This is a genomic window from Vallicoccus soli, assembly GCF_003594885.1.
GTDB lineage: Bacteria > Actinomycetota > Actinomycetes > Motilibacterales > Motilibacteraceae > Vallicoccus > Vallicoccus soli.
Window position 1 is genome coordinate 114,085 of sequence record NZ_QZEZ01000007.1, and the last position, 115,024, is coordinate 229,108.

Consider the following 115,024-nt stretch of genomic DNA (forward strand, 5'->3'; position numbering starts at 1 on the left):
CGACTACCAGCGCCAGCTGTTCCTCATCGACCACGCCGGGCTGCCCCTGAAGACCGTCCTCGAGCAGATGGACCTGCTCGGCGAGGAGGTCGTCCCGGTCCTGCGGCGCGAGTTCGCCGCGCTCAAGCCGGCCCACGTGCCGGAGGCACCCACCCACGCGAGCCTGCTCGCGGCCGCCCGCCGCGAGGGCGCGCCCGGTACGGAGGAGGCGCTCGCCTCGTGAGCACCCGCACCCTGGTCGTCGTCTCCGGCGGCCTCGGGCAGCCGAGCTCGACCCGGCTGCTCGCCGACCGGCTCACCGCCGCGACCGTCGACGCCCTGCGCGAGCGGGGCGTCGCGGCCGAGGTGGAGGTCGTGGAGCTGCGCGACGTGGCCCACGAGCTCACCGACCACCTGCTCACCGGCTTCGCCCGCGGCGACCTGCGCGCCGCGCTCGACGCCGTCGGGCGCGCCGACGGGCTCGTGGCCGTGACCCCGGTCTTCAGCGCGTCCTACAGCGGGCTGTTCAAGACGTTCTTCGACGTCCTGGAGCCCGGCGCCCTCGACGGCCTGCCGGTGCTGCTCGGCGCCACCGCCGGCACCGCCCGCCACTCGCTGGTCCTGGACCACGCGCTGCGCCCCCTCATGGCGTACCTGCGCGCCGCGCCCGTCGCCACCGGCGTCTTCGCCGCGTCCGAGGACTGGGCGGGCTCCGACGGCACCACCGGTGAGCTGTCCGCCCGCGTCGAGCGCGCCGGGCGCGAGCTCGCCGCCGCCGTCGCCGCCCGGGAGCCCGCCGCCGGCCCCGCCGACCCGTTCGAGCTCACCACGGACTTCTCGGCGCTGCTGCGGGGCTGAGGGGTCCGGGCGCCGCTCCCGACCGCGCACGCCTGCGGGGTCGGGAGTGGCGTGGCGTCCGCCGGCTGTCCGGTTCGCGCACACGACGTGTCGCCGGGAGCGGCGTGGCGTCCGCCGGGTGTCCGGTTCGCGCACACGACGTGTCGCCGGGAGCGGCGTGTCCCGGTCGAAGGACCGGGACACGCCGTGCGCTGTGTGCGCGAACCGGACACCCGGCTCGTGCGCACCGCCCGGGCCCGCCGTCGGACCCCGTACGGCGGACCCCGCGGACCCCGCGGACCCCGCGGACCAGGCGGAGGTCCGGCGGCCGGCCCCGCGTCCGGTACGCGCAGCACGTGCGCCGAGCGGGCGTGGCTCCGCGGTCGCCCGGTTCGCGCACCCCTAGGGCTGCCGGGAGCGGCGTGTCCCGACCGATGGCCTGGGACACGCCGAGTGCTGCGTGCGCGAAGGGGTCACGGGGCGAGCGCACCCCCCGCCGTGCGCGCATGATCGCCGCAGGGACGGGTGGCGCCGCCGCTCCGCCAGCGTCCGCCATGCGCGCATGATCGCCGCGGGGAGGTGGCGCCGCCGCTCCGCCAGCCCCCGCCATCCGCGCATGGTCGCCGCGGGGACCGATGGCCCGGTCCCCCGCCAGGCGCGCATGATCGCCGCGGGAGCACGCGCCCCGCACGCCCAGCGCGCGGCGCCCCTACTTCAGCCCGGTGCGGGCGACGCCCTCGACGAGGTACCGCTGGAACACGAGGAACACGACGAGCACCGGCACCGAGGTGAGCAGCGCCATGCCGGTGAGGCCGGCGTAGTCGGTGCCGTTCTGGCCCTGGAGGAACGACAGGCCGACGGGGAGCGTGTAGAGGGCCTGCTCGCGCAGCACGATGAGCGGCCAGGCGAACTCGTTCCAGCGGAACATGAAGGTGAAGACGACGAGCACCGCGACGAGGGGCTTGCACAGCGGCAGCACGACGCTGACGAAGGTGCGCAGGTTGCCGGCGCCGTCCACGCGGGCGGCCTCGAGCAGCTCGTCGGGGATGCCGAGCATGAACTGGCGGGCCAGGAAGATGCCGAAGGCCTCGGCGGCGCGGGGGATGATCACGGCCCAGTACGAGTTGAGCCAGCCGAGCTCGGCGACGATCCGGAACTGCGGGATCATGACGACCTGGATCGGGATCATGAGCGTCGAGACGATGACGAGGAAGATCGCCCCGCGCCCGGCGAAGCGGTACTTCGCCAGCACGAACCCCGCGGCGAGGTTGAGCGTCACCGACAGCACGCACGCCACGACCGCGATGGACAGCGAGTTCACGAGCCACTGGCTGAACGGCAGCGACTGCCACGTCTCCGACAGGTTGGACAGGCGCACCTCGTTGGGGAACGCGGGCGGGCGGCCACCCGCGAGGTCCTCGCGCGGGGTCACCGCGGTGACCGCCAGCCAGTAGACCGGGAAGAGCATGAAGACGGCGGCGGCGGCGAGGCCGAGGAAGCGCCCCGCCGTACGGGCCCGCGGGCGCGTGCTCACGCCTCGGCCTCCTGGTCCTTGCGGGCCCGCCACCACAGCACGGTGCCGGCGAGCACGAGGACGTACATGACCATGCCGATGGCGGCGCCGAGGCCCTGCTGGCGGGCGCCGAAGCCGACGGCGTAGGCGTACGTGGGCAGGAACTGGGTCGCGTTGCCGGGCCCGCCGCCGGTCATGACGTAGACCAGGTCGAAGACCTGGAAGCACTCGATGACCATCATGACGACGAGGAAGAAGGTCGTGGGGCGCAGCAGCGGCCAGGTGACGTGGCGGAAGCGCTGCCAGCCCGAGGCGCCGTCGAGCGAGGCCGCCTCGTGCAGCTCGCGGGGCACGCCCTGCAGGCCGGCGAGGTAGACGACCATGCAGAACCCGAGCCGCCCCCACGTGATCATCACGGCGACCGACACGAAGGCGGGGACGGCGCCGGACTGCCAGGCGACGCGCTCGAGGCCGACCGCCTCGAGCACCCGGTTCACCACGCCGATGTTCTCGTTGAAGATCCACCGCCCGGCGATCGCGACGACGACGCCGGAGAGGACGTACGGCAGGTAGAAGACGGTGCGGAAGACCGCCCGGCCGCGGACCGGCTTGTCGAGCAGGACGGCGAGGAGCAGGCCGAGGGCGAGGCTCGCCGGGACGGTGAGGAGCACGAGCACGGCGGTGTTGACCACCGAGCGCCAGAACACGGCGTCGCCCGCGAGCTGCTCGTAGTTGCCGAGCCCGACCCACTCGGTGGGCCCGACGCCGGTCGTGCGCGCGAGGCTGAGCACGAGCGCGGCGCCGAGGGGCAGCAGGAAGAACAGGGCGAAGAGCGCGAGGTTCGGGGCGAGGAGCAGGTACGCCGTCGCGGCGCGCGTGCGCACCCCCGTCTGCGGCGCCGCCTCGGCCGAGCGCCGCCGCCGGCGCCGCGGCCCGGGGGTGCGGGCGGCGGCGGCCTCGCCGGCGGCGGGCGCTGTCGCGGTGCTCACCGGCGCCTCACGAGCCGAGGGCGGTCTCGATGTCGCCGCTGAGCCCGGCGAGCACCTCCGAGGTGTCGGCGCCGCCGACGAACGCGGACTCCAGCCGCTCGACGAGCGCGTTGTTGATGGCGCTGAACTGCGGCACGGTCACCTGCGCCACGAGGTCCTCGGGGATCTGCGTGGCCTGCTGCACGTAGAGCTCCATGAGGTCCGGGCGCAGCCGGTAGCCGAGGTCGCGGTTCGTCAGCGAGGTGCGGGTCGGCAGCACGGTCGTCGCCGTGCAGAAGGCCTGCATCTGCTCCTCCGACGCGAGGAACTGCAGGAACCGCGACGCGGCCTGCGTGTTCGACCCCTCGCGGGTCGCCACGACCGCGTTGCCGCCGAGCTCGGCGGCCGCGCGCTGGTCGCGCGGCAGGAACGTCCCGGAGTACTCGAAGCCCTGGACGGTCTCCTCGAACGTGGGCAGCAGGAAGTCGCCGGCGTAGACCATGGCGACGGTCTGCGGCGGGAAGAGCTCGTCGACGTAGGTGCCCTTGGCGGACGTGCTCGGCGGCACCCACCGGTTCGTGAAGAACGAGCGGGTGAATTCCAGCGCCCGGCGCCCCTCGGGGCTGTCCACGGCCGGCCCGGACAGGTCGTCGGTGAGCAGCCGGCCGCCGGCCTGGTGCAGGAACCCCAGCCACCGGTACGCGCCCCCGAGCTGCCAGTTGACCCCGACCGGGAACCTGTCCTCCGGCAGGGCGGCGCGCAGCCGGTCGCAGGCGTCGGCGAACTGCTCCCACGTCCACGCCTGGTCCAGCGCCGTCGGCAGCGGGCCGACGCCGGCCGCCTCGAGCGCGGCGGTGTCCACGAGCACCATCGAGGTGTCGGTGTGGTGCGGGACGCCGAGCACCTGCCCGTCGGGGCCCTGCACCGCGCGCCACAGCGAGGGGACGAACGCGTCGGCGTACCCCTCCGGCAGGTCGTCGGTGACGTCGAGCAGGACGTCGGCGCCGCTGTAGACGCCGAGGTCGGTGTAGGTGATGCGGAACAGGTCGGGCGGGCTGCCGCTCTGCAGCCCGGTGTCGATGGTGGTGAGGACCTCGCCGAAGGGGGTCGGCTGCAGGCGGACCTGCACGCCCTCCTGCTCCTCGAAGGCGTCGGCGACCGCCTGGAAGGCCGCGACCTCCGCGTCGGAGCCCCAGAGCACGAAGTCCAGCGCGCCGCCGCCCCCGCCGCCGCCGTCCCCGCCGCCGCCGTCGTCGCCGCCGGTCGAGAAGCCGCCGCAGCCCGCGAGGGCCGCACCCGCCCCGGCCGCGCCGGAGAGCTGGAGGAAACGCCTGCGGTCGAGCGCCACGCCGCACCTCGTCCCGTCGGGCCCGGCGGGAGCGGGCCGTGTGGGGGGACGCTACGGCGCGATCACTGCGCGCGCACCCCGGTCGGCGGACGTGTCGAGCAGGCGGTGCTCGCCCGTGTACGCGTTGAGGCGCCCGTCCCGCACGAACCCGACGAGGGTCATGCCGAGCTCCTCGGCCAGGTCGACGGCCAGGCTCGACGGCGCCGAGACCGCGGACAGCACGGGCACCCCCGCGACCGCCGCCTTCTGCACGAGCTCGAAGGAGAGCCGCCCCGAGACCTGCAGGACGGTGCCGGCGAGCGGCAGGCGCCCCTGGCGCACCGCCCAGCCGACGACCTTGTCGACCGCGTTGTGCCGCCCGACGTCCTCGCGCAGGCACAGCAGCTCGCCGTCGGGGGTGAACAGGCCCGCGGCGTGCAGGCCGCCGGTGCGGTCGAAGACGCGCTGCTGCTCGCGCAGGCGGTCCGGCAGCGAGGCGAGCACGGCGGGGTCGACGGCGACCGGGTCGGCGGCGAGGTCGTGGGCGACGGCGACCCGTACCGCGTCCAGGCTCGCCTTGCCGCACACCCCGCACGAGCTCGTCGTGTAGAAGGCGCGCTCGACCGAGGGGTCCGGCGCCGGGGTGCCGGGGGCGAGGTCGGCGTCGACGACGTTGTACGTCCCCCCGCCCGGCGAGCCGGGCGCGGCGCCGCCGCAGTAGCGCAGGCCGGCCAGGTCGTCGGCCGTGCGCAGCACGCCCTCGGTGGCGAGGAAGCCCGCGACGAGGTCGAAGTCGTCGCCCGGGGTGCGCATCGTCACCGCCAGCGCGCGCCCGTCGACGCGCACCTCGAGCGGCTCCTCCACGACGAGGGTGTCCGGGCGCCGGGTGCGCACCCCGTCGACGACCCGGACGACCGGGCGGCGGGCGGTCACGCGTCCCATGCGGGCTCCTCGCGGGGTGTTTGGGCTGCCTGGTGTGTGGCATTGTGCGCCCATGGGCGTCCGGACGTGGATCGAGGCCTGGCCGGTCTACCGGCAGCTGACGGGGGACGACCCGCTCGGCCGGGGCGCCGCCGCGCAGTCCGGGAGGACCAGGCGCCTCGAGCCGCGCACCGCCACCGCCGACCGCGTGGCCAGGTCCGTGTGCCCCTACTGCGCCGTCGGCTGCGGGCAGCGGGTGTACGTCAAGGACGAGAAGGTCGTGCAGATCGAGGGCGACCCGGACAGCCCGGTCAGCCGCGGCCGGCTCTGCCCCAAGGGCTCCGCGAGCGAGCAGCTCGTCAACAACCCGCTGCGCCAGCAGCACGTGCTCTACCGGCGCCCCTACGGCACCGACTGGGAGCGCCTCGACCTCGAGACCGCGATGGACATGGTCGTGGACCGGGTCATCGAGGCGCGCCGGCGCGGGTGGGAGGACGAGGACGCCGAGGGCCGGCCGCTGCGCCGCACGCGCGGCATCGCCAGCCTCGGCGGGGCGACGCTGGACAACGAGGAGAACTACCTCATCAAGAAGCTGTTCACGGCCATGGGCGCGATCCAGGTCGAGAACCAGGCCCGCATTTGACACTCCGCCACGGTCCCCGGTCTGGGGGCCTCGTTCGGGCGCGGCGGCGCCACGGGTCCCCAGCAGGACCTGGCCAACGCGGACTGCATCGTCATCCAGGGCTCGAACATGGCCGAGTGCCACCCGGTCGGGTTCCAGTGGGTCATGGAGGCGAAGGCGCGCGGGGCCAAGGTCATCCACGTCGACCCGCGCTTCACGCGGACGAGCGCGCTCGCGGACACCTACGTCCCGGTGCGCTCGGGCACCGACATCGTGCTGATGGGCGCGCTCATCAACCACGTGATGACGAACGAGCTGCACTTCCACGACTACGTCGTCAACTACACCAACGCGGCGTCGATCGTGTCCGAGGACTTCGAGGACACCGAGGAGCTCGACGGGCTCTTCTCCGGCTTCGACGACGACACGCGCTCGTACGACACCACCTCCTGGCAGTACCAGGGGCACGCCGCCGGCGGTGACGCGGACGAGGAGACCGACGAGGACCGCGAGTCCGAGGAGGGCCAGCAGCTCGGGGCCGGCGGTGCCGCGCTCGACCACCACCAGGTGGAGCGGGACGAGACCCTGCAGCACCCGCGCTGCGTGTGGCAGGTCGTGAAGCGCCACTACGCGCGCTACACCCCGCAGATGGTCGAGGAGGTGTGCGGCGTCCCGCAGGACGTCTTCGCCGAGCTCGCCGACGCGTGGACCTCCAACTCGGGCCGCGAGCGCACGACCGCGCTGGTCTACAGCGTGGGCTGGACGCAGCGCAGCACCGGCGCGCAGTACATCCGGGCTGGCGCGATCCTGCAGCTGCTGCTGGGCAACATGGGCCGCCCCGGCGGCGGCATCCTCGCGCTGCGCGGGCACGCGAGCATCCAGGGGTCCACGGACATCCCCACGCTCTACAACCTGCTGCCCGGCTACCTGCCGATGCCGCACGCGGAGAAGCACGGGGACCTCGCGACCTACGTGCACGAGATCCGCGGCGACCGGCAGAAGGGGTTCTGGGGGAACGCCGACGCCTACACGGTGAGCCTGCTCAAGGCGTACTGGGGCGAGCACGCCACCGCCGAGAACGACTTCGCCTTCGACTTCCTGCCGCGCATCGACGGCGACCACGGCACGTACAGCCAGGTCATGGACATGATCGAGGGCGGCAAGATCTTCGGCTACTTCATCCTGGGGCAGAACCCCGCGGTGGGGTCGGCGAACGGCCGCGCCCAGCGCCTGGGCATGGCCAACCTCGACTGGGTCGTCGTGCGCGACCTCGTGCTCATCGAGAGCGCGACGTTCTGGAAGGACTCCCCGGAGATCGAGACCGGCGAGATCGTGCCGGAGGAGTGCCGCACCGAGGTGTTCTTCATGCCCGCCGCCACGCACGTGGAGAAGGAGGGCACCTTCACGCAGACGCAGCGCATGCTCCAGTGGCGCGAGAAGGCCGTCGACTCCCCGGGCGACTGCACCAGCGAGCTGTGGTTCTTCTACCACCTGGGCCGGCGGATGCGGGAGAAGCTCGCGGGCTCGGACGACCCGCGGGACCGGCCCCTGCTCGACCTCACCTGGGACTACCCGGTGCACGGCGAGGAGCAGGAGCCGGACGCCGAGACGGTGCTCAAGGAGATCAACGGGTTCGACGTGGCGACGGGCGCGCCCGTCGACGGCTACCTCGACCTGCGCGCGGACGGCTCCACGGCCAGCGGCTGCTGGATCTACTCCGGCGTCTACAAGGACGGGGTGAACCAGGCCGCCCGGCGCAAGCCCGGCCGCGAGCAGGACGAGTACGCCCACGAGTGGGGCTGGGCCTGGCCGCTGGACCGCCGGGTCCTCTACAACCGGGCGTCGGCCGACCCCGACGGCAGGCCGTGGAGCGAGCGCAAGGCGCTCGTGTGGTGGGACGAGGAGCAGGGCCGCTGGACCGGCAAGGACGTGCCGGACTTCCAGGCGACCAAGCACCCGTCGTTCCGCGCCGGGCCCGACGCTGTCGGCCCGGACGCGCTCGACGGCGTCGACCCCTTCGTGATGCAGGCCGACGGCAAGGGCTGGCTCTACGCGCCGAAGGGCCTGGTCGACGGCCCGCTGCCGACGCACTACGAGCCGGCGGAGTCCCCGTTCCGCAGCGCCCTCTACACCCAGCAGCAGAACCCGTCGCGCCAGGTGCTGACCCACCGGGTGAACACGCTCAACCCGAGCCCGCCCGAGGGCGGCAGCGGGGTCTTCCCGTACGTGTGGATGACCGCCCGCCTCACCGAGCACCACACCGCCGGCGGCATGAGCCGCTTCCTGCCCTACCTGTCGGAGCTGCAGCCGGCGCTGTTCGTGGAGGTGAGCCCCGAGCTCGCCGCCGAGCGCGGGCTCACGCACCTCGACTGGGCCCACGTGGTCACCTCGCGGGCCGTCGTCGAGGCGCGCGTCCTCGTCACCGACCGGCTCACCCCGCTGCGCGTGCAGGGCCGGACGGTGCACCAGGTGTGGCTCCCGTACCACTGGGGCTCGAGCGGCCTCACCACCGGGGACGTCGTCAACGACCTGCCGAGCCTGACGCTCGACCCCAACGTGCACATCCAGGAGTGCAAGGCCGGCACGTGCGACGTCCTGCCGGGCCGCCGTCCCCGCGGGGAGGCCATGCTCGACCTCCTCGACGCGTACCGGCTGCGGGCGCACGTCACCCGGACCACGGGGACCGTGGCGCGCACGGCGGAGGCGCTCGGCGAGGAGGGGCGCTCGCGCGAGGAGCAGAGCCGGCAGGGGCAGACGCACATCGCCCGCGACGCGCCCGGCGCCGACCGGGACGACGTGGTGTCCGCCGAGCACCCCGTCGCGGGCCCCGGCCGCGGCGACGGTCCCGTCACGGGCCAGGACGGGCCGTCCGACGAGCGACAGGAGCACTGAGTGGTCTCCCCGACCAGCTTCTTCGGCCCCCTCGACCCGGCGCCCGACGCCGGGTGGACCGAGCAGCCGCAGCCGCGCAAGGGCTTCTTCACCGACACGTCGGTCTGCATCGGCTGCAAGGCCTGCGAGGTGGCCTGCAAGGAGTGGAACGCGGTCCCCGAGGACGGGCTGGACCTGCTCGGGATGTCGTACGACAACACGGGGATGCTCGGCGCCGACAGCTGGCGGCACGTGGCGTTCATCGAGCAGCCGCGGCCCCTCGGGCGCGGGTCGGCCCCGTTCGCCGGCACCCCGACGGGCCCCTCGGGCACGGACGTCGCCGACGCGGTGACCGCGGCCGGCGTCGACGCGCTGGCCGACGCGAGCCGGATCGGCAGCGCGCAGCCGGGCGGGTTCCCCGTCGTCGACCGCGCCGCGGAGCGGGTGCGCGAGGCCGGGGGGCAGCAGTTCCTCGGGATGCCGGGCACCGAGCTGCCCGGGCGCTCCGCCGAGGGCGTGGGCCGCAGCGACGTCCGCTGGCTCATGGCCAGCGACGTCTGCAAGCACTGCACGCACGCGGCCTGCCTCGACGTCTGCCCGACCGGTGCGCTGTTCCGGACGGAGTTCGGGACCGTCGTGGTGCAGGAGGACGTCTGCAACGGCTGCGGCTACTGCGTCTCGGCGTGCCCCTACGGCGTCATCGACAAGCGCGAGGGCGACGGCCGGGCGTGGAAGTGCACGCTCTGCTACGACCGCATCGGCGACGGCGGCACCCCGGCCTGCGCCAAGGCGTGCCCCACCGAGTCGATCCAGTACGGCGACGTCGACGAGCTGCGCGAGCGCGCGGCCCGGCGGGTGGAGCAGCTGCACGCCGCCGGCGTGGAGGAGGCGCGGCTCTACGGCCACGACCCGCACGACGGCGTCGGCGGCGACGGGGCGTTCTTCCTGCTGCTCGACGAGCCCGAGGTGTACGGCCTGCCGCCGGACCCGGTCGTCACCACCCGCGACCTCGGGTCCATGTGGAAGCACGCCGGCATGGCCGCCGTCGGCATGCTCGGCGTGGCCCTCGCGGTCTTCGCCGGGGGTGGCTCGTGAGCATGGCGCCGGACGACGCCGGGCAGGGCACGCCCGGCACCCTGCGCGGCACGTCGGCGCGCGAGGCGCGGGTGCACGACCAGGGCCGGGGCGGGGCCCGGCGCGGCAGTGGCGGGGGCGGCGGCGGGCTCGTCGGCGGCGGCGGCCCGCAGGTCCCCGAGGCGGACTTCCGCTCCTACTACGGCCGGCCGATCCTCAAGGCCCCGGTGTGGGAGTGGGACATCCCCGCGTACCTCTTCACCGGCGGCCTGGCCGGCGGCTCGTCGCTGCTGGCGGCCGGGGCGTCGGTGACCGGGCGCGACGACCTGCGCCGGGCGACCCGCAGCGCCGCGCTCGTCGGGATCGGGGCGAGCACGTACTTCCTCATCAACGACCTCGGCCGGCCCGAGCGCTTCTACAACATGCTGCGCATCGTGCGGGTGACCTCGCCGATGTCGGTGGGCACCTGGATCCTCTCGGTGTACGGCCCCGCGGCCGGCGCCGCCGCTGCGGCCGAGCTCGCGCCGCTGCTGCCCGAGCGCGGCGTCCTGGGCCTGGCCCGGCGGCTCGCCGGGCCCGTCGGGTCGCTCGCCGGCTGGGCCGCGGCGGCGACGGCGCCGGCGCTCGCGACGTACACGGCGGTGCTGCTCGCCGACACCGCCGCCCCGGCGTGGCACGACGCCCACCGGCTGCTGCCGTTCGTCTTCGGCGGCAGCGCGCTCGCCAGCGGCGGGGGCGTCGGGATGCTCGCGGCCCCCCTCGCCCAGGCCGGGCCGGCGCGGCGGATGGCGGTCGCCGGCGCCGCCGTCGAGCTCGTCGCGGAGCGCCTCGTCGAGACCCGCCTCGGCCTGTCCAGCGAGGCCTTCCACGAGGACGCGCCGCGGCGCAAGCTGCGGGCCAGCCAGGCGCTCACGGTCGCCGGCGCCGTCGGGGCCGTGCTGGGGCGGCGCAGCCGCGTCGTGTCCGCCCTGTCCGGGCTCGCCCTGCTCTCGGGGTCCGCCCTGACCCGCTTCGGGGTGTTCGACGCCGGGGTGGCCAGCACGAAGGACCCCCGGTACGTCGTCGTGCCCCAGCGCGAGCGGGTCCGGCGGGGGGAGCCGGTCCGCGCCTGACCCGCCGGGAGGGCTCCCGCAAAGCGGTGGCAGGCCTGCCGCGCGCACCCCTACGCTCACGCGCAGCGACGCGGGGAGGCGGCCATGGCCAGCACCACGACCCAGCACGACACCGGCACGGGCGGTCCCGGCGGCCCGCGCGGACGGCGGGTGCACTGGCGCCGGGCGCTGCTGCCGGCGCTGGTGCTCGGCGTCTTCCTCCTCGTCGTCGCACCGGTGGCGGGCACCCTCTCGGGCAAGCTGACGAGCGTCACCGAGAACGACCAGGCGGCGTTCCTGCCGGACTCCGCGGAGTCGACGCGCTCGCTGGAGCTCGAGACGGCGTTCGCCGGCGACCAGGACATCCCGGCGCTGCTGGTGTGGGAGCGCCCGGGCGGGCTGGCGCCGGAGGACCTCGCCGCGGTCGAGGAGGCCCTGGCGCGCGTCGCCGCGGTCGACGGGCTCGCGGGGCCGGTCAGCCCGCCGGTGCCCAGCGAGGACGGCGAGGCGGTGCAGGCGGTCGTCCCGCTGCCCGGGGACAACTCCGCCTTCGAGACCCTGCCCGGGGTCGTCGAGGACATCGCGGCGGCGGCCGCGGTCGACGGCCTGCCGAGCTACGTGACCGGACCCGGCGGGCAGTTCGCGGACTTCGCCGCCGCCTTCGAGGGCATCGACGGCCGGCTGCTCGTCACCACGGTGAGCGTCGTGCTGGTCATCCTGCTGCTCATCTACCGCAGCCCGGTCTTCGTGCCGGTGCTGCTGTCCGCCGGGATCGCGCTCGTCGTGGCGCAGGCGGTCGTCTACCTGCTCGCCGACGCCGACGTGCTCACGGTCGACGGGCAGAGCCAGGGCATCCTCTCGGTCCTCGTCCTCGGTGCCGGCACGGACTACGCCCTGCTGCTCATCAGCCGGTTCAAGGAGGAGCTGCACCGCGAGGACTCGTGGAGCCGCGCCATGCGCACCGCGCTGCGCGGGGCGTTCCCGCCGATCCTCGCCTCCGCCGCGACCGTCATCCTCGGCCTGCTGTGCCTGCTGCTCTCCGACCTCAACAGCAACAAGTCGCTCGGCCCGGTCGGGGCCATCGGCATCGCCGCGTCGCTGCTCGCGATGACGGTCCTGCTGCCGGCGCTGCTCATGGTCGCGGGGCGCTACTGGTTCTTCCCCTTCGTGCCGCGCCACGACGAGGTCGTCGACCACGACCGCGGCTTCTGGGGCCGGGTCGCGGGGCTCGTCGGGCGCCGGGCCCGGGCCGTCGCGGCCGTGACGACCGTCGTCCTCGCCGGTGCGGCGCTGTTCACCACGCAGCTCGACGCGAGCGGCCTCACCACCGAGGAGCAGTTCACGACGGAGGTCGACTCCGTCGCCGGGCAGGAGGTGCTCGCGCGGCACTTCCCCGCCGGCACCGGCGTCCCGGTGAGCGTCATCGGGCCGCAGGAGGAGGCCGACCGGCTCGTCGACGTCGTCGCGGGCGTCCCGGGCGTCGCCCAGGCGGCGCTGCGCACGCCGTCGCCGGACGGCACCGGCGAGCCGGTGGTCGTCGACGGGCAGGTCCAGGTGCAGGCGCTGCTCGAGGACGCCTCGGACAGCCCCGCCGCCGAGGGCACCGTGCTGCGGCTGCGCTCGGCCGTGGACGAGGTGGGCACCGACGTGCTCGTCGGCGGCGGCACGGCGGTGCTCTACGACGTGCAGCAGGAGAGCGCCCGCGACACCCGCGTCATCATCCCCGCGATCCTCGTCGTGGTGTTCCTGGTGCTCACCGTGCTGCTGCGCTCGCTGCTCGCGCCGCTGCTCCTCGTGGCGACGGTGGTGCTCTCGTTCCTCGCCACGCTGGGCGTGTGCGCGCTGGTCTTCGAGCACGTCTTCGGCTTCGCCGGCGCCGACCCGTCGTTCCCGCTGTTCGCCTTCGTCTTCCTCGTGGCGCTCGGCATCGACTACAACATCTTCCTCATGACCCGTGTGCGCGAGGAGTCCCAGGTCCTCGGCACGCGGCGCGGCACCCTCGTGGGCCTCGCGGTGACCGGCGGCGTCATCACCTCCGCGGGCGTCGTGCTCGCGGCGACGTTCTCGGCGCTGGGCGTGCTGCCGCTCGTCTTCCTCGCCGAGCTCGGCTTCGCCGTCGCCTTCGGCGTCCTGCTCGACACGCTCGTGGTGCGCTCGCTGCTCGTCCCGGCGCTCGTGCACGAGCTCGGGGACCGCACGTGGTGGCCGGTGGGGCTCCGGCGCGAGCCGGCCCCCGCCGTACCGCCGCTGCCGCGTCAGGCGGGGACGGGCAGCGCGTAGTAGTCCTCGCGCGCCACCGGGCGGAAGCCCAGCGAGGTGTAGAGCCCGAGCGCCCGGTCGTTGCCCACGGCGACCTCCAGGGCCACCCGCCGGGCGCCCTCCGCGCGCAGCAGGGCGCAGGCCCGGCGCAGCGCGTCGCGCCCGATGCCCCGGCCCTGCCGCCCGGGGTCGACGGCGAACCCGTAGACCCCGCCGGTCCCCTCGTACGAGGTCAGCCGCAGCGTCCCCACCGGCGCGCCGCGGTGCTCGACGAGCAGGGTGCGCTCGGCGGGGGACGCGAGCTGCGCGGCGAGCGCCGCCTCGTCCGGGGCGCCCTCGTCGAACGCCGCCGCCAGCAGCCGCGCCACGACCGCCGCGTCGGCGGGGCCGGCCGGGCGCAGGGCCAGCGCGGGGTCGGCCGGGCCCTCGGCCGGCGGGCCGTCGAGCACGAGCGCGTGCTCGGCGTGGTGCGGCACCCCGCCGCGGCGCCGCGCCAGGGCGTGCCCGGCCGCCGACCCGCCGGGGACGACGAGCAGCACGCGCGGCCACTCCCGGACGAGCGGGGTCGCCGCGTCGAGCAGCGCCGTCGCGACCCCGCGCCGCCGGTGCCCGGGGTCCACCATCCCCGCCAGCTCCACCGACGCCCGGCCGAACGGGTAGAGCCCGAGGAACCCCACCAGCGCACCCCCCTCGTGCACGAGCAGGTCGAGCACCCGGTCCCCCGGCCGGCTCGCGAGCACGTCGTGCTCGAGCTTGAGCCGCCCGCCGTCCGCCGCGACCACCCGCCGCTCGAGCGCCGCGACCTCCTGCCGCTGCCGCTCCGCCAGCCCCTGCACCCGCTCCACGACGACCACGGGGCCAGTCCAGCACCCCCGCCGCCCGCCGCGCCCCCGGGTCCCGCCGCTGCCGGGGGACTGCATGATCACGGCCGGGGGACTGCATGATCACGGCCGGGGGACTGCATGATCGCGCCCGACCCGGCCGCGATCATGCGCCTCCCCGGCGGCGATCATGCGCCCCCCCGGCGGCGGCCGTGCGCTCGGGGCCGGGGGCGTACGGGCGGGTCCGTCCCCCGGTGGGAGGGTTGCGGACGACGTTCCGGGGGAACGCCCCTGCGACGCACCTGGCAGACCCGGAGGACCTATGGCGGCCCTGTCGTTCCTCGACCGCGAGCACTCGGTCGCGGCCCCGACCTACAACCGGTGGCTCATCCCGCCGGCCGCGCTGGCGATCCACCTGTCCATCGGCCAGGTCTACGCGTTCAGCGTCTTCAAGACGCCGCTCGTGGAGCACTTCGGCTCCTCGGAGACCGCCATCGCGGTCATCTTCAGCATCGCGATCGTCATGCTCGGCCTGTCCGCCGCCTTCGGCGGCACGTGGATGGAGCGCAACGGCCCCCGCAAGGCGATGTTCCTGTCCGCGGTGTGCTGGACGACCGGCTTCCTCGTCGCCGCCCTCGGCGTGGCGACGGACCAGCTGTGGCTCGTCTACCTCGGGTACGGCGTCATCGGCGGCATCGGCCTCGGCATCGGCTACATCTCGCCGGTGTCGACGCTCATCAAGTGGTTCCCGGACCGCCCCGGCCTCGCGACGGGCCTGGCCATCATGGGCTTCGGCGGTGGCGCGCTCATCGCCTCGCCGCTGACCAACGAGCTGCTCGGCTTCTTCGCCGACGCCCCCGAGGACGCGATCGCGCAGTCGTTCCTGACGCTCGGCATCGTCTACTTCGTCTTCATGATGTTCGGCGTCTTCACGGTGCGGGTCCCCCCGGCCGACTGGTCGCCCGCCGGGTACGACGCCTCGACGGCCCCGCGCGGCTCGATGCAGACGACCGGCAACGTCTCCGCGGCGAGCGCCATCCGCACGCCGCAGTTCTGGCTGCTGTGGACGGTCCTCTTCTGCAACGTCACCGCCGGCATCGGCATCCTCGAGCAGGCCTCGCCGATGATCCAGGACTTCTTCGGCGACGTGACGCCGGCCGCGGCGGCGGGCTTCGTGGGGCTGCTGTCGATCGCGAACATGGCGGGCCGCTTCGTCTGGTCCTCGACGTCGGACTTCATCGGCCGCAAGCCCACGTACATGCTCTACCTCGGCGTCGGCGCGGTCCTCTACTTCCTCGTGGCCACCGCGGGCTCGTCCGCCGTCTGGCTCTTCGTCCTGCTGACCGCGGTCATCCTCAGCTTCTACGGCGGCGGCTTCGCGACGATCCCCGCGTACCTGAAGGACATGTTCGGCAGCTACCAGGTCGGCGCCATCCACGGCCGCCTGCTCACCGCGTGGTCCGCTGCGGGCGTGGCCGGCCCGCTCATCGTCAACGTCATCACCGAGTCGCAGCGCGAGGGCGGCGCGGAGGGCGCCGCGGCGTACCGGCCGTCGCTGCTCGTCATGGTCGGCGTCCTCGTCGTCGGCTTCGTGGCGAACCTCCTCGTGCGCGAGGTCGACCGCCGTCACCACGAGCGCCCGGAGGTCGTCGACGCGGCCAAGGTCGGCGCGGGAGAGGGGCACTGAGGATGAGCACCAGCACGAGCACCCGGGGGACCGGCGGGTCGCCGGCGCCGCACGGCGGTGGCGGTACGGGACGCGTCGTCCTCGCGTGGGCCTTCGTCGGGATACCGCTTGCCTACGGGATCAGCCAGACGCTGAACCGGGCCAGCCAGCTCTTCACCGGCTGACGCGGTGCGGTCCCTCGACCCGGTCGCCGACGTGGCGGCCGTCGCGGAGGACTGCGCCCGGCGCGAGATCGAGCGCGAGGGCGTCCCGGTCGTCCTCGCGATGCCGGACCGGCGGGAGGCGCCCGTCCCCGTCGTCGACCCCCGCGCGCTGGCCGAGGGCGGGCGCTTCGCCGCGCTGCTCGACGCGTACGGCGAGGAGCTCGCCCCCGGCGCGGCCGACGACGACGTGGCGGCCCTCTACGCCGTCGTCGAGGTGATGGGGCGGGCCCACGTGGGACCCGGCACGGACGGCGCGTGAGCTGGCGGCGCCAGCGGGAGGCGTACGCCCAGGGCCGGGCGCTGCGGGTCGTCAACTGGCACGCGACGCCGCGCGCGGTCGAGGGCGTCCTGCGCGCGGAGCTCGCCGGGCTGCTGCGCGACCACGTGCCCGCGACGCTCGAGGACCTCGACGCCTTCCACGACACCGGGCGCTGGCCCTCGCAGGCCCCTCGGGTGCTCGTCGCGCTCTACGACGGCTACCGCGACAACGTCGAGGTCGCGGTGCCGGTGTGCGAGGAGCTCGGCGTCACCGCCTGGTTCTTCCCGCCGACCGGCTTCCTCGACGCCGCGCCCGAGGACCAGCGGGCCTTCGCGGCGGCGTACGACGTCGACCTCGTGCCGGAGCACGAGGGCGCGGACCGGATCGCGATGACGTGGGACGAGCTCGCGCGCGTCGGCGAGCGCCACGTCGTCGCCGCGCACACCGCGCGGCACAGCACCGGGCTCGACCTCGTGACGCGCGAGGACGTCGAGCGCGAGGTGCTCGGCCCCTGCCGGGCCATCGAGCGCGCCGTCGGGCGGGCGCCCGCCGCCTTCGCCTTCTACAGCGGCACGCCGTACGACCCGTCCTCGGTCGCCGGCCGGGCCCTGCTGGAGGCGGGCGTGCGCTACGCCGTCACCGCGACGACGTGGGAGCGGATCCGCTAGCGCACCACGAGGGTGCGCCCGTCGCGGGCCGGGACGAGCTCGCCCACGACGGGGTGCCCGGGCACCTCGCCGGCGACGAGCAGGCCGCCCGAGGTCTGCGCGTCGGCGAGCAGCAGCAGCTCGTCCTCGCCCACGGACGCCTCGAGGTGCGGGCGCACCCAGTCGAGGTTGCGCCGCGTCCCGCCGCTGACGAAGCCGTCGGCGAGCGCGCGCCGCGCCCCGTCGAGGTAGGGCACCGCGGCCGCGTCGACCACGGCGGTCACGCCGCTGGCCCGGGCCAGCTTGTGCAGGTGGCCGAGCAGGCCGAAGCCGGTGACGTCGGTGGCGCAGCGCAGGCCGGCGGCCACGGCGGCCTCCGAAGCGGCGCGGTTGAGGGCCGTCATCGACGCGACGGCCTCGGCGAAGACCTCGCCGGTGGCCTTGAGCCGGCTGTTGAGCACGCCGACGCCCAGCGGCTTGGTGAGGGTGAGCGGCAGCCCGGCGGCGCCCGCGTCGTTGCGCAGCAGCCGGTCGGGGTCGGCGACGCCGGTGACGGCCATGCCGTACTTGGGCTCGGGGTCGTCGACGCTGTGCCCCCCGGCGACGTGGCAGCCGGCCTGCGCCGCGACGTCGACCCCGCCGCGCAGGACCTCCGCGGCGAGCTCCATCGGCAGCACGTCGCGCGGCCAGCCGAGGAGGTTGACCGCGACGACGGGGCGCCCGCCCATGGCGTACACGTCCGACAGCGCGTTGGCCGCCGCGATGCGGCCCCAGTCGTAGGCGTCGTCGACGACGGGGGTGAAGAAGTCGGCGGTCGCGACGACCGCGAGGCCGTCGCGCACGGTGACGACGGCCGCGTCGTCGCCGTCGTCGAGGCCGACGACGAGCGGACCGGCCGGGTCCGCCGGCCCGCGGCCCACGAGGCCGGCGACGACCCCCTCGAGCTCGCCCGGCGGGATCTTGCAGGCGCACCCCCCGCCGTGCGCGTACGACGTCAGCCGCCGCCCCGCCCCGACCCGCCCGTCCCCGTCCCGCTGCGCGACCGTCACCCGGCGAGCCTCGCACCCTGTCGGAGCCGGGTGCTGCACTGGGGTCCGTGGACGAGGACCGGGACGACGGGCTGGACGGGCTGGACGGGCGCGGCGGGTACGACCCCGCCTTCCTCGGGGTCGACGTGCCCCTGCCGGTGCCGACGGACGGGGCGGGGCTCGTCGAGCTGGCGTACGAGCACTTCACCGTGCTGCTGCGCCCCGACCGGCGGCTGGCCGCGGCGACGGCGGTCGGGATCGACGGGGCCTCGCTGCGCGACGTGCCCCGCGGGGACGACTGGCGGCTCGACCCGCGGGTCCCGGCCGAGCACCAGGCCGACGACGCGCTCTACCGGCGCAACGACCTCGACCGCGGCCACCTCGTGCGCCGGCGCGACCCGGTGTGGGGCGAGGAGGCGGTGGCGCGGCGGGCGAACGCCGACACCTTCCACTTCACCAACGCCGCACCGCAGCACGCGGGCTTCAACCAGTCCAAGGAGCTGTGGGTCGGCCTCGAGGACCACCTGCTGGAGCACGCGGCGGCCTACGACCGCCGGCTCGTCGTGCTGACCGGGCCGGTGCTCGCCCCGGACGACCCGGTCCACCGGGGCGTCGGCGTGCCGCTGCGGTTCTGGAAGGTCGCGGCGGCGCTCGACGGCGAGGGCGCGCTGACCTCGACGGCGTACGTCCTCGACCAGTCGCCGCTGGTGGAGGACCTGCCGCGGGCGCTGCGGGCGGCGCAGGAGCGCGGCGACCCGCCGCCGCTCGGCCCCTTCCGCACCTTCCAGGTGCCGGTCGCGCAGGTCGCCGCGCTCACGGCCCTCGACCTCGGGCCGCTCCCCGCGGCCGACCTGCTCCCCGTGCCCGCGGGGCTGCGCGACCGGGCCGACGTGCCGTGGGTGCCGCTGGGGTCGTACGGGGACGTGGTGCTGCGGCGCTGACCGCCGCCGGCCGTGGCCTCAGCGGGGCAGGTCGAGGACCGCGCGGGCGAGCGCGTCGTCGTCGGCCGGGTCGACGGCGCGCAGGTCGAGCAGGCACTGCCCGCGCTCGGTCCGCCCGACGACGGGCACGGCGCCGGTGCGCAGCGGCCCGGCGCAGGCCTCGGGCAGGGCGACCGCCCAGCTCGCGAGCTCCACGCCGGGGGCCCCACCGCCGCCGACCCGGGCCGACGAGGGCACCGCCCGGGCGGGGAGCCCGGCGGCGGCCAGGCGCGCCGCGAGCGCCTCGGCGCGCGGGCGCAGCTCGTCGTCGGCGTGCACCGCGAGGGCGCGGGCCACCGGCGGGGCGGGCCCCCGGAGCGTCGCCTCGAGCGCGGCGAGCGTCAGCTTGTCGACGCGCACCGCCCGTGCCGCGGGGTGCCGCCGGAGCCGATCGACGAGGCCGGCCTGCCCGAGCAGCAGCCCGCACTGCGGCCCGCCGAGCAGCTTGTCGCCGCTGGCGGTGACGAGGGCCGCCCCGGCGCGCAGGGCGCTGTCCGCGTCCGGCTCGTCCGGCAGGAGCGGGTGCGGCGCCAGCAGGCCCGAGCCGATGTCGGCGACGACGGGGACGCCCAGGCCGGTGAGCGCCTCGACGGGCACCTCCGCGGTGAAGCCCTCGACCCGGTAGTTCGACGTGTGCACCTTGAGCACGAACGCGGTCGCGGGCCCCACGGCGGCCTCGTAGTCGCGCAGGTGCGTGCGGTTCGTCGTCCCGACCTCGCGCAGCCGGGCCCCCGCGCTCTCGAGGAGCTCGGGGATGCGGAACCCGTCGCCGATCTCCACCAGCTCGCCGCGGCTGACGACGACCTCGCGGCCGGGGGCGAGCGCCAGCGCGCAGAGCAGCAGCGCCGCGGCGGTGTTGTTGACCACGTGGACTCCGCCGGCGGCCGGCACGGCGGCGGCCAGCGCGGCGAGCGCGCCCCGGCCGCGCCGCGCGCGCTGCCCGGTCGCCAGGTCGAACTCGACGTCCGTGGTGCCGGCCGCGTCGGCGACGGCCCGACGGGCCGCGGCCGACAGCGGCGCCCGGCCGAGGTTGGTGTGCACGACGACGCCGGTGGCGTTGAGGACCGGGCGCAGCCCCGGCGGCGCGGCGAGCGCGGCGAGCGCGGCGTCGGCCACCCGCTCGGGGGCGACCTCGCCCGCCCGCGCGCGCTGCTGGGCGTCGAGCACCGCGGCCTTCACGGCCTCCCGCCCGCGCTCGCCGACGTACGGCGCGAGGCGCGGGTCCGCGAGGAGGGCGTCGGTGCGGGGGATGCGGCGGCGGGGGTCGTCCACGTGCGCCTCCCGCCCTCGTCGTCCGCCCGGTGCTGCCGGGGCCAGCACAGCACACGCCCGCGCCCGGGGCGCGGCGGGCCACCGGCCGCATGGGCGGCGTGGGCCGGGGCAGGCGGGGGCGGGCGGCGCGCGGGCGCCGCGCGACGGGGAGGCGACCGGTGGACGAGCAGGACCGCGCAGCGCTGCAGGAGCTGCTCCGTGCGTACGGGCCCGTCGGGCAGGAGGACGAGGTCCGCGAGGTCGCCCGGCGCCGGCTCGAGCCGTCCGTCGACCGCTGCTGGCAGGACCCCGCGGGCAACGTCGTGGGCCTCGTCCGCGGGACGGACCCTGACGCCCCGGCGGTGCGCGTCACCGCGCACCTCGACGAGCTGTCGATGCTCGTCAAGCGGGTCGAGCCGGACGGCAGCCTGCACGTCACCCCGCTCGGCACGATGTACCCGGGCAACTTCGGGCTCGGCCCCGTCGCGGTGCTCGGCGACGGTCGGCACCTGCCCGGTGTGCTCGCGCTCGGCTCCGAGCACACCACGCAGGAGACGCCACGGGTGTGGCAGACCAAGCCCGACGGGGGCGACCAGGCGCTGGACTGGACGCACGTCAGCGTCTTCACCGGCCGCTCGCCCGCGGACCTGGCGGACGCCGGCGTGGGCCCGGGGACGCGGGTGTGCGTGGACCGCAGCAAGCGCGGCCTCTTCGACGTCGGGGGCTTCGTCGGGTCGTACTTCCTCGACGACCGGGCCGCCGTCGCCGCCCTGCTCCGGGCCGCCCGCGAGCTCCGCGGCGGCACCCGGCCCCGCGCCGACACGTACCTGGTGCTCAGCGTCGCCGAGGAGATCGGCGGCGTCGGGGCCTCGTACGCCTGCCGCACCCTCCCCGGCGACCTCGTCGTCGCGCTCGAGGTCGGCCCCGCCGAGGCGGAGTACGGGACGAGCGTCCACGGCGGTCCCGTCGTGGGCTACAGCGACGCGGCGGGCGTGTACGACAAGCGCGTCGCGGACCGGCTCTGCGCCGCGGCCCGGGCCCGCGGCGTCGTCGCGCAGCCCGCCGTCCTCGGCGCCTTCGAGTCCGACGCGTCGCACGCCACGGCGGCCGGGCTCTCCGCGCGCGCCGGGCTGCTGTGCCTGCCGACCCTGAGCACCCACGGGTACGAGGTCATGCCCGCCACCGCCGTCACGGACGTCGCCGCGGTGCTCGTGGAGTTCCTGCGGCAGCCGGCGGAGCGCGAGGGGCCGGTCTGACCCCACCCTGCCGTGATCGTGCGGGGTGGTGCGGCGACCCCTCCCTGCCGCGGTCATGCCCAGCCGCGGGGGCGCTGCCCGTCCCCGGCCTGCCGTCCGCGCAGCGGGAGGAGCGCCATCCCCGCATGATCGCGGCGGGGAGGGTGGCCCCGGGGGCGCGCTGCCCGGGGGCCGGGGTAGCGTCGGCGGCTGCGGGGAGGCGTTCCCAGGCTGGTGCCTGGCGCGGTCTTCAACACCGTTGTGGCCCGGGACCCGGGTCAGGCGGGTTCGATTCCCGTCCGCCTCCGCCACCCCGCCCGCGCAGCACGCCCGCAGGAGGCCCCGATCCACGTCGTCGCGACCGCGGGGCACGTCGACCACGGCAAGTCCACGCTCGTCCGCGCGCTGACCGGCATGGAGCCGGACCGCTTCGAGGAGGAGCGCCGGCGCGGGATGACCATCGAGCTGGGGTACGCCTGGACGGACCTGCCCGGCGGCGAGCGGCTCGCGCTCGTCGACGTCCCCGGGCACGAGCGGTTCGTCCCGACGATGCTCGCCGGGGTCGGCCCGGTGCCGGCGGTGCTGCTCGTCGTGGCCGCCGACGGCGGCTGGATGCCGCAGTCGACCGAGCACCTCGAGGCCCTCGACGCGCTCGGCGTGCGCCACGGCGTCCTCGCCGTCACGCGCTGCGACCTGGCCGACCCCGGACCGGCCACGGCCGAGGCCCGCGAGCGCCTGCGCGGCACCGGGCTGGAGGGCGTCGAGGCGGTCGCGGTGAGCGGCGCGACCGGGGCCGGGCTGGACGACCTGCGCGCCGCCCTGGGCCGCCTGCTCGCGTCGCTGCCCGCGCCCGACCGCGCCGCTCCCGTCCGGCTGTGGGTCGACCGCTCCTTCTCCGTCCGCGGCAGCGGCACCGTGGTCACCGGGACGCTGCCCGCCGGCTCCGTCGGCGCGGGCGACGAGCTCCGGCTGGGCGAGCGCACCGTGCGGGTCCGCGGCGTGCAGGCCCTCGGCGCGCCGGCCGAGCGCGTCGGCGCCGTCGCCCGGGTCGCGCTCAACCTGCGGGGCGTCGAGCGCGAGGAGGTCGGCCGCGGCGACGCGCTGACGACCCCGGGGGCGTACCTCACCACCGACGTGGTCGACGTCCGCGTCCACGCCGACGCGGCGGGGCTGCCCGAGCGCCTCGTGCTGCACGTCGGCTCGGCGGCCCTCGCGGTGCGGGTGCGCCCGCTCGGCGCGGCCGCGGCCCGCCTCGCGCTGCCGTCGCCGCTGCCGCTGCGCGTGGGCGACCGGATGCTGCTGCGCGACCCGGGGCGGCACCGGGTGGCGGCGGGGGTGGACGTGCTGGACGTACGGCCCCCGCGCCTCGCCCGCCGCGGCGCCGCCGCCCGCCGCGCCGAGGTGCTGGCCGATCTGGGGCCGCGCCCGGACGTGGCGTCCGAGCTGCGCCGCCGGGGCCTGGCCCGCGCCGCGGACCTGCGGGCCATGGGCGTCGAGGTCGGCGGGACGCCGGTGGCCGGGGACTGGCTGGCCGACCCGGCGCACTGGGCGCGGCTGCGCGAGCGGCTCGGCGCGCTCGTCGACGAGCACGCCCGGGAGCACCCGCTGCAGCCGGCGGTGCCCGTCGACGACCTGCGCCGGCGGCTCGGCCTGCCCGACCGGTCGCTCGTCGCGGCGCTCGTCGGGCCGCCGTACGCGCTGCGCGAGGGCCGGGTCGGGCGGCCCGCCGCCGGCCCCGCGCTGCCCCCGCCGGTGCAGCGCGCGGTCGACGCCGTCCGCGCCGACCTCGCGGGCGCCCCCTTCGCGGCGCCCGACGCGGACCGGCTGGCCGCACTCGGCCTCGGCCCGCGCGAGCTGGCCGCCGCCGTGCGCGCGGGCGCGCTGCTCAAGGTCGCCGAGGGCGTGGTGCTGGCGCCCGACGCGCTCGACCGGGCCGGCGCGGTGCTGGCGGGCGTCGAGCAGCCGTTCACGCTGTCGCAGGCCCGCCAGGCGCTCGGCACGAGCCGACGGGTCGCCGTACCCCTGCTGGAGCTCCTCGACCGCCGCGGCACGACGCGGCGGCTGCCGGACGACCGGCGCACCGTGCGCTGACGGCGCGCCTGGCAGAGTGGTCGGGTGCGCACCGCCCTGCTGCAGCTGGCCACCGACCTCGACCAGCCGCTCGCGGCGCGCGTCGAGCGCGCCGCCGCGCTCGTGCGCGAGCAGCGCGGGGCCGACCTCGTCGTCCTGCCGGAGCTGTGGCCGGTGGGCGCGTTCGGGTACGACGGCTGGGCCGACGCCGCGGAGCCGCTCGACGGCCCCACCGTGCGGGCGATGGCGGACGCGGCGCGCGACACCGGCGCGCACGTGCACATGGGCTCCTTCGTCGAGCGCGACGGCGACCGGCTGCACAACACCTCCGTGGTGCTGGGACCCGACGGGGAGGTCGCGGCGACGTACCGGAAGGTGCACCTGTTCGGCCTGCACTCCCCGGAGCGCGGCGAGCCGTCCCTGCTGAGCCCCGGCGAGGGGCCGGTCGTGTGGGACGCGCCGTGGGGGCCGACCGGGCTGGCGACCTGCTACGACCTGCGCTTCCCGGAGCTGTTCCGCGCGCTCGTCGACCGCGGGGCCCGCACCCTGCTGCTCGTCGCCGGCTGGCCCGAGCCGCGCATCGCGCACTGGTCGCTGCTCGTGCGCGCCCGCGCCGTCGAGGACCAGCTGCTCGTCGTGGCCTGCAACGCTGCCGGCCGGCAGGGGTCGACGGCGCTCGGCGGGCGCTCGCTCGTCGTCGACGCCTGGGGGGCGCTGCACGGCGAGGCGTCCCCCTCCGAGCAGGTCCTGGAGGTGGACGTCGACCCGGCGGCGACCGACGGGGTGCGCGAGCGGTTCCCGGTGCTCGACGACCGCGTCCTGCGGTGAGCGCGTGAGGGTCCGCGCGCCGCGCCTCGCGGGCCGCGGGTGGGTGGGTGCGGAACGGCTCGACCTGCCCGACCTGCGCGGTCGGGTCGTCGTGCTGCACTTCTGGACCGCGGGGTGCGTCAACTGCCTGCACGTGCTCGACGAGCTCCGGCCGCTGGAGGCCGCGCACCCCGACGTCGTCGTCGTGCTCGGCGTGCACTCGCCGAAGTTCCCGCACGAGGCGGACCCGGCGGCGGTCCGCGACGCCGTGTCCCGGCACGGGGTCGCCCACCCGGTCCTCGACGACGCGGACCGGGCGACCTGGGGGGCGTACGCGGTCTCGGCCTGGCCCACGCTCGTCGTCGTCGACCCGCGCGGCTACGTCGCGGCGACGTACGTCGGCGAGGGCCACGCCGCCGAGCTCGCCGGCACCGTCGAGCGGCTCCTCGACGAGCAGCGCGCGCACCTGCGCCCCGGCCCGCCGCCGGGCGTCGCCCCGCCCGGGGACCCCGGGGGGCTGCGCTTCCCCGCCGGGCTGCTGCGCCTGCCCGACGGCGGGCTGCTCGTCGCCGACACCGGCCACCACGCGCTCGTCCGGCCCGACGGCACCCGCGTCGCCGGCGACGGCACCCGCGGCCCCGGCCCGCACCGCCTGGCAGAGCCGCGGGGGCTGCTCCTGCTCCCGCCCGGCGTCGCCGCGCGGGCCGGCTACGACGTCGTCGTCGCCGACACCGGCAACCACGCCCTGCGCGGGCTCCGGCTCGCCGACGGGTCGCTGCGCACCCTGCTCGTCGTCCCGCGCTCGTCGCCCTGGGACGTCGCCTGGCACGAGGGGCGGGTGGTCGTCGCGGCGGCGGGGCTGCACCGGCTGCTCGCGTACGACCCGCTCGGCGGGACCGTCGCCGACCTCGCCGGCACCGGGCGCGAGGGGCTCGTCGACGGCGCGCTGGCGGACGCGTGGTTCGCGCAGCCGTCGGGGCTCGCGGTGGTGGGCGGGGACCTGTGGGTGGCCGACGCGGAGTCCTCGGCGCTGCGCCGGGTCCGGGGCGGGCGGGTGGCGACGGCGGTGGGCCAGGGGCTCTTCGCGCACGGTCACCGCGACGGGCCGGGCGAGGAGGCGCTGCTGCAGCACCCGCAGGGGCTCGTGGCGCTGCCGGACGGCGCGGTCGGCGTCCTCGACACGTACGACGGCGCCGTCCGCCGCTACGACCCGGCGTCGGGCCGGGTCACCACCCTCGCGACGGGGCTCGCCGAGCCGGTCGCCGCGGTCGTCGACGGCGGCGCGCTGCTCGTGGTGGAGTCCGCGGCCCACGCGCTGCGGCGGGTGCCGCTCGGGCCGGGCACGCAGGTCGGGGTGCGGCAGGAGCAGCGGCGCGCGCCGCAGCCGGTCGCGCCCGCCGCCCGCCTCGAGGTGCGCTTCGCCCCGCCCGAGGGCGAGGCGCTCGACGAGCGGTACGGCCCCGCCACCCGCCTCGCCGTCGCCGCCGCGCCCGCCGCTCTGCTGCGCGGGGGAGCGGGGCGCGCCCCGGGCCTCGTACGGGACCTCGAGCTGGACCCCGCCGTCGGCGAGGGCGTGCTGCTCGTGTCGGCGTCGGCCGCCTCCTGCGGCGCCGGTGAGGACGCCGTGTGCCGCGTCCACCAGGGGGAGTGGGAGCTGCCGGTGCGCGTCGACCCGTCCGGCGGGCCCCGCATCGTCACCGACCTGCGTCCCTGACCCCCGTTTCGCCCCGGGTCGTACGGGGGACCGCCCTCCGTGCGCGCGGGCAACGAACGCTCCGTGCCGGGTGAGAGGAGCACGGATGCTGGTCTCCGCGGAGGAGCTCCGCCTGGACGCGGTCGCCGTCGACTACGCGATCGTCGCGATCTTCTTCGTCTTCGTGCTGGGCATCGGGTTCCTCGCCCGCCGGGCCGTGTCGACGAGCCTGGACTTCTTCCTGTCGGGGCGCTCGCTGCCCGCGTGGGTGACGGGCCTGGCCTTCATCTCGGCCAACCTCGGCGCCATCGAGATCGTCGGCATGTCGGCGAACGGCGCGCAGTACGGCATGGCGACGATGCACTACTTCTGGATCGGCGCGGTCCCGGCCATGCTGTTCCTCGGCATCGTCATGATGCCCTTCTACTACGGCTCCGGGGTGCGCAGCGTCCCCGAGTTCATGCTGCGCCGCTTCGGCCCCGGCGCCCACCTCGTCAACGCGATCAGCTTCGCGCTGGCGCAGGTGCTCATCGCGGGCGTGAACCTGTTCCTGCTCGGCTCGGTCGTCGAGGTGCTGCTGGGCTGGCCGCTGTGGCTGTCGGTCGTCGTCGCCGCCGCCATCGTGCTGACGTACACCTTCCTCGGCGGGCTCTCGGCGGCCATCTACAACGAGGTCCTGCAGTTCTTCGTCATCGTCGCGGCGCTGCTGCCGCTGACCCTCGTCGGCCTGCACCGCGTCGGCGGCTGGGGCGGCCTCGTGGACGAGGTGAGCGCGAGCCCCGGCGGCGCCGAGCAGCTGTCGGCCTGGCCCGGGAACGCCCTGTCCGGCTTCGGCTCCGACGTCCTGTCGGTCATCGGCATCGTCTTCGGCCTCGGCTTCGTCCTCTCGTTCGGCTACTGGACGACGAACTTCGTCGAGGTGCAGCGCGCCATGGCGACGAAGAACATGAGCGCCGCGCGCCGCACCCCGATCATCGGGTCGTTCCCGAAGATCTTCATCCCCTTCATCGTCGTCATCCCCGGGATGATCGCCGCGGTCGAGGTCTCCGAGCTCGTGCAGTTCAAGGCCGAGGGCACCGGCAGCGTCGACTACAACGACGCGCTGCTGCTCCTCATTCGCGACCTGCTGCCCAACGGCCTGCTGGGCCTCGCGCTCACCGGCCTGCTCGCCGCGTTCATGGCGGGCATGGCGGCGAACGTCAGCTCGCTCAACACCGTCTTCAGCTACGACATCTGGCAGACGTACATCAGGAAGGACCGCCCCGACGCGTACTACCTGCGGGTCGGCCGGGTCGTGACGGTGGTCGGGACCGTCGGCGCCATCGGCACGGCGTTCGTGGCCTCGGGCTACGCGAACCTCATGGACTACCTGCAGCAGCTGTTCTCCTTCTTCAACGCGCCGCTGTTCGCCACGTTCATCCTCGGCATGTTCTGGAAGCGGATGACGCCGACGGCCGGCTGGGTCGGCCTCGTCGCCGGCACCCTCTCCGCGGTCACGGTCTTCGTGCTCTCCGAGACCGGTGTGCTAGACCTGCCCGGCCAGGGCGCGGCGTTCCTCGCGGCCGGCGTCGCGTTCGCCGTCGACATCGTGCTCAGCGTGCTCGTCACCCTGCGGACGCAGCCGAAGCCGGACTCCGAGCTGCGCGGCCTCGTCTACTCGCTGACGCCCAAGGAGCAGCGGACCGAGCAGCCCGTCGGCGAGGACGCGGTGTGGTGGCGGCGCCCCACGCTCCTCGCGGGGATCTCCTTCGCCCTCATCGTCGTCCTCAACATCGTCTTCGCCTGACCGGAGGGCACCATGGCGCACACCCCGTCCACCTCCCCCTCCTCCGGCGGCCCGTCGGGCCCGTCCTCCGGCCGGCGCGAGAAGGCCGGCGCGTTCGACGTCCGCACGGTCATCGGCGCGCTGCTCGTCGTCTACGGCGTGATCCTCACGGTCATGGGGCTGTTCTTCACCACCGAGGAGCAGCTCGCGAAGGCCGACGACCTCAACATCAACCTGTGGACCGGCCTGGGCCTGCTCGTGGTCGGCGGCCTCTTCCTGCTCTGGGTGCGGCTGCGGCCCATCCTCGTGCCCGTCGACGAGGTCGAGCAGCAGCGCGACGGCCAGGACGCGCACGGCGTCGGGGAGCCCGGGGCGTCGCGGCGCACCACGGGGACGGGCGGCGGGGAGGCCTGACGCGTCGCCCATGAGGGGCACCCCCAGGCGGACGCTGCGCCCATGAGGGGCACCCCGAGGCGGGATCTGCGCGTGAGGGGCACCCCCAGCAGAGTCGAGTCTGCTGAGGGGCACCCTCAGGGGCCGTGAGCGCCTGGGGGTGCCCCTCATGGGGACGCGTCAGGCGCTGGGGCGCAGCGCGTACGGCCCCGGGCGCGGCACCGGCACGGCCGCTGCGGCGACCGCGGGCACCGGCGCGACCGGCGCACGCTCCAGCGACCGGCGGAACTCGGCGGCGGGCACGGGCCGGCCCAGCAGGTACCCCTGGCCGACCTCGACGCCGGCCGCCAGCAGGGCGGCGCGCTGCGCCGGCTCCTCGATGCCCTCGGCGACGACCACGAGCCCCGAGCCGCGGGCGAGCTCGACGGTGGCGCGCACGACGGCCGCGTCGGTGGGGCGGCCGAGCATGCCGGCGACGAAGCGCCGGTCGATCTTCACCTCGTGCAGCGCGGTGCGGGACAGGAACGTCATGGACGACCACCCCGTGCCGAAGTCGTCGACGCTGAGGTGCACCCCGAGCGCGTGCAGGCCGCGCAGCACGCGGTCGACGACCTCGAGCTCGCTCTTGGCGACGGTCTCGGTGACCTCGAGGACGAGCGCGTCGGGGGCGAGGCCGTGGCGGGCGAGCCGGTCGGCGACCCGTACGGGCAGGTCGGCGTCGAGCAGCAGCCGCGCGGACAGGTTCACGGCGACCGGCACGTCGTGGCCCTCGCGGCGCCAGGTGGCAGCCTCGGCGAGCGCGAGGTCGAGCACGTGGAGCGTGAACTCGCCGACGAGCGAGCTGGCCTCGACCTGCGGCACGAAGGCGCCCGGCCCGAGCAGGCCCCGCTCGGGGTGCCGCCACCGCACGAGGGCCTCGGCGCCCACGACGCGCCCGGTGCGCAGGCACTCCTTGCGCTGGTAGTGCAGCACCAGCTCGCCGCGCCGCATCGCCCCGCGCAGCTCGCCGAGCACGCCGAGCGCCTGCGCGGTCGAGCCGTCGCGCGCCGGGTCGTACGCCTCCACGACCGTCCCGCCGCTCTTGGCGACGTACATGGCGACGTCGGCCCGGCGCACCAGCTCGCCGACGCCGGGGTGGTCGCCGCGGCGGGCGTACGCGACGCCGACGCTCGGCTCCACCCGCACGGCCATGCCGGCGAGGGGCAGCGGGTCCTCGAGGGCGTCGACGAGGTCGCGGACGCGCCGCTCCCCCTCCGCCTCGTCCGCGAGCCCCTGCAGCAGGACCGCGAACTCGTCGCCGCCGAGCCGGGCGACGAGCCCGTCGCCGGCGGCCGCGACGAGCCGCTCCGCCACGAGCACGAGCAGCTCGTCGCCCGCGGTGTGCCCGAGGCCGTCGTTGACCTGCTTGAAGTGGTCGAGGTCGAGCAGCGCCAGCGCCACCACGGGCGAGCCGCCCGCCGGCGCGAGGGCGTCGGCCATGGCCCGGCCGAGCAGCACGCGGTTGCCGAGGCCGGTCAGCGGGTCGTGCTCGGCCTCGTGGGCGCGGCGCCGGTGGGTGGCCGCGTTGCGGACCGCGGTGGTCAGGGCGCTGAGGTACGTCGTGAGGCTCGCCTCCTCCCGCGGCGTCAGCGCGACCGCGCCGCCGAAGTGCAGGCGCACCTCGCCGACGGTGCCCGACCCGTCCCGCAGGGGGCGCACCACCTCGGCCCGGCCGTCGCCACCTCCCGCCCGCACGGGGCCCAGGGCCGCGTCGGTCACCTCGACCACGACCTGCTCGGCGCGGAAGAGCGCCGCCAGGTCCGCCACCGCCCGCTCGGCCACGGCCTGCGGGTCGAGCACCGCGAGGCGGGACGTCGCCTCGGACAGGCCCTCCCAGGTCTCGCGCTCGAGGCGCGCGTCGAGGCGGTTCCGGTACGCGGACTGCAGCGCCAGCAGCAGCGGGGGCAGGGCGAGCAGGAGCTTGGGCTCCCACTGCAGCAGGGCTAGCACGCCGAGGGCGGCGAGGACGTTGCCGAGCGTCGTGAGGACGGTGAGACCGATCCCCTCGCGCATCAGGTCGCGGACGCGGAGGCCCTGCGAGAGCGCGACGGCGAGGGACACGACGACGTCGCTCACGACGGTGAAGACGACGGCGGCGAGGACAGCTCCCATGGCGACCAGGCCTGCGCCCGCGGAGGCCAGGGGGCCGTAGACGGCGCTGGCGAGGCCGGCGCCCACAGTGGCGCTGGCCGCGTTGACGAGCACCTTCGGACGCGGGAGTCCCTCGATGCGCTGGGCGAGGAGCATGGCGGCGCAGGCGCACAGGGTGACCCACGCGCCGGGCAGCACGAACACGGCGAGGACGATCGCGGCCTCGAGCCACGTGGTGCGGACACGGTGGCTCCCCACGCGCACATCCAGGCGCAGGAAGATCGCGCAGAGCATCGTGGTCGCGCACGCTAGGACGTCGATCGCCCTGGGCGCGGGGTGGGCCGCCGCGATGGCGATGGCGATGGCGACGGTGAGGACGACGGCCGCCGCGCATCCCGCGACCAGCAGGCGGAGCGGGTCCCGCCCACGGGTGCCGGCGTCCACGTCCCCTCCTGTCCTTCGCGTCGTCGTCCACCGGGCCCTTCGGCCCTCGTCGCCTGCACCTGAGGTCCCGGCACGACGAAGGGGCGGTGCTCGGCGCACCGCCCCTTCGTGACTCCTGGTTCGAGCTCGCGGCTCAGGCCCACATCTTGCTCATCCCGCGCACCTCCCCCGGCTCCCGCCGGGGGCCGGGGCCCGCCGCGCGCTGTGTCGTCGTCATGCACACAACGTTAGGAATCCGGGGATGTGGCGCGCGACGGCCACGCTGCGTAACTTCTCAGGGGCTGTGTGACCCGCTAGTCGCTCAGCGTGACCGATCCAGGGCTCATGGTCACTGCAGGTGAGGCGGAGGTCCCGGGCGCACCGGGCCGGAGGACCCGCAGGGCGACGAGGCAGCCGAGCGCCCCCGCGAGGGCCATGACGGTCCCCGGCGCGAGGTGCTCGGCGAGGGCCCCGGCGAGCACGAGGGCGAGGCCCTGCCCGCCGGCCATGCCGGCGCCGACGACGCCGAAGGCCGTACCGCGCAGCCGGTCGGGCACCGCGGCGACGAACGCGGCGCTGGCCGGCAGGTTGTAGGACGAGCCCAGGCCGGACAGCACGAGCAGCGCCGCGACCACCGGCCACGGCGGCGACGCCAGGCACGCCACGAGCGGCAGGCACGCGAGCAGCGCGAGCGGGCCCATGAGGCGCAGCCGGGTCGCGGCCGGCACGAGCCGGGCCAGCAGCACCGAGCCGACGACCGTGCCGAGCGGGTTCGCCGCGAGCAGGAGGCCGACGGCGACGCCGCCGGCCGCGCCCGCGTACGGGACCGCGAGGGCCTCGGGCACCACGTAGGCGGCCGACAGCCAGGCGAGCGTCGCCAGGCGGCGCAGCGCGGGGTCGCCGAGGACGAGGCGCCCGCCCTCGCGCAGCCCGCCGAGGTGCCGGGCCAGCGCGCCGGAGCCGGGGGCGCCGCCGCCCGCGGCGGGGCGGGGGGCGAGGGAGCGGAGCAGGAGCGCGGACAGCGCGTACGTCCCCGCGTTGGCCAGCAGCGCCCCCTGGGTGCCGAGGAGCAGCACGCCGAGCCCGCCGAGGAGGAAGCCGAGCACCTGCGCGGCCTCGCCGGTGACGGTGACGACGGCGGCGCCGACGACGTACCGCTCGCCGGTGAGGATCGCGGCGGTCGTCGCCGCGCGGGCGGCCGTGAAGGGGGCGTCGAGCAGCGCGACGAGGAAGAGCAGGACGAGGAGCACCGCCACCGGCACCCCCGGCAGCGCCATCGCCGCCACGAGCAGGGCGCGGGCGACGTCGCAGCCGACCATGAGCTCGCGGCGGGGCAGGGCGTCGGCGAGCCCGGCGAGGAGCGGGGCGCCGACGAGGACGGGCAGGAAGGTGACCGCGTACGTCGCCGCCGTCAGCAGCGGTGACCCGGTCCGCTCGTACACGAGCAGCGACAGCGCCACCGCCGCGAGCTGGTCGCCGAGCCGGCTCAGGAGCAGCGCCCCCCACAGCGCGCGGAACTCGCGCACGCGGAGGACCTCGCCGTACGACACCACGCGCCCGTCGCCGTCCACGGTCCTCCGCCCGCCGGGGTGCGGCGCCCCCGCGGGGGCGCCCGGTCCCTGCTCCCTCGGCAGCCGGACGGAGCGGCCTTAGCCCGGACGGGGGACCCGTACCGGTCCACAGCGGACGCACAGGGGCACGGCAGCCGCGGCACAGGGCCGGGGCCGAGCCTCTGTCCTACCGGCGCCGCAGGGGCGCCGCGGGAGAGGAGCGACCATGAGCGAGAGCACGCCCACCCCCCGGGTCCGCCGCGCGGAGGGCGCCGCCTGGTGGCGCGCGAACCTGGGCCGCCTGGGCGCGGCGACCGCCCTCAGCGCGGGCCTCGTGCTCGGCGGCTACGGCATCGCGGCGGCCACGACGTCCGACGCCGGGTCGGGGACGGGGACCAGCACGAGCGGGCGGGGGTACGTCCCGGCGGCCGCCGACGGCGCGGTGCCCCCGGCCGAGGACTGCCCCGGCGGACGGGGCGGCGGCGTGCCGCCGGAGGGCGTGGTGCCCGAGGGCACGGCGCCCGAGGCCACCGCGCCGGAGAGCGGCGCGGCGGCGTCGTACGGGACCGTCTGACCGGGCGGCCGCGCGGGCGGGGGTGCCCGCCCGCGCCCGCGGGTAGGCCCGCCCCGGAGCGGAGGCAGCGGGTCCCGAGGAGGCAGCGTGCAGATCGACCTGAGCGGGCGCACGGCCCTGGTCACCGGCTCGACGCAGGGCATCGGCCGGGCCGTCGCCGTCGGGCTCGCCCGGGCCGGTGCCACGGCGGTCGTCAACGGGCGCGACCCCGACCGCGTCGCGGCGGTCGTGCGCGAGCTCGAGCAGGAGGTGCCGGGGGGCGCGTTCCGCGGGGTCGCCGCCGACGTCGCCACGGCCGAGGGCGCGCGCACGGTCCTCGAGGCGGAGCCGGTGGTGGACGTGCTCGTCAACAACCTGGGGATCTTCGGCGCCAAGCCGGTGCTCGAGGTGGACGACGACGAGTGGCGCCGCTACTTCGAGGTCAACGTGCTGTCGGGGGTGCGGCTCGCGCGGGAGTACCTGCCCGGCATGGTCGAGCGGGGCTGGGGGCGCGTGCAGTTCGTCGCGAGCGACTCCGCGGTCGCGATCCCCGCGGAGATGGTGCACTACGGCGTCACCAAGACCGCGCTGCTCGCGGTGTCCCGCGGCTACGCCAAGGCCGTCGCCGGCACCGGCGTCACCGTCAACACGGTCATGGCCGGCCCCACGCACACCGGCGGCGTGGAGGACTTCGCCCGCTCGCTCGTCGGCGAGGACCTGCCGTGGGACGAGGCGCAGCGGCGGTTCATGCGCGAGCACCGCCCCCAGTCGCTCCTGCAGCGGCTCATCGAGCCCGAGGAGATCGCGAGCATGTGCACCTACCTCGCCTCCGACGCCGCGTCCGCCACCACCGGCGGCGCCCTGCGGGTCGACGGGGGCTACGTGGACGCGATCCTGCCGTGAGCGGCGGCTCCGCCATCTCCGCATGATCGCCGCAGGGAACGGCCGCCGCGATCATGCGGGGATGGCGGCGACGCGCGGTCAGTCGGCCTGGTCGGGCAGGACGAGGGGGGCGATGGCGTCGAAGGCGTCGCCGGGCCCGGGGTTGTCGGGGTGGGTGCGCCCGCCGAAGTGGGTCATGACGCCCCAGACGGCGTTGAGGGCGGTCTGCACGGCGCCCTCGGCCCAGCCGGCGGTCCAGGACACGTCGTCGCCGGCGAGGAACAGCCCGCGGTAGCGCTCGGGCAGGCGGTCCTGCTTGAAGTGGGTGAAGAGCCGCTCCTGGTAGCGGTAGTGGCCCGGCAGGTTGGCCTTGAACGCGCCCATGAAGTCGCGCTCGGCCTCCCACGAGATCGTCACGGGGGTGGCGATGATGTGCCGGCGCAGGTCGACCTTGGGGTAGACCTCCTTCAGCGACGCGAGCATCACCTCGAGCCGCTCCTCGGCCGAGAGCGGCAGCCACTTCAGCGAGTCGTCCGACCACGTGTACGACAGGCAGACCAGGCCCGGGCGGTCGGGCCCGTGGTCGAGGAGGTACGTCCCCCGCGTCATCCGGTCGGTGAGCGTCATCGACATGACGTCGCGGCCGGTCTCGGGGTCGGTGTCGCGCCAGAACGGGCGGTCCACGAGGGCGAAGAGCTTCGACGAGCCCATGTAGTGGGTGCGCTCGATCGCCGTCCAGTGGTCGATGGGGAACAGCGCGTCGTCGCACTGGATGCGGCTGAGCAGCATCCAGCTCTGGGCGGTGAACACGGCCGCGGGGTACGTGCGGATCTCGCCGCCCGCGTCGGTCACCGTGATGCTGCCCGGGTGCGTCCGGCGCAGGTGCGTGACCGCGGGCCGCGGCTGCCCGAGCGGGTGCAGGTCCGCGAGCGTGGTGCCGGCGGGCCAGTGGGCCATCCGCTCCGGAGAGCGCTTCCACAGGCGCAGCGGCAGCTGCTGGCTGCCGCCGACGATGCTGCGGTGCTCGTCGTCGAGGCCGGTGTAGACGACGCGCAGGATCTCGAGGATGGAGTTCGGGAAGTCCGTGTCCCAGCCGCCCGTGCCGAACCCGACCTGCCCGAAGATCTCGCGGTGCCGGAACGAGCGGAACGACGGCTGCTGCGACAGGAACCCGTAGAACGTCTGGTCGTCGAGCCGGCGCACCAGGTCGTTCCAGATCTCCTTGACGCGCGCGGCGTCGCGGTCGCGGATCGCCTCCTGCATCTCGTCGTAGCGCGCCCCGCTGACGAGGGCGGCGTGCCAGGCGTCGGCGACCTCGCGGTAGACCTTGGGCAGGTCGTCGAGGGTGCGCGCGTAGTGCGACTCGCCCTTGAGGTCGATGACGGTGCTCGGGGTGGCGATGTCGAGCGGGTTGGGGAACGGCTTCGTGGTCAGCCCGACGGCGTCGACGTAGTGCCAGAACGCCGTCGAGGACGGCGGGAAGCGCATCGCGCCCATCTCCGCGACGACGCCCGGGTGGCCCTCGAACCCGACCGAGCGCAGCCGGCCGCCGATCTGGTGCGCCTCGTAGACGACGGGCTTGAGCCCGAGCCGCATGAGCTCGTACGCCGTGACGACGCCGGCGAGCCCGCCGCCGACGACCGCGACCTCGGTGCCGACCGCGGAGGCCGGGATGGTGCCGAGGCCCGCCGGGTGGCGCAGGTAGTCGTCGTACGCGAAGGGGAAGTCCGGCCCGAAGGCGGTGAGCGGGCGGGCCGCCCGGTCGGCCCGGTCGGCGTCGTACGGCTCGTCGTGGGCGGCGACGGGGACGGCGGAGGTCACGGGCGGGCTCCTGGGGTCGTCTGGGGCGGGCGCGCGGGCCCTCGTCGGAGGATCACCTCGGGTTGCTCCTCTGTCAACCCTGGTTTCATGGTGGCGGTGGCGACTACCGTGGTCGTGCCGGGACGCTGCCCGCAGCGGCGGCCCGGGCACCCCCTGCAGAGCACCCGAGCACCACCCCGAGCAGCCCCTGGAGGCACCGTGACCGGCACCGCGACGGAGAGGGCGACGGGCGCGCCCGCGCAGGAGCGCCGGCTGGTCACCGCCCTGCCGGGCCCCCGCTCGCAGGCGCTCCTCGAGCGGCGCCGCGCCGTGGTCTCGGCCGGCGTCGGCACCACGCTGCCGGTGTTCGTCGAGCGGGCCGGGGGCGGGGTGCTCGTCGACGTCGACGGCAACTCGCTCATCGACTTCGGCGCCGGCATCGCCGTGGTCAACGTCGGCAACGCCGCGCCGCGGGTCGTCGACGCGGTGCAGGCGCAGGTCGCCGACTTCACGCACACGTGCTTCATGGTGACGCCCTACGAGGGGTACGTCGCGGTCTGCGAGCGGCTCGCCGAGGTGACCCCGGGCTCGTACGAGAAGCGCTCGGCGCTGTTCAACTCGGGGTCCGAGGCCGTCGAGAACGCCGTGAAGATCGCGCGGCACGCGACCGGGCGCCAGGCGGTCGTGGTGTTCGACCACGCGTACCACGGGCGCACCAACCTCACGATGGCGCTGACGGCGAAGAGCATGCCGTACAAGCACCGCTTCGGGCCGTTCGCCGGCGAGGTCTACCGGGTGCCGATGTCGTACCCGTTCCGCGACCCCGAGGGCATGACGGGCGCCGAGGCGGCCGAGCGCGCGCTGCGCCAGGTGGAGGTGCAGGTCGGCGCCGGGAACGTCGCCGCGGTGCTCATCGAGCCGGTGCAGGGCGAGGGCGGCTTCGTCGTGCCGGCGCCCGGCTTCCTGCCGGCGGTGTCCGCCTGGTGCCGCGAGAACGGCGCGCTCTTCGTCGCCGACGAGATCCAGACCGGCTTCTGCCGCACCGGCGACTGGTTCGCCTGCGAGGACGAGGACGTCGTGCCCGACCTCGTCACCACCGCCAAGGGCATCGCCGGCGGCCTGCCGCTCGCCGCCGTCACCGGGCGGGCCGAGGTCATGGACGCGGTGCACGCGGGCGGCCTCGGGGGGACGTACGGCGGCAACCCGCTGGCCTGCGCCGCGGCGCTCGCCAGCATCGAGACGATGCGCGAGCTCGACCTGGCCGGTGCCGCGCGCGCGATCGGCGCCGCGATGCTGCCGCGGCTGCGCGCCCTGCAGGAGCGGCACCCGGTCGTCGGCGACGTCCGCGGCCGCGGCGCGATGGTCGCCCTCGAGCTGGTCCGCCCCGGCACGCTCGAGCCGGACGCCGAGACCACGCAGCGGGTCGCCCGGGCCTGCCACGCCGAGGGGCTCGTCGTCCTCACCGCCGGGACGTACGGCAACGTGCTGCGCTTCCTGCCGCCGCTCGTCATGCCCGAGCACCTGCTCGAGGAGGGTCTCGGCATCCTCGAGGGGGCCTTCGCCGCGCTCTGAGCGCGGACCGCCACCCCCGGCCCCGTGCCGCCTGGGGGTTGACAAAGGGCCGCTGATCTGCGACCGCCCGTTTCGGGGGCGGCGGCGCGGGGAGCCTCCGTGGCGGACGCGCCGGACCGTGGCGCTGCGAACGAGGAGGGGACGCATGGCCACGAACGAGAACGGTGCGACGTCGATCGGCCGCACCGGCGGCACGACCGGCACGGGGGACGACCGCATCGAGGTGCGCCACGCCGACGGGCGGACCGAGCGCTCCGGCGGGATGCGCGACCGGCTCGACCGCGACGGCGACGGCCGCCTCGACAAGGACGACGTGCGCGGGCGCGACACCGACCACGGCACGGCCCACCAGGGCGGCGGCGTGCGCGACCGGCTCGACCGCGACGGCGACGGCCGCCTCGACAAGGACGACGTGCGCGGGCGCGACACCGACCACGGGCGCGGGGGCTACCCGCCGGCGTACCAGCGGGCCGGCTACGACCCCCGCGTCGGGGACGACGTGGAGCACCGCGTCTCGCACAAGCCCGCCAAGACGAGCGCGGCGGCGGTCTTCGCCCTCGTGTTCGGCCTCGCGGCGCTGCTGTCGGTGCTCACCGTCATCCTCAGCCCGCTCGGCCTCGTGCTCGGCATCATCGGCATCGTGCTCGGCATCGTCGGCATGAAGATGGCCGGGCGGGTCGGCGTCACCGGCAAGGGCGTGGCCATCGGGGGTCTCGTGCTGAGCATCCTCGCGGTGCTCCTGGCCGCCGTGCTCGCCGCCGGCGTCACCACGTTCCTCAACGACGAGGGCGCCGTGGACCGACTCGAGCAGCGCATCGAGAACCTGCGCGACGACCTGCCGCAGGACGTCGAGGTGCCGGAGTCCGTCACCCCCTGACCGACCCGCCCCAGGGCCCCCACCCGCACGCCGGGTGGGGGCCCTCGCGCGTCGGGGTCGCGGTGCGTGAGGGGTCCGGGGCTTCCCGTGACGGTACGGGGGGTGGTAGACCTGCCCCGCTCGTCCGGTCCCTCCCCGTCGTCGTGGAGCGTGCGCATGCGTCCCGAGCCCCCCGCCCCGCCGTCCACGCTGCGCCGCCTGCTCGGCGCCGCCGCCGCGACCGCCACCGCCGTCGCCCTGCTCGTCGCGCCGCAGGCGCAGGCCGCGCCCGACCCGGCGGGCGGCGGCGCCGGCGCGTCCGCCGCGGCCCGCGCCGGGACGACGTACGCCGGCGTCTGGGGGTCGAGCCTGCAGGGCGTGCACGGGACCGCCCCCGACGCCACCGTGCGCCAGATCGCCAAGGTCTCGGTCGACGTCACGAGCGTCCGCGTGCGCTTCGGCAACCCGCACGGCGACGCCCCGGTGCGGGTGCGCGAGGCCTGGGTCGGGCGGCCGGTCGCCGACGGCTCCGCCCGCCTGGTCCCCGGCTCGAACCACCGCCTCACCTTCGACGGCCGGCGCTCGGTGAGCATCCGGCCCGGCGGGCAGGCCTGGAGCGACCCGGTCCCGCTGCGCGTCGCGGGCGGGCGCGACGTGGCGGTGAGCGTGTACGCGCCCGGCAGCCCGGTCAACGACCACACGTTCCCGCCGTTCCCCGCGGACCCGCCCGCGTCGTACATCGGCACCGGCGGCAACACCGCCGCCGAGGAGTCCGACCGGTCCTTCCCCGCGTACCCCGTGCTGCCCGGCGACGCGCCCAGCACGGAGACCGGCTACCACCCGGGGCAGACCTGGTGGGTGGACGTGGTCGCGGGGCGCGCGGCCGCCCGCGGCGCGCTGGTCACGCTCGGCGACTCCATCACCGACGGGTACCAGGCGGTGGGCCCGCCCGGGCGCCGCTGGACCGACGTGCTGGCCGAGCGGCTGCGCGCCGTGCCCGCGCGGCACCGGCTCTCCGTCGTCAACGCCGGCATCTCCGGCAACACGGTGAGCCGCCAGCCCAACCCGTACGACCCCACCGGCCAGTGCTGCGGCGAGCCCGCGCCGGTCCGGCTCCAGCGCGACGTCCTGTCGGTGCCCGGCGTGCGCACCGTGATGCTGCTCGAGGGCACGAACGACATCGGGGGCGGCGAGAACGCCGAGCCCGCGGCGGCGCGGCAGGTCATCGGGGGGATGCAGGAGGTCGTGCGCCGCGCCGAGGCGCGGGGGCTGCGCACGGTCGGCGCGACGGTCCTGCCGATGTGCAACCCGGCCGGCAGCGCGAAGGAGCGCGTGCGCCTGGCGGTCAACCGCTGGATCCGCACCAGCGGCGCCTTCGACGCGGTCGTCGACTTCGACCGGGTCCTGCGCGACCCCGAGGACCCCACGGTCATGCGGGAGGACCTGCGCCACGACTGCTACCACCCCAACGCCGCCGGTGACGCGCTGCTCGGCGCGGCCGTCCCCCTCGCGGCGCTCGGGGTGCGCGGCGGCTGAGCGGTCCCCCGGGAACCGCAGAAGGCGCCCCTCTCGCGGACTAGCCGCCAGAAGGGCGCCTTCTGCGGTACCCCGGGTGCCGCAGCGCGGGCGGGATCAGGACGCGCCGGCGCGGGCGGGCCCCTGCGCGAGCACGGCCGCCGGGGGCATCGGGCGGGCGATGAGGAACCCCTGCGCCTCGTCGCAGCCGACCTCGCGCAGGGCGCTGAGCTGGTGGGACTCCTCGACGCCCTCGGCGACGACGCGCAGCCCGAAGGTGTGGGCGGCGCTGACGATGAGGTGCACGAGCTCGCGGTAGCGCGGCTCGGTGGAGGCGACGAAGCTCCGGTCGATCTTGAGCGTGTCGACGGGGAGCCGCTGCAGCTGGCCGATCGAGGTGTAGCCCGTGCCGAAGTCGTCGATGGCGACGGACACCCCGAGCCGGCGCAGCGCGGCGAGCCGCTCGACGGCGACGGGGTCGTCGACGACGGTCGTCTCGGTGATCTCCAGGACGAGGCGCCGCGGGTCGAGCCCCGAGGCGGCGAGCGCGTCCTGCACGTCCTCCACGACGTGCCCGCCGGCGAGGTGGTGGCCGGACACGTTGACCGCGACCGTGACGTCGTCGCCGACGAGCCCCCCGCCGGTCCACGCCACGAGCTGGCGGGTCGCCTCGGCGAGCGCGAAGCGCCCGAGGTCCGCGACGAGGCTGCTCTTCTCCGCCACCGGGATGAACGCGTCGGGGGCGACCAGGCCGTGCCCGCGTCGCTCCCAGCGCATGAGCGCCTCGAAGCCGCGCACCGCCCCGCTCGGGACGTCGACGACCGGCTGGTAGTGCAGCAGGAACTCCCCGGCCCGCAGGCCGGAGCGGATGGCGTCCTCCAGCTCCGTGCGGTGCTGCAGCTCGCTGCGCAGCGCGTCGTCGAAGAGCTCGGCGCCGCCGCGACCGCCGGCCTTGGCGCGGTACGCCGCCGCGTCGGCCTCGGCGAGCAGGCGGCTGGCGGACCCGTCGCCGTCGCGGGCCACGGCGATGCCGACGCTCGCCCCGACGGTGACGTCGCGCCCGTGGGTGCGGACCGGCGCCGAGACCGCGGCGATGGTGCGGTGGGCCAGGTCGAGCAGCGCGCGCGGGTCGTCGTCGACCCGCTCGAGCAGCACGACGAACTCGTCCCCGCCGAGCCGGCACACCACGTCTCCGGAGCGTACGACCTGCTCCATGCGGTGCGAGACCTCCTGCAGCACCTGGTCGCCGGCGGCGTGCCCCAGGCTGTCGTTGACCCGCTTGAAGTGGTCGAGGTCGACGAAGAGCAGGCCGACGGCGGTGCCGGCGCGCCGGCCGCGGTGCAGGGCCCCCTCGATGAGGCGCAGCGCCTGGGCCCGGTTCGGCAGGGAGGTGAGCTGGTCGTGCGCCGCCTGGTGGGCGAGGGTCGACTGCAGCTCCTCGCGCTGGCGGATCGCGTGGACGATGCCGAGCAGCGAGGCGTGCACGGCGGCGCCGAGGGGGCCGGGCAGCGGGCGGGAGGTGGCGACGTCGCCGAGGTCGCCGCGCGCGACGCGCCGCGCCTGCTCCTCGACCTGGCGCAGCGCCGCGACGGTGGTGCCCAGCGCGCGTGCCGCCGTGCGCACCTCGCGCGGGCCGGACTCGCCGACGTCGACCAGGCGGCCCTCGCTGACGTCGCGCGCGTCCTGGGCGAGCCGCCCGAGCGAGCGGGTGAGCCCGCGCCCCACGAGGACGACGAGGAGCAGCGCGAGCAGCGCGGTGAGGGCGCACAGGGCGACGGTGGCGAGCAGCGCCGCGTGCGCATCGGCGCGCCGCTGGGCAGCGAGCCGCACGGCCTGGTCGGTCGCGGTGCGCTGCACCGCGGCCAGCGCGCTGTCCCGGGCGCCGGACTGCAGCTGCAGCCGCAGGACCTCCGGCACGCTGAGGACGTCGGCGCCGGTGCCGGCACCGGCCGCCCGCTCGCTGAAGGCGTCGAAGGCGCGCAGCGCGGGGTCTGCTGCCGCCCGCTCCCAGGCGGCCCGGACCAGCGGGGTGCCGAGGCCGTCCGTCTGCAGCCGTGCCGACCGGTAGGCGCCCCAGTACGTCAGCCAGCGGCTGCGGTTGGCCTCGAGGCCGGTGCCGAGCGGCACCCGGGTGCTGAGGAAGAGCGGGAGCTCGGTGTTCGCCGCCTGCGTCGTCGTGCTCACCACCTGCAGGTCGGAGATCGCGCGGAGCATGAGCGGGTCGAGCCCGTTGCTCAGCGCGACCGCCACCTCGGTGCGCTCCTCGCGCGCGAGGCGGTGCACCAGCGCGTCGTAGTCGTCGTAGAGCGCGACGAGGTCCGGGTCCTCGGCGTCGCGCAGCCGCCGCAGCTCGGCGGCGACCTCCCGGACCACGGCGCCGGCGCGGGTCCCCTGGGGCACGGCGGCCAGCGCCGCGTCGGTGCCCCGACGGGTGGCCCCCAGCTGCAGGCCGGTGACCACGCTCAGCCGGGTGGCGGCCCCCGCGTCGACGCCGCTGGCGCGCGCGAGCTCGGGGTCCTCGACGATGAGCTGGGTGAACGCGGGCAGGACCTCGCGGACCACCGCCGTGCGGGCCGCGCTCAGGGCGTCCACCGAGCGCAGGGCGGCCTCGGCCCGCGCAGCTGCCTCCACGTCGGCGTGCCGGTCGGCGACGAGGCCGCCCGAGGCCGCGACGCCAGCGGTCAGCGGCAGCAGGACGAGGGCGAGCAGCCGCCGGCGCAGGGAGCCGCCGTGGGGGGCGAGGGGGCTGGGCACCTCCGCCCATCGGCAGCGGCGGCCCGGACCTGCGGGGTCCCGGGCCGCCGCTGACGTCACACGTCGATGCCGGTGAGCACGAGGACCCGCTCCTCGGTGAGGTCGAGCATCGCCGCGCGCACGCCCTCGCGGCCGACCCCGGAGTCCTTGACGCCGCCGTAGGGCATCTGGTCCGCGCGGAAGCTCGGCACGTCCCCCACGACGACGCCGCCCACCTCGAGCACGCGGCCCGCGCGGAAGGCGGTCTGCAGGTCGTGCGTGAAGACGCCGGCCTGCAGGCCGAAGTCCGAGGCGTTGACCCGGGCGAACGCCTCGTCGACGTCGTCGTACGGCCCCACGACGACGACCGGGCCGAAGACCTCCTCGCAGGCCACCTTCACGTCGTCCGGGGCGCCGGTCAGGACGGTCGGCGCGAACGAGGCCCCCTCGCGCGTCCCGCCCGTGACGACCGTGGTCCCACGGGAAACCGCCTCGGCGACCCACTCCTCGACCCGGCGCGCGGCCCGCTCGTCGACGAGCGGGCCGACGTCGGTCGCCTCGTCGCGCGGGTCCCCGGTGCCGAGGGCCTCGACCTCGGCGACGAGCCGCTCCAGGAAGGCGTCGTACGAGGAGCGGTGCACCAGCACGCGCTGCACGGCGATGCACGACTGGCCGGCCTGGTACATCGCGAAGGTGGCCGTGCGCCGCGCGGCGACGGCGAGGTCCTCCGCGGAGGACCAGTCGGGGGCGACGACCACCGCCGCGTTGCCGCCGAGCTCGAGGGTGACGTGCTTGCGCGGCGCGGCCTCCTTGATGCCCCACCCGACGGGGACCGAGCCGGTGAAGGAGACGACCGGCAGGCGCGGGTCCTGCACGAGGGCGGCGGCCGCCTCGTTCGGCATGGGCAGCACCGACCAGGCGCCCGCGGGCAGGTCGGTCTCGGCGAGCAGCTCGCCGAGCAGCAGCGCCGTGAGGGGCGTCGCGGGGGCGGGCTTGACGACGATCGGCGCGCCCGCCGCCAGCGCGGGGGAGACCTTGTGCGCCACGAGGTTGAGCGGGAAGTTGAACGGCGCGATGCCGAGCACCGGCCCGCGGGGCGCGCGGCGCACCAGCGCCATGCGCCCCGTCGCGGCCGGGTCGGTGTCGAGGCGCTGCAGCTCGCCGGACCAGCGGCGGGCCTCCTCGGCCCCCCAGCGGAACGTCGACACCGCCCGGGCCACCTCGAGGCGGGCCCACCTCAGGGGCTTGCCGTTCTCGGCGGTGATGAGCGCGGCGACCTCCTCGCGGCGCTCGTGCAGGCGGCGGGACACGTGGTCGAGGGCGGCGGCGCGCACGTGGGCGGGGGTCGCCGCGAGCTCGTGGCGCACGGCGTGGGCGGCGGCCACCGCCTCCTCCACGTGCGCCGGGGTCGCGTCCCACGTCGCGCCGGCGAGGCCGTCGTCGTACGGGTGGCGCACCTCGACGACGTCGTCGCCGGTGGCCGTCCGGCCGGCGACCCAGTACGGCTGCGGGTTCATGCGGGCTCCTCGGGGTCGTGCGGGGCAGGGGCGGGAGGACCAGGGGTGCGAGCACCAGGGGGCAGGTCCGGGGTCCGGTCGTCCGGCAGTGCCGGCGCCAGGACCCAGAGGACCCGGGTCGGGCCGTCGGGGCGCAGGGACCGGAAGCTGTGCGGCGCCGCGGGGTCGAAGGTCAGCGCGTCGCCGGGCCCGAGCGCGGTGGCGCCGTCGTCGAAGCGCACCTCGAGCGCGCCCTCGAGCACGAGGGCCAGCTCGACCTGCGCCGGGAGGGCGTACCGCTCGTCGCCGCTGCCCCCGCCCGGGGCGACCTCGCCGAGGATGGCCTGCAGCCGCCGCTCGCCGCGCGGGGTGAGGAGGCGCTCGACCATCCCGCTGCCGCCGAAGGCGATCGCGGGCGCCTCGCCCGCTCGCACCACCTGGCCCGGCGGGGCCTGCTCGAAGAGGCTGCCGACGGCGATCCCGAGCGCGTCGCAGACCCGGACCAACGCGGCGACCGACGCCGTGGCCAGGTCGCGCTCGAGGCGCGACAGGAAGCCCTTGGTGAGCCCGCTGGCCGCGGCGAGCTCGGTGAGGGTCATGCGCCGGGCGAGGCGCACCGCGCGCAGCCGGGCCCCCACCTGGGCGTCCTGCGCGACGTCCGGCACGGGACCCCCTCGAGCGGCGGGAAACTCCTCGACGCCCCCAGGAAACCACAGTTGACCGACCGCGGGGAGGCGGTGGACCCTGGGCGCATGAGCGAGCTCCCGCCCCTGCCGCGGACCACCACCGCCGCCGGCGTCGTCGGCCCCGTCGACGCGACGCAGGTCCCGCGCTACGCCGGGCCGGCGACCTTCGCCCGGCTGCCGCGCACCGACGAGGTCTCCCGCGCGGACGTGGCGGTGCTCGGCGTCCCGTTCGACAGCGGGGTGAGCTACCGCCCGGGCGCCCGGTTCGGCCCCGCGCACGTGCGCGCCGCGTCCAAGCTGCTGCGCCCGTTCAACCCGGCCAACGGCGCCCACCCGTTCGGGGACCAGCAGGTCGCCGACGCCGGCGACGTCGGCGTCAACCCGTTCGACCTGGGCGAGGCCATCGACGCCGTGGAGCGCGCCGCCACCGCGGTCCGCGCCGACGGCGCCAGGCTGCTCACCCTCGGCGGCGACCACACCATCGCGCTGCCGCTCCTGCGCTCGCTGGCCAAGGACCACGGCCCGGTCGCGGTGCTGCACTTCGACGCGCACCTGGACACGTGGGACACGTACTTCGGGGCGCCGTACACGCACGGCACGCCCTTCCGGCGGGCCGCGGAGGAGGGCCTCGTCGACCCCGAGCGCTGCCTGCACATGGGCACCCGCGGGCCGCTCTACAGCGCCCAGGACCTCGAGGACGACCGGACGCTGGGCTTCCAGGTCATCCGCTCGGACGACTACGAGGTCGACGGCGTGGCCTCGCTGGTCGAGCGGATGCGCCGCCGGCTCGGCGACGGCCCGGTCTACGTCTCCGTCGACATCGACGTGCTCGACCCGGCGCACGCCCCGGGCACCGGCACGCCCGAGGCGGGCGGCCTCACGAGCCGCGAGCTGCTGCAGACCCTGCGCGGGCTCGCCGGGCTGGACGTCGTCGGTGCCGACGTCGTCGAGGTGGCCCCGGCGTACGACCACGCCGAGATCACCGGCATCGCGGCGGCGCACGTCGCGTACGAGCTGCTCTCGGTCCTCGCCCTGCGCGGGTGAGCGGGGCGGGGCTCGCCGCGGGGGCGGCGCTGCTCGCCGTCCTCGTCGTCGCGGACCTGCTGCTGAGCCCCGGGTACGTCGCCCGGGTGCGCACCGCCGTGGCCGCCGGCGACCCGTTCGCGCGGACGCGGATGTACCGGCTCACGGTGGCCGTGTCGTGGACCGCGGCGCTCGCCGCGCTGGCCGTCCTCCTCGCCGGCGGGGCGACCTGGGCCGAGGTCGGGTTCGGCGCCCCGCGCGAGGGGTCCCTGCAGCGGTACGCCGGGGTCCTCGTCGGCCTCGCCGGCGGGCTCGTCGCCGTCCTCGTCGCGGTGCGGTCGGGCCGCGGCGCGCCGCAGCGCACCGTCGGCGACATCGACGTGCTCGTCCCCCGCACCCGCCGGGAGCGCCGCTGGTTCGCCGCGGTCGCCGTCACCGCCGGCACCACCGAGGAGGTCGTCTACCGGGCGCTGGCGCTCACCGTGCTCCTCGCGGTGCTCCCCGGCCGCCTGCTGCCCGTCGTGGTGGGGGCGGCCCTGTTCGGCCTGGCGCACCTCTACCAGGGCCGGGCGGGCGTGCTCGTCACCGCGGTGCTCGCCCTCGCGCTGGGCTGGCTGTACGTCGACACCGGCTCGCTCTGGCCGGGGATGGTGCTCCACGTGCTCCTCGACCTGCGCGTCCTGCTCCTGCCCCCGCCCGCCCCGTAGGCTGCTGCGCCGTGGTGACGGACCGGGACGTGGAGCGGCTCGAGCGGGCGGACCGCGTCGAGCTGGTGGCCCTGCTCGCCCTGCTGGGCGCGGCGGTGGTGCTCGCCGTGGCGACGCTCGCCGCGGGCGGCGGCTGGGTCGCGGCCGTGCCGGCCGCCCTCGTCCTCTGGCAGCTCGCGCTGCTGCGCCGACGGCCCACCCGCCGGGCGCGCTCGGCCGCGGCGCTGGCCCGGTGGGACGACGCGCGGGTGCGCGCGACCGTGTGCTCCGGGCAGGACGAGGTCGCCGCCGTGCGCACCGTGCGCCGGGCCGACCCCGACCTGTCGCTGCAGGACGCCGTGCGGCTCGTCCGGGCGTCGCGCTCCGCTCAGCCCTGAGCGGCCCGCCCGGCCAGCCAGCGCAGCGCCAGCAGGTAGCCGTCGGTGCCGAGCCCGGCGACGACCCCGGTGGCCACGCCCGAGACGTACGAGTGCGCCCGGAACGGCTCGCGGGCGTGCACGTTGCTGATGTGCACCTCGACGAGCGGGGCGGTGAGCGCCGCGCAGGCGTCGCGCAGGGCCACGGACGTGTGGGTCCACGCCGCCGGGTTGAGCACCACCGCCGCGCCGTCGTCGGCGGCCTCGTGCAGCCAGCCGAGCATCTCGTGCTCCGCGTCGGTCTGGCGCACCTCGACGTCGAGCCCCAGCGCGGCCCCCGTCGCCCGGCACTGCTCGGCGAGCTCGGCGTGGGTCGTGCGGCCGTACACCGCGGGCTCGCGCGTGCCGAGCCGGCCGAGGTTGGGGCCGTTGAGGACGAGGACCTTCACGCGCGGCACCGTAGCGGCCCCGCCGTGCCGCAGAAGGCGCCCTTCTCGCGCTTCTAGCGCGAGAAGGGCGCCTTCTGCGCTACCCGGAGGCGCCGGAGGGGCGCCCCCTGCGCTGACCGCGGGCCCCGCAGCCCGTCAGAACGCCGCCTCCGGCAGGTCCATCACCGCGAGGTCCGTGGCCTCGGCGACGGCCCGCTGGGCGCGCAGCGGCGGCAGCGCCTGGCGGCAGAACCACTGCGCCGCGGCGACCTTGCCCTCGTAGAAGTCCCGGTCCGCCCCGGCGTCGCCCGCGTCGAGCCGGGCGACCGCGACCTCGGCGCCGCGCAGCAGCAGCCAGGCGACGACCACGTCGCCGACGGCCAGCAGCAGGCGGGTGGTGTTGAGCCCGACCTCGTACACGCGCCGCGGGTCCTGCCGGGACGCCTGCAGCGAGGCCGCCATGGTCGCGACGATGCCCTGCACGTCCTCGAGCGCCCGCCCGAGCAGCTCGCGGTCGCGGGCGAGCCGGCCGTTGCCGACGTCGCCCTTCACCGTCTCGGCGACCCGGCCGGCGAGGTCGGCGAGCGCGCGGCCCTCGTCGCGCACCACCTTGCGGAAGAACAGGTCCTGGCCCTGGATCGCGGTCGTGCCCTCGTACAGGGTGTCGATCTTGCTGTCGCGGACGTACTGCTCCAGCGGGTGGTCCTGCAGGTACCCCGACCCGCCGAACGTCTGCAGCGCCTCGGAGCCGAGGAGGGCGTACGAGCGCTCCGAGCCGTAGCCCTTGACCACCGGCAGCAGCAGGTCGTTGAGCCGCGCCGCGGCGGACGCGTCCGTGCCCTCGGCGCGCGCCAGGGCCACCTCGTCCTGCAGGGACGCGGTGAACAGGACCAGCGCGCGCATCCCCTCGGCGTGCGCCTTCTGGGTCATGAGGCTGCGGCGCACGTCGGGGTGGTGGGTGATGGTGACGCGCGGCGCGGTGGCGTCGCCGAGGTGCGTCATGTCCGGGCCCTGCACGCGCTCCTTCGCGTACGCCAGCGCGTTGAGGTAGCCCGTCGACAGCGTCGCGATGGCCTTGGTGCCGACGAGCATCCGCGCCGACTCGATGACCCTGAACATCTGCCGGATGCCGTCGTGCACCTCGCCGACCAGCCAGCCCACTGCGGGCTCGCGCTCGCCGAACGCCATCTCGCACGTCGTCGAGACCTTCAGGCCCATCTTGTGCTCGACGTGGGTGGCGCGCACGCCGTTGCGCGCACCGAGCTCGCCGGTCTCCCAGTCCACGAGGTGCTTGGGCACGACGAAGAGCGAGAGGCCCTTGGTGCCCGGGCCGCCCGCCCCGGGGACGCCCTCGGGGCGGGCGAGGACGAGGTGGACGATGTTCTCGGTGAGGTCGTGCTCGCCGCTGGTGATGAAGCGCTTGGTCCCGACGAGGTGCCAGGAGCCGTCGGGCTGCGGGTGCGCGCGGGTGCGCCCCGCGCCGACGTCGGAGCCGGCCTCCGGCTCCGTGAGCACCATCGTCGAGGCCCAGCCGCGCTCGGCCCAGGTCCGGGCCCAGCGCCTCTGCTCCGGGGTGCCCAGCTCGTGGAAGACGTTCACCGAGCCGGCCCCGGACGCGTACATGTGCACGGCGGGGTTCGCCCCGAGGACCATCTCGGCGACCGCCCAGCGCAGCGACGGCGGCACCGCGCCGCCGCCGAGCTCGGCCGGGAGGTCGAGCTGGGACCAGCCGGAGTCGACGTACGCGCGGTAGGCGCGCTTGAAGGACGCGGGCAGGGTCACGCTCCCGGTCGCCGGGTCGAAGACCGGCGGGTGGCGGTCGGCGTCGGCGAACGGCTCGGCGAGCGGGCCCGTCGCGAGCGCCTCGACCTCGGACAGGACGGCCTGCGCGGTGCCCCGGTCGACGTCCTCGTACGGTCCGCGCCCCAGCACCTCCCCGCGCCCGAGGACCTCGAAGAGCTGGAACTCGATGTCGCGCAGGTTGCTCCGGTAGTGCCCCACGTCGCCCTCCTCGGCGCCCGCGGACCGCACCGTCCGCTGTGGTTACCCGTCAGTAGCCCCCATGGTGCTACTCGTGGGTAACCCGGCGCAACCGGTTCGCGGGACGGGGGCTCAGCCCGCCTCGGTGGCGTCCTCGGGCTGGTCCTTGAGGTACAGGTACCAGTACGTCGTGGCGACGAAGACCACCGCGCCGACGAGGTTGCCGATCCCGGCCAGGCCCCAGTTGCGCAGCACGTCGCCCCAGCCGAGGTCGGGCACGCCGGCCCAGACCGCCGCCGGCAGGAAGAACATGTTCGCCACGACGTGGTCGAAGCCCATGGCGACGAACGCCATGACCGGCAGGAACAGGCCGATGACCTTGCTGCCGACCGACTCCGCGCCGAGCGCCACCCAGACGGCCAGGCACACGAGCCAGTTCGCCCCGACCGCCCGCAGGAACACCTGGTACGCGGTCTCGTCGAGCGCCTTCGTCTCGGCGATGCCCGCCAGGCGCTCGTACGTCATCGCGGCGGACGTCCCGTCGGCGCTGCCCGGCCCGCCGATGACCCCGGTCTCGGTGGCGAGGAAGAACGCGACGAGCAGCGCCCCGGCGACGTTGCCGAGGAGCACCAGGCCCAGGTTGCGCGCGACGTCGCCCAGCCCGATGCGCCCGGACATGGCGCTCAGCGGCACCAGCAGCATGTTGCCGGTGAGCAGGCTCGACCCGGCCAGGAGGACGAGCACCAGCCCCAGCGTGAACGCGACGCCCGTGAACAGGGTCGGCAGGGTGCCCCAGACCTCCGGGTCCAGTCCGCTCGACACGACGACGGCCACGAGTCCGCCCAAGGCGATGTACGCGCCGGCCAGGAACGACGCGACGAGCGTCTTGTCCCAGGACGTGCGCGCCTTCTGCGCGCCGGTGCGCACGGCCGCGCGGGCGATCTCGTCGGGCTGCTTCGCGGACATGGGCGGGCCCCTCTCGCCGGGTCGGTGCGCGACCCGTACCCGCCGGGGAGGCGCATGATCGCCGCCGGGGAGGCGCATGATCGCCGCCGGCGAGGCGCATGATCGCCGCCGGGGAGGGGTCAGGCGGCCCGGTCCTCGCCGGTGCCGGGCCGGGCGGCGCCCTCGGGGTCGCCGGCGCCGAGCAGGCGGGGCGCGGTCACGGCCCGGTCGGAGCGGGCCCGGTCCGCGTCGGCCCGGTCGGCGTCGCGGCGCTGCGCGTCGGCCCGGTCCGCGTCGGCCCGGTCGGCGTCGCGGCGCTGCGCGTCGGCCCGGTCGGCGGTGGCCCGGGCGGCGGCTCGCTCGCCCCGGGCGAGGTCCTCGGCGCGCAGGCGGTCCGTGCGCTCGGCGCGCTCGCGGTCCTCGGACCGGCTCCGGTCGCCGGCGGCGGCCCGCTCGAGCAGGGCGGCGCGGGCGAGCGCGTCGGCCCGCTCGGCCCGGGCCGCCTCGTCGGCCCGCGCCTCGCGGCGCGCCCCGGTGCGCGCCTCCTCGGCGCGCGCGGCGTCCTGCGCCGCGCGGTCCTCGCGCGCCCCGTCCGCTCGCCGGGAGGCTGCGTCCAGGGCCGCGCCCCGGGCCGGGGCCCGGTCGGCCCCGCGCTCGGCCGCCTGCTCGACGGCCCGCTCGGCCGCCCGCTCGGCGGCCCGTCCCGCACCGGGGGAGCGCTCGAGCCGCTCGGCCTCCTCGAGGCGGCGCACCGACCGCTCGTACGCCTCGCGCGCCACGGCGACGGCGGGCGCGTCGTCGCCCGTCGCGCGGCCCGGGCCGGCGAGCCCGAGCCTGCCGGCGACGAGCTGCTCGCGCGCGGCGGCTGCGGCGCGCTCGTCGCGGGCGCCGCGGCCCTGCCCGGCCCCCTCCGCGCCCGGGCCGCCGGCGTCCGCGGCGGGGGAGCGCACCGGTGCGCTCGTGACCCGCTGCTGCGCGTCCGCGAGGGCGGCGGCCAGCGCCACGCGTCCGGCCTGCACCTGGGCGAGGGCCGCCTCGACCCGGCTCACGGCGTCGCCGTCCTCGGCCCGCCAGTCGAGCAGCTCGGCCGCCGGCGGCACGCCCGGCACCTCGACGGCCTCGGGGGCCGCCCCCGGCGGGCGGACCACGGCGAAGCCGGGGACGGGGCGCGCCGCGAGGGCCGCCCCGCCCCCCGGGCGACCGGCGACCGGACCGTCCCCGGCCCCGCCCGGCCCCCCGGCCGCGTCGAGGGCCTCGCTGCGCATCCGGCGCAGCGTCGCGGTGACGCCGTCCAGGACGCCGAGGGCGGTGGTGACGGCGACGCGCAGGTGGTCGACGGCCCGCGCCGCCTCGAGGGGGCTCGGGCGCGCGGGCCCGGCCGGCGCGGCGGCGCTCGCCCCGCCCACCGCACCGGCCGGGCCGTCCGTGGCGACGGGCAGGGGGCCCGTCGCGGGGGACGCGGCAGCCCCGGCGGGCGGGGGCGGCAGCGCCCCGCGCCCGACGGCGTCGTCGACCCGCGGCACGGGAAGGACGCGGTGCGCCCGCAGCGGCACCGCGGCCGGCGCCGGGCCGGCGGCGGCCGCGCTCACGACGGCCGCCCCGTGCCGCGCAGCGCCGCGCGGGCGGCGCCCGTGCGCCCCCCGCTCCCCGCCCCGCCGCTGCCGCACCGTCCTGGTGCCCCCGCGCACGTCCTCATGACGACCGTCCCCGACTGCTGGGCCGCGCCGTGTGCACGCCCAGGGCCAGCGTCGGTCCCCGCGCACGACCGTGCCACGCTCCGGAGCCGGAACCACCCGCCCGGCGTACGTCCGGCGGCTTGAGCCCACCCGTACGGGCGCCGATGCATCCTCCGTGGACCAGCACCTGCCGCGCACCGCCGGCACCCGGGCACGGGTGCTCCTCGCCGCGCCCGCCGGCGACGGCCGCGCCGCGCTCGAGCGCGCCCTGGTGCGCAGCTGGCTCGCCGTCGACGCCGTCGAGCACGGGGCCGCCGCGCTCGACGCGCTGCGCGGGGGCGCGTACGACGCCGCGGTCCTCGCCGCGGACCTGCCCGGCCTCAGCGGCACGGCGGTCTGCCGCTGGGTCCGCGAGCACGGCGCGGACCGGGACCTGCCGGTGCTCGTCCTCGTGGGCGACGACCCCGGCAGCGGGGCCGACGAGGCCGCCGCCGCGGGCGCGAGCGGCACGCTGCCCCTCGACGCGCGCCCGCGCCTCGTCGCGCACCGCGTCGTCGCCCTGCTGCGCCACGCGCACGTGCCCCTGCCCCGCCAGCGCGGCATCGCGCGCGCCCTGCCGTTCCTGCGCGGGGCCTGAGCCCCGAGCCGCCCCCCACCCCCACCGGCGCCCTCCGCGCATGACCGCGGTGGGGCTCCGGCGGGCGTCGTGGGTCAGGATCGCCTCGGGGTGCCCCCCTCACCAGTCCGTCGGCTTGCCCGTCCCGTACAGCCAGGTGCGGAAGAAGCCGTCGAGCTGGCGGCCCGACACCCGCTCGGCGAGGCGGGTGAAGTCGGCGGTGGAGGCGTTGGCGTCGCGGTGGTCGCGGTACCACGTGCGCACGAGCCGCCAGAACGCCCGCTCGCCGATGCGCTCGCGCAGCGCCTGCAGCGTCATCGCCGCCTTGTCGTAGACCGACCGCGAGAACAGCGTCTCCGCGCCGGGGTCGGCGACCGCGGGGGCCCACAGCGACGACGTGGCCGGCTCGGCGTAGAGCTCGTCGAACTGCTCGGCGGGGGTCGGGCCGCCGGTGTGCTCGGCCCAGAGCCACTCCGCGTACGTCGCGAACCCCTCGTTGAGCCAGAGGTCGTCCCACTGCTCCGGGCTGACGCTGTTGCCGAACCACTGGTGCGACAGCTCGTGCGCGACCGTCGACTCCGACGGCGGGCCGGAGTAGATCGGGCGGGTCTGCGTCTCCAGCGCGTAGCCCGCGTCCTCGTCGTCGTCGACGATCGCGCCGTACGCCTCGAAGGGGTACGGCCCGAACAGGCCGGTGAAGAGGTCGATCATCTCCGCGGTGCGCCGGGTGCCCTCGGCCGCGTCGTCGCCGAGGTCGCGGTCGACCGCGTCGATGACGGGCAGCCCCTGCGCCGTGCGCGCGATCGTGAGGTCGTAGTCGCCGACCGACGCGGTGGACAGGTAGCTCGCCATGGGGTCGCGGGCCTCCCAGACCCACGTCGTCCACCCGCCGCGGGTGCGCTGCGACACCAGCTGGCCGTTGGCGACCGCGGTCGTCCCCTCCGGCACGGTGACCCGGAAGCGGTACGTCGCCTTGTCCGTCGGGGTGTCGTTGACCGGGTACCAGGTCGAGGCGCCCTCGGGCTCGTTGGCGACGAACGCGCCGTCCGGGGTGGAGACCCAGCCGTAGAGCGCGCCGCCGGAGTCCGTCGGGCGGCCGGTGGTGCCGTCGTACTCCACGACGACGGTGAAGCGCTCGCCGCGCTCGAGCCCGCCCCGCGGGCGCACCCGCAGCTCCTGGCGGTCGCGGTCGAAGCGCGCCGGGCGCCCGTCGACGCGCACCGAGCGCACCGCGAAGCCGCGCAGGTCGAGGTTGAACCGCGACAGGTCCTGCGTCGCCCGCGCGCGCAGCACCGCCGTGCCGTCGAAGGCCCTGGTCGAGGGCTCGTAGCGGATCCGCAGGTCGTACTGCCCGACGTCGTAGCCGCCGTTGCCGGCGAGCGGGAAGTACGGGTCGCCGACGCCCGGCGCGCCGGCGGCGGCCGCCCCGGCGGGGGAGGTCGCGAGGCCGAGGGCGACGAGCGCGGTGACGGCGGTCGAGGTGGCGCGGCGCAGGGCGGGGCGGCTCATGGCCCGCACCGTAGACCCCGCCCGCGGGCTCCGGCAGCGGTTCGGCGCGACGACCCCGGCGCGGCGGGTCACGGAGCGTTCGCCGGACGTTCCGCGGGCCGCCGCGCCGCGCTTCCCCGCGCCGCACCCGACCCGCCGCACCGTGGCGGTGTGCGCGTCGCCGTCGTCACCGAGTCCTTCCTGCCGCAGGTCAACGGCGTCACCGGCTCCGTCCTGCGGGTCTGCGAGCACCTCGTCCGCCAGGGCCACGAGGCCCTCGTCGTCGCCCCCGGCCCGGGCCCGGACGCCTGGGGCGGGGTCCCCGTGCTGCGGGTCCCCGCCCTGCCGCTGCCCTTCTACTCCGGGCACCGCCTCGCCGCGCCCTGGCCCGACCTGGCCCCGGCGCTGCGGGCCTTCGCCCCCGACGTCGTCCACCTCGCGTCGCCCACGCTGCTCGGCGCGCAGGCCGCCGGCGTCGCCCGCCGCCTCGGCGTCCCCGGGGTCGCGGTCTACCAGACCGACCTGCCCGGGTACGCCGCCCGCTACGGCGTGCCCGCCGCCTCCCGCGCCGCGTGGCGGTGGCTCCGCCGGGTGCACGCCGCCGCCGAGCGCACCCTCGCCCCCAGCCGGCACGCCTGCGCCGCCCTGCGCGCGCACGGGGTGCCGCGGGTGGCCCGCTGGCCCCGCGGCGTGGACCTCGAGCGGTTCTCGCCGGTGCGGCGGGACGAGGGGCTGCGCGCGCGGCTCGCGCCCGGCGGCGAGGTCCTCCTCGGGTACGTCGGCCGCCTCGCCCGGGAGAAGCAGCTCGACCTGCTCGCCGCCGTGCAGGACCTGCCGGGGACCCGGCTCGTCGTCGTGGGCGAGGGCCCGCAGGGGGCGGCGCTGCGGGCCCGGCTGCCCCGGGCGGCCTTCCTCGGCCGGCTCGACGGGGACGAGCTGGGCGCGCTCGTCGCCTCGCTCGACGTCTTCGTGCACACGGGTGCGCACGAGACGTTCTGCCAGGCCGCGCAGGAGGCGCTCGCCGCGGGGGTGCCGGTCGTCGCGCCCGCCGCGGGCGGGCTGCTGGACCTCGTCGAGCCGGGTGCCACCGGCGGGCTGTTCGCGCCGGGCTCGGCCGCGGGCCTGCGCCGGTGCACCGAGGTGCTCGCCCGCGACCCGGCGCTGCGCGCGGCGCAGGGGGCGGCGGCGCGCCGCTCGGTCGCGGGCCGGGACTGGGCGTCGGTGGGCGACGAGCTGGTCGCGCACTACCGGGACGCGCTGGGGAGCGCCGCATGAGGATCGTCCAGGTCGCCACGTTCGTCGGCCCGCGCTCGGGCGGGATCCGCACCGTCCTGCGCCACCTCGCCGAGGGGTACGCGGCCGCGGGCCACGACGTCGTGCAGGTCGTGCCGGGCCCGCAGCCGGCGCTGGAGCACCGCCCCTGGGGCGCGGTCGTCACCGTCCCCGCACCGCCGGTGCCCGGCACGGGCTACCGCGTCGTCGTGCGCCCCGCCGCGGTCGAGCGGCTGCTCGAGCGGCTGGCCCCCGACCGGGTCGAGGTGCACGACCGCACGACGCTGCGCGGGCTCGGGGACTGGGCCCGCGGCCACGGCGCCCGCTCCCTGGTCGTGAGCCACGAGCGGCTCGACCGGGTGCTGCGCCAGTGGGTCCCGGCCCTGCCCGTCCCGGCCGCGGAGCGCGCCGCCGACCGGTCCAACGCGTCCCTGGCGGCCTCGTACGACCGGGTGGTCTGCACGACCCGCTGGGCGGGGGAGGAGTTCGCCCGTCTCGGCGTCCCCCCGGCCACGGTGCCGCTGGGCGTCGAGCTGGACCGCTTCCACCCGGACCGCGCCTCGCGCGAGGTGCGCGCCGTGGCGGCGCCCGCCGGGGAGGCGCTGCTGCTCACCGCGAGCCGGCTGTCCCGCGAGAAGCGGCCCGACCTGGCGGTCGACGCCGCGGCCGAGCTCGCCCGGCGCGGGCGCCCGGTGCGCCTCGTCGTCGCCGGCGACGGCGCGTGCCGGCGCGCCCTCGCCCGGCGGGCCCGGGGCCTGCCGGTGCGCCTCGTCGGCTTCCTCGACGACCGCGACGCGCTCGCGCGCCTGCTCGCGACGGCCGACGTCGTGCTCGCCCCCGGTCCGGTCGAGACCTTCGGCCTCGCCGCGCTCGAGGCGCTGGCCAGCGGCACCCCGGTCGTCGCGCACGAGGCGTCCGCCGTCGGGGAGGTGCTGGCCGCCGGGGCCGGGCTCACCGCGGCGGGCACCCCCTCCGCGCTCGCGGACGCGGTCGAGGCGGTGCTCGACGGCGCCGCCTCGGGCGCGGCGGCCCGCGCCCGTGCCGAGGCGTTCCCGTGGGAGCGGACCGTGGCCGGCTTCCTCGACCTGCACCGGGAGCACGGGCTGCCCGCCCCGGTGCCGGCACCCCGACCCGCTCCCGTGCCCGTCCGCTGACAGCGGGTCGCCGGCGGGTGCACGATGGCGGGGTGCCCGCCGGCGTGCAGCCCGTGCCGACCCTGCGGGGCGCGCCGGTGCTCGGCGCGGCCCCCGCGCTGCGCCGCGACGTGCTCGGGACCCTGGAGCGGGCGCACCGCGAGCACGGCGCCGTGGTCCGCCTCGTCGCCGGCCCGCCGGGGTGGCGCCACGTGCTGCACGGCGTCTTCAGCCCGGAGGGCGTCGAGCAGGTCCTCGTCGACGGGGCGGGGCGCACGTCCAAGCGCAGCAGCGGGTACGAGGAGCTGCGCGCGGTCCTCGGCGACGGGGTCCTGACCAGCGAGGGCGAGCGGTGGCGCCGCCAGCGCCGCGCGGTCGCCCCCGCCCTCACGCGGCGGCGGACCACCGGCCCGTACGCCGCGGCGGCCGTGGAGGAGGCGCAGCGGGTCGCGGCGGAGTGGGAGGGCCCGGCGGCCAGCGGCCGCCCGGTCGACGTGCACCGGGCGATGGTCGGCTTCACCGCGCGCTTCGTCGGCCGCGTGCTCCTCGGCGCCGACGTCGCGGACGCGGTGCCGCGGCTCATGGCGGTCGCGCCGGACTTCAACCGGGAGGTGCTGCGGCGCGGGCAGCAGCCGCACCCGGTGCCGCGCTCGTGGCCGACCCCGGCGAACCGGCGCCTCGCGGCGGCGGTCGCGGAGCAGCGGGACGTGGTCGACGGCCTGCTCGCCCAGCGGCTGGCCCGCGGCGCGGACGGCGACGGCGGCGGCGGCGAGGACCTGCTCGGCCTGCTCCTGCAGGGCCGGGCGCGCGGCGGGGAGGACCTCGACGACCGCGAGCTCGCCGACCAGGTGCTGGTCTTCCTCCTGGCCGGGCACGAGACGACGGCGACGGCGCTCGCACTGGCCCTGGTGGAGCTCGCCCGCTCGCCGCGGTGGCAGGGCGCCCTGCAGGACGAGGTCGACGCGGTGCTCGGCGACCGGCCGCCCGGCGGCGCGGACCTGCCGCGGCTCGTCCTCGCCGAGCGGGTCGTGCGCGAGGTGCTGCGGCTCTACCCGTCGGCCCCGGCGGTGCCGCGGCTCGCGCCCGAGGGCCTGCGGGTCTGCGGCCACGACCTGCCGCCGGGCGCCACCGTGGTGGTCTCGCCCTGGGTCGTGCACCGCGACCCGGCGCTGTGGCCGCACCCGCTGCGGTTCGACCCGTCGCGGTTCGAGGCGGCGCTGCCCGGCGGGCACCGCTGCGCCTGGTTCCCGTTCGGCGCGGGGCCGCGGGCGTGCGTCGGCATGCAGCTCGCCCTGGCCGAGGCGGTCCTGGCCCTCGCGACGCTGCTGCGGCGCTACCGGCTGAGCACCCACCTCGACGCGGTGCCGCTGGTCGCCGGGATCGCGCTGCGCCCCGACGGCCCGCTGCCGGTGCGGGTCCACCGGCGCTGAGGGCGCCGCGCCGGGCCGGGTCAGGCCGGGACGGCGCTGCCGCTCGAGGCCCCGAGCCACGCGGTGGCCGCGGCGGCGCCGGCGTCGACGAGCGCGGCGGTCGCGCCGAGGTCGCGCGGGCCGGCGGGCAGCCGCTCGAGCAGGCCCGCCGCCCAGGCGTCGGCCACGTGCGGCAGCACGTGCACGCGCGGGTCGCCGAGGGCCGCGGCGACGGCGGCCCGGTTCGCGACCGCCCGGGCCACGGTGAAGGAGCGCAGGACCACCTCGACGAGCCCCCGCGCGGTCTCGACCGGCGGGACGTACGCGCCGCGCGACGGCCCGAGCGGCAGGCCGCAGGCCTCCTCGGCGAGCTCGCGCGGCGTGGGGTCCGCGGCGCAGGCGCCGGGGCGGCCGGTGACGGGCGCGAGGCCGCAGTCCAGCACGAGGACCCGGTCGTCGGGGCCCGCGTCGGCGAGCGCGCGCTCGACGGGGACGCCGCACACCACCCCGCCGTCCACGTGCAGGTGCCCGTCGCCGAGGCGCACCGGGCCGAAGAGGCCGGGCAGCGCGCAGCTCGCGGCGAGGACGTCGTCGACCGGCCCCGCCGCGTGGTGCTCGGCGGCGCCGCAGTCCAGGCAGGTGGTCGTGACGACGAGCGGCACCGGCAGCGCCGCGAGGTCGCCGCCGGGCACGTGCTCGGCGACGAGCCGGCGCAGCGGGCGCGCGTCGTGCAGGGCCAGGCCCCGGGTGGTGAGCAGGGCGGTGGCGCCGCGCAGCCGGGCCCAGCCGGTCGGGGCCAGCACCGCGCGGGTGCGCGGGTCGGACCACCAGCCGGTGAGGGCGGCGGCCCGCTCCGGGGTCGGCTCGGCGGCGAGGAACGCGCCGTTGAGGGCGCCCGCGGAGCAGCCGTAGAGGGCGTCGGGCACGACCCCGGCCCGCAGCAGCGCGCGCACCGCCCCCGCCTGGTACGCCCCGAGCGCCCCCCCGCCGCCGAGGACGAGGAGGGTCCGCCCGGCGGGGCGTGCGTCGGCGGTGCTCACGGGTCCTCCTGCGGGGGTCGGACCCTCCATGGTGCCGCACCCGCGGCGCGCGGGCGGCCCGAGCGGCGGGCAGTGGTGCGTTCCGCCCCCCGCGGGGGCGGGACGCACCTACGCTGCCGCTGACCCGGTGGCGGACGACCGGTCACCGGGACGAGGGCAGGAGGCCAGGCGTGGCGACGGACGAGGGTCCCGCGGCAGCGGCGTCCGCGCCGTCCGCGCCGTCCCCGCCCCCCGCGCCCGGCGCCGCCGACCCGCAGCTGGACCGGGTCGCCGCGCTCGCCGCCCGGGTGCTCGACGCCCCGGTGGGGCTCGTCAGCCTGCTCGAGGGCGAGGTCGAGCTGCTGCCCGGCGTCGCAGGGCTGCCCGAGCCGTGGGCGACCACGCGCACCGTCGCGCGCGAGCACGCGATCTGCCGGCACGTGGTGGCCGGCGGGCGGGCGCTCGCCGTCCCCGACGCGCGCGAGCACCCGCTGATGAGCGGCAGCCGCGCGGTGCAGGCGCTCGGGCTCGTCGGCTACCTCGGGCTGCCGGTCACCGACGACCACGGACGGGTGCTCGGCGCGGTGTGCGTGGGGGACCGCCGCCGCCGGGACTGGACCCCGGAGGAGACGGCGCTGCTCGCGGACCTCACCTCGCTCGGCGCCGACCGCGTGCGCCTCGTCGCGCTGCGCACCGCGGCGGACGCGCTGCGCCGTGGCGACGCCGCGGGGCGGGTCCTGCAGCGCAGCCTGCTCACCGAGCTGCCCGCGCACCCGCTGCCCGGGGTGGCCCTCGCGGTCGACTACCGCCCGGCGCAGGGGTCGCTGCAGGTCGGCGGCGACTGGTACGACGCCTTCCCCCTGCCGGACGGGCGCCTCGCGCTGGTCGTCGGCGACGTCGTCGGGCACGACGTCGAGGCCGCGGCGGTCATGGGCCAGATGCGCAGCCTGCTGCGCGGGGCCGCGTACCACCCGCACGACCGGCCCTCGCAGGTGCTGGAGCGGCTCGACACCTCCTCGACGGGGCTGGGGCTGGACACGCTCGCGACCTGCGTGTACGCCGAGCTGGACGTGACGGGCGCGGCCCCGGAGCTGCACCTGTCCAACGCCGGGCACCCGCCGCCGCTGCTCGTGCGGTCCGACGGCAGCTGCGCCTTCCTCGCGGCCCGCGACACCGACGTGCTCCTCGGCCTGGGCCGCGGCCGGCGCCAGGACCTCGGGGTGCCGCTGGGGCCCGGCGACCGGGTGCTCCTCTACAGCGACGGGCTCGTCGAGGCCCGCGACCGCACCCTCGACGAGGGGCTGGCCCGCCTCCTGCGCGCGGCGCCGGCGGGCGCCCGCGGCCCGCTCGCCGCCTGGGTCCGCGGCGTCGCCGGGCGGCTGCTCGCGCCGCAGCCGGTCGACGACGCGGTGCTGCTGGCCGTGGGCCTGGAGCGCCCCGCCGGGGCCCGCTGAGCCCCGCGCTCAGGCGGGGTCGTCGGGCACCCGCGCGGGCACCCGGTTGGGCCCCGCGACGGCCGGCCGCGGCCGGTCCTGCGGGTAGAGCCGCACCGCCACGAGGGCCACGTCGTCGGCCCGCTCCGGCGGCAGCATCCGCGCCAGGGTCTCGTCGCACAGCGCGTCGAGGTCGAGCCCGCGCGGGGCGAGGTCCTCGAGGGTGCGCCGCAGCAGGTCCATGCCCTCGTCGAGCGACTGGCCCCGGCGCTCGACGAGCCCGTCGGTGTAGAGCAGCACGGTCGACCCGCGGGGCAGCTCGACGGCGGCCTCGTGGCGCGGGCCGTCGGGCACGACCCCGAGGAGCAGGTCGGTCACCGGCTGCGCGAGCAGCTCCACGGAGCCGTCGGGGCGCAGCACGAACGGCGGCGGGTGGCCCGCGTTGGACCACCGGACCACGCTCGTCCCCTCCTGGCGCTGGCGCGCGTCCTGCTCGACCCGCGCCACCACGGCGCTCGCGCTCGTGCCGACCTGCAGCAGGTCCATCGCGCGGTCGAGCCGGCGCAGCACGGCGGCCGGGCCCTCGCCGGTGGTGGCCGCGATGCCCCGCAGCAGCCCGCGCACCTGGCCCATCGCGGCGGCGGCCGCGGTGTCGTGGCCGATGACGTCGCCGATGACGAGCACGGTGGCGCCGTCCTCCTGCAGGAACGCGTCGTACCAGTCGCCGCCGACCTTGGCCGCCTCGGCGGCCGCGGCGTAGCGCACGACGACGTGCACGTGGTCCGGCTCCGGCGGCTTCGAGAGCAGGGAGCGCTGCAGGCCCTCGGCGAGGTCGCGCTGCTGGCGGTAGAGGCGCGCGCTGTCCAGCGCCAGGCCGGCCCGCGAGGCGACCTCCTGCAGGGTGCGCAGGTCGTCCCCGTCGACCGGCGCCCGGCCCGGTCCGCGGAAGACGGAGAGCAGCCCGGTGGTGCGCCCGCGCCCGGCGAGGGGCAGGAAGACCGCCGACGCCGGGTCGAGCGCGTCGAGCAGGTCGCGCGCCTCGCCCTCGCGCAGCACCCCGCGGATCGCCCGGGCCGCCCGCTCGCGCACCTGGACGGGGCGCCCGGCGCGCAGGGTGCGGGCGAGGAAGGACTCGTCGGTGAGGGCGCCGAGGCGCACCCGGCTGTACGCGGTGACGACCGGGCGCTGCGCGGGGTCGGCGTGCCACGCGCCGACGTCGCGCAGCCCGCGGTACGACCCGGCCGCGTGGTCGTCGTCCACGAGGGTGACGAGGCACCAGTCGCCCAGCGCCGGCGCGACGAGCCGGGCGAGCCGGCCGACCGCCTCCTCGGCGTCGAGGGTGCCGGTGAGCTCCGCGGTCACCTCGGCGAGCAGCGCCACCCGCCGCGCCGCGGCGGCGGCGGCCTCCTGGGCGCGGCGGCGCTCGGTCACGTCCAGGAAGTAGACGCTCAGCCCGTCCGGGCCCGGCCAGGCGCGGACCTCGTACCAGGCGTCGAGGGGTGCCGGGTAGTGGGCGTCGAAGGCGACCGGCTGCCCGGTCTGCGCGGCGTGCCGGTACTGCGCCTCGAAGTCCGAGCCGACGGCGGCGGGGAACAGCTCCCACACGACGCCGCCGAGCAGCTCGTCGCGCGGGCGGCCGAGCACCCGCTCGGCCTGCGGGTTGACGTAGGTGAACCGCCAGTCGTGGTCGAGGGCGTAGAAGGCCGTCGACATCGTCTCGAGCACCCGCGCGACCCGGGCCTCGCCCTCGCGGACCCCGGAGACGTCGTGGGCCGCGCCGAGCACGCGCTCCGCGGTCCCGTCCTCGCCCGCGAGGGCCCGCCCGGCCGCCGCGACCCAGCGCATCCGCCCGTCGGGCAGCACGACGCGGTACTCCGCCTCGTAGGTGCCGCAGGTGTCGATGGCCTCCTGCAGCGCCCGGGTCACCCGCGCGACGTCGTCCGGGTGGACCCGCTCGTTGAACGCCTCGATGCGCCCGCCGAAGCCGGCGCGGTCGAAGCCGAACATGCGCAGCAGCCGGTCGTCCCAGCGCAGCTCGCCGGTGCGCAGGTCCCAGTCGAAGGTGCCGACCCCGGCCGCGTCGATCGCCAGCTCCCACACCACCCGGTCGTGGTGGTACTCCGTGCTCAGCGCCGACAGCTCGAGCTCGGCCACGGCGCTCGCGGCGAGCTGCTCGAGCAGGGCGACGTCCGCGGGCGACCACGTGCGCGGGCGCCGGTCGAAGGCGCACATGGCGCCGACGAGGTCGCCCGCGCTGCTCGTGAGCGGCACGCCGAGGTACGAGCCCACCCGCCCGCTCGTCACCGGCGGCAGGTCGCGCACCCGGGCGTCGGCGACGGCGTCCGGCACGACGAGCGGGGCGCCGGACACCGCGGTCACGGTGCACAGGGACTCCTCGCGCGGGCCCTCGCTGCCCACCGCCCCGGGGGCCAGGCCGCTCCCGCCGGCGACCGTCTGCACGTCGGCGACGAGCGAGACCTGGGCCGCCGTCGTGCCCAGCAGGCGCGCGGCGAGGGCCGAGAGCCGGTCGAGCGCGGGGTTGCCGCCGGGTGCGGGGCGCAGGCGGCGGGCGGCGGCGTCCGCCGCCCGCGCGGTCCCGGAGGTCGGCGACGTCTCCATGCTGCCCATCCTCGCCGCGTGGCGCTCGGTGCTGCCGGAGCCGGCGGCGGGCTCGCCGCGGGTGCGGCGGCGATCGGGTCGGAGCGGGCGACGAGAATCGAACTCGCACTGTCAGCTTGGGAAGCTGATGTTCTGCCATTGAACTACGCCCGCCGGCGCCCTCGTCCGAGGGCGACCGCGCCAGAGCATACCTGCTCGAGCCGCTAGGGTCCGCCCCATGCTCCTCTCGGACCGCGACATCCGGGCCGCGCTGGACGACGGGCGGCTCTCCCTCGCGCCGTACGACCCGGCGATGGTGCAGCCCTCGAGCGTGGACGTGCGCCTCGACCGGCTGTTCCGGGTGTTCGAGAACCACCGCTACCCGCACATCGACCCGGCCGAGGAGCAGCCCGACCTCACGCGGGTCGTCGAGCCCGGGCCGGACGAGCCGTTCATCCTGCACCCGGGCGAGTTCGTCCTGGCCTCGACGTACGAGGTCGTGACCCTGCCCGACGACCTGGCCGCCCGGCTCGAGGGCAAGTCCTCGCTCGGCCGGCTCGGGCTGCTGACCCACTCCACCGCCGGGTTCATCGACCCGGGGTTCAGCGGGCACGTCACGCTCGAGCTGTCCAACGTGGCGACGCTGCCGATCAAGCTGTGGCCGGGCATGAAGATCGGCCAGCTCTGCATCTTCCGCCTGAGCAGCCCCGCCCAGGACCCGTACGGCTCCCAAGTCCACGGCTCGCGCTACCAGGGCCAGCGGGGGCCGACCCCGTCGCGCTCCTACCTCTCCTTCCACCGCACCGACGTCTCGTGACCCCGCCGGGCGGGCAGCGCGAGGTGCTCGACTGGGCGACGTACGGCGTGGCGGCGCGCGAGCTCGCGCGGCAGGTGGCCGACGCCGGGTACCGCCCCGACCTCGTCCTCGGCATCGCCCGCGGCGGGCTCGTGGCGGCGACCTCGGTCGCGTACGCGCTGTCGGTGAAGAACCTGTTCACGATGAACGTGGAGTTCTACACCGGCGTCGACGAGCGCCTGCCGGTGCCGATCGTGCTCCCACCGGTCCCCGACGTCGTCGACCTCGCGGGGGCGCGGGTGCTCGTGGTGGACGACGTGGCCGACACCGGGCGCACGCTCGAGCTGGTGCTGCGGTTCTGCGCGGGCCACGTCGCCGAGGCGCGCTCGGCGGCCCTCTACGAGAAGCCGGGGTCGGTGGTCCGCTGCGACTGGGTGTGGCGGCGCACGGACCGCTGGATCGAGTTCCCGTGGTCCGCGGAGGAGCCCCTCGCCTGACCTTCCTGTACGCTCGTACCAGAAATCCCGTACGAGCGTCCAAGGAGCGTGCCCGATGGCCTGGGCCTACCTGATCGTCGCCGGCTTCCTCGAGACCGCCTTCGCCGTGAGCCTCAAGGCCAGCGAGGGCTTCACCCGGCTCGTCCCGTCGGTGCTCTTCGCCGTCTTCTCCGTCAGCTCGTTCGGCCTGCTCACCCTCGCCCTGCGCGACCTGCCGGTGGGCACGGCGTACGCGGTGTGGACCGGCATCGGCGCGGCCGGCACGGCGGTCGTCGGCATGGTGTGGCTCGGCGACCCCGCCTCGGTGCTGCGCATCGTCTCGATCGTGCTCATCGTCGCGGGCGTGGTCGGGCTCAACCTCAGCAGCGCGGCGCACTGATGGCGGGCACCGCCGGCTCCACGCCCAAGGGGGAGCGGCGGCGCGAGGCGATCGCCGCCGCCGCCGCGGACCTCGCGCTCGAGGAGGGCTTCGGCGCCGTCACGCACCGCGCCGTCGCCGCGCGCTGCGGGGTGCCCCTGGGCGCCATGACGTACTACTTCCCCGACCGCCCGGCCCTCGCGCTCGCCGCGCTCGAGCGGGGCGCCGCCCTCGACGTCGAGCGGGCCCGCGCCGCGGCCGCGGGCCCCGGCGACCTCGCCGAGGTGCTCGTCGCGGTCGTCACCGGCGACCGGCCCGGCGACGCCCCCCGCCTCGCCGCGCTCTACGAGCGCGTCCTCGAGGTCGCCCGCACCCCGGCCCTCGCCGCGGCCGCCGCCCGCTGGCAGGACGAGCTGCTCGCCGCCGTCGCCGGCGCCCTCGCCCGCCACGGCGCCCCCCTGCCCCCGCGCACCGCCCTCGCCCTCGTCGACGGCAGCGCCGTGCAGGCCCTCACCGACGGGCGCCCCGACCGTGAGCACCTCGTGGGCCTCGTGCGGGCGGGGCTGGCCGCGCTGACCACGTGAGGCACCCGCACGGGGTGCCTGACGAGGATGCGAGGCCGCGCGAGGGACCCGTACGCCTGCCTCGCGCGGTCGTCGCGGGACCCCCTCAGGGCGCGAGGACCGCGTCGGCCATCGCCCGACCGACCCAGTCGGCGTACTCCTGGGGCGACCAGCCGCGCCGCTGCACGAGGTGCTCCCAGACGGCGAGGCTGTTGAGCGTCCACAGGGCGTCGCGGGCCCGCTCGACGTCCACGCCAGGGCGCAGCGCTCCGAGCTCGTCGAGCCGGGCGGCCACCCCGGCGGTGCCGACCAGGCGCTGGGCGTCCATGCGCTCGAGGAGCGCGCGCAGGTCGGGGTCGCCGGCGGCGGCGCCCGCCGTGACGACGGCGAGCAGCGGGCCGAGCCGGGTGAGCAGGACCAGGCCCAGTCCGGCGTAGCCGTGCAGCAGCGCGCGCGGGTCGGTGCGCCCCATGACCTCGACGGTCGCGGGCCGCTGCGCGAAGGGCACCGGCTCGTCGTCGCCGACGAGGGTGACGTCGAACAGCCGGGTGAGCAGGCCCGCCTTGCTGCCGAACGCGTTGTAGACGGTCTGCCCCGACACCCCGGCCTCGCGGGCCACCGCCGCCACCGTCGTCCCCGCGTAGCCGTCGCGCAGGAACAGCGTCCGGGCGGCCTCGAGCACGAGCCGCCGGGTCAGCCGGGCCTGCTCGGCCCGCACCGCGCTCGCGTACGGCCTCCGGTCGCCCACCGGAGCACCCTAACCGCTTGACTTTGACTCCAGTGTATTTAACGTGGTTCCAACGGACTCTCCGGTCCGTCCCTGCCACCTCCCCAGGAGCCCGCCGTGGCGACCTTCCTCCTCGCGAGCATCCCGGTGCCCGCGCACACCACCAACCCGCTGCCCTTCGCCGCGCGCCTCGTCGAGCGCGGGCACCGCGTCCTCTGGTACGCCGGGCGCGCCTTCCACGACCGCCTCGCCGCGGTCGGTGCCGAGCCGCTGCCGTACGCCCGCGCCGACGACTTCGGCGGCGAGGAGCTCGACGAGCACTTCCCGCAGTTCGCCGGCCGCTCGGGCGTGCGGCTCATCGCGCGCGCCTTCGACGAGGTCTTCGTCGGCCAGGCCCCGGCACGGGTCGCCGACCTGCGCCCGGTCCTCGCCGCGCACCGGGTCGACGCGATGCTCTGCGACGAGCTCATGTACGGCGTCGGCCTGCTCTCGGAGCTCACCGGGGTGCCGTGGGCCACGTTCGGCGACGGGCCGCTGCCGTTCCCGGAGCCGGACGTCCCGCCGTTCGGGCCCGGCCTGCTGCCGGTGGGAGGTCCCCTCGGCCGGCTGCGCAACCGGGTCGTCGGGCTCGCCGCCCGCCGCGTCGTGTTCCGCGCGGCGCAGCGGCGGTACGACCGCGTCCGCGCCGACCTCGCCCTGCCGCCGGCCGCCGGCGGGGTGCTCGACGCGTCGACCTCGCCCTACCTGCACCTGCACGGGGCGGTTCCCTCGTTCGAGTACCCGAGGCGCCGGCTGCCGGGGCACGTGCACTGGGTCGGCGCCCTGCGCCCGGACCCGCCGGCCGCGTGGTCGCCACCGCCCTGGTGGGACGAGGTCGTCGGGGCCCGGCGGCCCGTCGTGGCGGTGACGCAGGGGAGCATCCGCCCCGACGTCACCGAGCTGCTCCTGCCGGCGGTGCGCGCCCTGGCCGACGAGGACGTCCTCGTCGTCGTCACGACCGGGGCGGCGGCGCCGGAGGACCTCGTCGGCGCGTACGGCGGCCCGCTGCCGGCGAACGTGCGGGTCGCGCCCTTCGTCCCGTACGACCTGCTCCTGCCGCACGCCGCCGCCTTCGTCACCAACGGCGGCTACACGGGGGTGACCCTCGCCCTGGCGCACGGCGTGCCGCTGGTGCACGCCGGCTCGACGGAGGAGAAGGCGGAGATCGGCGCGCGGGTGCAGTGGTCCGGCGTCGGCGTGCGCCTCGGCACCACCTGGCCCTCGGACCGCGCGGTCCGCGAGGGGGTGCGGCGGGTGCTGCGCGACCCCGCGCACCGCGCCGCGGCCGCCCGGGTCCGCGACGAGATGGCCCGGCACGACGCGGGCACCGAGGGCGCCCTGCTGCTCGAGCGGCTCGCTGCGACGCGGGCGCCGGTGCTGCGGGGGGAGGTGCCGCTGCCGGTCCCGCGGTGACCGCACGAGGGGCCCCACGGGGCGCCCGACGGGGCCTCGCCGCCCCGCGGGGCACCCTCCCGCCTGGTGCGCGCGGTCCTCGCGGACCCGCGGGCTCAGCCCTCGCGCCCGCCCTCGGCGCCCGCGCTGGCCCCGTCGACCGCGTCGGGGTGCCCCGCGCCCACGGCGACCGGGTCGGCGGGCTGCACCGAGCGCAGCAGGACCTGCGCGACGTCGAGGACCTCGGTGCCCTCGTCGGCGTCGCGGGCGGTCACGCCGTCGCCGACCATGACGCGGCAGAACGGGCAGGCGACGGCGACGGTGTCCGGCTGCAGGGCCAGGGCCTCGTCGACCCGGTCGAGGTTGATCCGGGTGCCGATCGTCTCCTCCATCCACAGGCGCGCCCCGCCGGCGCCGCAGCAGAACGACCGCTCCCGCGAGCGCTGCAGCTCGGTCAGCTCCAGGCCGGGGACGGCGCCGAGGAGCTCGCGCGGGGGCTCGTACACCTGGTTGTGCCGGCCCAGGAAGCACGGGTCGTGGTAGGTGATCGACTGCTCGACCCGCTGCACGGGCACGAGGCGCCGCTCGCGCACGAGGCGGTTGAGCAGCTGCGTGTGGTGCACGACGGCGTAGTGGCCGCCGAGCTGCGGGTACTCCCGGCCGATCGTCGTGAAGCAGTGCGGGCAGGTGACGACGATCTTCGTGCCGGTCCCCTCCGCCGCACCCGCCGCGTCGAGCGCCTCGACGTTGGCCGCCGCGAGCATCTGGAACAGGAACTCGTTGCCCGAGCGGCGGGCCGGGTCGCCGGTGCAGCCCTCGCCGCTGCCGAGCACCGCGAAGCGCACCCCCGCGGTGTGCAGCAGCTCGGCGACGGCCCGCGTGGTGCGCTTCGCCCGGTCCTCGAAGGCGCCCGCGCAGCCCACCCAGAACAGGTAGTCGTACCCCTCCAGGGACTCCGTCGTCTCCCCGACGACGGGCACCTCGAACGGCAGCCCCTTGGCCCAGTCCATCCGCCCGGCCGCCGGCGCGCCCCACGGGTTGCCCGAGCGCTCGAGGTTGCGGAACAGCCCGCCGAGCTCGTTGGGGAACGCCGACTCCACGAGCACCTGGTAGCGGCGCATGTCCATGATGTGGTCGACGTGCTCGATGTCGACCGGGCACTGCTCGACGCAGGCGCCGCACGAGGTGCACGACCACAGGACGTCGGGGTCGATGACGCCGCCCTCGTCCCCGGGCGCGACGAGGGGGCGCTCGGCCTCGGCCCGGGCCTGCTCGGGGACGCGGGCCAGCGCCGCCGGGTCGGCGTCGTCGCCGCCCGCCAGCAGGTACGGCGCCTTGGCGTGCGCGTGGTCGCGCAGCGCGGTGACGACGAGCTTCGGCGACAGCGGCTTCTGCGTGTTCCACGCCGGGCACTGCGACTGGCAGCGCCCGCACTCGGTGCAGGTGGAGACGTCGAGCAGGCCCTTCCACGTGAGGTCCTCGACCCTGCCGACGCCGAAGACGTCGTCCTCGCCCGGGTCCTCGAAGTCGATCTCCACGCCGCGGCTGCGCATCGGCTCGAGCGGGCCGAGGGCCACGCTCGACGTGCCCTCCTCGCGCGTGGTCACCGGCGTGCGCTTGAGCCAGATGTTGGGGAACGCGGTGAAGCGGTGCCAGGCCACGCCCATCGTCGTGTGCAGCGCGATGACGACGAACCACAGCATCGACGCCACGACCTTGACCGTCGCCACGGCGAGCACGAGGTCCCGTACGGTCCCCGCCCCCAGCCCGTCGAGCGCCGGCACGAGCAGCCCCGACACCGGGTGCGCCGCGTCCCAGCCGGTCGCCCCGTCGTGCACCGCCTCGAGCGCGCGCAGGACCAGCACGCACAGCGCGATCGTGACGATCGTCCACTCGACGTAGTAGCCCTGCCACATCGTCGAGCCCGCGAAGCGCGAGCGGCGGCCGAGGCGCGAGGGCCGCTGGCGCAGCCGCGTGGCGATGAGGACGAGGACGCCGAGCAGGGTGGCGAGCGCGACGAGCTCGACGAAGGCCCCGTACGGCGCCCAGCCCCCGATCACCGGCAGCCGCCAGCCGTCGACGAACAGCTCGCCGTACGCCTGCACCAGCGTCCCCGCCAGCGCGCCGAACCCCACGAACACGAACCAGTGGGCCGCCCCGACGACCGACCACTTCAGCATCCGGGTGTGCCCGAGGGTCTCGCGGAGCATCGTCGCGGTACGCGTCGCGGGCCGGTCGGTGCGCCCGGCCACCGGCTGCCCCAGGCGCACCGTCGCGACGATGCGCGCCGCGGCCTGCGCCACGAGCGCCAGCGCGACCGCCGTCACGGCGAGCGAGACCACGATGGCCAGGACCTGCATCGGACGAGCCTCCCTGCGCAGCGCCCGGCGCCGTCGCCGGGGGGCCGGGTCATGTTACCGAGCGGTAGGCCGGGTGCGCGGCTGCGCTGCGTGACCCATGAGGGGCACCCCCAGGCGCGCGCCGCCCCTGGGGGTGCCCCTCAGCAGACTCGACTCTGCTGAGGGTGCCCCTCAGGCGTCCCGTGCGCCTGGGGGTGCCCCTCATGGGTCAGCGCAGGGGCGGCCTCCCCGCGCCCGAACCCCCGCGCGCCCGGCGGGCCGCCGTCCCTAGGCTGCGCGCGTGCTCCAGCGCCTGCGCTCCCTGCCCGCCCAGGCGGTGGGGGCGGGGGTGGTGGCGGCCGTGCTGGGCTACGCGAGCTCGGTGGCCGTGGTGGTGGCGGGGCTGACGGCGGCGGGCGCCTCGACCGCGCAGGTCGGCAGCGGCCTCGCCGCGGTGGGCGTGGCGATGGGCGTGCTGAGCATCGCGCTGAGCGTGACGACGCGCGTGCCCGTCGCGGTGGTGTGGTCGACGCCGGGGCTGGCGCTGCTGGCGGCGGTGGGGCCGGTCGCGGGCGGCTTCCCCGCGGTGCTCGGTGCGCTGGCGCTGGCCGGCGGGCTCATCGCCCTCACCGGCCTGGTGCGCCCGCTGTCCCGGCTGCTGCAGCGCCTGCCCGCCCCGGTCACCTCGGCGGTGCTCGCCGGGATCCTCCTGCCGTTCTGCCTGGCGCCGGCCCGCGCGCTCGAGCCGTTCCCCGTCCAGGCGGGGGTCGTCTGCCTCGTCTGGGTGGCGGCGCTGCGCCTCGCCCCGCGGTACGCCGCCCCGGCCGCCCTCGCCGCCCTGCTCGCGGTCGTCGCGGTCGACGGCGGCGTGGTGCTGCCCGGTGGCGGCGACGCGCTGCCCTCGCTCGTCGCGACCGCGCCGACGCTGTCGTGGCAGGCGGTGACCGCGATCGCCCTGCCGCTGTACGTCGTCACCATGGCCGCGCAGAACCTCGTCGGCGCCGCGGTGCTGTCCTCGTACGGCTACCGCACCCCCGTCGGGCGCGTCCTCGTCGGCACCGGCCTCGCCTCGGCGGCGACGGCCCCGCTGGCCGCGCCGACCGCGAACCTCGCCGCGATCACCGGGGCGCTGACCGCCGGCCCGGCCGCGCACCCGGACCCGCGCCGGCGCTGGGTGGCGGCCGCGGTGTCCGGCGTCGGGCACCTCGTGCTGGCGGCCGTCGCGCCGTTCACCGCCGCGCTCGTCGCGCAGGTCGACCCCCGGCTCGTCGCCACGGCGGCGGGCCTGGGCCTGCTCGGCGCCTTCGTCGGCGCGGCGACGGCGGCCCTCGCCGACGAGGACCTGCGCCTGCCGGCGGCGGTGACCCTGCTCGTCACGGCCTCCGGCGTCGACGTGCTGGGGCTCGGCTCGGCGCCCCTCGGCCTCGCCGCGGGGCTGGTCCTCGCCCGGCTGCTGCGGCCCGCGCGCGGCTGACGCGCCCGAGGGTGCCCCTCAGCGGTGCCCCGCTGAGGGTGCCCCTCAGCGGTGCGTGCCCCAGGGGGCCCCTCAGCGCCCGTCGAGCGCGTCCAGCTCCTCGGCGACCGCCGCGGCGAGCGGGGCGACGTTGGGCTCGTGCAGCAGCGACAGGTGCTCGCCGGGCACGCGCACCAGGCGCCACGGCCCCGTGAGGAAGCGGTCCCAGCCGCCGGCGCGGTCGACGCCGTCCTCCGGGTCGCCCACGACGACGAGCGTGCGCCCGCCCCACGGCCGGCCCCGGTAGCGGCGCAGGAGGTGGTCCCCCTGCAGCCAGAAGCGGTGGAAGTGCCCCCGGCCGCTGCCGTCCTCGCGCAGCCCGGTGAGCCACAGCTTGGCCCGGGTGCGCACCCGCCCGTGGGGGCTCGGCGGCGCCGGCGCGAGGTGCTCCGGCGCGGGGGCGTAGCCGTCGAGCGCGACGAGCAGCTCCACCTCCTCGCCGCGGTCGGCGAGCTGCTGGGCCATCTCGTACGCGACCGTGGACCCGAAGGAGAACCCGGCCAGCCGGTACGGCCCGTGCGGCTGCACGGTCCGCAGGGCCGCGAGGTGCCGGCGGGCGTGGGCGCGCACCGACCAGTCCGGCAGGCCGCCCTCCTCCAGCCCCTTGGCCTGCACGGCCCACACCGGCTGGTCCGGCCCGAGGCGGCGGGCGAGGAAGACGAAGCCCAGGGCGACGCCGCCCGCGCCGGCGACGCAGAACAGCGGGGTGCGGGTGCCCGACGGCTGCACGGGGACGAGGGTGGGGTGCCGCTCGTCGCGGGTGCTCGTCACCTGCCGGGCGAAGGCGGCGAGGGTCGGCGCGGCGACGAGGACGTCCGTCGTCACCTCGACGCCGGTCGAGGCCTGCAGCCGCTCCAGCAGCTCCTGCGTGGCCAGCGAGTCGCCGCCGAGCTCGAAGAAGTCGTCGTCGCGCCCGACCGGCCCCACCTGGAGCACCTCGGACCACAGCGCGGCGAGCACCCGCTCCCAGTCGGTGCGCGGCGCGGCGTACGCGGCGCTGGAGCCGGTCGGCACCGGCGCGAGCGCGGCGCGGTCGACCTTGCCGCGCTCGTTGCGGGGCAGCGCGTCGAGCACGGCGAAGGCCTCGGGGACCATGTGCCCGGGCAGTGTCCGGCGCAGCTGGGCGCGCAGGGCCGTGGTCCGGGCCGGCGCCGAGCGGTCCAGCACGAGGTGGGCGACGAGCCGTACGGGGCGCCCCTCGTCCTGCTGGCCGACGACGACCGCCTCGACGACACCCGGGCAGGCGAGCAGGGCGCGCTCGACCTCGGCGGGCTCGACGCGGTAGCCGCGGACCTTGACGGCGAGGTCGCCGCGGCCGAGCAGCTCGAGCGCGCCGTCGGGGAGCGTCCGGGCCAGGTCGCCGGTGCGGACGGTCACCGTGCCGTCCTCGTCCAGCGCGAAGCGCTCCGCCGTGAGCGCGGGGTCGCGCCAGTAGGCGACGGGCAGCCACCGCGACACGACGTGCACCCAGCCCGTGGCGCCCGGGGCGACCGGGACGCCGTCCTCGTCGAGCAGCCGGACCTCGCGCCCGGCCACCGGGCGCCCGGCCGGCACCGGCGCCGTGCCCCGCGCGTCCTCGGGGCGCACGGCGTGCGCGGCGTAGAGGCAGGTCTCGGAGGAGCCGACGAGGTTGAGCAGCCGGGCGCCCCGCGGGAGCCGGTCGAGGACCGCGCCGGCGAGCCGGCCCGGCAGCGCCTCGCCGGTGCTCATGACCAGGCGCAGCGGCGCGGGGAGCACCTCCCCGGCGGGCAGGTCCTCGTCGACCGCCCGCAGCAGCGACGGGGTCGCGACGAGGGCCGTCGCGGCGCGGGTGCGCAGCCAGGCGGCGAGCCCGCCCACCCCGACGGCGCGGGGGTCGTGGAAGTGCGCGGTGGCGCCGCTGAGCAGGGTGGTGAGCATGACGGCGAAGCCGCCGGCGAACGCGACGGGCAGCAGCAGCGCCACCTGGTCGCCGGGGGAGGACCACCCGGCGTCGGCGCGCAGGGCGCAGTCCTGCAGGACCGCGCGCTGGGTCTGCACGACGCCCTTGGGCGCACCGGTCGAGCCGGACGTGAAGGCGAGCAGCGCGGGGGCGCCCGCGGGCGGCGCGGCGCGCTCGGCGGCGGGCAGCGACGGCGCGTCCGGCGCGGCGAGGGCGTCCACGTCGAGCACCGGCAGCCCGAGCGCGTCGGCGTGGGCGCGGGTGCCCTCGTCGGCCAGCACCGCGCGGGCGCCGGCGGCGTCGAGCACGGCGGCGCTGCGCCCGGGCGGCGCCGCCGCGTCGAGCACGACGAGCGGGCGCCCGGTCGCGAGCACGCCGAGCACGGCGGCCGCCGCGCGCTCGTCGTGGGAGGCGAGCACGGCCAGCGGCGCGTCGCCGCCGGGCAGCCCGCGGGCGGCCGCGGCGACGGCCCCGGCCCAGCGGTCCAGCGCGGCCCGGTCCAGGGCCCGGCCGTCGGCGCGCACCAGCGCCGCGGCCGACGGGTCGGCGGCCACGACGCCCGCCCAGCGCGCCGCGACCGGCGCCTCGAGGTCCCAGCCGGGCAGGTCGCGGCCCGGCAGGTCACGGCCCGGCAGGCCCCGCGTGGGGGAGTCCGGCAGGTCCCGGCCCGCGCGGGCCTGCGCCGGGGCGCCCGCGCGCGCGGCGGGCACCGCGCCGGACGCGGTCCGCGGGTCGGGGGGCGTGCGCGGGCCGGGGGCCGGGAGCGTCACGCCCCGGCCTCGCCGTCGCCCGCGGCCACCGCCTCGTCCTGGGGTGCCCCCAGGGGCCGCGGCACCCAGCGGCGCAGCGGCGTCATGAGCTCGTACGGCGCCGGGGACGGCCAGGTGATGAGCTCGATGAGGCTGCCCCAGGGGGCCCGGCAGTAGACGAACCGGTTCCCCTCGCCGGACTCCCAGCCCGGCAGCGGGTGGGGCTCGCTGAGCGGCTCGCCCCCCGCGAGCACGAGGTCGAGCAGCGCCGCGTCGAGGTCGTCCACGTAGAGCGCGAGGTGCTGCAGGCCCACGTCGCAGGCCCGCGCGGGCGGGCGCTGGCCGTCCACGACGTACTCGAACAGCTCGATGCCCGGCCCGTCGGGCAGCCGGACCATCCGGATGGCCACCTGCACGGTGCCGGGCGGCACCCCCAGGCGCGCCTCGACGCCCGGGCCGGAGACGGGGCCGCGCCCGCGCATCTCCGTGTCGTAGATGACCTCCGCGCCGAACGCCTCCACGAAGAAGCGCGTCGCCGCGTCCAGGTCCGGGACGGTGAGCCCCACGTGGTCGATCCCCCGCGCACCAGCCGGCACGTGCCCCCTCCTCCGCGTCGTGCGAGGGGCACAGTCCAGCAGCGCGCGCGGGGGTCGCGCAGCCGGTTCGGGGGGACTCCGCGCCGTGGAGGCGCAGATCACCCCCCGGGACCACGTCGCGATGACCCGGGGTGACTACCCCGGCGTGCACCGTGCCTGCGGGCGGTCGGCGACGCGTCAGCGGGCGGTCACAGCGAGGTGAGCAGGTCCAGCACGGGGGTCAGGACGCGCGGCGCGGTGAGGACGACGAGGCCGAGCACCACGAGCGCGGCGAGCAGCCGCACCCCCAGCGAGGGGCTGCCGTCGGGACGGCGCAGGGTCCGCAGCACCGGCTCAGCGTACGGGCCGCGGCCCCGCGCCGGTGCCCGCTCAGGGGGTGACCTTCTCCATCCCGGGCGGCAGCGCCCCGGTGCTGCGCTGCCAGTAGTCGGCGACCTTGCGGGTGGCCAGCAGGCGGGCGACGCCGACGATCGCGCCGGAGGCGACCGCCCAGCCGACGGCCTCGCCGACCGAGACGTCGGGGGCCTCGGGGTTGACCGGGGGCTGGCTGCCCGTCGCGAGCTTCCACCCGGTCACCGCGACCTTGCGCGCGGCGACGCCGGCGGCGATCGCCGACCCGAGCCCCACGACCCGCCACGCCAGTGCCGCTCCCTTGCCCGCCATGCCCGCGCCTCCGCTGCGCTCGTGCCCCGGCGGCCGCGCGCGGCCGCTCCGTCGGAGCCCCCGTGCCCCCTGCGCGCGGGGTCGAACCCCCGCCGCCGGTCGGCCCCGGCGTCCCGGCGCCGGCCGTGCGGGCGGGAACAGCCGCGGCCGCCCGGTAGTTGAGCCCGTCAGACGCACGTTCGGTGACACCGTGTCGCGCAGCAGCGCGGCTGGTGCACACTTGAGCGCGCGGGACTCAACCGCAGTGCAGCCGCAGTGCAGCCGTCGTACCGGGAGGACCTCCATGTCTCGAGCCGTGGGCATCGACCTCGGCACCACCAACTCCGTCGTCGCCGTGCTCGAGGGCGGCGAGCCGACGGTCATCGCCAACGCCGAGGGCGCGCGCACCACCCCGTCCGTCGTGGCCTTCGCCAAGAACGGCGAGGTGCTCGTCGGCGAGGTCGCCAAGCGCCAGGCGGTGACGAACGTCGACCGCACCATCCGGTCCGTCAAGCGCCACATGGGCACGGACTGGAAGCAGACGATCGACGGCAAGCCGTTCACGCCGCAGCAGATCTCCGCCTTCGTCCTGCAGAAGCTCAAGCGCGACGCGGAGTCCTACCTCGGCGAGAGCGTCACCGACGCGGTCATCACCGTGCCGGCGTACTTCTCCGACGCCCAGCGCCAGGCCACCAAGGAGGCCGGCGAGATCGCGGGCCTCAACGTCCTGCGCATCGTCAACGAGCCCACCGCCGCCGCGCTGGCGTACGGGCTCGACAAGGGCGAGAAGGAGCAGACGATCCTCGTCTTCGACCTCGGCGGCGGCACGTTCGACGTGTCCCTGCTCGAGATCGGCGACGGCGTCGTCGAGGTCAAGGCCACGAGCGGCGACAACCACCTCGGCGGCGACGACTGGGACCAGCGCGTCGTCGACCACATCGTCGATAAGTTCCGCGCGCAGAACGGCATCGACCTCGCCAAGGACAAGATGGCGATGCAGCGCGTGCGCGAGGCCGCCGAGAAGGCGAAGATCGAGCTGTCGAGCTCGCAGCAGACCTCGATCAACCTGCCGTACATCACGGTCGACGCCGACCGGAACCCGCTGTTCCTCGACGAGACGCTGACCCGCGCGGAGTTCCAGCGCATCACGCAGGACCTGCTCGAGCGCACCAAGACGCCGTTCCGCAACGTCATCAAGGACGCCGGCATCAGCGTCTCGCAGATCGACCACGTGGTGCTCGTCGGCGGCTCCACCCGCATGCCGGCCGTGGCCGACGTCGTGCGCGAGCTCACCGGCGGCAAGGAGCCCAACAAGGGCGTCAACCCGGACGAGGTCGTCGCCGTCGGCGCCAGCCTGCAGGGCGGCGTGCTCAAGGGCGAGGTCAAGGACGTCCTGCTGCTCGACGTCACCCCGCTGTCCCTCGGCATCGAGACCAAGGGCGGCATCATGACCAAGCTCATCGAGCGCAACACGACGATCCCGACCAAGCGCTCGGAGATCTTCACGACCGCCGACGACAACCAGCCCTCGGTCCAGATCCAGGTCTACCAGGGCGAGCGCGAGATGGCGGCGTACAACAAGAAGCTCGGCATGTTCGAGCTGACCGGCCTGCCGCCGGCGCCGCGCGGCGTCCCGCAGATCGAGGTCTCCTTCGACATCGACGCGAACGGCATCGTCAACGTCCACGCCAAGGACCTCGGCACCGGCCGCGAGCAGAAGATGACGATCTCCGGCGGCTCGGCGCTGCCGAAGGACGACATCGAGCGCATGATGCGCGAGGCCGAGCAGTACGCCGAGGAGGACCGCCGCCGCCGCGAGGAGGTGGAGACCCGCAACCAGGGCGAGCAGCTCGTCTACCAGACGGAGAAGTTCCTCGCCGACAACGCGGACAAGGTCCCGGCCGACGCCAAGGCCGAGGTCGACGAGGCGCTCACCGAGCTGAAGAAGCAGCTCGAGGGCGCGGACTTCGCCGGCATCCGCGCGGCGACCGACCGGGTGGCGCAGTCCAGCCAGAAGCTCGGCGCGGCGATGTACGCCAACGCGCAGGGCGCGGAGGGCGCGCAGGGCGCCCCCGGCGCCGGCGCGGCCGGTGCCACGGGCGCGACCGCGGACGACGACGTGGTCGACGCCGAGATCGTCGACGAGGACAAGGACAAGTGAGCACGTCCCCGCACGGCGACCCGCTGGTCCCGGACGCCGCCACGGCGGCGCCGGGCCGGCCCGGTCGCGACGAGGAGCCCCCGGAGCAGGGCCCGGTGGTCCGCGACAAGCGGCGCATCGACCCGCGGACCGGCGCCCTGCGCGAGCCCGCCGACGGCCCCGCCGCCGGCCCGGGCGCCGACGCCGAGGGGGCCGCCGCGGGCCCGTCGGCGACCGGCGACGACGCGCAGCTGCAGCAGCAGCTCGCCGAGCGCACGGCCGACCTGCAGCGGGTGTCGGCGGAGTACGCCAACTACCGCCGCCGGGTCGACCGCGACCGCGAGGCGGTGCGCGAGCAGGCCCTCGGCGGCGTGCTCGCCGGCCTGCTGCCGGTGCTCGACGACCTCGACCGCGCCGCCGCGCACGGCGAGCTGCAGGGCGGGTTCAAGGCGGTCGCCGACTCCCTGCAGGGGGTCGTCGGCAAGCTCGGGCTCGAGCGCTTCGGCGCCGAGGGCGAGGCCTTCGACCCGACCCGGCACGAGGCGCTGATGCAGGAGGAGGCCGGCCCCGACGGCGTCGCCGTCGACGGCCCGACCGTCGTGCGGGTGCTGCAGCCGGGCTACCGGCTCGGCGAGCGCGTCCTGCGCCCCGCGCGGGTGGCCGTCGCCGGCGCCTGACCGCCGGGGCCACCAGCACCAGCACCAGCAGCACGACCAGCACGACCAGCACGAGGAGGGGAGCCAGCCGGTGAGCACCCGGGACTACCTCGAGAAGGACTACTACAAGGTCCTCGGGGTGCCCAAGGACGCGAAGCCCGACGAGATCAAGAAGGCGTACCGCAAGCTCGCCCGGGAGTCGCACCCCGACGCCAACAAGGGCGACGCCGACGCGGAGGCGCGCTTCAAGGAGGTCTCGGAGGCGTACGACGTCCTCTCCGACGCCAGCCGCCGCAAGGAGTACGACGACGCCCGCAGCCTCTTCGGCAGCGGGGGCGGGGGCTTCCGGGTCCCCGGCGGCGCAGGGCCCGGGGCCGGCGGCTTCCCCTTCGACCTCGGCGACCTCTTCGGGGGCGCCGGCGGCGCGGGGGGCGCGCCGAACGGGGCCGGCGGCCTCGGCGACGTGCTGGGCGGCATCTTCGGCCGCGCCGGCGCCGCCGGGCGCGCGCAGCAGCCGCGCCGGGGCGCGGACATCGAGTCCGAGGTCACCCTCTCCTTCACCGACGCGGTGGACGGGGCCACGGTCCCGCTGCGCATGAGCAGCGACAAGCCGTGCCCCGCCTGCCGCGGCACGGGCGGGCGCGACGGCCAGATGCCGACGACCTGCCCGACGTGCCACGGCACGGGGCAGACGAGCCGCAGCCAGGGCAGCTTCGCGCTCTCCGAGCCGTGCCGGGACTGCAAGGGCCGCGGCCTCAAGGCCGAGGACCCCTGCCCGGTCTGCCACGGCAGCGGGCGCGCCGTCGGCACGAGCGTGCTCAACGTCCGGATCCCCGCGGGCGTGCAGGACGGGCAGCGCATCCGGCTCAAGGGCAAGGGCGGCAAGGGCGAGCGCGGCGGGCCCGCGGGCGACCTCATCGTCCTCGTGCACGTGACGCCGCACGCGGTCTTCGGCCGCAGCGGCGACAACCTCACCCTCACCGTGCCGGTGACCGTGGCCGAGGCCGCGCTCGGCGCGCAGGTCGCCGTGCCGACGCTCGGCGGGGCGCCGGTGACGCTCAAGCTCGCCGCGGGCACCGCCAACGGGCGCACGCTGCGCGTGCGCGGCAAGGGAGCCACCCGCAAGGACGGCTCCCGCGGCGACCTGCTCGTCACGGTGGAGGTCGTCGTCCCGCAGAAGCTCGACGGCAAGGCGCGCGAGGCCCTGGAGGCCTTCCGCGACGCCACGGCCGGCGAGGACCCGCGGGCGGGCCTGCTCGCCGCGGCGAGGGCGGGTGAGCGGTGATGGCCGCCGGCTCGGCGGGGCACCCCGCGGGGCCCGCCGCGGTGGGGCTCGGCCCCGACGCGCCCGTGTACGTCATCTCGGTCGCGGCGGAGCTGTCGGGCCTGCACCCGCAGACGCTGCGCCAGTACGACCGCCTCGGCCTGGTGACCCCGGGGCGCACCCCCGGCGGCGGGCGGCGCTACTCCGCGCGCGACATCGAGCACCTGCGCGAGGTGCAGCGGCTCACCGCCATGGGCGTCGGCCTCGAGGCCGTCAAGCGGGTCCTCGAGCTGGAGGACCAGGTGGCGGCGCTGCGCGCCCGGGTCGCCGAGCTCGAGGACGAGCTGGCCCGCACCGCGGACCGGGTGCACGCGAGCTACCGCCGCGACCTCGTCCCGGTGCGCGGGCAGTCCTCGCTCGTCGTGTGGCGGCCCGCGCGCCGCTGAGCGTACGGTCGACGCAGGGCGGGCGCCGGAGCCCGCCGGGGCGGTCGAGGCGGGTGGTGCCCGTGCGGCAGGGGCACAGGTCCCCGCGCGCCGTCCTGCCCGCGGCCACGGTCGTCGCCGCCGTCGCGGTCGTCGCCGCAGCGGCCGCCGCGCTGGGCGGTGGCGGGCCGGGCCCGACCCCCGTCCCCCCGGACCCGGTGGTCCCCGGGGCGGTGCTCAACGTCGTCCGCACGGGCGCCGGGACGCTCTCCATCACCCCGGGCAGCGCCGGGCGGGTCGTCGCGGGCTCGGGCGGCTACCACTCGGTCACCTGGACCGCCCCGCCGGGCGGCTTCACCGGCCTGCTCACGCTGCGCGTGCCCTCCGGGTTCGGCCCCGGGCAGGCGCAGGACCCCACCGCCCCGGGCTACTGGTACTCCGCCGGCAGCACGTGCGCCACCGGGCGCCCCGAGGCGCGCGCGCCGCGGGCGGGCGCCGCGACGGTCTCGGTCCGCGCCCGCTGCGGCCCGGAGGAGACGGTGCGCCTCGACGTCAACGACCTGCGCGCGCCCACCACCGCCGGCACGCTGGCGCTGCTCGCGACGGTGCGGGCCGACGGCGAGGAGCGCGCGACCGGCGTGCCGGGGGGAGCGACCGTACGGGTCGTCGCCGCGTCGCCCGAGCGCCTCGTCGTCAGCGCGCCGCGCCGCACCCCCGCGGGGCGGGCCTCGGCGGAGCCGGTGCTCGTCGAGGTGCAGGACCGGTACGGCAACCGCGTGCCGAACCCGGACTACGTCGTGGGGGCGCGGGCCGTCGGGCGCCTCGGCCCGCTGCCGCTCGCCGGCGAGCGCGTCGTCACGACCGAGGACGGGCTCGGCGCGCTGCACGGGCTGCTGCTGCCGCGCGAGAGCACCGGCGCAGCGCTGCTGGTGCGGGGCCGGCCGCTGCAGGGGTACGCCCCCCGCCTGCGCGGCGAGAGCGCCCCGTTCCGCGTCGTCGGGCCACCGGCGCGCCTCGTCGTCGCCGCCGGTGACCGGCAGACCGCCCCGGCCGGGAGCCTGCTGCCCGCCCGCGCGGTGGTGCGCGTGCTCGACCGGGCCGGGAACCCGCTCCCCGGCGTCCCGGTCGCCTTCACGGCCACGAGCGGCGCGGTCCGGGCGAGCGTCCCCAGCGGTGCCGACGGCACCGCCGGCACGCCGTGGCGGCTCGGCCCGGGGGGCGGCCCGCAGCGGCTCACGGCCCGCGCCGCGGGCGGCCCGGGGACGGTGCTCGTCGCGACGGCGACCGGGGGGCTCGGCGCGCTGCTGGCGCCCGTACCCTCTCCCTGAGGGCAGGGTTGAGCGGAACACGCTCAGGTCTCCTGCCGTTAGGGACAGCAGGATCAGCACGACCCCCAGCACGACCCCAGGAGCGCACCGACCCATGGACCTGAAGCTCACGACCAAGAGCCAGGAGGCCCTCTCCGAGGCCGTCCGCGCCGCCGTGGCGGCGGGCAACCCGCAGGTGGAGCCCGTGCACGTGCTGCTCGCCCTGCTCGCGCAGGACGGCGGGACGACGGCTCCCCTGCTGCAGGCGGCGGGCGCCGACCCGGCCGCCGCGCGCAGCGCCGCCCAGGCGCTGGCCGCCCGCCTCCCCTCGGTGAGCGGCTCGAGCGTCGCCGCGCCGCAGACGTCGCGCACCACCCTGCAGGCGCTGAACGCCGCGGGCGACGTCGCGCGCGAGCTCGGCGACGAGTTCGTCTCGACCGAGCACGTGCTCGTCGGGCTCGCGGGCACCAGCGGCGGCGACGGCGGCGTGGCCGACCTGCTGCGCGGGCTCGGCGCCACCCCCGAGGCGCTGCGCGCCGGGTTCTCCGCCGTGCGCGGCTCGCGCCGGGTCACCTCGGCCGACCCCGAGGCGACCTACCAGGCGCTGGAGAAGTACGGCGACGACCTCACCGCGCGGGCCCGCGAGGGCGGCATCGACCCCGTCATCGGCCGCGACGCCGAGATCCGCCGCGTCGTGCAGGTGCTCTCGCGCCGCACCAAGAACAACCCGGTCCTCATCGGCGAGCCGGGCGTCGGCAAGACCGCGGTCGTCGAGGGCCTGGCCCAGCGCATCGTGGCCGGCGACGTGCCCGAGTCGCTGCGCGGCAAGCGGCTCATCGCGCTCGACCTCGGCGCGATGGTCGCCGGGGCCAAGTTCCGCGGCGAGTTCGAGGAGCGGCTCAAGGCCGTCCTCGAGGAGATCAAGGACAGCCACGGCGAGGTCGTCACCTTCATCGACGAGCTGCACACCGTGGTCGGCGCAGGCGCGGCGGGCGACTCCGCCATGGACGCGGGCAACATGCTCAAGCCCATGCTCGCCCGCGGCGAGCTGCGGATGGTCGGCGCGACGACCCTCGACGAGTACCGCCAGCACATCGAGAAGGACCCGGCGCTCGAGCGGCGCTTCCAGCAGGTGCTCGTCGGCGAGCCCAGCGTCCCCGACACCGTCGCGATCCTGCGCGGCATCAAGGAGAAGTACGAGGCGCACCACAAGGTGGCCATCGCCGACTCCGCCCTCGTCGCGGCCGCGACCCTGTCCGACCGCTACATCACCTCGCGCTTCCTGCCGGACAAGGCCATCGACCTCGTCGACGAGGCCGCGTCCCGGCTGCGCATGGAGATCGACTCCTCGCCCGTCGAGGTCGACGAGCTCCAGCGCGCCGTCGACCGGCTGCGCATGGAGGAGCTGGCGCTGGAGAACGAGGACGACCGGGCCAGCCGCGAGCGCCTCGCCTCCCTGCAGGCCGACCGGGCCGACAAGGAGGAGCAGCTGCGCGCGCTCCGGGCCCGCTGGGAGCAGGAGAAGGCCGGCCTGGACCGGGTCGGCGACCTCAAGATGCGCATCGACGAGCTGCGCGTCGTCGCCGAGCGCGCCCAGCGCGACGGCGACTTCGAGCAGGCCTCGCGGGTGCTCTACGCCGAGATCCCGGCGCTCGAGCGCGAGCTCGAGGAGGTCACGGCCGAGACCAACCAGCGCGCCACCATGGTCAAGGAGGAGGTCGGGCCGGACGACGTCGCCGACGTCGTGAGCGCCTGGACGGGCATCCCCGCCGGCCGGCTGCTCGAGGGCGAGACCTCCAAGCTGCTGCGCATGGAGGAGGAGCTCGGCAGGCGGCTCATCGGCCAGCGCGAGGCGGTCGTCGCCGTGTCCGACGCGGTGCGCCGCGCGCGCGCCGGCGTGGCCGACCCCGACCGCCCCACCGGCTCGTTCCTGTTCCTCGGCCCGACCGGCGTGGGCAAGACGGAGCTGGCGAAGGCGCTGGCGGACTTCCTCTTCGACGACGAGCACGCCATGGTCCGCATCGACATGAGCGAGTACGGCGAGAAGCACTCCGTCTCCCGCCTCGTCGGCGCGCCCCCCGGCTACGTCGGCTACGAGGAGGGCGGCCAGCTCACCGAGGCGGTGCGGCGCCGGCCGTACACGGTCGTCCTGCTCGACGAGGTCGAGAAGGCGCACCCCGAGGTGTTCGACGTGCTGCTGCAGGTCCTCGACGACGGCAGGCTCACCGACGGCCAGGGCCGCACGGTCGACTTCCGCAACACCATCCTCGTGCTGACGTCGAACCTCGGCTCGGTCTACCTCACCGACCCGTCGATGGACCGCGAGCGCCGCCGCGAGGCGGTCATGGGCGTGGTGCGCTCGACGTTCAAGCCGGAGTTCGTGAACCGGCTCGACGACGTCGTGGTCTTCGACGCCCTCGGCACCGAGGAGCTCACCCGGATCGTCGACCTGCAGGTGGACCGGCTCGCCGCCCGCCTCGCCGACCGGCGCATCGCCCTCGCGGTGAGCGACGGCGCCAAGGAGTGGCTGGCCATCACCGGCTTCGACCCGGTGTACGGCGCCCGCCCCCTCCGCCGGCTCGTGCAGTCCGCGGTCGGGGACCAGCTCGCCCGCGCCCTGCTCGCCGGCGAGGTCCGCGACGGCGACACCGTCGCGGTGGACGTCGACGAGGCCCGCGACGGGCTCGTCGTGCGGCGCGCCGAGCCCGCGGCGCTGCCGGCCTGACGCCGGGCCGCAGGTCGTCCGCCCCGGTTGACCACGTGGAGCCCCCGTACGGGTGCCGGCCCAGGCCGACGAGCCTCGGTCGGCACCCGTACGCCTAGGTCGGTCCCCTGAGGGTGCCCCTCATGGGGTCGCGCCTGAGGGTGCCCCTCAGCGGTGCTGTGCGCCTGGGGGTGCCCCTCAGCGGTACGCCCGCTCCGTCAGGCCGGAGCGCGCCCGGCGCGCCGCCGCACGGCCGTGTCGGTGACGACGACGGCGGCGAGGGCGAGCAGGGTCCCGGCCCACGCCCAGCGCTGCAGGTCGAGCCGCGCCAGCGGCCACCAGACGAGCACGAGCACGACGGCCCCGGCCGCGAGGGCGCGCCAGGACGGCAGGCCGGGGTCGGGCACGCGCAGCACCCGGCCCGCGACGAGCGCGACGACCAGCCCGACGAGGGCGCCGACCAGCACGGCGGCGTACCAGGCGGGGCCCCGCCCCAGGTCGGCCGCGGCGCGGACCCCCTGGGTGGTGCCGATGACCGCGGCGAGCCCGAGGCCCCCGACCAGCGCACGACGGTCCACGTCGCCCCCTCCCCGAGCCGGTCCCGGTACCGGCCCACCCTGCCACCCGCCGCGACCGGCCGCGGCCGCGGCGCGCGCTGTCGAGGTGCGGGACCGTCCGGTCCCCACCACGCTGGGCCCACGCACCGCACACCTGGCCACCGCGGAGGACGCATGACCACCAGCACGACCGACGCCTCGACCACCTCGTTCGCCGACCTCGGCCGGGAGATGTGGTCGTACCTGACCGGCAAGCAGGCCGCGATCGACTACACGTTCGTCGACATGACCGTCGAGGTGCCGCGCGAGACCGGGCCGGACGCGCCGCGGGCGACGTGGAAGCTCAACGGCACGCTGCGCATCACGACCACCGACCGCGACTCCGCGGGCGCGGCCGGCGGCGGTGCCTGACCACCCGCTCGGCCCCGTCCGCCTGCACGTCGACGCGGACCTCGTGCTCGAGGTCGACGCCGGTGCGGACGGGGCCACCGCGGGCACGGTGACCTCGCAGGACGGCCGGGTGGTCGTCGAGGTCGCCGACCCCGCGGTGCTCCTGCGGGCGCTGGGGCCCGGCGGCCGCCGCGGCTCGCCGCTGCCCGCCCTCGTGCCCCCGGGCGCCGCGGGGGAGCTGCGCCACCGCGGCCGCGTGCTCGCGGCGGTGCTGCCCGAGGCGCGCCGGGGCGCGCTCGGCCGGGGCGTCTCGGTGGTGGTCGGCGACCCGCGGCTCGTCGTGCGCCCCGCGCTGGTCGTCCCGCTGCTGCGGGCCGGCGGGGCGCTCCCCGCGGCGGCGGCGCTCGGCGTCGTCGGGCTCGCGGTCGCGCTCGTGGCGCGCGGGCGCTCCGCGCGCCGCTGAGCGGGCGCCCGCGTAGCGTCGGGCCATGCCGCAGACCTACCGCACCGCCCTCGTCACCGGGGCCAGCGCCGGCCTCGGCGCCGAGCTCGCCCGCCAGCTCGCCGCGCAGGGGACGGGCCTGGTGCTCGTGGCCCGCGACCGCGGGCGCCTCGACGCGCTGGCCGCGGACCTGCGGTCCCGGCACGCCGTCGCGGTCGAGGTGCTCCCCGCCGACCTCGTCGACCCGGACGGGCTCGCGGCGGTCGAGTCCCGGCTGCGCGACGCCGGCGAGCCGGTGGACCTGCTCGTCAACAACGCCGGGCTCGGGGTGCGCGAGGGCTTCGTCGAGGGCGACCTGCGCGACCACGAGCGCCTGCTCGACCTCAACGTGCGCGCCGTGCTGCGGCTGTCCGGCGCCGCCGTGCCCGACATGCGGGCGCGCCGCCGCGGGACGGTCCTCAACGTGTCGAGCGTGGCGGGCTGGCTGCCCTTCGGCACGTACGGCGCCTCCAAGGCCTGGGTCACGACGTTCACCGAGGGCCTGGCCGCGGAGCTGCGCGGGTCGGGGGTGACGGCGACCGCGCTGTGCCCGGGCTACGTGGTGACCGAGTTCCACGACCGGATGGGCGTACGGCGCTCGGGCCCGCCGTTCCTGTGGCTGCGCGCGGAGGACGTGGCCGCGGGCGGGCTGGCGGACGCGGCCCGCGGCAGGGTCGTGAGCGTGCCGACGCTGCGCTACAAGGTCGCGGCGACGCTGCTGCAGGCGACGCCGCGACCGCTGCTGCGCAGGGCCCTCACCGCCCGGGTCACCGGTCGGGTGCGCCGGCCGGCGGGCGGTGCCGGGCGCTCGGGGAGCGCCGCTCAGCCCAGCCCGAGCTCGTCGAGCTCGTAGGCCGCGCGGTACTCCAGCCCCCGCGCCTCGACGGCCGGGCGCGCGCCCCGCTCGACGACGACGGCGACGCCGACGACGGTGGCCCCCGCCTCCTCGAGCGCCTCGACGGCGGTGAGGACGGAGCCGCCGGTGGTGGAGGTGTCCTCGACGGCGAGCACGCGGCGCCCGGCGACGTCGGGGCCCTCGATGCGCCGCTGCAGCCCGTGCGCCTTCTCGGCCTTGCGCACCACGAAGGCGTCGAGCCGCTGCCCGCGCGCTGCGGCCGCGTGCAGCATCGCGGTGCCGACGGGGTCGGCGCCGAGGGTGAGGCCGCCGACGGCGTCGTACCCGAGGTCGGCCGTGAGGTCGAGCAGCACCTCGCCGACGAGCGGCGCGGTCTCGCCGTCGAGCGTCACCCGGCGCAGGTCGACGTAGTAGTCGGCCTCCTTGCCGGAGGACAGGACGACCCGCCCGTGCACGACCGCCTTCGTCCGGATGCCCTCGAGCAGCCGCTCCCGGGCGGTGCCGTCCGTGGTGCTGCCCATCAGGCGATGTCCTCCTCGTGGACGCGGGCCCGCTCGTGCTCCTCGTCGTAGCGCTCGTCGCGGCTGCGCGAGCGCGCCCGCAGCAGCTCGACGGCGACGGGCACGACCGAGACGAGCACGATCCCGATGAGGATCGCCTCGATGTGCTCGCGCACGAACGCGATCTGCCCGAGCCAGTAGCCCAGCGCCGTGACGCCGGCGCCCCACAGCACGCCGCCGAGCACGTTGTACGCGACGAAGGTCCGGTAGCGCATCCGCCCCACCCCGGCGACGACCGGCGCGAACGTGCGCACGATCGGCACGAACCGGGCGAGGACGATGGTGCGCCCGCCGTAGCGGTCGAAGAAGGAGTACGCCTTGTCGACGTGCTCCTGCTTGAAGAACCGCGAGTCGGGCCGGCGGAACACCGCGGGGCCGGCCTTGCGCCCGATCGCGTAGCCGACCTGGTCGCCCACGATCGCCGCCACCGGGACGAGGACCAGCGCGAGCCACAGCGGCACGTCGACCGTCCCGCCGGCGATGAGCAGGCCCAGGGTGAAGAGCAGCGAGTCGCCGGGCAGGAAGAACCCCACGAGCAGGCCGGACTCGGCGAAGACGATGAGCAGGACGCCGAGCAGGCTGCCGGTGGTGATCAGCTGCTCGGGGTCGAGCCAGCTCGGGCCCAGGGCGAGGGTGGTCGGCACCCGCCGAGGCTACCGGCCCGCCCCTAGGGTGCGTCGGTGCGCGACGAGACGTCACCCGATGGTCACACCGGTCCCGGCGAGCCGGTGGGGGTCGGGCCGTGGCAGGGGCCGTGGCCCGAGGACCCGCGGTACGACCCCGAGCTCCTCGCGCACGGCGACCGGCGCAACGTCGTCGACCGCTACCGCTACTGGCGGGTCGAGGCCGTCGTCGCGGACCTCGACCGGCGCCGGCACCCGTTCCACGTGGCGATCGAGAACTGGGCGCACGACCTCAACATCGGGACCGTGGTCCGCACCGCCAACGCCTTCCTCGCCGAGGAGGTGCACGTCGTCGGGCGGCGGCGCTGGAACCGCCGCGGGGCGATGGTCACCGACCGCTACCAGCACCTGCGCCACCACGCGACGGTGGACGACCTGCTGAGCTTCTGCCGCGGGCGCGACCTGCCGGTCGTCGGCGTGGACAACCTGCCCGGCAGCGTCCCGCTCGAGACCGTCGCGCTGCCGCGGCGCTGCCTCCTGCTCTTCGGGCAGGAGGGGCCCGGGCTGTCGCCGGCGGCCCGGGAGGCCGCCGCGCTCGTGGTCTCCATCGCCCAGTACGGCTCCACCCGCTCGCTCAACGCGGGCGTGGCGGCGGGCATCGCCATGCACGCGTGGGTCCGGGCGCACGCGGGACCGCCGCCGGGCTGAGCGCCGTCCACAGCACTGTCCCCAGCCTTGTGGACGCAGGGGGTCGGACCTGTGGACGGGCTGGGGAGGGCCGGGGGAGCGCGGCGCGCCTAGGGTGGCCCCGTGGCGGAGCGGCTCGTGGTCATCGGCGGCGACGCGGCGGGCATGAGCGCGGCCGCCCAGGCCAAGCGGCTGCGCGGCGACGACCTGGAGGTCGTGGTCCTCGACCGCGGCCGGCACACCTCCTACTCCGCGTGCGGGATCCCGTACTGGGTCGGCGGCGAGGTGGACGGGCCGGACGCGCTCGTCGCCCGCTCGCCGGAGGAGCACCGCCGCCGCGGGCTCGACCTGCGCCTGCGCACGGAGGCGGTCGGCCTCGACCTCGCCGCCGGCGTCGTGCACGCCCGCGACCTCGACGCGGGGACCGACCTGCGGTTCGGCTACGACCACCTCCTGCACGCGACCGGCGCGGTGCCGGTGCGCCCGCCGGTGCCGGGGATCGACGCGGCCGGCGTGTTCGGCGTGCAGGTGCTCGACGACGGGCAGGCGGTCATCGACCACCTCGCCGGGCTGCCGGACGGGGCGCGCGGCGTCGTCGTCGGCGCCGGCTACATCGGGGTCGAGATGGCCGAGGCGCTGGTCCGGCACGGGCTGCGGGTGACGGTGGTCGACAAGGCGCCGGAGCCGATGACGACGCTCGACCCCGACATGGGCGCGATGGTCCACCGCGAGATGGAGTGCCTCGGCATCGACGTGCGCACCGGCACGGGGCTGCTCGGGGTGGAGACCGGGGCGGACGGGGCGGTGCGGGCCGTCGTCACCGAGGACGGCACGCTCCCGGCCGACGTCGTCGTCCTCGGCCTGGGCGTGCGCCCGGCCACCGGGCTCGCCCGCGAGGCCGGCCTGCCGCTGGGCGACGCGGGCGGCGTGCGCACCGACCTGCGGATGGCCGTCCCCGGCCACGAGGGCGTGTGGGCCGCCGGGGACTGCGTCGAGGTGTTCGACCGGGTGTCGCAGTCCTGGCTGCACGTGCCGCTCGGCACGCACGCCAACAAGCAGGGCCGCGTCGCCGGCACCAACCTGGGCGGCGGGTACGCCACCTTCCCCGGCGTCGTGCGCACCGCCATCAGCAAGGTCTGCGGGCTGGAGATCGGCCGCACCGGGCTCACCGAGCGCGACGCGCGCGCCGCCGGGTTCCGCTACGTCGTGGGCCGCATCGAGTCCACGACCACCGCCGGCTACATGCCCGCCGCGCGCTCGCTGCACGTCAAGGTGCTCGCCGAGGTCGGCAGCGGGCGCCTGCTCGGGGCGCAGGTCGTCGGCTTCGAGGGCTCGGCCAAGCGCATCGACGTCTTCGCCACCGCGCTGTGGAACCGGATGACGGTCGACGAGATGACGGGGATGGACCTCTCGTACGCCCCGCCGTTCTCCCCGGTCTGGGACGCCGTGCTCATCGCCGCGCGCAAGACCGCGGACCTGCTGCAGCCGCCGGGCGGCGGCTGAGGGGCACCCTCAGGCGGGTGCCCGGGCGGCGCCGGTCGTCTCGCGGGGGACGAGCCGGTGCCCGGCCAGGACCGTACGGGGCTCGCCCGCCGCGCCGTCCATCCGCTCGGCCAGGCACCGCGCGGCCTCCTCGGCCACGGCCTCCTTGTCCGGCGCGACGGTGCTGAGCGACGGCGTCGCGTAGCGCCCGTCCTCGATGTCGTCGACCCCCACGAGGGCCAGGTCGTCCGGCACCCGCAGCCCGCGGCGCAGGGCGACGCGCAGCGCGCCGAGGGCCAGCTCGTCGGTGGAGCAGAAGAGCGCGTCGACCTCGGTGCCGGCGTCGAGCAGCGCCTCGAGCGCGCGGGCCCCGTCGGCCCGGTGCAGCGCGCCGACCGGCACCTCGAGCGCGGGGTCGGGTGCGAGGCCGGCCGCCGCGAGCGCCTGCCGGTAGCCCTCGCGGCGCAGCCGGGCGGTGTCCTCCCCGACCCCCGAGGCGGCGCCGAGCATGGCGACCCGGCGCCGGCCCAGCGCGAGCAGGTGCGCCGTCGCGTCGCGCGCGGCGGCGACGTTGTCGATGACCACGTGGTCCGCCACCCCCTCGGGCCCGCGCTCGCCGAGCAGGACCATGGGCGCCGTGTCGCGCCGGGCGGCGATCTCGTCGGGGCCCAGGGACCAGGGGCTGAAGACGACGCCGTCGACGAGCTGGGCGCGCACCCCGTCGAGCAGCCGCCGCTCGCGGGCCGGGTCGCCGCCGGTCTGCTCGATGAGCAGGGTCCACTGCCGCCGCTCGGCCACGTCGGCCAGGCGCGCGGCGACCTCGCCGAAGTACGGCGACCCGACCTCCGGCACGACGAGGGCGACGAGGCCGGAGCGCCCGCGGCGCAGGCTGCGGGCCGCGGCGTTCGGGCGGTAGCGCAGCGTCCGCAGCGCCTCCTCGACGCGGGCCCGCGTGCCCGGCGCCACGTGCGCCGCGCCGTTGACGACGTTGGAGACGGTGCGCGGGGACACCCCGGCCAGGGCCGCGACGTCGCGCATGCTCGGTCCCACCGCCGGTCCCGCCTCCTCGTCCGTACGCCGTCCATACCGCTGCGTCTCCGACGCAGCGTCCCTGCCGCGGCCCGCCCCGCCGGTGCGCCCGCCGCCGCCCCCACCCCGCGGTGATCATGCGCAGGTGGCGGACGGCCGCGCCCCGCCATCGTGCCAGCCGATCCGGCGCTACCCCTTGCCACGTGGCATTGCCACGTGGCAACGTAGGTGTCGACGGCGGGACGACGCCCGCCCGGCGCCCCTCGACCCGGCGCCGCACGCCGCACCCCCACCTCAGCGGCGGCCCCGCGACCACCCGCGACCAGGAGGACCGATGACGCTCACCGACGTCCGCCAGACCGACCGCATCCCCGTGCCCGAGGGTGCGGACGAGGAGGTGCGGGGCATCGTCGAGGCGCTCTACACCGACGGCATCACCGCCAAGAAGGGCGCGTTCACCCGCGAGTGGGCGGCCCGCATGGGCGAGGACATCGAGGCGGCGTTCCAGGAGGCCCGCTCCCGCGAGGGCGGCGCCGTGGGCCGCGGCCCCAACCGGTGGTACGTCGAGATCCACCCCGAGCAGCTGCGCGGCTTCGTCGACCTCGTCGACCACCCGTGGGTGCGCACCGTGTGCGAGTCGGTGCTCGGCCCGGACTACCAGATCGTCGAGGTCGGGTTCGACATCCCGTTCGCCGGGGCGATGAACCAGCCGTGGCACCGCGACTTCCCCATGCCCGAGGAGACCCGCACGACCGGGCGGCTGACCTCGCTGGCCTTCAACCTCACGGCGGTGGACACCGAGGAGGACATGGGCCCGTTCGAGATCGCCCCGGGCACGCAGTGGGACTGGTCGGACGAGTTCAACCACGGGATGTTCCCGCCCAAGTCGCACTACGCCCGCTACGAGGAGCGCGCGGTGCGCAAGTACCCGCAGATGGGCGACATCTCGGCCCGCTCGGCCCTGACCATCCACCGCGGCACGAAGAACGAGTCGCAGAAGTCGCGCCCGGTGCTGGTCCTGGGCATCGACGCCCCCGGCGCCGGCAACGCCGAGCACCACGACATGGCCGTCACCCGCGGCTACTACGAGTCCCTGCCGCAGCGGGTGCGCGACCACCTCGTCTGCCCGGTCGTCGACGAGCTGACCCCGATCACGCAGAAGCACACGATCGAGGGCCTCGTCATGGGTGAGGCGTGACCCGCAGCGCCTGAGCGCAGGGCCCGCCCGCAGGCCCGCCCGCGACCCCCGGGGCGCCGTCACCGACGGCGCCCCGGGGGCTTGCCATGCCGTCTACGCTTCCGGACATGTTCGCGGATGAACGCCGGCAGATCATCCTCGACCACATCGCCGCCAACGGCGCGGTGTCGGTCAAGGAGCTCGCCCGGACGGTCGGCACGTCCGAGGTCACCGTGCGCCGCGACCTCTCCCTCCTCGAGGCCCAGGGGCTGCTCGGGCGCCGGCACGGCGGCGCCGTGGTGGTCGGCGGGCTGAGCCACGAGGCGACGTACGCCGACAAGGCCGGCCTCGCGTCCGCCGAGAAGGCCGCGATCGGGGCGGTCGCCGCCGAGCTCGTCAGCGACGGCGACGCGATCTCCGTCGGCGCGGGCACCACGACGCACGCCCTGGCCAAGCACCTCATCCGCCGCAGCGACCTCACGGTGATGACGAACTCCCTGCTCGTGGCGTACGCGCTCGCCTCGGCGCGCGGCGTGGACGTCGTCGTCTCCGGCGGCACCGTCCGCGGGTCGATCTACGCGCTGGTCGGGAGCGGGGCGGAGCAGACGCTGGCGAGCATGCGCACCCGGCGCCTCTTCCTCTCCGGCAACGGCCTCTCGCCCGAGCGCGGGCTCTCCACCCCGAACCTGCACGTCGCGGGCGTGGACCGGGCGATGGTCTCGGCCGCCGAGCAGGTCGTCGTCCTCGCGGACCACACCAAGGTCGGCGTCGAGACGATGGTGCAGACCGTGCCGGTCGAGGCGATCACGCACCTCGTCACCGACGCGCGCACCCCGGAGCACCTGCTCGAGGGCTTCCGGCGGCGCGGGGTCGCCGTGCACGTGGCGCACGTGCCCGCGGGCGACGGCGCGGGGGCACCGCCCGGCACGGTCGCCGCCGAGGCCCCCGGCGCCTGACCCGACCACCCCGGTCTGATCGAGCGGTACCGGTTCGGTTTCGAACGCTTGACAACTCTGATCGCTCACGCTCAGATGGGCCTGTTGCCCCGGTCACACGTCCCGGCCGGCCACGCAGACCCCGCCGCGCCGCCGCGGCAGCACCTGGAGGTACGTCGACGATGAGGTCCACCCACCCCCGCCGGGCCGGCTCGGCCGCGCTCGCGGCGGCCGCCGCCCTCGCGCTCACCCTGACCGCCTGCACCTCCTCCGAGGACGACGGCTCGGGCACGTCGAGCGCCGGCCCCGCGCCCACCGGCGCGGCGCAGGAGGTCGTCACCCCGACCGCCCCCGCGGGCGAGGGCTGCACGCTCGAGGACTACGGCGCCGAGCCGCTCGACCTCACGGACGCCGTCGTCGGCTTCTCGCAGTCCGAGCGCGAGGCCAACCCCTTCCGCATCGCCGAGACGCAGTCGATCCGCGACGAGGCCGAGCGGCTGGGCGTCAAGCAGCTGCTCGTCACCAACGCCAACTCGCAGCTGTCGAAGCAGATCGCCGACATCCAGGACATGCTCGCCCAGGGCGCGCAGTTCCTCATCGTGGCGCCGCTGAACTCCGACGGCCTCGAGCCGGCGCTCGCGGCGGCCCGGGCGAAGAACGTCCCGGTCCTCACCATCGACCGCAAGATCAACGCGACGGCGTGCGAGGACTACCTCGCGTTCCTCGGCTCGGACTTCGTCGAGCAGGGCCGGCGCGCCGCCGACGCGATGATCGAGGCGACGGGCGGCGAGGCGCAGCTGGCGATCCTGCTCGGCTCGTCCGGCAACAACGTCACGACCGACCGCACCACCGGCTTCGTCGAGCAGATCGAGGCCGAGGCGCCGGGCATCGAGATCGTCGCGCAGCAGACCGGCGAGTTCGCCCGCGACAAGGGCCAGCAGGTCATGGAGCAGCTCATCCAGGCCAACCCCGACATCGACGCGGTCTACGCGCAGAACGACGAGATGGCGCTCGGGGCGATCGTCGCCCTCAAGGCGGCCGGCAAGACCCCGGGCGAGGACGTCAAGGTCGTGTCGATCGACGGCACGCGCAACGCCGTCGAGGCGGTCGTCGACGGCGAGATCAACGCCGTCATCGAGTCCAACCCGCGCTTCGGCCCGCTGGCCTTCCAGACCGCGCAGAGCTTCTACGACGGCCAGGCCATCCCCGAGGACGTCATCATCGCCGACGACGAGTACACCCCGGAGAACGCCGAGCAGGACGTCGCGAACGCGTACTGACGCAGCCCGCGGGCGCCCCGGCCGTACGCGGCAGGGGCGCCCGCGCGGTCGCAGGACGGCCAGGCAGTCGCGCCCGCCAGGGAGGGCGGCGCGCGCCGACGCGAGGACGGAGCAGACGTGCAGGACGGCGTGCAGGACGGCGCCCGGCCCGGGGCCGGGGCCGCCCCGGTGCTCGAGGTCGTGGACGCGGTGAAGCGCTTCGGCGGCACCACCGCGCTGGACCGGGTGGCGTTCGCGCTGCGCCCGGGCGAGGTGCACGCGCTGGTCGGCGAGAACGGCGCCGGCAAGTCGACCCTCATCAAGGTGCTGACGGGCGTCTACCAGCCCGACGGCGGCGAGCTCCGGTACGAGGGCCGCCCGGTCCGCTTCGCCCGCCCCGCGGCGGCGCAGGAGGCGGGGATCAGCACCATCTACCAGGAGGTCAACCTCATCGCGCTGCAGAGCGTGGCGCGCAACATCTTCTACGGGCGCGAGCCGCGCCGGTTCGGCCTCATCGACTTCGCGCGGATGAACCGCGAAGCGCGCACGCTGCTCGCCGAGTACGGCATCGAGCTGGACGTCACGCGCCCGCTGCGCTCGCTGGGCCTGGGGCTGCAGCAGATGGTCGCCCTCGCGCGCGCGGTGTCCGTCGACGCCAAGGTCGTCATCATGGACGAGCCCACGAGCTCGCTGGAGCCGCGCGAGGTCGAGGTGCTGTTCCGGGTCATCCGGATGCTGCACGAGCGCGGCGTGGCGATCCTCTACGTGAGCCACAAGATGGACGAGCTCTACCGCATCTGCGACCGCGTGACGGTCATGCGCGACGGGCGGGTGGTCCACACCGGCGACCTCGCCCCGCTGCCGCGCCTCGAGCTCGTCTCGCTCATGCTGGGGCGCGACAGCTCCGACGTGCGCCGCGAGGGCGCGACGAGCTTCGGCGGGCACGCGGCGGCGCAGGGCGGGGAGCCGGTGCTGCGCGTCGACGGGCTGCGCAGCCGGCACGCGCTGCACGGGGTGTCCTTCGAGGTGCGACCCGGCGAGGTGGTCGGCCTCGGCGGGCTGCTGGGCGCGGGGCGCAGCGAGACGGCGAAAGCGGTTGCCGGTGCGTTCCCGCTCGACAGCGGCGAGGTCGTGGTCGACGGCGCCCCGCTGCGCCGGCGCAGCACCGGCGCGGCGCTGCGCGCCGGCGTCGCGCTGCTGTCGGAGGACCGCAAGGTCGAGGGCATCATCCCGAACCTCTCGGTGCGGGAGAACATCGTCCTGGCCGCGCTGCCGCAGCTGTCGCGGCGCGGGCTGGTCTCGCGAGCGAAGCAGGACGCGGTCGTGCGCACGTTCATGGAGCGCCTGCGGATCAAGGCGTCGAGCCCGGACCAGCGCGTGTCCGAGCTCAGCGGCGGCAACCAGCAGAAGGTGCTCATCGCCCGCTGGCTCGCCACCGGCCCCAAGGTCCTGCTGCTCGACGAGCCCACCCGCGGCATCGACGTCGGCGCCAAGGCCGAGGTGCAGGCCCTGGTGGAGGAGCTCGCGCGGGAGGGGATCGGCGTGGTGCTGATCTCCAGCGAGATGGAGGAGCTGCTCGAGGGCTCGGACCGGGTCGTCGTCCTCAAGGACGGCGGGGTCGTGGGCGCGCTCGAGGGCGACGAGGTCACGGAGGATCGACTCATGGGCATGCTCGCCGCCGCCGCGCCGGGGCGGGCGGATGACTGACACGCTGGCGCCGCCGGCGCCCTCGCCGCAGCGGGCACGGACGCTCGCCTGGCTGCAGGAGAACGGCGTCTACGTCGCGCTCGCCGCGGTCGTCGTCGTAAACGCGGTCATCACGCCGAACTTCCTCACCGTCGCGAGCCTGCGCACGCAGGCGATCCAGGTCGTCCCGGTGCTCATCATCGCGCTGGGGCTCGCGCTGGTCATCGGCACCGAGGGCATCGACCTGTCGGTCGGCTCGGTCATGGCGCTGACCGCCGCGGTCGTGCCGCTCTACCTCGGGTACGGCGCCCTGCCGGCCGTCCTCGCGGCCCTCGCGGTCGCCGCCTGCGTGGGCGTGGTCAACGGCTGGCTGGTGGCCGTCATCGGGGTCCAACCCATCGTGGCGACCCTGGCCCTGCTCGTCGGCGGGCGCGGCCTCGCGCTGGTCTTCGCCGGCGGGCAGTCCAAGGACATCGAGAACGAGGCGCTGCTGGCGCTGGGCTCGGACGAGCTGCTGGGGGTGCCGTACGTCGTCCTGGTCGCCCTCGTGCTCACCCTGCTCGTCGCGTTCCTCGTGCGGCGCACGACCTTCGGCCGCCAGCTCGTGGCGATCGGCGGCAACCGCACGGCCAGCGACCTCGCGGGCCTGCCGGTGCGCCGCGTGCTCATCGTCGTCTACGTCATCTCGGCGCTGCTCGCCTGCGTCGCCGGCCTCATCGCCACGGCGCGCCTGGAGGCCAGCGACCCGTCGACGATCGGCAACCTCATCGAGCTGAGCGCCATCACGGCGGTCGTCGTCGGCGGGACCCCGCTCAGCGGCGGGAGGGTGCGCATCCTCGGCACGGTCGCGGGAGCCCTGCTCATGCACCTCATCCGGGTCACGCTCATCACGCAGGACGTGCCGGACTCGGCGGCGCAGATGATCCAGGCGGCCATCATCGTGGCGGCCGTCTACGTGCAGCGCGGACGGGGGACGGGCCAGTGAGCAGCGCCACCGGCACCCCGGCGGGCAGCAGCCTCGCGCCGGGCGCGCCGATCACCGACGGCGGCGTGCAGGAGTCGCGCTGGGAGCGCGCGGCCCGCGCGGCGCAGGAGCGCGGTGCCCTCGCGGTGCTCGTGCTCGTCGTGCTCGTCGCGTCCTTCGCCTTCGACACCTTCGCCACCGGCGCGAACCTCAGCAACATCGCGATCCAGTCGGCGTTCCTGGCGGTCATCGCGCTCGGCATGACGTTCGTCATCATCACCGGCGGCATCGACCTGTCGGTGGGCTCGGTCTACGCGCTGGGCGGCGTGCTGGCCGCCTGGGGCTCGCAGCACGGCACGTGGGCCGCGCTGCTCGTGCCCCTCGTGGTCTGCGGCGGGATCGGGCTCGTCAACGGCCTGCTCATCGCCCGCGGCGGCATGGCGCCGTTCATCGTGACCCTCGCGACGCTGCTGTTCGCCCGCGGGCTCACCCTGACCATCACCGACTCCGGGGCCGAGGTCTTCCTCGTGCCGCAGGGCTCGTCGTTCAGCCGGCTGGGGCAGGGCGAGCTCTTCGGCATCGCCTACCCCGTGTACGTCGCGCTGGGCCTGTTCGCCCTGGGCGCGCTGCTGCTGCAGCGCACGGCGTTCGGGCAGACGGTGCTCGCGGTCGGCAGCAACGAGGACGCCGCGACGCTCATGGGGATGCGCGTGCAGCGCGCCAAGCTCCTCGCGTACGTCCTGTCGGGCACCCTCGCGGGGTTCGCCGGCGCGATGCTCGCGGCGCGGTCCTCGTCCGGCGTGCCGACGGTCGGCGTGGGCCTCGAGCTCGACGCCATCGCCGCGGTCGTCATCGGCGGCACGCTGCTCACCGGCGGCGCGGGGACGACGGGCGGCACGCTGTGCGGCGTCCTGCTCCTCGGCGTGATCCAGAACGTCATCAACCAGATCGGCAGCCTGGGCTCGTCGTACCAGTCCGTGGTGAGCGGCGCGTTCCTCATCGTCGTGGTGGTCGTGCAGACCTTCCTCAGCAGACGACGGCGCTGAGCCCGCGCACCCCCGCGGGCCCGTCGGGGGCCGTGGCGGCGCGGTGCCGGCCCGGTCCCCGCCCGTGGGAGGATGTGGCGCACGTCGCGGCCGCCGTCGTCCGCGCTCCCCGTCGACCAGCAGCAGGAGCAGCCGACATGCCCATCGCAACCCCCGAGGTCTACGCCGAGATGATCGACCGGGCGAAGGCCGGGTCCTTCGCCTACCCGGCGATCAACGTGACGTCGTCGCAGACGCTCAACGCGGTCCTCCGCGGCTTCGCCGAGGCCGAGAGCGACGGCATCGTGCAGATCTCGACCGGCGGTGCGGAGTACCTCTCCGGGTCGAACGTCAAGGACATGGTCCTGGGCGCGGAGGCGCTCGCCGAGTACGCCCACCACGTCGCGAAGGCGTACTCGGTCAACATCGCGCTGCACACCGATCACTGCCCGAAGGACAAGCTCGACGGCTACGTCCGCCCCCTCCTCGCGATCTCGCAGGAGCGGGTCGCCGCCGGGCGCGAGCCGCTGTTCCAGTCGCACATGTGGGACGGCTCGGCCGTCGAGCTCACCGAGAACCTCGAGATCGCCGAGCAGCTCCTCGAGGAGTGCGCGAAGGCGAAGATCATCCTCGAGGTCGAGATCGGCGTCGTCGGCGGCGAGGAGGACGGCGTCGAGAACGAGATCAACGAGAAGCTCTACACGACCGCCGGTGACGCGGTCCGCACCGTCGAGGCGCTCGGCACCGGCGACAAGGGCCGCTACCTGCTCGCCGCGACCTTCGGCAACGTGCACGGCGTCTACAAGCCGGGCAACGTCAAGCTCCGCCCCTCGGTCCTGAAGGACCTGCAGGACGCGGCCGGCGAGAAGGCCGGCAAGGAGCGCCCGTTCGACTTCGTCTTCCACGGCGGCTCCGGCTCGCTGCTCGAGGAGATCCGCGAGTCCCTCGACTACGGCGTGGTCAAGATGAACATCGACACCGACACGCAGTACGCCTTCACCCGCCCCGTCGTCGAGCACATGTTCAAGAACTACGACGGCGTGCTGAAGATCGACGGCGAGGTCGGCAACAAGAAGGCGTACGACCCGCGCACCTACGGCAAGCTCGCCGAGGCCGGCATGGCCGCCCGCGTCGTCGAGGCCTGCGAGAACCTGCGCTCCACGGGCACCGCGATCGCGAAGTGACGCCCGCGTGGTCGCGCTGACCACGCCCGGCTGGTCCTGTTGACCACGTGAAGCACCCGTACGGGTGCCGACCGAGGCCCACGAGCCTTGGCCGGCACCCGTACGCCATGTCCGGCACCCGCCCCTGTGGACGGGAGCCGTCGCCCGCCGCCGCGCCCCGGCATGCTGCGCCGGTGCACCCCGGACTGCTCGCCCTCGCCGCCCGCCAGCACGGCCCCTTCACGACCGCGCAGGCGCGGCACCACGGCGTCGAGCTCGACGAGCTGCAGCGGCTGCTGCGGGCGGGGGTGCTCGTCCGCCTGCGGCGCGGCGTCTACGCCGAGGCGTGGCGCACCCGCGGGGACCCCCGCGCCACCCACCGGGTGCACGTCGACGGCGTGCTCCTCGTCCTCGGTGCCCGCGCGGCCGTGAGCCACGTGTCCGCGGCCGTGGTGCACGGCCTCGACCTGCTCGACCCCGACCTCGGCCACGTCGAGGTGACGCGCGCCGACCTGGGCTCCTCGCGGACGGAGGCGCGCGTGCGCCACCACGCCGCGGCCCTGCGGCCGGACGAGGTCGTCGAGGTCGACGGGCGGCCCGTGACGTCATTGGCACGGACGGCGATCGACATCGCGCGCCGCAGCACCCTCGCGCAGGCGCTCGTCGTCCTCGACGCGGTGCTGCACCGCGGGGTCGACCGCGAGGAGCTCCGGCGCGTGCACCTCGCGTGCGCGAGCTGGTCCGGTTCCCGTACGGCCGGTCGTGCCCTCGCGCTCGCCGACGGTGGCGCCGAGTCGCCCGGGGAGTCCCTCGTACGGCTCCTCCTCGCCCGGGCCGGCCTGCCGCCGGTCCGCACCCAGGTGGAGCTGCGCGACCACGACGGCCTGGTCGGCCGGGTCGACCTGCTCTTCGAGCAGCAGCGGACGGTCGTCGAGTTCGACGGCCGCGCGAAGTACGGCCTCGAGGGGGACCCCGCCGACGCGCTCTGGCGCGAGAAGCGGCGCGAGGACCGCCTGCGCGGGCTCGGCTACGAGGTGGTCCGGGTCGTCTGGGCGGACCTCGACCGCCCGGACGACGTGCGCCGGCGCGTCCTGGGCGCGTTCGCGCGGTCCGCGCGGTGGCCGCGCGCGGCCTCCTGAGGCCCCGCGCGGGGCTCGCCGACCTAGGCGTACGGGTGCCTGCCCAGGCTCGTGAGCCTCGGTCGGCACCCGTACGGGTGCCTCGCGTGGTCGACACGGGCAGGCCCGGCAGGATGGGGGGCATGCACAAGGACCTCCTCGCCGGCCCCCCGCCCACCCACCTCCCCGACGACCCGGCGCCGCGGGAGGCGCTGGAGGGCGGGGCCGACCCGACGGAGGTGGCGGCGGCGCACCCGGCGTCGAGCCTGGCGTGGGCGGAGCTGGCGGACCGGGCGTACGGGGCGGGGCGCGTCGTGGAGTCGTACGCGTACGCCCGCACCGGCTACCACCGCGGGCTGGACGCGCTGCGCCGGGCGGGGTGGCGCGGGCACGGGCCGGTGCCGTGGGCGCACGCGCCGAACCGGGGGTTCCTGCGGGCCCTGCACGCGCTGGGGCGGGCCGCGGGCGCGATCGGCGAGCAGGAGGAGGCCGAGCGCTGCGCGCAGTTCCTGCGCGACTCCAGCGAGGAGGCCGCGCAGGCCCTCGGCGACCAGTGACCCCTGGGAAGTGACCCCCTGGGCGCCGGGCGCTGGGGGCACGACCGGAGGACCGCCCCTGCCGCGGCCCCCCGGTCGTGCCCGGTCAGGATGCCCCGTTCTCACGCTGCGTACAACGGCCGACACGCGCCAATGGCCGTAACCTGCCACCCGATGGACGGCCTGCTGACCCCGTGGGGCATCGACGAGCGCGCGGAGCGGCTCTACCGGGCGCTGCTGCGCCGCCCCGGCAGCTCGCGGCACGACCTCGCCGACCTGCTCGGCTGGGCCGGGGAGGCCGAGGTGGACCGGGCGGCGCACCCGCTGCTCGCGGCCCGCCTCGTGCGGGAGGCGGCGGGGTCGTACGTCGCGCTGGCCCCGGAGACCGCGGTCGGCCGCCTGCTGGACCGCGAGGAGTCGCGGCTGCAGCGGCGGCTGCGCGAGGTCGTCGACGCCCGCTCCACGGTGGGCGACTTCCTCCTCGACCACGCGGCGGGGCAGGGGCGCCCCCGCGCGGAGGAGGCCCTGGCCGCGCTCGACCCGGACCGCGCGCTCGGGGCGCTCGCCGAGCTGGCGGCGACGACGACGGGGCCCGTACGGGTCCACTGCGCCCCCGACTGGCTCGCCGCGGCGGACGAGCGGGTGGGCCAGCTGCTCGGCCGGCTGCTGGCGGGGCGGACGGTGCGGGTCGTGTACCCGGTGGCGGTGCTCGACGACGACGCCCAGCTGGACCGGCTGCGCCGCCAGGCCCGCCGGGGCGGCGCGGCGCGGGTCGCGGCGGCGGTGGACCGCTCGTTCCTCGTCTTCGGCGACGCGGGGGCGGTGATGCCGGCGGCGCCGGGCACGGACGGGCACCTGCTCGTGCGCACGCCCGCGCTCGTGGCGACCCTGCGCGACCTGTTCGACGTGGCGTGGCACCACGCCTCGCCGCTGCCGACGCCGGTGCAGGGCCGGCCCGCCGACGCCCGCGACAGCGCCCTGCTCGAGCTGCTCGCGCTCGGCGCCAAGGACGAGACGGTGGCCCGCCGGCTGGGGGTGTCGCTGCGCACCGTGCGCCGCCGCACCGCGCAGCTCATGCACGAGCTGGGGGCCACGACGCGCTTCCAGGCCGGGCGGGAGGCGTCGCGGCGGGGGCTCGTGTGAGGCTGTGCCCGTGACGGACGTGCGCGATCGGACGGAGCCCGACCCCTGCGACGTGCTCCGCCGCCGGATGGAGACGACGGTCGGCACCCCCTTCACGGAGGGCAACGACCTGACGATCCTGCGCAACGGCGACCGGATCTTCCCGGCGATGCTCGAGGCGATCCGCGGGGCCCGCTCCACGGTCGACCTCATGACCTTCGTCTACTGGAAGGGCGACATCGCCCGCGAGTTCGCCGCGGCCATGGCCGAGCGGGCCCGCGCGGGCGTACGGGTCCGCCTGCTCATCGACGCCCTGGGCGGCCGGCTCATCGACAACGGTCTGGTCGACGCGATGGACCGCGCCGGCGTGCACGTCGAGTGGTTCCGCAAGCCGCTGGTGAAGTCGCCGTTCAAGCAGAACCACCGGCTGCACCGCAAGGTCCTCGTCGTCGACGAGGAGGTCGCGTTCACCGGCGGCGTCGGCATCGCCCAGGAGTGGTGCGGCGACGCGCGCGACGAGACCGAGTGGCGCGACACCCACGTACGGGTCGTCGGGCCGGCCGTCACCGGCCTCGCCTCGGCGTTCCTGCAGGACTGGGCCGAGGCCGGGCGCGGGCTGTGGGACGAGCGCGACCGCTTCCCGGTGCAGGAGCAGCGCGGCTCGAGCACGGTGCAGGTCGTGCGGGGCTCGGCCTCCCTGGGCTGGGACGACATGCAGTCGGCGTTCCACGTGGCGCTCGAGTCGGCCCAGCACCGGCTGCGCATCGCGACGGCGTACTTCGCCCCCGACCGCTCGTTCCTCGACACGCTCTGCAAGGCTCCCGCCCGTGGCGTCCAGGTGGAGCTCCTGCTGCCGGGGCCGCACGCGGACAAGCGGGCGTGCCAGCTGGCCAGCGAGGCGGTGTACGCGACCCTCGTCGACGCGGGGGTCGACGTCTGGCTGTTCCAGCCGTCGATGATGCACGCCAAGGTCATGACCATCGACGGCTACGCGGGCATCATCGGGTCGTCGAACTTCAACCGCCGCTCGCTCGACCACGACGAGGAGGTCGTGATGGTGGTGCTCGACGACGCGTTCACCGCGCAGCTCGACCGGGACCTCGACGACGACCTGCGGCGCAGCCGGCGCATCGACCTCGAGCGCTGGCGCCGCCGCTCGCCGGTGCAGAAGACCCTCGAGGCGGTCACGGCCCCCGCCCGGCGGTGGATGTGAGCGACCCCCGGGACCGCGACCGGCCGTTCGCCGTCGTCGGCGGCGGCATCGCCGGCGTGGCGTGCGCGCAGGCGCTGCAGGCCGCGGGCCTGCCCGTGGTGGTGTACGACCGCGGGCGGCGGATCGGCGGGCGCATGGCGGTCCGGGAGGTGGACGGGCACGTCGTCGACATCGGGGCGTCGTACTTCACCGTGCCCGAGGGCGACGACGCGTTCGCCGCGGTCGTGGCCGGCTGGGAGGAGCGCGGGCTCGCCCGGCGCTGGACCGACACCTTCCACGTCGCCGAGGGCGGCACCCTCACCGGCACCAAGGCCGGGCCGCTGCGCTGGGCCGGCACCGCCGGGCTGCGCCCGCTCGTCGACGACCTCGCGCGCGGGCTCGTCGTGGAGCAGGGCGTCGAGGTCGAGGACGTCGGCCCCGGCCCGAGCGTCGACGGCACGCCGGTGCGCGCCGCCGTCCTCGCCATGCCCGGCCCGCAGGCCGCCGACCTCATGAGCGACGAGCTCGACGGCGCGGTCGAGGCGGCCGCCTCCACCGACTGGGAGCCGTGCCTCGCGCTCTACGCCGGCTGGTCCGAGCGCTCCTGGACCGAGGTCGACGGGGTCTTCGTCAACGGCTCGCCGGTGCTCGACTGGGTCGCCGACGACGGCCGGCGCCGGGGCGACGGCGCGCCCGTGCTCGTCGCGCACTCCACCGCCGCGCTCGCCGCGGACCACCTCGACGACCCCGACGCGGCGGTGCCCGCCCTGCTCGGCGCGCTGTGCGACCTGCTCGAGGTGGGCCGCGAGCCGTCGTGGGTCAAGGTGCGCCGCTGGTCGCTCGCCCGCCCCGCGCGGGCCCGCGAGGAGCCGTGGTTCCTCTCCGACGTCGGGGTCGGCCTCTGCGGCGACGGCTGGAACGCGCCCTCGCGGGTGGCGGGGGCGTACGGGTCGGGGCGCCTGCTCGGCGAGGAGCTGGCCCGCCGCTACGGCTGAGCCGGCACGCGCAGCGCCCACGCCCGCGGGCGCACCGTCCAGGTCCGCTCGTCGTACGGCCCCGACACCTCGCCGTCGGCGTTGACGGGGAACCCGCCGGCCACGCGCACGGTCCGCCCGCGCAGCACGTCGACGTCGTCGCGGTCGACGTGCTCGCCCCGGCGCAGGTGCAGGGCGTACGCCGCCCGCGCCACGGGCCCGACGGCGCGGACGAGCACGACGTCGGCGAGCCCGTCGTCGGGGCGGGCGTCGGGCAGCAGGGGGGTGCCGCCGCCGATGGTGGTGCCGGTGCCCAGGGCGACCATGAGCACCGGGTCGCCGTCCGCGACGACCCGGCCGTCGACCTCGACGGTGAGCTCCCACCCCTCGGTGCGGGCGCCCGCGAGGGCGGCGCCGAGGGCGTACCCGGCGGCGCCGACGCGCTCCTTCCACGCGGTCGCCTGCCGCGCCGCCTCGGCGCCCACGCCCGCGTGCACGACGTTGACGACGAGCCCGCGCTCGTCGTCCTCGAGCAGGTCCAGGGCGCGGTCCCGCCCGTCGAGGACCACGGCGGCCGCCGCGCGCGGGTCGAGCGGCACGCCGAGGCACCGCGCCAGGTCGTTGCCCGTGCCGAGCGGCAGCAGCCCGACGGCGCGCGCGGGGTCCAGCAGGCCCTCGTCGCGCAGGGCCGTCGCCGCCGCGTGCACCGACCCGTCGCCGCCCGCGACGACGAGCGTGCGCCCCCCGAGGCCGCGCAGCAGGTCGCAGAGCTCCCCGGGCGACCCGGTCGTGGCCACCTCCACGGCGGCGCGGGCGCGCAGCACCTCCAGCGCGGCCCCCACGGCCTCGTCGTCCGCCGTGCCCGCCGCCGCGTTGCGCACGAGCAGCAGCTCGTCGGGCGCTCGCCCTGTCGTCATCCTCCGCTAACCTCTCCTCGCCAGCGCCCCCGACCGCCCCGCATCATGCCCGTCGCGCGGCGCCCCGGGGCGGAGACCGGAGCCCCGGAGGACTGCCCATGCCCGCGATCGTGCTCGTCGGTGCCCAGTGGGGCGACGAGGGCAAGGGCAAGGCGACCGACGCCATGGGCGAGGCGGTCGACTACGTCGTGAAGTACAACGGCGGCAACAACGCCGGCCACACGGTGGTCGTCGGCGGCGAGAAGTACGCGCTGCACCTGCTGCCGAGCGGCATCCTCACCCCGGGCGTCGTCCCGGTCATCGGCAACGGGGTGGTGGTCGACCTCAGCGTCCTCTTCGAGGAGCTCGAGGGCCTCGAGGCCCGCGGCGTCGACACCTCGAGGCTGCTGCTCAGCGCCGGCGCGCACCTCGTGGCGCCGTACAACCGGACCCTCGACAAGGTCACCGAGCGCTTCCTCGGCAGCCGGCGGATCGGCACGACGGGCCGGGGCATCGGTCCGACGTACGCCGACAAGATGTCGCGCGTCGGCATCCGCGTGCAGGACCTCTTCGACGAGAAGATCCTGCACCAGAAGGTCGAGGGCGCCCTCGCGCAGAAGAACCAGCTGCTCGTGAAGGTGTTCAACCGCCGCGCGGTGGACGTCGACGAGGTCGTCGAGGAGTTCCTGTCCTACGCCGACCGCGTGCGCCCGATGGTCGCCGACACCCCGCTCGTGCTCGGCCGGGCGCTCGACGAGGGCCGGACGGTGCTGCTCGAGGGCGGGCAGGCGACGCTGCTCGACGTCGACCACGGGACGTACCCGTTCGTCACGTCGAGCAACCCGACCGCCGGCGGCGCCTGCACCGGCTCGGGCATCCCGCCGACCCGCATCGACCGGGTCATCGCCGTCGTCAAGGCGTACGCGACCCGCGTCGGCGAGGGCCCGTTCCCCACCGAGCTCTTCGACGACGACGGCGAGGCGCTGCGGCGCAAGGGCGGCGAGTTCGGCACGACGACGGGGCGCCCCCGCCGCTGCGGCTGGTACGACGCCCCCGTCGCCCGCTACGCCGCCCGCATCAACGGCGTCACCGACTTCGTCCTCACCAAGCTCGACGTGCTCACCGGCTGGGAGAAGGTGCCGGTCTGCGTGGCGTACGAGGTGGACGGCCGCCGCTTCGACGAGATGCCGATGACGCAGACGGACTTCCACCACGCGCAGCCGGTGTACGAGCTGCTCGACGGCTGGAGCGAGGACGTCTCCGGCGCGCGCACCTTCGAGGACCTCCCGCCGGCGGCCCAGCGCTACGTCCGCGCGGTCGAGGAGATGTCCGGCGCGCCGATCTCCGCGGTGGGCGTCGGGCCGGACCGCGAGGCGACCGTCCAGCTCAGGCCGCTGGTCTGAGCGGGCCCCGCGGGCTGCGCGCCCGCGTCGCCGGGCAGCCGGTGCCCGGGGTGCCCGGCGTGGTGCTGGTGCCCGGGCTCGGCCTGCCCGGCTACCTGCGCCGGCTGGTGCCCCTGCTGGCGGCGTGGACGCGGGTGACCGTGCTCGACGTGCCGGGCTTCGGGCGCCCCGGGCCGCTGGTGTGCGCCCCGACCGTGCCGGCGATGGCCGCGACCGTGGCGGAGTGGCTGCGGTCCCGCCCCGGGCCCGTGCTGCTGGCCGGGCACTCGACGGGGGCGCAGGCGGCGCTCCGCGCGGCGGTCGAGGTGCCGGCGCCGCTGGCGGGGCTGGTCCTCGTCGGGCCGACCTTCGCGCCGGGCTGCCGCACCGTGCCGGGGCTGCTGCGCGCCGTGCCGGGCTCCTACGCGCGCGACGCGCCCTCGCAGGTGCCGTACGCCCTGCCGGACCTCGCCCGCGCCCGGGCGCGGCTCGTCCCCATGGTGCTCAGCGCGATGGCGGACCGGCCCGAGGAGCTCGTGCCGCGGGTGGGGGTGCCGCTCGTGGCGGCCGCCGGGGCGGGCGACCGGTTCTGCCCGCGCCCGTGGCTGGAGCAGCTCGCCGCGCTGGCCCCGCGGGGGCGCGCGGCGACGCTGCCGGGGTCGCACAACGTGCCGTACACCCACGCCGGCTCGGTGGCGGCCCTGCTGCGCGAGGTCACAGCGCCGTCAGCACCGCGATGAGCACGAGGGTGAGCACGAGGGACAGGAGCAGGGAGCCGGCGCAGCCGAGCCGGTTGCTGAAGAAGAGGAACATCGCACCCCGGTACCCGTCCCGCCTCGGGCCTACGCTGTCGCGCATGACGGACGTCGACCCCGAGGCCAGCCGGCGCGCGTACGAGCTGGACCGCGCCCACGTCTTCCACTCCTGGGTCGCGCAGGGCCCCCACCGGCCGATGGTGGTGGCGCGCGCCGAGGGGTCGTACCTCTGGGACGGCGAGGGCCGGCGCCTGCTCGACTTCTCCTCCCAGCTCGTCAACACCAACATCGGGCACCAGCACCCGCGGGTCGTCGCGGCGATCCAGGAGCAGGCGGCGCTGCTGTGCACCGTCGCCCCGCAGCACGCGAACGCCGCGCGCAGCGAGGCCGCCCGGCTCGTCGTGGAGCGGGCGCCCGAGGGCCTGGGCAAGGTGTTCTTCACCAACGGCGGGGCGGACGCCAACGAGCACGCGGTGCGCATGGCGCGCCTGCACACCGGCCGCCCGAAGGTGCTGACGACGTACCGCAGCTACCACGGCGGCACGCAGACCGCGATCAACCTCACCGGCGACCCCCGGCGCTGGGCGAACGACACCGCGAGCGCCGGCGTCGTGCACGTGCAGGGGCCGTTCCTCTACCGCTCCCCGTTCTGGGCGACGACCGAGGAGGAGGAGTCGGCCCGCGCGCTGGAGCACCTGGAGCAGGTCGTCGCCCTCGAGGGCCCCTCGACGATCGCCGCGGTGCTGCTCGAGACGGTGCCGGGGACCGCGGGCATCATGCTGCCGCCGCCGGGCTACCTCGCGGGGGTGCGCGAGCTGTGCCACCGCCACGGCATCCTGCTCGTCCTCGACGAGGTCATGGCCGGGTTCGGCCGCACCGGTGCCTGGTTCGCCCGCGACCACTGGGGCGTCGTCCCGGACCTCATGACCTTCGCCAAGGGCGTCAACAGCGGGTACGTCCCGCTCGGCGGCGTCCTCATCGGCGACCACGTCGCCGCTACGTTCGACGAGCGGCCCTACCCGGGCGGGCTCACGTACTCCGGCCACCCCCTCGCCTGCGCCGCCGCGGTCGCGACGATCACCGCGATGGCCGACGAGGGCGTCGTCGAGAACGCCGCGCGGGTCGGCGCGGAGGTCCTCGGCCCCGGGCTCGCCGAGCTCGCCGAGCGCCACCCGGTCGTCGGCGAGGTCCGCGGCCTCGGCGTCTTCTGGGCGCTCGAGCTGGTCCGCGACCGCGGCACCCGCGAGGCCCTCGCGCCCTACGGCGGGTCGAGCGCGGAGATGGGCGCGCTCGTCGCGGTCTGCAAGGAGCGCGGGCTGCTGCCCTTCACCAACGGCGGGCGGCTGCACGTGGTCCCGCCGTGCACGGTGAGCGACGCGGAGGCCAAGGAGGGGCTCGGCATCCTCGACGAGGCGCTCGCCGTCGTCGACGCGATGCTCTGAGCGGTGCCGCCCGCCCCCTAGGCTGGCCGCCCGTGAAGGCCCTCGTCATCGGTACGGGCGCGCGCGAGCACGCCCTCGTCCTCGCCCTGTCCGCCGACCCCGAGGTCGACGCCGTCGTGTGCGCGCCCGGCAACGCGGGCACCGCCGTCGTCGCCGACACCCGCGACGTCGACCCGCTCGACGGCGAGGCGGTCGCCCAGCTCGCGGTCGACCTCGGCGCCGACCTCGTCGTCGTCGGCCCGGAGGCGCCGCTCGTCGCCGGCGTGGCGGACGCGGTGCGCGCCCGCGGTGTCGCCTGCTTCGGGCCCTCCCGCGAGGCCGCGCGGCTCGAGGGCTCCAAGGCGTTCGCCAAGGAGGTCATGGCCGCGGCCGGCGTGCCCACCGCGATGTCGCGGCTGTGCGACACCGCCGAGGAGGTCGCCGAGGCGCTCGACGCGTTCGGGGCGCCGTACGTCGTCAAGGACGACGGCCTCGCCGCCGGCAAGGGCGTCGTCGTCACCGACGACCGGGACGAGGCGCTCGCCCACGCGGCCGCCTGCGGCGGGCGGGTCGTCGTCGAGGAGTTCCTCGACGGGCCGGAGGTGTCGCTCTTCGCCGTCACCGACGGGTCGTACGTCCTGCCGCTGCAGCCCGCGCAGGACTCCAAGCGCGCCCTCGACGGCGACCGCGGGCCCAACACCGGCGGCATGGGCGCCTACTCGCCGCTGCCGTGGGCGCCGCGCGGCCTCGTCGAGGAGGTGCTCGAGCGGGTCCTGCAGCCGACGGTCGACGAGATGGCGCGCCGCGGCACGCCGTTCCAGGGGCTGCTGTACGCCGGCCTCGCGCTGACCTCGCGCGGCGTGCGGGTCGTCGAGTTCAACGCCCGCTTCGGCGACCCGGAGACCCAGGTCGTCCTCGCCCGGCTGCGCAGCCCCCTCGGGCAGCTGCTGCGGGCGGCGGCCATCGGGCGGCTCGCCGACCAGGAGCCGCTGCGCTGGCGCGACGAGGCCGCGGTGACCGTCGTCGTCGCCGCCGAGGGCTACCCCGCCGCGCCGCGCACCGGCGACGTGGTCGAGGGGCTCGGCGACGTGGAGCCCCCCGCCTACGTCGTGCACGCCGGCACCGGGCTCGTCGACGGCGAGGTCGTCAGCGCTGGCGGACGGGTGCTCAGCGTGACCGCCACCGGCCCCACGCTCGCCGCGGCCCGCGAGGCTGCGTACGCCGGCGTCGCCCGCGTCCACCTGCCGGGCAGCCACCACCGCACCGACATCGCGGCCGCCGCCGCGGCGGCGGGGGCGGGCTCCGCCTGACGCCGCCGGCGCTGCGGGCTCGTCCCTGCCCCATGAGGGGCACCCCCAGGCCGCGTCGGCTCCATGAGGGGCACCCTCAGGGCCACGTCGGCTCCATGAGGGGCACCCTCAGGCGTAGGACCCGCCTCAGGGGCACCCTCAGCAGACTCGACTCTGCTGAGGGTGCCCCTCATGGGTGATGGGCGCCTGGGGGTGCCCCTGATGCATCACGCCCAGCGGGCTCCCCGCGACGCAGCGCGCCCGCGCCGGGCGCCGCGGAGCCACCTGGTCCGGCCGACGGACGCGCCCGCGCACGGCCGGTGCGCCGGCTGCGGGAGGATGGGCCCGTGCCGACCCCCGCCGCCCAGAGCGCCATCCCCGACGTCCTCGCCTCGCGGTACGCCTCCGCGGAGCTGGCCCGCCTGTGGTCGCCCGAGCAGAAGGTCGTGCTCGAGCGCCGGCTGTGGATCGCCGTCCTGCGCGCCCAGCGCGACCTCGGCGTCGAGGTGCCCGACGGCGTGGTGGAGGCGTACGAGCGGGTGGTCGAGCAGGTCGACCTCGGCAGCATCCGCGAGCGCGAGCGGGTGACGCGGCACGACGTCAAGGCGCGGATCGAGGAGTTCACGGCGCTGGCCGGGCACGAGCACGTCCACAAGGGCATGACGAGCCGCGACCTCACCGAGAACGTCGAGCAGATGCAGGTGCGCGAGTCCCTCGTGCTCGTCCGGGACCGCGTTGTCGCCACGCTCGCCCGGCTCGCGCGCCTCGCCGTGGAGCACGAGGCCCTCGTCATGGCCGGGCGCAGCCACAACGTCGCGGCGCAGGCGACCACGCTGGGCAAGCGCTTCGCCAGCGCGGCGGAGGAGCTGCTGCCCGCGTACGAGCGCCTCGAGGACCTGCTGGGGCGCTACCCGCTGCGCGGGATCAAGGGCCCGATGGGCACCGCGCAGGACATGCTCGACCTGCTCGGCGGCGATGCCGACCGGCTGGCCGAGCTGGAGCAGCGGGTCGCCGCGCACCTGGGCTTCGAGCGCGTGCTGGACAGCGTCGGGCAGGTCTACCCGCGCTCGCTCGACTTCGACGCGGTGAGCGCGCTGGTGCACGCCGCCGCCGGCCCGTCGAGCCTGGCCACCACGGTCCGCCTCATGGCCGGCAACGAGCTCGTCACCGAGGGGTTCCAGCCCGGCCAGGTCGGCAGCAGCGCGATGCCGCACAAGATGAACACGCGCTCCTGCGAGCGGGTCAACGGCCTCGCCGTCGTGCTGCGCGGCATGCTCTCCATGGTCGGCGAGCTCGCCGGCGACCAGTGGAACGAGGGCGACGTCAGCGACTCCGTGGTGCGCCGGGTCGCGCTGCCGGGGGCGTTCTTCGCCGCCGACGGGCTGTTCCAGACGTTCCTCACCGTGCTCGACGAGTTCGGCGCGTACCCAGCGGTGGTGCAGCGCGAGCTCGACCGCTACCTGCCGTTCCTCGCCACGACGAAGGTGCTCATGGCGGCGGTCAAGGCGGGGGTCGGGCGCGAGGCGGCGCACGAGGCGGTCAAGGAGCACGCGGTCGCCGTCGCGCTCGGCATGCGCGAGGGCGGGGCCGCGGGCAACGACCTCTTCGAGCGCCTCGCCGCCGACGAGCGCCTGCGCCTGGCGCCCGCCGACCTCGAGGCCCTCGTCGCCGAGCCGCTGTCCTTCACCGGCGCCGCGCAGGCGCAGGTCCGGGCCGTCGCGGCGCGGGTCGAGGAGGTCGTGCGCCGGCACCCGCAGGCCGCCGCGTACGTCCCCGGCGCGATCCTCTAGCGGGGCTGCTGCCCGAGCAGGCGCAGGGCCAGCTCGCGCGCGGTGACGGCGTCGGGCGTACCGACGACGAGCCGGCCCCAGCGTTCGCCGGAGAGCTCCACGACGAGCCCCGGCTCCCCGCGCCGCGCCACGACGAAGTCCGGCGGCGCACCGCGCCGGCGCCAGGTGCCGACCCGCACGACGCGCGGGACCTCCAGGCCGGGCGCGCGCAGGCCGCGCACCTCGGCGAGGACGTCCTCGACGACCCGTACGGAGCCCACCGCCGTCCGCGGCACGACGACGTCCCCGCGGCGGAGCGCGGAGAAGCGCTCCCACCCGGACAGGCGCAGCACGACGCGCTGCCCGTCCACCACCAGCTCGGCCACCCGGCCCCACCCCCGCGCGCATCATGCCCGACGCGGGAGGATGCGCGGGTGCAGCACCTCTACTCGGGCAAGGTCCGCGACCTCTACGCCCTCGACGACGGCCACCTGCTCGTCGTGGCCTCGGACCGGGTCTCGGCGTACGACCACGTGCTCCCGACCCCGATCCCGGACAAGGGCCGCGTGCTCACGGCGCTCTCGCTGTGGTGGTTCGAGCAGCTCGAGGACCTCGTGCCGAACCACCTCGTCTCGACCGACGTGCCGGAGGGCTTCGCCGGCCGCGCCATGGTCTGCGAGCGGCTGGACATGGTGCCGGTGGAGTGCGTGGCCCGCGGCTACCTCACCGGCTCCGGCCTCGCGGACTACCGCGCGACGGGCGCGGTCTGCGGGGTCGCGCTGCCGCCGGGCCTCGTGGACGGCAGCCGCCTGGAGCGCCCCGTCTTCACCCCGGCGACGAAGGCGGCGCTGGGCGAGCACGACGAGAACGTCAGCTACGCCGAGGTGGCGGCGCAGGTCGGCGAGCCGCTGGCGGCCCGGCTGCGCGCGCTGACCCTCGCCGTTTACGAGCGCGCCGAGCGCGTCGCCAGGGGGCGGGGGCTCGTCGTCGCGGACACCAAGCTCGAGTTCGGCCGCCGCGGCGACGGCACGCTCGTGCTCGGCGACGAGGTGCTGACGCCCGACTCCTCGCGCTTCTGGCCCGCCGACCAGTGGCAGCCGGGGCGGTCCCAGCCCTCGTTCGACAAGCAGTACGTCCGCGACTGGCTCACCTCGCCCGCGTCGGGCTGGGACCGCTCCTCGGACGAACCGCCGCCGCCCCTGCCGGACGAGGTCGTCGAGCGGACCCGGGCGCGCTACGTCGAGGCGTACGAGCGCCTCACCGGCCGCCGTTTCACGTGAACCCGGATCGGTAGGGTCCCGGCATGACCTGGCTGCTCACCGGCGGTGCCGGCTACATCGGCGCGCACGTCGCGCACGCCCTGCGCGCTGCGGGCGAGGACGTCGTCGCCCTCGACGACCTGTCCTCCGGCGTCCCGGAGCGCCTGCCGGAGGGCGTGCCGCTGGTGCGGGCCAGCGTGCTCGACACCGACGCGGTCCGCGCGGCGTTCCGCGAGCACGGTGTCACCGGGGTCGTGCACCTCGCGGCGAAGAAGGCCGTGGGGGAGTCGGTCGCCGAGCCGCTGCTCTACTGGCGGGAGAACGTCGGCGGCCTGGAGAGCCTGCTGCGCGTGGTCGACGAGGAGGGCGTGCGCGACGTCCTGTTCTCCTCCAGCGCCGCGGTCTACGGCACGCCCGACAGCGACGTCATCGTCGAGGACGGTCCGACCGCCCCGATCAACCCCTACGGCGAGACCAAGCTCGTCGGCGAGTGGATGCTCCGCGACCTCGCCACCGCCCGCGGGACCCGCTGGACCAGCCTGCGCTACTTCAACGTCGCCGGGGCCGGCTCGCCGCAGCTGGGGGACACCGCGGTCGCGAACCTCATCCCCATGGTGTTCCGCGCGCTGGACCGCGGGGAGGCGCCGAAGGTGTTCGGGGACGACTACCCGACGCCCGACGGCTCCTGCGTCCGCGACTACATCCACGTGGCGGACCTCGCCGACGCCCACGTCGTCGCCGCCCAGCGCCTGCGCGACGGCGGCCCGTCCGCGGTCTACAACGTGGCCCGCGGCGAGGGCGCCTCGGTCAAGGAGGTGCTCGCGGTGGTCCGCGAGGTCACCGGCCTGGACGTCGAGCCCGAGATCGCCCCCCGCCGCCCCGGCGACCCGGCGCGGCTCGTGGCCAGCCCGGCGGCCATCGAGCGCGACCTCGGCTGGCGGGCGCAGCACGACCTGCGCGCCATGGTCGCCAGCGCCTGGGAGGCCTGGACCGCCGCGCGCTGAGGCGCCGCTGGCCCGGCGCCCCCGCGGTGCGGCCCGCTCGGCGCCCGGCTCAGCCGGCGCCCGGCTCAGCCGGCGCCCAGCTCAGCCGGCGCCCAGCGGCGCCGCGCGCACCCCGTCACCGGACGCCCAGGCGACGCCGTCGTGCACGAGCACCTCGGCCTCCGGGCCGGCGGTGCGCGCGGGGAGGAGCCGGGGCAGGCCGTCGTCCGCCCCCGGGGTGGCGCCGGGCTCGGGCGGCTCCGGCGGGTCCGCGGGGTCCACGACGACGAGCGCGCCGTGCTCGGCCAGCACCACCACGAGCCGCCCGGCGCCGGCGTGCGCGACGTCGACCGGGCGGCCGGCGAGCGGCACCCGGCGCAGCACCCGGGCGCTGCGCTCGTCGACCTCGACGATCCCGTCCGGGCAGGCGACCCAGAGCACCCGCCCGTCGGAGGACGCCCCCCGGGGGCCGCCGCGGGCCCCCGACCCCGGCCCGCACGGCGTCGTGGGCCGCGCCGCGCGCCGCCCCTGCGGGTCCAGGGCGGTCAGGGTGCCCGCTGCCGGGTCGCTGACCCACAGCCGGTCCGCGCCCGCCGTCAGCAGCGTCGGGCGGGGCGTGAGGGGCACGACGTCGAGGACGAGCCGCGTCGACGGGTCGATGCGCACGACCTCGCCCTGCTCCGGCAGCGTCACCCAGAGCCCGCCGTGGGCGGCGACGACGTCCTCGGGCTGCCCGTCGAGCTCGAGCTCCTCCGTCTCGTCGCCGGTGGTGGTGTCGACGCGCAGCAGGGCCCGCCGCCCGGCCGCGGTGACCCAGACCGTCCCGTCCAGCCAGGCCAGCCGCCGGGGGGTCCCGCCGACGACCCAGGTGCTCTCCACCCGCCCGGTCGCGGGGTCGACCCGGCGCAGCGTCCCCGAGGCGGGGTCCACCGCCCAGACCCGCCCGTCGCCCACGGCCAGGCCGAGCGTGCGCGCGCCCTCGTCGAGGGCCACGACGGGGTCGGGCGTCGCGCCGCGGGCGCCACCGCCGAGGGAGGCTCCGGTGCACGCCACGGCGCCGGCGGCCACCAGGCCGGCCAGCACGGCGAGCGCACGGCGGGTCACGGGACGGACGCTAGGTCGCCGGGCCCCGCGCCCGGGACCCCCTTTCGCGCGACTGCAAGCGGACCGTTACCCGATCGTCGCTGGGCGTCCCAGCAGGTGGGACGCGCCCGGGCGCGGTGCATGGCGCGGCCGGCGCGGGGCAGCCGGGCGGGCTGCCGCCGGGCGCTCGGTAGGCTGCACGGCGGGCACCGCCGCCCCCGCAGGACCCCAGCCCCGCCGGAGCTCGCCTCCCACCCCGACCCAGGAGCGCCACCCATGGGCCGTGTCGTCGTCGACGTCATGCCGAAGCCGGAGATCCTCGACCCGCAGGGCAAGGCGGTCGCCAGCGCCCTGCCCAAGCTCGGCTTCGAGGGGATCGCCTCGGTGCGCCAGGGCAAGCGCTTCGAGCTCGAGGTGGAGGGCGAGGTCACCGAGGAGCGCCTCGCCGAGGTGCGCCGGGCCGCCGAGACGCTGCTGTCCAACCCGGTCATCGAGGACTTCACCGTGCGGGTCGAGGCATGAGGGTCGGGGTCGTCACCTTCCCCGGCTCCCTCGACGACCGCGACGCGGCCCGGGCCGTGCGCGTCGCCGGCGGCGAGCCGGTCGTGCTGTGGCACGGCGACGACGACCTGCGCGGGGTCGACGCGGTCGTGCTGCCCGGCGGGTTCTCGTACGGCGACTACCTCCGCTGCGGCGCCATCGCCCGCTTCGCCCCGGTCATGCGCAGCGTGGTCGAGGCGGCGCACGGCGGGCTGCCGGTGCTGGGCATCTGCAACGGCTTCCAGGTGCTCTGCGAGTCGCACCTGCTGCCCGGCGCGCTCATCCGCAACGACGTGCGCCGCTTCGTCTGCGTCGACCAGCGCCTGCGCGTGGAGTCCACCGCGACGGCCTGGACGGCCGACTACGCCGAGGGGCAGGAGGTCGTCGTCCCGCTGAAGAACGGCGAGGGCGGCTACGTCGCCGACGAGGCGACGCTCGACCGGCTCGAGGGGGAGGGCCGGGTCGTGGTCCGCTACGTCGGGCCGAACCCGAACGGCAGCATGCGCCAGATCGCCGGCATCGCCAACGAGCGCGGCAACGTCGTCGGCCTCATGCCGCACCCCGAGCACGCGGTCGAGGCGCTCACCGGCCCGACGACCGACGGCCTCGGCTTCTTCACCTCC

The 115,024-nt window shown here is 76.7% G+C and carries 100 protein-coding genes, 2 tRNA genes and 1 pseudogene (2 of these 103 running past the window's edge); 69 read left to right on the forward strand and 34 right to left on the reverse strand.

From position 1 onward, the window contains the following. Window positions 1-223, forward strand: partial view of an LLM class flavin-dependent oxidoreductase gene (locus D5H78_RS14650; RefSeq protein ID WP_119951238.1) — the end only. The gene continues 890 nt to the left of window position 1, outside the view; the window shows 223 of its 1,113 coding nt (coding positions 891-1,113); the start codon falls outside the window, past its left edge; it ends in the stop codon at window positions 221-223. After that, window positions 220-837, forward strand: coding sequence for an FMN reductase (locus tag D5H78_RS14655; RefSeq protein WP_119951239.1), 618 nt, complete (start codon window positions 220-222; stop codon window positions 835-837). The genes D5H78_RS14650 and D5H78_RS14655 overlap by 4 nt, the downstream gene beginning before the upstream one ends. A gap of 688 nt (window positions 838-1,525) precedes the next feature. On the opposite strand, the gene D5H78_RS14660 is transcribed toward D5H78_RS14655, so the two are convergent. From D5H78_RS14660 to fdhD, 4 genes are read right to left on the reverse strand one after another with little or no spacing between them, the layout of a single operon-like run. Continuing rightward, window positions 1,526-2,350, reverse strand: coding sequence for a carbohydrate ABC transporter permease (locus D5H78_RS14660; RefSeq protein ID WP_119951240.1), 825 nt, complete (start codon window positions 2,348-2,350; stop codon window positions 1,526-1,528). Then, window positions 2,347-3,318, reverse strand: coding sequence for a carbohydrate ABC transporter permease (locus D5H78_RS14665; protein ID WP_119951241.1), 972 nt, complete (start codon window positions 3,316-3,318; stop codon window positions 2,347-2,349). The genes D5H78_RS14660 and D5H78_RS14665 overlap by 4 nt, the downstream gene beginning before the upstream one ends. Window positions 3,319-3,325: 7 nt before the next feature. Next, window positions 3,326-4,645 carry an ABC transporter substrate-binding protein gene (locus D5H78_RS14670; RefSeq protein WP_119951242.1) on the reverse strand — a complete coding sequence of 440 codons (1,320 nt, stop codon included), beginning with the start codon at window positions 4,643-4,645 and terminating at the stop codon, window positions 3,326-3,328. 51 nt (window positions 4,646-4,696) lie between these two features. Next, the gene (fdhD, locus tag D5H78_RS14675) at window positions 4,697-5,566 is read right to left on the reverse strand and encodes a formate dehydrogenase accessory sulfurtransferase FdhD (RefSeq protein ID WP_119951243.1); all 870 of its coding nucleotides are present in this window, start codon (window positions 5,564-5,566) and stop codon (window positions 4,697-4,699) included. Between the two features lie 52 nt (window positions 5,567-5,618). Here fdhD and fdh point away from each other — a divergent pair. The 4 genes and pseudogenes from fdh to D5H78_RS14700 all read left to right on the forward strand — a co-directional run. Continuing rightward, window positions 5,619-8,873, forward strand: a pseudogene (gene fdh / locus D5H78_RS14685) (formate dehydrogenase); the annotation flags it as partial. A 186-nt stretch (window positions 8,874-9,059) separates the two neighbouring features. Then, window positions 9,060-10,133: a 4Fe-4S dicluster domain-containing protein gene (locus D5H78_RS14690; protein ID WP_119951246.1), complete on the forward strand. Its 1,074-nt coding sequence runs from the start codon at window positions 9,060-9,062 to the stop codon at window positions 10,131-10,133. 2 nt (window positions 10,134-10,135) lie between these two features. Then, window positions 10,136-11,224 carry an NrfD/PsrC family molybdoenzyme membrane anchor subunit gene (nrfD, locus tag D5H78_RS14695; RefSeq protein WP_119951247.1) on the forward strand — a complete coding sequence of 363 codons (1,089 nt, stop codon included), beginning with the start codon at window positions 10,136-10,138 and terminating at the stop codon, window positions 11,222-11,224. Window positions 11,225-11,308: 84 nt separating this feature from the next. After that, on the forward strand, window positions 11,309-13,483 hold the full coding sequence (locus D5H78_RS14700) for an MMPL family transporter (protein WP_119951248.1): 2,175 nt from the start codon (window positions 11,309-11,311) through the stop codon (window positions 13,481-13,483). On the opposite strand, the gene D5H78_RS14705 is transcribed toward D5H78_RS14700, so the two are convergent. Continuing rightward, on the reverse strand, window positions 13,459-14,316 hold the full coding sequence (locus tag D5H78_RS14705) for a GNAT family N-acetyltransferase (RefSeq protein ID WP_218566647.1): 858 nt from the start codon (window positions 14,314-14,316) through the stop codon (window positions 13,459-13,461). The two genes, D5H78_RS14700 and D5H78_RS14705, sit on opposite strands and share 25 nt — an antisense overlap. 289 nt (window positions 14,317-14,605) lie before the next feature. Here D5H78_RS14705 and D5H78_RS14710 point away from each other — a divergent pair, with 289 nt between their 5' ends. From D5H78_RS14710 to D5H78_RS14720, 4 genes are read left to right on the forward strand one after another with little or no spacing between them, the layout of a single operon-like run. After that, complete coding sequence (locus D5H78_RS14710; RefSeq protein WP_119951249.1) at window positions 14,606-15,970, forward strand: L-lactate MFS transporter; 1,365 nt, start codon at window positions 14,606-14,608, stop codon at window positions 15,968-15,970. Between the two features lie 2 nt (window positions 15,971-15,972). Then, window positions 15,973-16,134 (forward strand): MFS transporter small subunit, encoded by a 162-nt coding sequence (locus D5H78_RS19425; protein ID WP_165865750.1) that lies wholly within the window; start codon window positions 15,973-15,975, stop codon window positions 16,132-16,134. A gap of 4 nt (window positions 16,135-16,138) precedes the next feature. Then, a complete protein-coding gene (locus tag D5H78_RS14715; protein WP_119951250.1) occupies window positions 16,139-16,432 on the forward strand; it encodes a hypothetical protein in 294 nt (97 codons plus the stop codon). Then, window positions 16,429-17,100, forward strand: a complete 672-nt coding sequence (locus D5H78_RS14720; protein ID WP_119951251.1) for a polysaccharide deacetylase family protein — start codon at window positions 16,429-16,431, stop codon at window positions 17,098-17,100. Before D5H78_RS14715 ends, D5H78_RS14720 begins: the two co-directional genes overlap by 4 nt. On the opposite strand, the gene selD is transcribed toward D5H78_RS14720, so the two are convergent. Continuing rightward, window positions 17,097-18,128 (reverse strand): selenide, water dikinase SelD, encoded by a 1,032-nt coding sequence (gene selD / locus D5H78_RS14725; protein ID WP_119951252.1) that lies wholly within the window; start codon window positions 18,126-18,128, stop codon window positions 17,097-17,099. The two genes, D5H78_RS14720 and selD, sit on opposite strands and share 4 nt — an antisense overlap. A gap of 47 nt (window positions 18,129-18,175) precedes the next feature. Between selD and D5H78_RS14730 the strand changes: the two genes are divergently transcribed. Then, entirely contained in the window at window positions 18,176-19,048 is an 873-nt protein-coding gene (locus D5H78_RS14730; protein WP_218566648.1) for a DNA/RNA non-specific endonuclease, read from the forward strand. Window positions 19,049-19,066: 18 nt separating this feature from the next. Here D5H78_RS14730 and selA read toward each other — a convergent pair whose 3' ends face one another. Beyond that, the gene (gene selA / locus D5H78_RS14735; RefSeq protein WP_119951253.1) at window positions 19,067-20,359 is read right to left on the reverse strand and encodes an L-seryl-tRNA(Sec) selenium transferase; all 1,293 of its coding nucleotides are present in this window, start codon (window positions 20,357-20,359) and stop codon (window positions 19,067-19,069) included. Between the two features lie 89 nt (window positions 20,360-20,448). On the opposite strand from selA, the gene D5H78_RS14740 reads away from it, so the two are divergent. The 7 genes from D5H78_RS14740 to D5H78_RS19830 all read left to right on the forward strand — a co-directional run bounded on the left by D5H78_RS14740 (window position 20,449) and on the right by D5H78_RS19830 (window position 28,322). Next, a complete protein-coding gene (locus D5H78_RS14740; RefSeq protein ID WP_119951254.1) occupies window positions 20,449-21,594 on the forward strand; it encodes a peptidase M42 in 1,146 nt (381 codons plus the stop codon). A 195-nt stretch (window positions 21,595-21,789) separates the two neighbouring features. Then, window positions 21,790-21,884, forward strand: a tRNA-Sec gene (locus D5H78_RS14745). A gap of 34 nt (window positions 21,885-21,918) precedes the next feature. Then, on the forward strand, window positions 21,919-23,664 hold the full coding sequence (gene selB / locus D5H78_RS14750) for a selenocysteine-specific translation elongation factor (protein ID WP_119951255.1): 1,746 nt from the start codon (window positions 21,919-21,921) through the stop codon (window positions 23,662-23,664). A 24-nt stretch (window positions 23,665-23,688) separates the two neighbouring features. Beyond that, window positions 23,689-24,471 carry a carbon-nitrogen family hydrolase gene (locus D5H78_RS14755; protein ID WP_119951256.1) on the forward strand — a complete coding sequence of 261 codons (783 nt, stop codon included), beginning with the start codon at window positions 23,689-23,691 and terminating at the stop codon, window positions 24,469-24,471. A 4-nt stretch (window positions 24,472-24,475) separates the two neighbouring features. Next, window positions 24,476-26,164, forward strand: coding sequence for a redoxin family protein (locus D5H78_RS14760; RefSeq protein ID WP_119951257.1), 1,689 nt, complete (start codon window positions 24,476-24,478; stop codon window positions 26,162-26,164). 85 nt (window positions 26,165-26,249) lie between these two features. Beyond that, window positions 26,250-27,929, forward strand: coding sequence for a sodium:solute symporter family protein (locus D5H78_RS14765; protein WP_119951258.1), 1,680 nt, complete (start codon window positions 26,250-26,252; stop codon window positions 27,927-27,929). 12 nt (window positions 27,930-27,941) lie between these two features. After that, window positions 27,942-28,322, forward strand: coding sequence for a hypothetical protein (locus tag D5H78_RS19830; RefSeq protein ID WP_218566651.1), 381 nt, complete (start codon window positions 27,942-27,944; stop codon window positions 28,320-28,322). Window positions 28,323-28,481: 159 nt separating this feature from the next. On the opposite strand, the gene D5H78_RS14775 is transcribed toward D5H78_RS19830, so the two are convergent. Both D5H78_RS14775 and D5H78_RS14780 read right to left on the reverse strand, forming a co-directional pair. Then, on the reverse strand, window positions 28,482-30,875 hold the full coding sequence (locus D5H78_RS14775; protein ID WP_119951259.1) for a putative bifunctional diguanylate cyclase/phosphodiesterase: 2,394 nt from the start codon (window positions 30,873-30,875) through the stop codon (window positions 28,482-28,484). 293 nt (window positions 30,876-31,168) lie between these two features. Beyond that, window positions 31,169-32,425 (reverse strand): MFS transporter, encoded by a 1,257-nt coding sequence (locus D5H78_RS14780; RefSeq protein ID WP_119951260.1) that lies wholly within the window; start codon window positions 32,423-32,425, stop codon window positions 31,169-31,171. Between the two features lie 205 nt (window positions 32,426-32,630). On the opposite strand from D5H78_RS14780, the gene D5H78_RS14785 reads away from it, so the two are divergent. Then, window positions 32,631-32,978, forward strand: coding sequence for a hypothetical protein (locus D5H78_RS14785; RefSeq protein WP_119951261.1), 348 nt, complete (start codon window positions 32,631-32,633; stop codon window positions 32,976-32,978). 87 nt (window positions 32,979-33,065) lie between these two features. Next, window positions 33,066-33,860, forward strand: a complete 795-nt coding sequence (locus tag D5H78_RS14790) for an SDR family NAD(P)-dependent oxidoreductase (RefSeq protein ID WP_119951262.1) — start codon at window positions 33,066-33,068, stop codon at window positions 33,858-33,860. Between the two features lie 78 nt (window positions 33,861-33,938). Here D5H78_RS14790 and D5H78_RS14795 read toward each other — a convergent pair whose 3' ends face one another. Beyond that, window positions 33,939-35,660 (reverse strand): flavin monoamine oxidase family protein, encoded by a 1,722-nt coding sequence (locus tag D5H78_RS14795; RefSeq protein ID WP_119951263.1) that lies wholly within the window; start codon window positions 35,658-35,660, stop codon window positions 33,939-33,941. A 198-nt stretch (window positions 35,661-35,858) separates the two neighbouring features. On the opposite strand from D5H78_RS14795, the gene gabT reads away from it, so the two are divergent. From gabT to D5H78_RS14810, 3 genes are all read left to right on the forward strand, one after another. After that, window positions 35,859-37,211 carry a 4-aminobutyrate--2-oxoglutarate transaminase gene (gabT, locus tag D5H78_RS14800; protein WP_218566652.1) on the forward strand — a complete coding sequence of 451 codons (1,353 nt, stop codon included), beginning with the start codon at window positions 35,859-35,861 and terminating at the stop codon, window positions 37,209-37,211. Between the two features lie 145 nt (window positions 37,212-37,356). Continuing rightward, window positions 37,357-38,088 carry a DUF4190 domain-containing protein gene (locus D5H78_RS19590; RefSeq protein ID WP_177891252.1) on the forward strand — a complete coding sequence of 244 codons (732 nt, stop codon included), beginning with the start codon at window positions 37,357-37,359 and terminating at the stop codon, window positions 38,086-38,088. A 156-nt stretch (window positions 38,089-38,244) separates the two neighbouring features. Then, window positions 38,245-39,603, forward strand: a complete 1,359-nt coding sequence (locus D5H78_RS14810) for a GDSL-type esterase/lipase family protein (protein WP_119951265.1) — start codon at window positions 38,245-38,247, stop codon at window positions 39,601-39,603. A 96-nt stretch (window positions 39,604-39,699) separates the two neighbouring features. Here D5H78_RS14810 and D5H78_RS14815 read toward each other — a convergent pair whose 3' ends face one another. The 3 genes from D5H78_RS14815 to D5H78_RS14825 are packed head-to-tail and all read right to left on the reverse strand — an operon-like array spanning window position 39,700 to window position 44,476. Continuing rightward, window positions 39,700-42,336: a putative bifunctional diguanylate cyclase/phosphodiesterase gene (locus D5H78_RS14815; RefSeq protein WP_119951266.1), complete on the reverse strand. Its 2,637-nt coding sequence runs from the start codon at window positions 42,334-42,336 to the stop codon at window positions 39,700-39,702. Window positions 42,337-42,392: 56 nt separating this feature from the next. Beyond that, window positions 42,393-43,832 (reverse strand): aldehyde dehydrogenase family protein, encoded by a 1,440-nt coding sequence (locus D5H78_RS14820; protein WP_119951267.1) that lies wholly within the window; start codon window positions 43,830-43,832, stop codon window positions 42,393-42,395. After that, window positions 43,829-44,476: a helix-turn-helix domain-containing protein gene (locus D5H78_RS14825; protein ID WP_218566653.1), complete on the reverse strand. Its 648-nt coding sequence runs from the start codon at window positions 44,474-44,476 to the stop codon at window positions 43,829-43,831. The genes D5H78_RS14820 and D5H78_RS14825 overlap by 4 nt, the downstream gene beginning before the upstream one ends. 87 nt (window positions 44,477-44,563) lie before the next feature. Here D5H78_RS14825 and speB point away from each other — a divergent pair, with 87 nt between their 5' ends. From speB to D5H78_RS14840, 3 genes are read left to right on the forward strand one after another with little or no spacing between them, the layout of a single operon-like run. After that, window positions 44,564-45,541, forward strand: a complete 978-nt coding sequence (speB, locus tag D5H78_RS14830; protein WP_119951268.1) for an agmatinase — start codon at window positions 44,564-44,566, stop codon at window positions 45,539-45,541. Further along, window positions 45,538-46,227 (forward strand): CPBP family intramembrane glutamic endopeptidase, encoded by a 690-nt coding sequence (locus D5H78_RS14835; protein WP_119951269.1) that lies wholly within the window; start codon window positions 45,538-45,540, stop codon window positions 46,225-46,227. The genes speB and D5H78_RS14835 overlap by 4 nt, the downstream gene beginning before the upstream one ends. Before the next feature lie 11 nt (window positions 46,228-46,238). After that, complete coding sequence (locus D5H78_RS14840; protein WP_119951270.1) at window positions 46,239-46,604, forward strand: hypothetical protein; 366 nt, start codon at window positions 46,239-46,241, stop codon at window positions 46,602-46,604. On the opposite strand, the gene aroQ is transcribed toward D5H78_RS14840, so the two are convergent. From aroQ to D5H78_RS19835, 4 genes are all read right to left on the reverse strand, one after another. Beyond that, window positions 46,595-47,032 (reverse strand): type II 3-dehydroquinate dehydratase, encoded by a 438-nt coding sequence (aroQ, locus tag D5H78_RS14845; RefSeq protein WP_119951271.1) that lies wholly within the window; start codon window positions 47,030-47,032, stop codon window positions 46,595-46,597. The genes D5H78_RS14840 and aroQ overlap by 10 nt on opposite strands. Window positions 47,033-47,167: 135 nt before the next feature. Beyond that, on the reverse strand, window positions 47,168-49,012 hold the full coding sequence (locus D5H78_RS14850; RefSeq protein ID WP_119951365.1) for an acyl-CoA dehydrogenase: 1,845 nt from the start codon (window positions 49,010-49,012) through the stop codon (window positions 47,168-47,170). A 111-nt stretch (window positions 49,013-49,123) separates the two neighbouring features. Further along, complete coding sequence (locus tag D5H78_RS14855) at window positions 49,124-49,957, reverse strand: formate/nitrite transporter family protein (RefSeq protein ID WP_119951272.1); 834 nt, start codon at window positions 49,955-49,957, stop codon at window positions 49,124-49,126. Between the two features lie 119 nt (window positions 49,958-50,076). Then, window positions 50,077-51,525: a hypothetical protein gene (locus tag D5H78_RS19835; RefSeq protein WP_218566654.1), complete on the reverse strand. Its 1,449-nt coding sequence runs from the start codon at window positions 51,523-51,525 to the stop codon at window positions 50,077-50,079. A 262-nt stretch (window positions 51,526-51,787) separates the two neighbouring features. Between D5H78_RS19835 and D5H78_RS14865 the strand changes: the two genes are divergently transcribed. Continuing rightward, window positions 51,788-52,249: a response regulator gene (locus D5H78_RS14865; RefSeq protein ID WP_165865757.1), complete on the forward strand. Its 462-nt coding sequence runs from the start codon at window positions 51,788-51,790 to the stop codon at window positions 52,247-52,249. A gap of 99 nt (window positions 52,250-52,348) precedes the next feature. Here the strand turns inward: D5H78_RS14865 and D5H78_RS14870 are convergent, their stop codons facing one another. Beyond that, window positions 52,349-53,737, reverse strand: a complete 1,389-nt coding sequence (locus tag D5H78_RS14870; RefSeq protein ID WP_119951274.1) for a M1 family metallopeptidase — start codon at window positions 53,735-53,737, stop codon at window positions 52,349-52,351. 150 nt (window positions 53,738-53,887) lie between these two features. Here D5H78_RS14870 and D5H78_RS14875 point away from each other — a divergent pair, with 150 nt between their 5' ends. Genes D5H78_RS14875 through D5H78_RS14885 form a run of 3 tightly spaced genes read left to right on the forward strand, consistent with a single transcriptional unit; the run spans window position 53,888 to window position 57,551 of the window. Beyond that, window positions 53,888-54,991, forward strand: a complete 1,104-nt coding sequence (locus D5H78_RS14875) for a glycosyltransferase family 4 protein (RefSeq protein WP_119951275.1) — start codon at window positions 53,888-53,890, stop codon at window positions 54,989-54,991. Continuing rightward, entirely contained in the window at window positions 54,988-56,142 is a 1,155-nt protein-coding gene (locus D5H78_RS14880; RefSeq protein ID WP_119951276.1) for a glycosyltransferase, read from the forward strand. The genes D5H78_RS14875 and D5H78_RS14880 overlap by 4 nt, the downstream gene beginning before the upstream one ends. Before the next feature lie 32 nt (window positions 56,143-56,174). Next, a complete protein-coding gene (locus D5H78_RS14885) occupies window positions 56,175-57,551 on the forward strand; it encodes a cytochrome P450 (RefSeq protein ID WP_119951277.1) in 1,377 nt (458 codons plus the stop codon). A gap of 20 nt (window positions 57,552-57,571) precedes the next feature. Here D5H78_RS14885 and D5H78_RS14890 read toward each other — a convergent pair whose 3' ends face one another. Beyond that, entirely contained in the window at window positions 57,572-58,570 is a 999-nt protein-coding gene (locus tag D5H78_RS14890) for a patatin-like phospholipase family protein (protein WP_165865758.1), read from the reverse strand. Window positions 58,571-58,740: 170 nt separating this feature from the next. Here D5H78_RS14890 and D5H78_RS14895 point away from each other — a divergent pair, with 170 nt between their 5' ends. Beyond that, on the forward strand, window positions 58,741-60,003 hold the full coding sequence (locus D5H78_RS14895) for a PP2C family protein-serine/threonine phosphatase (protein ID WP_165865759.1): 1,263 nt from the start codon (window positions 58,741-58,743) through the stop codon (window positions 60,001-60,003). Window positions 60,004-60,012: 9 nt separating this feature from the next. Here D5H78_RS14895 and D5H78_RS14900 read toward each other — a convergent pair whose 3' ends face one another. Both D5H78_RS14900 and D5H78_RS14905 read right to left on the reverse strand, forming a co-directional pair. Next, window positions 60,013-62,601 (reverse strand): SpoIIE family protein phosphatase, encoded by a 2,589-nt coding sequence (locus D5H78_RS14900; RefSeq protein ID WP_119951279.1) that lies wholly within the window; start codon window positions 62,599-62,601, stop codon window positions 60,013-60,015. Window positions 62,602-62,683: 82 nt separating this feature from the next. Then, window positions 62,684-62,754: transfer RNA gene (locus D5H78_RS14905), tRNA-Gly, on the reverse strand. Window positions 62,755-62,818: 64 nt separating this feature from the next. Here D5H78_RS14905 and dcd point away from each other — a divergent pair. Genes dcd through D5H78_RS14925 form a run of 4 tightly spaced genes read left to right on the forward strand, consistent with a single transcriptional unit; the run spans window position 62,819 to window position 64,815 of the window. Then, the gene (gene dcd, locus D5H78_RS14910; protein ID WP_119951280.1) at window positions 62,819-63,397 is read left to right on the forward strand and encodes a dCTP deaminase; all 579 of its coding nucleotides are present in this window, start codon (window positions 62,819-62,821) and stop codon (window positions 63,395-63,397) included. Further along, entirely contained in the window at window positions 63,394-63,873 is a 480-nt protein-coding gene (locus D5H78_RS14915; protein WP_119951281.1) for a phosphoribosyltransferase, read from the forward strand. Before dcd ends, D5H78_RS14915 begins: the two co-directional genes overlap by 4 nt. Window positions 63,874-63,928: 55 nt before the next feature. After that, entirely contained in the window at window positions 63,929-64,252 is a 324-nt protein-coding gene (locus tag D5H78_RS14920) for a DMT family transporter (RefSeq protein ID WP_119951282.1), read from the forward strand. After that, window positions 64,252-64,815: a TetR/AcrR family transcriptional regulator gene (locus D5H78_RS14925; RefSeq protein ID WP_119951283.1), complete on the forward strand. Its 564-nt coding sequence runs from the start codon at window positions 64,252-64,254 to the stop codon at window positions 64,813-64,815. The genes D5H78_RS14920 and D5H78_RS14925 overlap by 1 nt, the downstream gene beginning before the upstream one ends. A gap of 85 nt (window positions 64,816-64,900) precedes the next feature. Here D5H78_RS14925 and D5H78_RS14930 read toward each other — a convergent pair whose 3' ends face one another. After that, window positions 64,901-65,542, reverse strand: coding sequence for a TetR/AcrR family transcriptional regulator (locus D5H78_RS14930; protein WP_119951284.1), 642 nt, complete (start codon window positions 65,540-65,542; stop codon window positions 64,901-64,903). 96 nt (window positions 65,543-65,638) lie between these two features. Between D5H78_RS14930 and D5H78_RS14935 the strand changes: the two genes are divergently transcribed. Further along, on the forward strand, window positions 65,639-66,973 hold the full coding sequence (locus D5H78_RS14935) for a glycosyltransferase (protein WP_119951285.1): 1,335 nt from the start codon (window positions 65,639-65,641) through the stop codon (window positions 66,971-66,973). A 95-nt stretch (window positions 66,974-67,068) separates the two neighbouring features. On the opposite strand, the gene D5H78_RS14940 is transcribed toward D5H78_RS14935, so the two are convergent. Then, window positions 67,069-69,312: a (Fe-S)-binding protein gene (locus tag D5H78_RS14940; RefSeq protein ID WP_119951286.1), complete on the reverse strand. Its 2,244-nt coding sequence runs from the start codon at window positions 69,310-69,312 to the stop codon at window positions 67,069-67,071. A 280-nt stretch (window positions 69,313-69,592) separates the two neighbouring features. Here D5H78_RS14940 and D5H78_RS14945 point away from each other — a divergent pair, with 280 nt between their 5' ends. After that, window positions 69,593-70,765 carry a benzoate/H(+) symporter BenE family transporter gene (locus D5H78_RS14945; protein ID WP_119951287.1) on the forward strand — a complete coding sequence of 391 codons (1,173 nt, stop codon included), beginning with the start codon at window positions 69,593-69,595 and terminating at the stop codon, window positions 70,763-70,765. A 72-nt stretch (window positions 70,766-70,837) separates the two neighbouring features. Here D5H78_RS14945 and D5H78_RS14950 read toward each other — a convergent pair whose 3' ends face one another. The 4 genes from D5H78_RS14950 to D5H78_RS14960 all read right to left on the reverse strand — a co-directional run bounded on the left by D5H78_RS14950 (window position 70,838) and on the right by D5H78_RS14960 (window position 74,733). Next, on the reverse strand, window positions 70,838-73,495 hold the full coding sequence (locus D5H78_RS14950; RefSeq protein ID WP_119951288.1) for an AMP-binding protein: 2,658 nt from the start codon (window positions 73,493-73,495) through the stop codon (window positions 70,838-70,840). Next, complete coding sequence (locus D5H78_RS14955; RefSeq protein ID WP_119951289.1) at window positions 73,492-74,070, reverse strand: VOC family protein; 579 nt, start codon at window positions 74,068-74,070, stop codon at window positions 73,492-73,494. The genes D5H78_RS14950 and D5H78_RS14955 overlap by 4 nt, the downstream gene beginning before the upstream one ends. 188 nt (window positions 74,071-74,258) lie before the next feature. Beyond that, complete coding sequence (locus D5H78_RS19430) at window positions 74,259-74,399, reverse strand: hypothetical protein (RefSeq protein WP_165865760.1); 141 nt, start codon at window positions 74,397-74,399, stop codon at window positions 74,259-74,261. Window positions 74,400-74,439: 40 nt separating this feature from the next. Further along, a complete protein-coding gene (locus tag D5H78_RS14960; RefSeq protein WP_119951290.1) occupies window positions 74,440-74,733 on the reverse strand; it encodes a DUF4235 domain-containing protein in 294 nt (97 codons plus the stop codon). A 283-nt stretch (window positions 74,734-75,016) separates the two neighbouring features. Here D5H78_RS14960 and dnaK point away from each other — a divergent pair, with 283 nt between their 5' ends. The 6 genes from dnaK to clpB all read left to right on the forward strand — a co-directional run bounded on the left by dnaK (window position 75,017) and on the right by clpB (window position 83,229). Then, complete coding sequence (dnaK, locus tag D5H78_RS14965) at window positions 75,017-76,873, forward strand: molecular chaperone DnaK (protein ID WP_119951291.1); 1,857 nt, start codon at window positions 75,017-75,019, stop codon at window positions 76,871-76,873. Beyond that, window positions 76,870-77,529: a nucleotide exchange factor GrpE gene (gene grpE, locus D5H78_RS14970; protein ID WP_165865761.1), complete on the forward strand. Its 660-nt coding sequence runs from the start codon at window positions 76,870-76,872 to the stop codon at window positions 77,527-77,529. Before dnaK ends, grpE begins: the two co-directional genes overlap by 4 nt. Window positions 77,530-77,599: 70 nt before the next feature. Beyond that, window positions 77,600-78,793 carry a molecular chaperone DnaJ gene (gene dnaJ, locus D5H78_RS14975; protein WP_119951292.1) on the forward strand — a complete coding sequence of 398 codons (1,194 nt, stop codon included), beginning with the start codon at window positions 77,600-77,602 and terminating at the stop codon, window positions 78,791-78,793. Beyond that, a complete protein-coding gene (locus D5H78_RS14980; protein ID WP_119951368.1) occupies window positions 78,793-79,218 on the forward strand; it encodes a heat shock protein transcriptional repressor HspR in 426 nt (141 codons plus the stop codon). Before dnaJ ends, D5H78_RS14980 begins: the two co-directional genes overlap by 1 nt. A gap of 56 nt (window positions 79,219-79,274) precedes the next feature. Then, window positions 79,275-80,525, forward strand: a complete 1,251-nt coding sequence (locus D5H78_RS14985; protein ID WP_133412074.1) for an Ig-like domain-containing protein — start codon at window positions 79,275-79,277, stop codon at window positions 80,523-80,525. A 94-nt stretch (window positions 80,526-80,619) separates the two neighbouring features. Then, the gene (gene clpB, locus D5H78_RS14990) at window positions 80,620-83,229 is read left to right on the forward strand and encodes an ATP-dependent chaperone ClpB (protein WP_119951294.1); all 2,610 of its coding nucleotides are present in this window, start codon (window positions 80,620-80,622) and stop codon (window positions 83,227-83,229) included. Window positions 83,230-83,426: 197 nt separating this feature from the next. Here the strand turns inward: clpB and D5H78_RS14995 are convergent, their stop codons facing one another. Then, window positions 83,427-83,786 carry a hypothetical protein gene (locus D5H78_RS14995; protein WP_119951295.1) on the reverse strand — a complete coding sequence of 120 codons (360 nt, stop codon included), beginning with the start codon at window positions 83,784-83,786 and terminating at the stop codon, window positions 83,427-83,429. A 153-nt stretch (window positions 83,787-83,939) separates the two neighbouring features. Between D5H78_RS14995 and D5H78_RS15000 the strand changes: the two genes are divergently transcribed. From D5H78_RS15000 to D5H78_RS15010, 3 genes are read left to right on the forward strand one after another with little or no spacing between them, the layout of a single operon-like run. Continuing rightward, entirely contained in the window at window positions 83,940-84,176 is a 237-nt protein-coding gene (locus tag D5H78_RS15000; protein ID WP_119951296.1) for a hypothetical protein, read from the forward strand. Further along, window positions 84,169-84,618 carry a hypothetical protein gene (locus D5H78_RS15005; protein ID WP_119951297.1) on the forward strand — a complete coding sequence of 150 codons (450 nt, stop codon included), beginning with the start codon at window positions 84,169-84,171 and terminating at the stop codon, window positions 84,616-84,618. The genes D5H78_RS15000 and D5H78_RS15005 overlap by 8 nt, the downstream gene beginning before the upstream one ends. Before the next feature lie 25 nt (window positions 84,619-84,643). Continuing rightward, a complete protein-coding gene (locus D5H78_RS15010) occupies window positions 84,644-85,489 on the forward strand; it encodes an SDR family NAD(P)-dependent oxidoreductase (RefSeq protein ID WP_119951298.1) in 846 nt (281 codons plus the stop codon). Here the strand turns inward: D5H78_RS15010 and pyrE are convergent. Next, window positions 85,459-86,013, reverse strand: coding sequence for an orotate phosphoribosyltransferase (gene pyrE, locus D5H78_RS15015; RefSeq protein ID WP_119951299.1), 555 nt, complete (start codon window positions 86,011-86,013; stop codon window positions 85,459-85,461). The genes D5H78_RS15010 and pyrE overlap by 31 nt on opposite strands. Beyond that, on the reverse strand, window positions 86,013-86,696 hold the full coding sequence (locus D5H78_RS15020; protein ID WP_119951300.1) for a DedA family protein: 684 nt from the start codon (window positions 86,694-86,696) through the stop codon (window positions 86,013-86,015). Before D5H78_RS15020 ends, pyrE begins: the two co-directional genes overlap by 1 nt. A 36-nt stretch (window positions 86,697-86,732) precedes the next feature. On the opposite strand from D5H78_RS15020, the gene D5H78_RS15025 reads away from it, so the two are divergent. Together D5H78_RS15025 and D5H78_RS15030 are read left to right on the forward strand one after the other, a co-directional pair. Next, on the forward strand, window positions 86,733-87,383 hold the full coding sequence (locus D5H78_RS15025) for a TrmH family RNA methyltransferase (RefSeq protein WP_218566655.1): 651 nt from the start codon (window positions 86,733-86,735) through the stop codon (window positions 87,381-87,383). 102 nt (window positions 87,384-87,485) lie between these two features. Continuing rightward, window positions 87,486-88,865: an FAD-dependent oxidoreductase gene (locus D5H78_RS15030; protein ID WP_218566656.1), complete on the forward strand. Its 1,380-nt coding sequence runs from the start codon at window positions 87,486-87,488 to the stop codon at window positions 88,863-88,865. Between the two features lie 9 nt (window positions 88,866-88,874). On the opposite strand, the gene D5H78_RS15035 is transcribed toward D5H78_RS15030, so the two are convergent. After that, entirely contained in the window at window positions 88,875-89,894 is a 1,020-nt protein-coding gene (locus tag D5H78_RS15035) for a LacI family DNA-binding transcriptional regulator (protein WP_119951302.1), read from the reverse strand. Window positions 89,895-90,207: 313 nt separating this feature from the next. Between D5H78_RS15035 and D5H78_RS15040 the strand changes: the two genes are divergently transcribed. From D5H78_RS15040 to D5H78_RS15095, 12 genes are all read left to right on the forward strand, one after another. Next, on the forward strand, window positions 90,208-91,071 hold the full coding sequence (locus D5H78_RS15040) for a phytanoyl-CoA dioxygenase family protein (protein WP_119951303.1): 864 nt from the start codon (window positions 90,208-90,210) through the stop codon (window positions 91,069-91,071). Window positions 91,072-91,178: 107 nt separating this feature from the next. Beyond that, complete coding sequence (locus D5H78_RS15045) at window positions 91,179-92,006, forward strand: DeoR/GlpR family DNA-binding transcription regulator (RefSeq protein WP_119951304.1); 828 nt, start codon at window positions 91,179-91,181, stop codon at window positions 92,004-92,006. A 161-nt stretch (window positions 92,007-92,167) separates the two neighbouring features. Then, window positions 92,168-93,265 carry an ABC transporter substrate-binding protein gene (locus tag D5H78_RS15050; protein WP_119951305.1) on the forward strand — a complete coding sequence of 366 codons (1,098 nt, stop codon included), beginning with the start codon at window positions 92,168-92,170 and terminating at the stop codon, window positions 93,263-93,265. 117 nt (window positions 93,266-93,382) lie between these two features. After that, window positions 93,383-94,951, forward strand: a complete 1,569-nt coding sequence (locus D5H78_RS15055; RefSeq protein WP_218566657.1) for a sugar ABC transporter ATP-binding protein — start codon at window positions 93,383-93,385, stop codon at window positions 94,949-94,951. Beyond that, window positions 94,944-95,915: an ABC transporter permease gene (locus D5H78_RS15060; protein WP_119951306.1), complete on the forward strand. Its 972-nt coding sequence runs from the start codon at window positions 94,944-94,946 to the stop codon at window positions 95,913-95,915. The genes D5H78_RS15055 and D5H78_RS15060 overlap by 8 nt, the downstream gene beginning before the upstream one ends. Beyond that, entirely contained in the window at window positions 95,912-96,940 is a 1,029-nt protein-coding gene (locus D5H78_RS15065) for an ABC transporter permease (RefSeq protein WP_119951307.1), read from the forward strand. The genes D5H78_RS15060 and D5H78_RS15065 overlap by 4 nt, the downstream gene beginning before the upstream one ends. Window positions 96,941-97,077: 137 nt before the next feature. After that, window positions 97,078-98,103, forward strand: a complete 1,026-nt coding sequence (gene fbaA / locus D5H78_RS15070) for a class II fructose-bisphosphate aldolase (protein WP_119951308.1) — start codon at window positions 97,078-97,080, stop codon at window positions 98,101-98,103. A 173-nt stretch (window positions 98,104-98,276) separates the two neighbouring features. After that, a complete protein-coding gene (locus D5H78_RS15075; RefSeq protein ID WP_165865762.1) occupies window positions 98,277-99,221 on the forward strand; it encodes a type IV toxin-antitoxin system AbiEi family antitoxin domain-containing protein in 945 nt (314 codons plus the stop codon). A 122-nt stretch (window positions 99,222-99,343) separates the two neighbouring features. Then, window positions 99,344-99,757, forward strand: coding sequence for a DUF3151 domain-containing protein (locus tag D5H78_RS15080; protein WP_119951310.1), 414 nt, complete (start codon window positions 99,344-99,346; stop codon window positions 99,755-99,757). A gap of 153 nt (window positions 99,758-99,910) precedes the next feature. After that, window positions 99,911-100,879 carry a helix-turn-helix domain-containing protein gene (locus tag D5H78_RS15085; protein WP_119951311.1) on the forward strand — a complete coding sequence of 323 codons (969 nt, stop codon included), beginning with the start codon at window positions 99,911-99,913 and terminating at the stop codon, window positions 100,877-100,879. 4 nt (window positions 100,880-100,883) lie between these two features. Beyond that, window positions 100,884-102,071 carry a phospholipase D-like domain-containing protein gene (locus D5H78_RS15090; RefSeq protein ID WP_425472961.1) on the forward strand — a complete coding sequence of 396 codons (1,188 nt, stop codon included), beginning with the start codon at window positions 100,884-100,886 and terminating at the stop codon, window positions 102,069-102,071. Next, on the forward strand, window positions 102,068-103,045 hold the full coding sequence (locus tag D5H78_RS15095) for an NAD(P)/FAD-dependent oxidoreductase (protein WP_119951312.1): 978 nt from the start codon (window positions 102,068-102,070) through the stop codon (window positions 103,043-103,045). The genes D5H78_RS15090 and D5H78_RS15095 overlap by 4 nt, the downstream gene beginning before the upstream one ends. On the opposite strand, the gene D5H78_RS15100 is transcribed toward D5H78_RS15095, so the two are convergent. Then, entirely contained in the window at window positions 103,036-103,941 is a 906-nt protein-coding gene (locus D5H78_RS15100; protein WP_119951313.1) for a diacylglycerol/lipid kinase family protein, read from the reverse strand. The genes D5H78_RS15095 and D5H78_RS15100 overlap by 10 nt on opposite strands. Window positions 103,942-104,039: 98 nt before the next feature. Between D5H78_RS15100 and D5H78_RS15105 the strand changes: the two genes are divergently transcribed. From D5H78_RS15105 to purB, 5 genes are all read left to right on the forward strand, one after another. Further along, on the forward strand, window positions 104,040-105,323 hold the full coding sequence (locus D5H78_RS15105) for an adenylosuccinate synthase (protein ID WP_119951314.1): 1,284 nt from the start codon (window positions 104,040-104,042) through the stop codon (window positions 105,321-105,323). Between the two features lie 59 nt (window positions 105,324-105,382). Further along, entirely contained in the window at window positions 105,383-106,042 is a 660-nt protein-coding gene (locus D5H78_RS15110; protein ID WP_165865763.1) for an alpha/beta fold hydrolase, read from the forward strand. A gap of 116 nt (window positions 106,043-106,158) precedes the next feature. Continuing rightward, complete coding sequence (locus D5H78_RS15115) at window positions 106,159-107,499, forward strand: aspartate aminotransferase family protein (protein ID WP_119951315.1); 1,341 nt, start codon at window positions 106,159-106,161, stop codon at window positions 107,497-107,499. Window positions 107,500-107,531: 32 nt separating this feature from the next. Then, a complete protein-coding gene (purD, locus tag D5H78_RS15120; protein ID WP_119951316.1) occupies window positions 107,532-108,788 on the forward strand; it encodes a phosphoribosylamine--glycine ligase in 1,257 nt (418 codons plus the stop codon). Window positions 108,789-109,114: 326 nt separating this feature from the next. Then, window positions 109,115-110,557, forward strand: coding sequence for an adenylosuccinate lyase (gene purB, locus D5H78_RS15125; protein ID WP_218566659.1), 1,443 nt, complete (start codon window positions 109,115-109,117; stop codon window positions 110,555-110,557). Here the strand turns inward: purB and D5H78_RS15130 are convergent. Next, window positions 110,554-110,922, reverse strand: a complete 369-nt coding sequence (locus tag D5H78_RS15130) for a hypothetical protein (RefSeq protein ID WP_119951317.1) — start codon at window positions 110,920-110,922, stop codon at window positions 110,554-110,556. The two genes, purB and D5H78_RS15130, sit on opposite strands and share 4 nt — an antisense overlap. A gap of 48 nt (window positions 110,923-110,970) precedes the next feature. On the opposite strand from D5H78_RS15130, the gene D5H78_RS15135 reads away from it, so the two are divergent. Together D5H78_RS15135 and galE are read left to right on the forward strand one after the other, a co-directional pair. Further along, window positions 110,971-111,816, forward strand: a complete 846-nt coding sequence (locus D5H78_RS15135; RefSeq protein ID WP_119951318.1) for a phosphoribosylaminoimidazolesuccinocarboxamide synthase — start codon at window positions 110,971-110,973, stop codon at window positions 111,814-111,816. A gap of 23 nt (window positions 111,817-111,839) precedes the next feature. Continuing rightward, window positions 111,840-112,799, forward strand: coding sequence for a UDP-glucose 4-epimerase GalE (gene galE / locus D5H78_RS15140; RefSeq protein WP_119951319.1), 960 nt, complete (start codon window positions 111,840-111,842; stop codon window positions 112,797-112,799). Between the two features lie 81 nt (window positions 112,800-112,880). Here the strand turns inward: galE and D5H78_RS15145 are convergent, their stop codons facing one another. Continuing rightward, a complete protein-coding gene (locus tag D5H78_RS15145; RefSeq protein ID WP_119951320.1) occupies window positions 112,881-113,882 on the reverse strand; it encodes a Vgb family protein in 1,002 nt (333 codons plus the stop codon). 255 nt (window positions 113,883-114,137) lie between these two features. Between D5H78_RS15145 and purS the strand changes: the two genes are divergently transcribed. Continuing rightward, window positions 114,138-114,383: a phosphoribosylformylglycinamidine synthase subunit PurS gene (gene purS / locus D5H78_RS15150; RefSeq protein WP_119951321.1), complete on the forward strand. Its 246-nt coding sequence runs from the start codon at window positions 114,138-114,140 to the stop codon at window positions 114,381-114,383. Next, window positions 114,380-115,024, forward strand: the 5' portion of a protein-coding gene (gene purQ, locus D5H78_RS15155; RefSeq protein WP_119951322.1) for a phosphoribosylformylglycinamidine synthase subunit PurQ. The gene runs 27 nt beyond the window's last position; 645 of the gene's 672 nt are visible here — the first part of the coding sequence; it begins with the start codon at window positions 114,380-114,382; the stop codon falls past the right edge of the window. Before purS ends, purQ begins: the two co-directional genes overlap by 4 nt.

Excerpts from the sequence above, each read along its gene's own strand:
- fdhD (WP_119951243.1), bottom strand. The coding sequence starts at position 5,566 with ATGGGACGCGTGACCGCCCGCCGCCCGGTCGTCCGGGTCGTCGACGGG.
- nrfD (WP_119951247.1), top strand. The coding sequence starts at position 10,136 with ATGGCGCCGGACGACGCCGGGCAGGGCACGCCCGGCACCCTGCGCGGC.
- D5H78_RS14700 (WP_119951248.1), top strand. The coding sequence starts at position 11,309 with ATGGCCAGCACCACGACCCAGCACGACACCGGCACGGGCGGTCCCGGC.
- D5H78_RS14710 (WP_119951249.1), top strand. The coding sequence starts at position 14,606 with ATGGCGGCCCTGTCGTTCCTCGACCGCGAGCACTCGGTCGCGGCCCCG.
- D5H78_RS19425 (WP_165865750.1), top strand. The coding sequence starts at position 15,973 with ATGAGCACCAGCACGAGCACCCGGGGGACCGGCGGGTCGCCGGCGCCG.
- D5H78_RS14740 (WP_119951254.1), top strand. The coding sequence starts at position 20,449 with ATGGGCGGCGTGGGCCGGGGCAGGCGGGGGCGGGCGGCGCGCGGGCGC.
- D5H78_RS14765 (WP_119951258.1), top strand. The coding sequence starts at position 26,250 with ATGCTGGTCTCCGCGGAGGAGCTCCGCCTGGACGCGGTCGCCGTCGAC.
- D5H78_RS19830 (WP_218566651.1), top strand. The coding sequence starts at position 27,942 with ATGGCGCACACCCCGTCCACCTCCCCCTCCTCCGGCGGCCCGTCGGGC.
- D5H78_RS14785 (WP_119951261.1), top strand. The coding sequence starts at position 32,631 with ATGAGCGAGAGCACGCCCACCCCCCGGGTCCGCCGCGCGGAGGGCGCC.
- D5H78_RS19590 (WP_177891252.1), top strand. The coding sequence starts at position 37,357 with ATGGCCACGAACGAGAACGGTGCGACGTCGATCGGCCGCACCGGCGGC.
- D5H78_RS14810 (WP_119951265.1), top strand. The coding sequence starts at position 38,245 with ATGCGTCCCGAGCCCCCCGCCCCGCCGTCCACGCTGCGCCGCCTGCTC.
- D5H78_RS14820 (WP_119951267.1), bottom strand. The coding sequence starts at position 43,832 with ATGAACCCGCAGCCGTACTGGGTCGCCGGCCGGACGGCCACCGGCGAC.
- speB (WP_119951268.1), top strand. The coding sequence starts at position 44,564 with ATGAGCGAGCTCCCGCCCCTGCCGCGGACCACCACCGCCGCCGGCGTC.
- D5H78_RS14855 (WP_119951272.1), bottom strand. The coding sequence starts at position 49,957 with ATGTCCGCGAAGCAGCCCGACGAGATCGCCCGCGCGGCCGTGCGCACC.
- D5H78_RS14870 (WP_119951274.1), bottom strand. The coding sequence starts at position 53,737 with ATGAGCCGCCCCGCCCTGCGCCGCGCCACCTCGACCGCCGTCACCGCG.
- D5H78_RS14880 (WP_119951276.1), top strand. The coding sequence starts at position 54,988 with ATGAGGATCGTCCAGGTCGCCACGTTCGTCGGCCCGCGCTCGGGCGGG.
- D5H78_RS14900 (WP_119951279.1), bottom strand. The coding sequence starts at position 62,601 with ATGGAGACGTCGCCGACCTCCGGGACCGCGCGGGCGGCGGACGCCGCC.
- dcd (WP_119951280.1), top strand. The coding sequence starts at position 62,819 with ATGCTCCTCTCGGACCGCGACATCCGGGCCGCGCTGGACGACGGGCGG.
- D5H78_RS14920 (WP_119951282.1), top strand. The coding sequence starts at position 63,929 with ATGGCCTGGGCCTACCTGATCGTCGCCGGCTTCCTCGAGACCGCCTTC.
- D5H78_RS14925 (WP_119951283.1), top strand. The coding sequence starts at position 64,252 with ATGGCGGGCACCGCCGGCTCCACGCCCAAGGGGGAGCGGCGGCGCGAG.
- D5H78_RS14940 (WP_119951286.1), bottom strand. The coding sequence starts at position 69,312 with ATGCAGGTCCTGGCCATCGTGGTCTCGCTCGCCGTGACGGCGGTCGCG.
- D5H78_RS14960 (WP_119951290.1), bottom strand. The coding sequence starts at position 74,733 with ATGGCGGGCAAGGGAGCGGCACTGGCGTGGCGGGTCGTGGGGCTCGGG.
- dnaK (WP_119951291.1), top strand. The coding sequence starts at position 75,017 with ATGTCTCGAGCCGTGGGCATCGACCTCGGCACCACCAACTCCGTCGTC.
- D5H78_RS14980 (WP_119951368.1), top strand. The coding sequence starts at position 78,793 with ATGGCCGCCGGCTCGGCGGGGCACCCCGCGGGGCCCGCCGCGGTGGGG.
- clpB (WP_119951294.1), top strand. The coding sequence starts at position 80,620 with ATGGACCTGAAGCTCACGACCAAGAGCCAGGAGGCCCTCTCCGAGGCC.
- D5H78_RS15000 (WP_119951296.1), top strand. The coding sequence starts at position 83,940 with ATGACCACCAGCACGACCGACGCCTCGACCACCTCGTTCGCCGACCTC.
- D5H78_RS15010 (WP_119951298.1), top strand. The coding sequence starts at position 84,644 with ATGCCGCAGACCTACCGCACCGCCCTCGTCACCGGGGCCAGCGCCGGC.
- pyrE (WP_119951299.1), bottom strand. The coding sequence starts at position 86,013 with ATGGGCAGCACCACGGACGGCACCGCCCGGGAGCGGCTGCTCGAGGGC.
- D5H78_RS15040 (WP_119951303.1), top strand. The coding sequence starts at position 90,208 with ATGACGCTCACCGACGTCCGCCAGACCGACCGCATCCCCGTGCCCGAG.
- D5H78_RS15045 (WP_119951304.1), top strand. The coding sequence starts at position 91,179 with ATGTTCGCGGATGAACGCCGGCAGATCATCCTCGACCACATCGCCGCC.
- D5H78_RS15050 (WP_119951305.1), top strand. The coding sequence starts at position 92,168 with ATGAGGTCCACCCACCCCCGCCGGGCCGGCTCGGCCGCGCTCGCGGCG.
- D5H78_RS15060 (WP_119951306.1), top strand. The coding sequence starts at position 94,944 with ATGACTGACACGCTGGCGCCGCCGGCGCCCTCGCCGCAGCGGGCACGG.
- fbaA (WP_119951308.1), top strand. The coding sequence starts at position 97,078 with ATGCCCATCGCAACCCCCGAGGTCTACGCCGAGATGATCGACCGGGCG.
- D5H78_RS15080 (WP_119951310.1), top strand. The coding sequence starts at position 99,344 with ATGCACAAGGACCTCCTCGCCGGCCCCCCGCCCACCCACCTCCCCGAC.
- D5H78_RS15085 (WP_119951311.1), top strand. The coding sequence starts at position 99,911 with ATGGACGGCCTGCTGACCCCGTGGGGCATCGACGAGCGCGCGGAGCGG.
- D5H78_RS15100 (WP_119951313.1), bottom strand. The coding sequence starts at position 103,941 with ATGACGACAGGGCGAGCGCCCGACGAGCTGCTGCTCGTGCGCAACGCG.
- D5H78_RS15105 (WP_119951314.1), top strand. The coding sequence starts at position 104,040 with ATGCCCGCGATCGTGCTCGTCGGTGCCCAGTGGGGCGACGAGGGCAAG.
- D5H78_RS15115 (WP_119951315.1), top strand. The coding sequence starts at position 106,159 with ATGACGGACGTCGACCCCGAGGCCAGCCGGCGCGCGTACGAGCTGGAC.
- galE (WP_119951319.1), top strand. The coding sequence starts at position 111,840 with ATGACCTGGCTGCTCACCGGCGGTGCCGGCTACATCGGCGCGCACGTC.
- purS (WP_119951321.1), top strand. The coding sequence starts at position 114,138 with ATGGGCCGTGTCGTCGTCGACGTCATGCCGAAGCCGGAGATCCTCGAC.